A 114455-nucleotide genomic window follows, 5' to 3' on the forward strand; every position below is an offset into this window, starting at 1 on the left:
TGGGTGAAGCCGGTAGTGGCATGGCCCAGTTCGGTGGACACAACCGTGACATCGACTCCGGCAGCCAGACTCAGAGAGGCGGCCCCGTGGCGTAGGTCGTGCAGCCGGATCGGGGGCAATCCCGCCTGCTGGGCCAGACGGTGGAACAACGCACTCACCCAGGCGGGATACAGAGGCGCTCCCGCAGAGTGGGTGAACACGAACCCACTGTCGTTCCATGCCTGGCCCACCTGCAGACGTTCGGCAGTCTGAGCGGCGCGCCAGTGCGTGAGCACTGTCGTGGTTTCCGTGTCAAGGGTGATGGTGCGCTGCCCGGCGCTGCTTTTCGGAGTGGTGGACACCGTGTCCCATCCCAGCTGCACCGTTTGGGAGCAGATATCGATGGCCTGATCGTTCAGGCGGGTGTGCTGCCAGACCAGACCGACCGCCCACCGCGACGTAGGGGGTTCTCCCGGATGGAGGCCTTCGCCGGTGACCGGGCACCCACCACGAGAGGCTGAGCGCGCTCATCGGCTAGGCGCTGGCCGATCCAACGGTCGAAGCCACCTGATTCTCGGAGCTCTGTGGGCTGCGGCGGAGTCGGTGTCATCATGACGAGCTCTTGCTGGTCTCTGATGGTGGTAGCACGCGCACGCTTCTCCGCGTATTCCTTGTCTTTTCCCTTTCGTTTCCCTTCCGCAACACCACTAGTGGTGGTGCTGGCCACCGGCCCACAGCACCCCGGCGGGGAGAGCCGAACCCGACAGTGACCCACACGAGGCACCCACCGCGGGGACACACCACCACCCCGCCCCCTGGACACCCGGGACAAACCCTCGGTTATTCCCGTGGCCGGAGCTGAACACACCCCGGACTCCCGCGGGATAACCCTAGTGCTGGTCATCGTCCTACGCCGTTCCAGACCACCGCGATACCCCCGCCCGTGGCCAGACACCCCGACCACGGTCACCCCAACCACGAACGGCACGGGGGGTGGGTGCGGAACAGAAGACCGTATGTTTGAGTGCTTCCTGAACCGAAACTGAGAACACTCTGAGAGATCCCGTGAGCCGCAGGGGTTCTCACCCCCCGTCCCAGGAGGCGCCCCACCCCTCTTCTCTTCGTGTGCCGCCGGCCCATGTGCGATCCCACCACCATCCACGGTGCTCGCGTTGCAGCCCCCGGGCGGTGGTGTCTCGCACCGCACCGCCGGCACGCCGTTGCCCTCGTGCTTGTCGCACCACACGTGTGGTGCGACAACTCCCCCACGCGCGACCAGGTGAGGACAGACATGCCCGCACCCGCACACCCGCGAGGGTGGCTCGCTTCGATCGCGGTGGCCACCGCCGCCGTCACGACCGCAGCGCTGCTGCACACCCCCGCCCACGCCGAACAGAACAGCAGCCCCGACACCCAGGACGTGCCGTCCGGCGATTCCTGGCAGCCCGACGAGGAGGTCGACCGGGACCCCTCGGGTGGCGAGCCGCCCGAGGAGGACTGGAAGCAACCCCACGAACGCGAGGCCGACCAGCAGGACGGCCTGTCAGCCCAGGACACCGACATCGACGCCGAGGATTCCTGTGATGATGGCACCAACCGCGGCGTCCAGGACCACTACCCCCTCCAGCGCCACCAGATCAGCGACCGCCTGGAACTGGACGTCAACCTGGAGAACGGCAACACCGTCCTGCGCCACCGCGAGCTGACCATCCCCGGCACCGGCATCGACCTGTCGCTGTCCAGCGTCTACAACAGCCAGGACCTGGGCACCAACGGGTGGAAGCTCAACACCGGCACCGACGTGGGCCTGGACTTCATCACCGACTCCGACGACGTCGTCTTCCGCGGACCCTCCGGGTTCTGCGAGACCTTCACCGACCAGGGCGACGGGACATTCGCGTCTCCGGAGGACATGGAAGCCGACCTGGAGGAATTGGACAACGGCCGCTACGCCCTGACCTTCCACCAGGGCCCCTACGCCGACCAGATGTGGACCTTCACCGCCGACGGGTGGCTATATGCCCAAAGCGACCACAACGGCAACACCACCACCCTCAACTACGACGACGACGGCCTGATCACCTCCATCACCGATGACCAGGACCGCGTCACCGAACTCGACTGGCACCAGAACCGCATCGGACTCACCGAGATCACCGACCCCACCGGAGCCACCGCCGCCGACTACTCCTACAACGCCGACGGGCAACTCACCGAAATCACCGACCGCGCCGGCAACGACATCACCTTCGCCTACGACGACAACAACCACCTGTCCGAGATCACCAACGCCCGCGGCCACACCTGGAACCTCGACCACGACACCGCGGGCCAACTCACCGAGCTGGACCAGCCGGTCACCGGAGACGAACGCGCCGTGACCACCTACGACCACGGCGAGGCCGAAACCGAGGTCACCGACCCGCGCGGCAACACCTCCACCCACACCTTCGACGAGCAGGGCCGCCAGGAAGAGGCCACCGACCCCGAGGGCAACACCCGCTCGACCACCTGGACCGCCGCGGCCTCGGTGGCCGCCGCCACCGACCCCGCCGGAGCCTCCACCACCTACGACTACGACGACCTCAACAACATGGTCGGCACCCAGCTGCCCTCCGGCGCCGAATACCAGATCGGATACGCCGATTCGGCCAACCCGCACAAACCCACCTCCATCACCGCTCCCGAGGAGGAGGTGGAGCTGGACTACGACGACCGCGGCAACCTCACCCAGATCCGCCGCCCCGGCGCCGAGGAGCCCGAACAGAGTCTGGAGTACAACAACAACGGCACCCTGGCCTCCCAAACCAACGGCCAAGGCGCCAAAACCGAGTTCTCCTACGACGAGGACGGCAACCTCACCGAAATCGACCAACCCGACCCGCTGGGCACCACCAGCTTCACCTACGACGCCCTGTCCCGGGTCACCAGCGTCACCGACGGCAACGGCACCACCCTCGAGTACGCCTACGACAAGCTCGACCGCGTGGTCGAGATCGTCCACGACGGCGACATCCGGCAATCCACCGAATACAACCCCAACGGCGACGTCACCGCCACCCACACCCCCCAGGCCACCGTGGCCCACGCCTACAACAAACGCGGCGAGGTCGCCAACACCGGCCGCGACGACGGCCAGGACCACGAGTCCTACGACTACACCTACGACCAGGCCGGCAACCTCACCTCGCTGAGTGAACACGGCGCCACCACCGACTACGCCTACGACACCGCCAACCGGCTGACCACCGTCACCGACGACTCCGGCGGCGAGACCACCATCGGCTACGACGAGGCCGGCAACCGCGACGAGATCACCTTCCCCGACGGGGCCACCCAGAGCCTGGACCACAACGAGGCCGGGCTCCTCACCGAGTCGGTGATGGCCAACGCCGACGGTGACACCCTGGCCGAGGCCGCCTACTCCTACACCGACGACGACGGCCAGGACACCACCAAGCTGCAGTCGCGCACCGTCAACGGCCAGAGCCGCGAGTTCACCTACGACGAGCGCGGCCGCCTGACCAGCGACGGCCACACCGACTACACCTACGACGAGGCCGACAACCTCACCTCCGCCGGCGACACCGACTATCAGGTCAACAAGGCCGACCAGGTCACCGAGGTCGATGACACCGAGCTGGGCTACGACCAAGCCGGCAACCTCACCGAGGCCGGCCAGACCGACATCGACTACAGCCCCACCGGCCAAATGGTCGACAAGGACGCCGGCAACTCCGCGTCGGACCTGCAGGTCAGCTACGACACCGCCGACTCCACCCAGCGCCGCACCATCACCCAAGGATCCGGCGACAACCAGACCGAACACACCCTGACCAACACCGCCCTGGGCATCTCCAGCATCGAACAGGACGACGGCGACCGCACCCGGTATGTGCGCGACCCTGAGGGCCGCATGCTCGGCATGATCACCGGCGGCCAGCGCTACAACGCCGCCACCGACGCCCAGAACTCCACCCTCGCCCTGGCCGAGGACGGAACCGAGTCAACCGATCCGGACGTGGCCTACGACTACACCCCCTACGGCCAAACCGAGACGGCCACGGCCGGCAGCGGCGACCAAGCGGCCCAGACCAACCCCTTCACCTACACCGGCGCCTACGAACTCGACAACGGCGACAAAGCCCTCGGCCACCGCTACCTCTCCCAACGCACCCACCGCTTCACCCAACAAGACCCCTCCTGGCAGGAAGACAATCTCTACACCTATGCCGAATGCGACCCCATCAACAAGAGCGACCCCAGCGGACTGTGGGTTGGATGCGCAGTAAATGTCACTGGATTTTTCGTATCGGCTATCGGATACGCGGGCGCTGCATGGCCTTTGGCAATTGCCATCGGAACGGGAGGCGCAGTCGCCATGCCAGCATTTCTATTCGGCGCCGCTGTCATCGGAGTGGGAGTAGGGGTTTATGGGATAGCAACTGCTTGTTAGATACATATATAATCTACATAAAAAGCTTTCCAAAAAAGAGGAAATCATGACAGCCGGAATAGTAGCAATTGCATTAGGAGGTTTTGCTATGGCCGGATCCTGGAGGATCTGCATCCTGGCTCGCCAAAACCATAAGCCCGATAATGCAGAGACGATCGCTTGGATAGCCTTGGGAACTACCCTTCTTGTTGTTTCCGCTCTTGCATTGTTCCTTATAGAAACGTAAAGAGCGGACAGTTATCACCGAACGCTGCACCCAGCAGGGCAGACCCCCTCCTGTCAGGAAGACAACCTGTACGGCTACGCCGAATGCGACCCCATCAACAACAGCGACCCAAACGGGTTGCTAACTTCTTGCCAGTGGTCAGCAATTGGGTTCGGAGTCACCACAGTAATTGGAATTGCTGGCATCGCGGCTACACTCGGAACCGCGGGAGCCGCCGCTGGCCCAAGCGCTGCAACACTGGGCTGGAGTCTTGGACTCTATAAAGCCGGACAGGGATACGCAATGTTTGATGTAGTCCGCAACTGCTACTAGCAACAGTGATCCAGTGAAGAGTTTTGGTTAACGGTGCGGACTGACGAGAGAGTTCGTTGACCACCCTCTCGTCAGTCCGCTTACGTGTACAAATTCTCTCATTTAGCGAAACAATTACACACAAACCATCCAGTTGTGAAGCGATAAATCTCAATGCCAGATAAAAGTCTTTATGCGGGATCCTCTTTAGGGGTTCTTTCGATTTCCGTTGCAGCCTCAATTCCAACAATAAGAGGGTTTGCGAATGAGGAAATTTTTGTAAAGATATATCCAACGATATCTTTTTTTTGTTTTTTGATCTCTATAATAATTTCCGCTTTCTTGGGATATCTTTTTTTAAGAAAAAGGTGAATTCGTCTCAGCGTAGCGGTATCACCCAAGGAAGCGGTGACAACGCCGCCACCCAGACCCTGACCAACACCGCCCTGGGCATCTCCAGCATCGAACAGGACGACGGCGACCGCACCCGGTATGTGCGCGACCCTGAGGGCCGCATGCTCGGCATGATCACCGGCGGCCAGCGCTACAACGCCGCCACCGACGCCCAGAACTCCACCCTCGCCCTGGCCGAGGACGGAACCGAGTCAACCGATCCGGACGTGGCCTACGACTACACCCCCTACGGCCAAACCGAAGCGACCACGGCCGGCAGCAGCGACCAAGCGGCCCAGACCAACCCCTTCACCTACACCGGCGCCTACGAACTCGACAACGGCGACAAAGCCCTCGGCCACCGCTACCTCTCCCAACGCACCCACCGCTTCACCCAACACGACCCCTCCTGGCAAGAAAACAACCTCTACACCTACGCCGAATGCGACCCCATCAACAAAAGCGACCCCAGCGGACTTTGCGCAGGCACAGCCTTCTCATTCTCTCTTTCCATGTTCGGCATTGGGACACTCGCCCTTTGGGGAGGACCTCCTGGGTGGGTTGCCACAACTGTAACTTGGAGTGTGGCCTTTGCAAGTGTCTTTGTGGGTGCGTACCAGACAGCTAGGGCCTGCAGCCCTTACGTATAGGAGGGTGTATGAGTGGCACCGGAAAAGAGCGTCGTGGGCGCCGTATGTGGCCATACTCAATGGCCATGTCTCTCGCCGCTATCGTGAGCATGACGCTGCCGAACATCCTGTTCTCGCGTCCGCCTACCGTGGTCGAAGTTCTGGCAATTGCCATCATCTTCCTTGGGCTTACGTTTCTGGCTTTGAGGATGAGGGCGAGAAAAGAGTGAAGTGCAGATAATAAGGCGATGGGGAACCGGTACCCTTCACCGAGCGCTTCACCCAGCAGTACCCCTCCTGGCAGGAGGACAACCTCTACGGCTACGCGGCCTGCTCCCCCATCAACAAGAGCGACCCGAGTGGGCTCAACCCAGTTTGCCTGCTCGGAGGTGCTGCGCTAACTGGCCTGAGCTTCCTCGTCATGGCGAATGCTTGGAACCCGCTCGGCTGGGTTGCGGGAAGCCTAGGGGTAGCCCTGACTCTCATGTGTATCGGATACTCAATTTGGCAGCATGCCTCAAAGAGGCCCTAAAAGCCAGTCGGAAAGGCTGTCGGGGAAGTGGTCGGTCACATTTTCTGCAGATCCGTTGACGGATGTAAAGCAATAGTGTGCGACCACTTCCCCGTCGAGGTATCCGGCTAGTGCTCTGGTGGGATACGAAGCGCAGGCCCAAGCGACTCGCCTTGTGTCGCTAACAACTAGATCGCACAAGGGTGCGTAGACGTTAAACTCTAACGGGATTTGAGGAAAATGGAACAAGTGCTTATGCTTGCTGGACTCGGTTTTTTGTCAGTGGGATTCATTCTCGGGATTAGCATGTCGGTTTTTGATAGGGAGAAGCGATCCAAGTTTGCTGTGGTTCTTTGCGTGATCGTATTCTCGGTGGCACTTGCATTCTCCTTCTTGTCTTTCTTGGTGAAATATTGAGATGATCCCAGCGAATTTCACGCCAGCCGGCCATGTTCCACATACGTGAGAACGAGCGCAGCTCTGGCGGTGTCGCCGATGCGGCTCGGGGCGGCCTTGACGTGCTGCAGCAGCCGCCACCGCTGGGGCAGCAGCGCGAACCCGCGCTCGCCCAGGCTTCGCAGCCCTCGCTGCAGCCAGTTGAACGCCCGCGTATCGGCCGCCAGGGTCTGGCCCTGATCCGGGCGTTTGACCGGGGTTATGACACCGATGCCCGCACCGTCGTATACCGCATCGGCCAGCGTGGGCAGGCCGCGGGCCGCCGCGACGTAGAGGGCGGCCCGCGCTACAACGCCGCCACCGACGCCCAGAACTCCACCCTCGCCCTGGCCGAGGACGGAACCGAGTCAACCGATCCGGACGTGGCCTACGACTACACCCCCTACGGCCAAACCGAGACGGCCACGGCCGGCAGCGGCGACCAAGCGGCCCAGACCAACCCCTTCACCTACACCGGCGCCTACGAACTCGACAACGGCGACAAAGCCCTCGGCCACCGCTACCTCTCCCAACGCACCCACCGCTTCACCCAACAAGACCCCTCCTGGCAAGAAAACAACCGCTTCACCCAACAGGACCCCTCCTGGCAAGAAAACAACCTCTACACCTACGCCGAATGCGACCCCATCAACAAAAGCGACCCCACAGGACTTTGTTCAGCAGGTGCGACTTGGAGCCTTGCCACAGGCCTTGCGAGTGTGGGCGCGTGGATCTGGTGGGGAGGCCCCGTAGGCTTCATCGGGGCCACAGTCGCCTTTACTCTCGCAGGGGCTGCTGCGATAACAGGTGCCATCCAATTCGGAATGGCGTGCGGACAGAGAAATGTCGCCTAGCAAAGGACATATACGGGGCGCCAATCTCGCCCCGCACGAAAGGAACGCCACTTGAAAAATACTCCACCCAGGTGGCCCTTGATATTCGTCTTTGGACTTTCATATCCGATAGGGAATATCTGCTCTTACATCCTGCACGGGCGCCCAGCGATCATCGGTGAGCTTGTAATCGCTCTTGCAGTTCTCATGATGCTCTATGCAAGCTACTGCCTTGGATTTTCACAAGGGAAAAACTCAAAGAGCCCAAGTGCATAGCAATATGCAGCTAGACCACACTGGAAAGACCTGCACCAGAAATCCCCACCCTTCCGGGCAACAGGAACTGACATCGCCTCACCTGCACACAAGAGGCTTATGAGACGAAGAGCATCCCGCGGCTCCAGGCCGCGAACAAGAATGCAAGCCCCCGGAATAGCATCCAGAATATTTCTAGTTCTTTCGATGGCCTCGGCTGCCTGGCGTATGACATGGCAACCTCCGCCTGAGGATTCCAATGACCCTCTTTTCTGCTGCTTGCATTTTCTGATCGCCATGAGCACTGCTCTCATATTTCGGGAGCGCGAAAAAAGCGCGAAGGAGGAAAGGCAAGGGCACTGGAGGTTGGAGCTTCCTTCTCTGGCATGGCGTTCATGGTTCTTGTCATAATTTCAATTCTCACATATTGAAGGATGGTTGTGTTCCATAACTAGGGCTTCAGTCAAGCTCTGTGGTCCAGCTCAGGATCAAGTTCGGACTCTCCCGCCGGCCAGTAACGATCCAGAGCCGACGTGCCCGCGTCGATGAGATCATCGACGCGGGCGACGTGGTTACTCCGCGCAAAACGCCATCGAGAGCACCCAGGCCGGGGAGTTGAATTCGTTCGGTGACACAGGTACGCACCAGTTCCTCGACGGGGCGGTACCGGCCTGGACGCGGCCATCACCTACGACACCGCCGACTCCACCCAGCGCCGCACCATCACCCAAGGATCCGGCGACAACCAGACCGAACACACCCTGACCAACACCGCCCTGGGCATCTCCAGCATCGAACAGGACGACGGCGACCGCACCCGGTATGTGCGTGATCCGGACGGGCGGATGCTGGGCATGATCACCGGCGGCCAGCGCTACAACGCCGCCACCGACGCCCAGAACTCCACCCTCGCCCTGGCCGAGGACGGAACCGAGTCAACCGATCCGGACGTGGCCTACGACTACACCCCCTACGGCCAAACCGAAGCGACCACGGCCGGCAGCAGCGACCAAGCGGCCCAGACCAACCCCTTCACCTACACCGGCGCCTACGAACTCGACAACGGCGACAAAGCCCTCGGCCACCGCTACCTCTCCCAACGCACCCACCGCTTCACCCAACACGACCCCTCCTGGCAAGAAAACAACCTCTACACCTACGCCGAATGCGACCCCATCAACAAAAGCGACCCGAGTGGGCTCGTCACTGCAATGGACGGTGCCTGCGCAGGTCTAGCCACAGGTATCTTCATTGCGACTGGTATTGCAATGGCCACCGGAGCTGGCACTCCAGTCGGGATCATACTGTTCGCGGCAGGAGGTACAGTGACCTTGATCTGTGGCGCATACATTTTGGCTACCTATGCGGCAAGTCAGGCGTAGGCAACGGATATTGATCGCGCCCCGCACTCGCTGCGGGGCGCTTCAGTCCCCTTTAAAGAAGGTTACTAGTGACGACTGTATACCTAATTCCTGTGCTCATTGCCTGGATTGCTATATGTTCAGTCGTATGGCTTAAATACGACTGGAAAGATATTCCTCTCGTGTGGAGTATTGCTCTCTATGGAACTCTTGTGCTAGGTGTACTTGTGGCGGGTGGAATTTTATTCCAGTTTTTTATGTATGGTTAGGTTTCGCTGCAATCTCGGCTCTTCTTGTGCTGCTCATGGACAATTTAGCACGATGAGCCGCCGGTCGACTATATTCAAGCCATCAGGTGGCTCTCTGGCTGGTCCTGCTGGAACTTTTGTTGGATACAAGGAAGCTGTGCGGGGCCTTGAGTAATATGCAACCGCACCCACATCGGCGTGTGTCCGCGCGCCCTGAATTTCCCCGAGTTTTTTTAGAGACTCTCTATCTGTGCTGTGACCTGCAGTTCCTGGATATTCTGGGCGCAGCAGGAGGCTTTGTCGATGGAAATATAGCGTACGCATTTTATTGAATTCCCCTTTTCCTTACCTGGGATACATTTTCCGGTCGAGGAGAAAGACTAAGTTGGCAGGAGCCATGAGAAGCTTCATTTTTGGTGAAACACGATTTGCCACTGTCATCTCTATTTTGGTATTGGTGATTTCCACACTCCTTGCGGTTGCCTACTGGGAATGCAATCCCACCTCTACTTTTATTTCTTCTCTATTTTGGGAGTGGTTTCGTTTGTTGTCTTCTTGCTCCAAGTAAACAGGAAGATTAATAAGTAGGTCGGGATCCGTGGCCTCCGTCCCGGAGGTGGCCTACGACTACACCCCCTACGGCCAAACCGAGACGGCCACGGCCGGCAGCGGCGACCAAGCGGCCGGAGACAATCCCTTCACCTACACCGGCGCCTACGAACTCGACAACGACGACAAAGCCCTCGCCCACCGCTACCTCTCCCAACTCACCCACCGCTTCACCCAACAGGACCCCTCCTGGCAAGAAAACAACCAATACACCTACGCCCAATGCGACCCCATCAACAAAAGCGACCCGACTGGGCTCAACGCATGCAATTTCGTCACTCTGGTAGGGATCGTTGCCACTGCCGCAGGGCTGATGGGGTTCTACCCCGTATCCCTGATCCTGGGAATCCCCGCGGCAGCGGGCGGGGTCATCTGTATTGGAATGTGGATTTGACAAAGAGGGGTAGCAGCAGCTTAATGTTTAGGCTACGTAAAATCTGCCGCTACCGGGCATCTGGTGCTATTTCTGGGCACCCGGCGTTCGTTGCATAAAACTACACTAAAATCTGGATGGATGGCTTGGTTGATAATTTGTCACTTGCGTCCATAGTTATCTTCCTGGTTGCTTTTGCGCTCATGGTGGCATATAGAACTAAGAAGAAAGAGATGGAAGGGGTGTACCGGAAGGGAATGAAGAGTGCGATTGTTGCGCTAATGCTACTTGCGCTGTCTGCTGTCGTGGCATCGATAGTGCTGGCGCCCTGAGTCGTGGGTTCGTGTGCAGTGCACGGTGAGGGCTTCGAGGCCCCGGCCGGCGATCTTGGCCCACAAGAAGGGCTTGGGGTCGTGTTCCACTCGTTGATTCGCCGAGGGATGTCGCGTTCTGACTCCGCGGCGTTGCGGTGTGTGGGGCCGAGTGGTGGAGTTCTCGGCAGGCCAGTTCGGCAGACCAACGCTTGTCTAGTGTCCTGATTGGTTAGTTGGTTTTGGGATGCGTTTGCAGTACACAGCGATACTGTCGAGGATATCCTCGGCCGTTTTGGTCCACACATATGGTCGGGGATCCTCGTTCCACGCTGCCGCCCAGTTGCGGATGTCCTTCTCCAGCGCTTGGACGCTTCAGTGGCTAATGAGGTTATGGCAGTGTGGGGAGCCTCCCGCGGTATCCAGGCGATGAGCCAGAACTGCTGACAAATATTCCGCAAATGGGAGTCCTTGGGGTAATGGTAGACGCTTCGCTTCACGGCAGACCACTACTCGCAGTACACCTCAGCTAGAAACCCAAGTGGGGCAGGTTTCCCTGCCCCACTGGACCAGAGAGGAAAATGCAAGTTCTCGAGATATCATCCAGTAATATCTAATTATTTCGATGGTGTTTTTAGAAATATTAAAACAAAAATTCCTTCAATCCGAGAGGGGTTTGCAAAATACCCTGCTGGGCTTTCCTTGTGGCATCGGTTATAGTTGCCATTCTGCCGTTTCTGGTTAATTGAAATAAAAGTTTCATATCATCGGAATTTTGAGGGAACATTCCCGGTTTTGGGGAGATTGGAATTCCCTGAATCTTTCGGAGTTGGATTTCTGGAGTCTGGGCTACGTGACCTCAAGGAGGACATCGTGGATGCTCTGCTGATCTCCGCCGCAAGGTATTGGACCTGGTCGAAGCAGGTACTCCAGTGCTGCGCACCCGAAGCGGTGCCGTTGGCACGGTTGGTGGCGGTGGCCGGTCCTCGGAGGCGGGTGGAGGAGTCCTTCCAGCAGGGCAAGGGCCTGGCCGGGAGATGAACGAACACCAGGTCAGAACGTGGACTTCGTGGCATCGGTGGATGCCTGCTGGCCATGACCGCCTGCGCCTTCCTCGCCCTGTTCCGGGCCCGGGAACTGCGCCACCACCCGGTTCCGAGCGGGGTGATCGAGCTGATCTGCAACGAGATCGCCCGTCTGCTGGAGGCGCTGTTCCCGCCCGAGTTCGATCTGGAGCACGTACTGGCGTAGTCGGTGTTCAGACGCGTCCATCAAACACACACTCGACGCTGCCATTACCGGAGACAGACGGCCCAAGAATCATGACAAACCGGAAGTCCAACTGGAGTACCGGGGCGAACCCGTTCACCTACACCGGCGCCTACGAACTCGACAACGGCGACAAAGCCCTCGACCACCACTACCTCTCCCAACGCACCCACCGCTTCACCCAACACGACCCCTCCTAGCAAGAAAACAACCTGTACGGTTACGCCCAATGCGACCCCATCAACAAAAGCGACCCCAGCGGACTTTGCGCAGGCACAGCCTTCTCATTCTCTCTTTCCATGTTCGGCATTGGGACACTCGCCCTTTGGGGAGGACCTCCTGGGTGGGTTGCCACAACTGTAACTTGGAGTGTGGCCTTTGCAAGTGTCTTTGTGGGTGCGTACCAGACAGCTAGGGCCTGCAGCCCTTACGTATAGGAGGGTGTATGAGTGGCACCGGAAAAGAGCGTCGTGGGCGCCGTATGTGGCCATACTCAATGGCCATGTCTCTCGCCGCTATCGTGAGCATGACGCTGCCGAACATCCTGTTCTCGCGTCCGCCTACCGTGGTCGAAGTTCTGGCAATTGCCATCATCTTCCTTGGGCTTACGTTTCTGGCTTTGAGGATGAGGGCGAGAAAAGAGTGAAGTGCAGATAATAAGGCGATGGGGAACCGGTACCCTTCACCGAGCGCTTCACCCAGCAGTACCCCTCCTGGCAGGAGGACAACCTCTACGGCTACGCGGCCTGCTCCCCCATCAACAAGAGCGACCCGAGTGGGCTCAACCCAGTTTGCCTGCTCGGAGGTGCTGCGCTAACTGGCCTGAGCTTCCTCGTCATGGCGAATGCTTGGAACCCGCTCGGCTGGGTTGCGGGAAGCCTAGGGGTAGCCCTGACTCTCATGTGTATCGGATACTCAATTTGGCAGCATGCCTCAAAGAGGCCCTAAAAGCCAGTCGGAAAGGCTGTCGGGGAAGTGGTCGGTCACATTTTCTGCAGATCCGTTGACGGATGTAAAGCAATAGTGTGCGACCACTTCCCCGTCGAGGTATCCGGCTAGTGCTCTGGTGGGATACGAAGCGCAGGCCCAAGCGACTCGCCTTGTGTCGCTAACAACTAGATCGCACAAGGGTGCGTAGACGTTAAACTCTAACGGGATTTGAGGAAAATGGAACAAGTGCTTATGCTTGCTGGACTCGGTTTTTTGTCAGTGGGATTCATTCTCGGGATTAGCATGTCGGTTTTTGATAGGGAGAAGCGATCCAAGTTTGCTGTGGTTCTTTGCGTGATCGTATTCTCGGTGGCACTTGCATTCTCCTTCTTGTCTTTCTTGGTGAAATATTGAGATGATCCCAGCGAATTTCACGCCAGCCGGCCATGTTCCACATACGTGAGAACGAGCGCAGCTCTGGCGGTGTCGCCGATGCGGCTCGGGGCGGCCTTGACGTGCTGCAGCAGCCGCCACCGCTGGGGCAGCAGCGCGAACCCGCGCTCGCCCAGGCTTCGCAGCCCTCGCTGCAGCCAGTTGAACGCCCGCGTATCGGCCGCCAGGGTCTGGCCCTGATCCGGGCGTTTGACCGGGGTTATGACACCGATGCCCGCACCGTCGTATACCGCATCGGCCAGCGTGGGCAGGCCGCGGGCCGCCGCGACGTAGAGGGCGGCCCGCGCTACAACGCCGCCACCGACGCCCAGAACTCCACCCTCGCCCTGGCCGAGGACGGAACCGAGTCAACCGATCCGGACGTGGCCTACGACTACACCCCCTACGGCCAAACCGAGACGGCCACGGCCGGCAGCGGCGACCAAGCGGCCCAGACCAACCCCTTCACCTACACCGGCGCCTACGAACTCGACAACGGCGACAAAGCCCTCGGCCACCGCTTCGCCCACTTCTGGCAGAAACTCCAACCCAACCAGAAGACGCACTGACAGATTCACCTTGCGTCAAGGTCCTTGCCTTCGACGAGTTCGTTCGCGTCGGATGCCCTAGAAAGACTGCTGCACCGCGCGACACGTCCGGTATGGACCACGACCACCCGCGCGTACGCCCGGACGTGGAACACCGGCCTATCACTGATGGGCCGGTAGGGAGTCAAGAGGCGGATACCGTTTCGGCCAGCAGCGCTTCCCGGTTGGCGAGGATGAACTCTTTCAACGCGGCTGGCTTCAGGTCGATCGAATCCAGCTCCTTACCCCGCAGCTCTACCCGGTCCAGCTCGTAGCCGCCTCGTGCGGGATCGCTGAACTCTGCCCCGCTGCGGGTGGATTCGTCCAGTGTCGACAGCCGAGCCACGAAGAAGTGCTGCACAGCCACCCCAACCTCCGAGGGCGTGCTGACGAGGAAGACCTGCGAGGTCCCGGCCGCTGTCGCCCCCAATTCTTCAGCAAGTTCGCGGTGCAGGGCTGCCTCAACCGACGTATCGGTTTCCTCGACACTGCCGCCGGGAGTGGTCCAGTACGGTGCCTGTTCTGGCTTGGTCCGTTTAATCAGCACCAAACGCCCGTGAGGATCAATCAGGATCGCCCGTGCCGCGCGCTTTCCCACCGCCACGGTCAAATGTTCTGTCATGGCTGGCCAGCCTACAGCGATACCCGACTACATGACGGCACATCCCACGAGGCCATCAACAACCGGGCCCCTATTTTCCGAACAAGAAACCTATTAGGGCACTTATGACAGAAAATTTACTCCGTACCATCGGCTCTTGCCCTTATGAACACCACCCCTGACCTGTGTGCTCCATGTGTGCTCGGTGGTTACGGACACTGACAGCATGAAGCAACACCGAACAGCAGAAAACGGCATATGCGCTGGGATGATTTAACACCAGTTGACACGCATCACCCCCGGACACTCCCTACTGAGTTTTCTTTTAATCCGTGGGTTCAGGGTTCGGTCCCCTGGGGCCCACCCATACGCCGGTGACCGCAGGTCAAGGACCAGGCACCACAGGAACACTCAGACGATTGTTCCGTGGCGGTACGCATCCAGTACACAGGAGCCAGGGGCTACCGCTGCCCGCAGCCCTCCCATCGAGTCCGGCCGGACCCAACGCACCGGGGATAACCCCGATCGCGCCAGTTGCGGATGCGGAGCGGATCGCCGCGCTCCGCCGCGGAAGCCAGCGCGCCCTCCGGCTGTCCGCCAGTGAGCGGCTCCAGCCCAGTGGCCACGGATGCGGGGAACCGGAACCGTGCGCCGTCGAACCGAAGCACGGTCAATGCCTTCCCTCACATGGATAGTGAGAATGGTTCCGTCCGCACCCGGAAACGGGGTGTTTCACAGGTGCCCGGGACGCCGGGATCACTCCCGGTCCGGCAGATGGATCCGCCACGTGCTGTTGTCCGGGCTGTACAGGTAACCATCCGGCTCCGCCACGACCGCGAGTCCGACGACTTGGGTGGTGGCCTCCGGGGGGATCTCGTCCGCCTCGGACATCACGTGCTCACCCGGCGCCTCGGAGCCCACGTCCTCCGGGAGGACGCTGTCGATATCTCCGGGCACGGACTCTCGTACCCGTTCGCCGTCGACAAGCTCGCCGTCGGCATCGGCGTAGCGGCCGAGAGGGAGCAGTTCCAACGGCTCGCTGCCCGTGTTGGTGATGGTCAGATCGACCGCGGCGAACAGGTGCTCCGCAGGCTCCGTCACGAACACGGGACCCTTACCGTAGTCGTGCGCGGTTCCGGTGACCTCCTCGTAGTACCGCACGTCATCGACGGTGAGCTCGTAGCGGTGACTGTAGGAATCCCGGATATAGGCATCCCGAACATCAGCCGAGTCACCGACCTCCAGAGTCTCGAAACCCGACTCCCCGCCACCCTTCTCCCCATCGCCACCGCTCCGTCCCCGAACGGAGCCCTTGCCAGCACCCTCGTCGAGTTGACGCACGGTGTAGGCCCCAGGGCCGAACCACCCCACGACCAGACCGACGACCAGCGCCCCTGCCACCATCCCTGACCACGTCCACGTGCCCATAACGCTCCATTCCCACGTTTCCCGGACACAGGCGCACAGTCGACCTCACAGGTTCCCGACGGCGCGGTTCCGGGATGAGAAACAGCGGAGAAGGACGCCCGGGGAACTGCCGTTCTCGATGCCGGATGGCGGATGTGGCAGGGCGGCGCGTCCGAGTTCCCGGTGAGGATACTGCCGGCGCTCGAAGCGGTGGATCCGGCCGTGTTTCCTGGGAACTCTCGGACTCCCGTTCCCAAACGATCTAAAGACCTTGACAGGTACATGTACGTACATAAAAATTACAGCGTTGTTACGCGTCCAGCCACTTACGAATCGTGACGTGATGATCCCCCCGTAACCGCGTATGGCGACCATGTTCGCCCGCACTCTCTCCCGACCGAGAGCGCACCGCAGGAGTACCGGCCCCGGACAGACCCACGTCCCGGGGATACCCCGGGACGCTGCCCCGCGCCCTCGCGGCCACCGCGAAACCCGTCTCCCCTGACCAGTCCACCGGCCCGACGGGCCCGGTTGGAACCGCTCATCATGAACGAGTTAAGGACCCGCCATGCACTGGCTCTATCTGGCGCTCGCCGTCGTCTTCGAGATCACGTTCGCGCTCTGCGCGAACGCCTCGGAGGGATTCACCCGGCTGTGGTACTCCGTTCTCACCCTGGTGGTCGGCGCCGCCGCCACGTTCTCTCTCAGCCTGGCGCTGATCACCCTCGATGTGGGTGTCGGGTACGCGATCTGGACCGGGCTCGGCTCCGTCGGCGTCGTCCTCCTCGGCACGATGCTGTTCAAGGAGCGCCTCGACTGGCGCAAGGTCCTCGGTATCGCGGTCGTCGTCATCGGCGTTGTCGGCCTCCAGCTCTCGGGAAGCTGAACGGCCCGGCACGACCGGCACAACCGCTGACCGGCAACCGACGGCAACCCCCGCGCGCCGGCAAGGAGACACGAGATGACGACGTCGCCGAACCAGCCTGACCACGCCACCCACAAGAGCAGTCCACGGCAGACCCGAGCCTGGGCCATACTCCTGATCGCCGGAATCTTCGAGATCGGCTATGCGGTGAGTACCGGCGGGAGTGAGGGTTTCACCAACGTTCCCTGGTCGATATCCGCGGCGGTGTTCTTCTTCCTCACGGTGTTCACGCTCAGTGTCGCCCTCAAGGTCATCGACGTCGGCCTCGGATACGCCGTGTGGGTCGGCATCGGCGCCTCCGGCGCGGCGATCGTGAGCGCGTTCCTGTTCGACGAGCCGCTCACCCCACTACGCCTCTTCTGGATAGGCATGATCATCGTCGGCACGATCATCCTGAAACTGACCGAGAGTTCTGAGCAAGGCGAAATATCCGAAGCTACCGAACAACTCGCGGAGTCGGACAACCGAGCGTGACCGATATGCTCGGCCCCCTTCTCCCCGATTCTCCTCGACCCGGTGGGAGAGGTCCGCTGAGCGGTGGCATCCGAGGCGACACCGGTGTTGGAATCCGACAAAATCAGTGGTCACCTACCGAATTCCATGAACGGTAATGTATCATGACAAACGCGTAACGATAAGCCGTACTGTCGGCAAGGACAACAGGCGACCAGGAAGAAACACTTCACTGCGCGCTACCATTCGGCAGGCCCGTGCGCTCACCGAGCCTGCCGAAGGTGCCTCTGGGAGGACGGTCATCGATCACGACACCCCGCCCCACGTTCCCGCCGCTCGTGACCTGACAGCGGACGGCGTGCTATGGACTCGTACCGTGGCCCTGTACTCCCAGGTCGACAGGGAGGTCGCGCGCGCCCTGCACCGGCGGTTCGGGCTCTGGCTCTCCGAGTTCCTGGCCTTGGCCGCGTGCGCGGCCGCGCCCTGTGGTGAGATGCGCATGCAGGACCTCACGGACGCGGTCCATCTCAACCAGAGCTCGGTCAGCCGTTTGGTCGGTCGCCTCGAACGGACCCAGCTGACCGAGCGGCGGATCTGCGAGTGTGACCGGCGCGGTGTGTACACCGGCATCACCGAATACGGGCTCAAGGTTTTCCGCGAAGCCGCTCCCGTCTACGAGGCCGCGCTCCGGGAGGCGTTCCAGCGCGCCAGCGCCGATCCCCATCTCGCCCCGGTCGTACACGCCCTCCGCAACGCCGAGATCCCCGACACCGCCTCCGAGACCACCGCTCCGCCCCAGTAGGCACCCGCGGCGGGAGCCCGTCCGGATACGCCCGCCCCACCTCGGATCGGGACGCCACCGAGGGGACACGGACGCGGGGGCCCGCCTTTCCCGCACAGGTGTCGGGGGCGGTTCACGGTGGTGGTCGCCCCCGCTCGGAAAAGGCACCTCGTGCATGTCCGAGCTCCGGGGTCACTCCCGGTCCGGGAGCTCGATCCGCCACGTCTCGTTGCCTGAGCCGTACAGGTATCCATCCGGCTCCGAGACGGCCACGACCCCGACGGCCCGCTCAGTGGTGTCCGGGGGGATCGTGCCCGTAGCGGGCAGCAGGTCCTCACCCGGCGCGTCGGAACCCACGTCCTCCGGGACGACCTCGTGGAAGGTTCCGTCCCCGGACTCTTTGACATCCTTGCCCTCGGAGACCTCACCGTCGGCGCCGACATGGCGGGCGAACCCGAGGCGGCTTATCGCGTCGCTGCCTGTGTTGGTGATGGTCACGTCAACCGCGGCGAACAAGTAGTCCTCGGGTTCCGTTACGAAAACGGGGTTGTCCTTGCGGTCATCGCCGTAAGCGGTCCCGGTGATCTCCTCGTAGTACCGCACGTCGTCGACGGTGAGCTCGTAGCGGTCGCCGTGCATGGTCCGGATGTCCGCCGAGTCGCCGACCGCCAGCGTTGCGACGTCCGGCCCGCCGGCGCCACCCTGCCCCCTCTCGGACTCCTCACTCCTGTCACCAGGAGCTCCTTCGAGTTGCTGCGAGGCGTACATCCCGCGGCCGAACCAGCCCGCAACCAGTCCGAGAACCAGCGCCCCTGCCGCGGCAGCGAGCCATGCCCACTTTTTCATGGTGCTCCGTTCCACGATCCCCGGACATGAGGCGCACGGCCGCCCTCGCAGGTTCCCGGCGACGCGCTTCCGACAGCCCGTAGCCCAGGATCGCGGAGCGCGTGACACGCCGGAACGGAGGCATGCACGGCCTCCCGTCACACCCCCGGCTACGCGTCCGCTCGTCCGAGGCGCGCGGAGGCAGGGACATGTGTCCCGGATTCCGGCGTCGAGCGTGGAGCTGGCTCCGCGCTCGGCCGCCGAACGTGACTGCGGCTCAACACTCGATCAGACCCTGGAGCCGGATCCGCCTCGTGTCTTGAGGAGCTTGGAGATCCCGGCTGCGCCCAGGAGGACGGCGCCGATGATCAGTGCCCACTTCAGCAGGCCCATCAGCAGGCTGAAGAGCCACCCCGCGACAAAGACAACGGCGATTGCGGCGACGATGATCAGGAGTATGCGTCCCATACCGCCAACCGTACGGGGCGGTACGCCCCGAAGTCAGGGCCTCGAGGAGAGATCCAGGGTCGCCTCAGGGGTGATTCAGGGACTGTCCCGGTGCCCTCGGAGGGCCGGTGGTCCGGCGGCACCCGGACGGCAGCGTCTCCCCGGGCGTTCCGTCAGTGGTTCCTGCCATGCTCGACACGCCATGCGCGACGGATGGGGAGAGCTATGTCCAGTACCAATGTGGCGGTCCCGGGTGTGCTCGCCGTCCGTCTATGCGAAGGGGCCCGGGCCATTGGCGTGAGGATGACCTGCGCCGGGTGGTGGCCGAGCTGGGGTGGCAGTGGCCGGACAGCGAGACCGCCACGTGTGGGAAGCTCTTCCTGGAGACCGGCCCGGACACCGAAGACGCCTGGCTCAGGCCGGTCGGGAAGGTGGAGCGTTCCCACGTCAACGGAGAGCAGTATGTGGAGCTCAGCGTCGAGCTCGGCCGCGACGGGGGAACCGACAGCGACAAAGCCGACATGACGGACTCCACGGCACCGCGTTGCCAGGGAGACCACGTCCGAGTCGGGGAACAGGAACTCCCCTCCCCCGACTCCGCTCCATCACCCGGTGCACGATCCGGTTCCTCTGGGGCGCCCTCAGAGTCCTGCCGTACCCAGGGAGCAGCACCCGGTGACTACGACGCCATACGTGTTTCGTCACGGATCCTGCCGAGTGATTTCGTGAGAGCCTCCATATAGATCTCCGCCTCCCTCTCATCGGAAAAAGAGGAGTCATAACGCGTTTCCGCGAGCTGCACCACGATCAGCGACAAAATATTACTGAAGGACTGCACAGAAACGGTAAGCTGCCCCAGCGAAGCGGAGAGGCCCCTCAAAGGGTATATTTCATTTACAACCTGATGCAGCCTTTCTTCATGCTCCTGAAAATCCCTTTGCGCATCACGAAGACGCTCCCTGATATCCTTCTGCTTCCTAATGAGACTAAGAAAAGATTCAGCAACCTGAAGCCACGCATTCCTCCTGGCATTTTCCACTCGCTCTTCCAGTTCTTCCATATTTCTCACGCACTCCTCGACCTCTTCTAACGCCACCTTCCGCTGCGCTTCTCTTCGTTTCTCCTCAGCGGTGAGTGTGGAGATATCGCCCGATATTCTCGCGCGCGATCCCTCGACAGTCTTCCTGACTACTGCTACCCTCGTTCGCAGTTCCTCCGCCCCTCGCCCGAGTTCCTCTATCTCCTGTTTAACGCCATTCTGGTAGGCCGGACCCGTCATCGAACCCGGTTTTATACTACGCAACGCTTCCAGGTGAGTGTCCGCGAACTGGTACAGGGAATTTCCTTCGCTCTTGGCGTTCGGGACAAGGGTGTGCAGGATTCCGTCAATATGTCCACGCATGTCATTAAAACGTGACGTTTCCCCCTGTTCACCTGCAATCTGGGTCGATAGCTCCTCAATCTTTCCCAACGCCTGGAAAAAAATTGAACCCATTTTCAGGAAACCTTGTCGAATTTGCTTTTTATTTTCTTCGACAAGTCTTTTTGGGCCGACTCTTTGTCGTAGTCCCGGGCCCCGTTGAACTGGTTCTCTATGGTCTGGGCCGCCTGCACCACACTCTCGGCGCCTGTTGCCACGTTCTCAGTGTATATCTCACGAAGGTCACCAGAGCTAAGTTTCCCCTGCAATGCGTCGTGCTCGACGTTTTCCAAACGCTTACGCAGCACATTCCACGCATTCGACACCTCCTGCGCGGATTGTGCTGCTTTCTCAACCTTAGCGGAGAGGCTTTCCATTCCGGTAGAAAAATCTGTGAAGGCCTTGACGCCATTGTCCAACTGGGCCTTCTGTGTCATTATGTCCCTTTTTGTATCAACAAGCTTGGACAAACTCAATCCGCTGGCAATAGCACCTGCGGTCCCAGCCACGACGCAGGATACTCCCCCAACGATCAGCAGAGTCGAAGCACCACCGGTAAACAGCTCCCCAACCGCCCCCAAGAGTATCATCGCGACACCACCGACAATCAGGATGCCACTCGCCACCGCAGCAACCGATTTGCTGTCGATTTCATCCTGAACATCTTTCAATTTTTTCTTCAGGTCCTCAAGCGCACCTTTATCCCCTTTGGTGTAGGAATTTAGTTCAGTTGCGTACGTGGTGATATTCCCCGCGGCGGATGAATAGTCCTTCTGTAGAGAGTTGAGTTTATCAACGAGCCCTCGGGTTGATTTATTGTAATAATCCGTCCTTTCTATTATGGTCCTCAGGCGCGTTGCGAACTTTTCCTTGCTGTCTTCCTCCAGATGCTTTTTCAAGTCTTTCTGTATTTCATAGAACCCTCGTATATCCTCAATCGTCCCGATAATCAGGGGATGAGTTTTGAACAAATATCTTTCTGCTATATCCTTGTCCCGCTTTATTTCCTCATTGAATTTTTTCTCGATTGTTTTTACTTTATCTGGCACCCCGTCTCCAAGATCAATCAAGGATTGCCGCTCAATTGCGAGTGACGCGGCCTGCAGATTGAGCCCTTGGGAAGACTGGTTCTTCAGCACCTCCTTTCCTTTGTCCTGATCCTTTTTTATTTCCTGAGAAATTTCACTGGACACGGCATCCCCCAAAACTCGAAATCAAGCCCATACAGCCCTGCTTTATGTAATCTGCTCCTCGAGGTGCTTGATTTCCGACGCAAGGCTCGACCATTTTTCGCGGAAGCTCGGCCAAGCAGAAACCAAGGACTCCGGGGAAACATTTTTCTCGTGCTCCAGGGAAGAGAAATTATGTGACACTCGATCCCAGGTAGCCGTCAGGGAACCGGCACTCTCCATCACCCTGTGCAGACTTCGGAAATAGACAAGCACTTCATCACTGATCTCGACCGAAACCGCCAGACTCATATCAGATTTCGCCAAATCAGTGTGCGCAGACTGCAACTCTTTTATATGATCCTTGAAGTCGCTCATCGCTTTCTTCGACTTTTTGCTCGACTCGGGTATGTCGATAACAGAATCTGATATATCATCAGAATCGCCCGAGGCCTCCCCTTCTTTTTTCGCTCTTGCCTTCTCAATGGAACCGGCGATGGAGTTTATTATCTTCCCTGCGTCTTTCCCAATGTTTTTCGTACAACGGGAAAACTCCTCAAGATCGTCTTCTATGTCCTTGTTGATCTTTTTTATCCTTTCCCTCTTATTGTTAATTTCACCATCATTTCCAGAGAGTCTATTTATCCTGCCATCCAGATGTTTTTCCAAAAAATCCACATCGTACTTCGCCCTCTCTTGGAACGAAACGAGACCGTTGAAAAACCCCCGCGAAAAAGACTTGTTGTCCTCCAGCTTCCTCTTCGTCAGGTCCATCCGCGCTAAAAACTTGTTGGTACTCTCTCCCGGGGACGGAAGCTGATCGACAATGAGCTTGACTCCCTCCAGTATATTTATCGCCTCCGGAATCTTTTTCTCAAGGTAGTCTTTCGCGTGTTCCTCTACGTGTCCCTGGCAATCGACCAATGACTGTTTTTCATCCGCTTCTCCCAGGGCAAGAGTCACATCAGGCTGCCTCTGAACGACCAGCGCCCGGGCGCGCGCTGTCAGCATGTTTCCCATGAGGGAGTCGATGTCATCGGAGATCCGGCCGGGACCCAGGTCGGGTACTGTCGTTGTCGTTTCGGACACTCTCGGACCTTTCTTCGGTATACGCGCACTCCAAAAGGGGACCCGCTACGTCTGCAGGCGGACCCCCGAAAAGAAACGAAAAACACGCGCTCGCTCCAGCCCCGATGCTAGGAACCCATATTTTCTGTGGCACGCACCCATGGGACACCTGTCCTTTCTTTAAATAATATTGGTGAGATCTTTCTTTCTCGGGTGGGAGAGGTCCCGTGGTTCTCGTGCCACGGGAGGGCTGTGCCGCTGATCGTCGTAGGTGGAAGGTGCAGGGCAAGACAGGGACACCGGGATCATCCACGGGGACGGGGCACACGCGTGGTGTCCCGTCCCTTCCGGCTTTCCGGGGAGGGAGCCCCGGAAAGCCGGGCGCCGCGTGCAGAGTCCGACTTCGCGGGCGGGATCTCCCCGGGCCCGTCCCCGGAAGCGCCGCCGTGGCCCTGCGTCTGCTGGCGCGCCGCCACCGGATCACCCACGGCCGCCGCTGCTATCCGCTGGGGCGCTCGCCCGCTGACACCAGCGGCCTGACCGCCCGGCGAACGCTTCCGGTCAGAGCACGAGGCCGGTGACCCTGGCCCTTCCGTGGCAGAGGCCCCTTGACACCCTGTGTGTTAGCGCTAACAATATTTCCTACGTCACAACGGCGTTTCCCCGGCGTTGCGAGGATTGGGGGTGCCATGCCGGCTGCGAACGGGCACAGCCCTGTCATGGCCGACGTCGCGCGGATGGCGGGAGTGTCGCACCAGACGGTCTCGCGCGTGCTCAACGGGCACCCCAACGTCAAGGCCGAGACCCGCACGCGGGTGGAGATGGCCATCGATGAGCTCGGATACCTCCGCAACTCCTCGGCGCGGGCACTGGTGACCCGGCGCACCAGTGTCATCGGGGTCATCGCGTTCGACCCGACGTTGTACGGTCCGGCCAGCACCCTGGGCGGGATCGAGCGCGCCGCCCGCGCGGCCGGCTACTTCCTCAGCGTCGTCACCCTGCAGACGGTCACCCATGAGGCCGTCCGCGAGGCGATGGACTACCTCGCCCAGCAGTCGGTCGAGGGCTACATCGTGATCGCTCCCCTGCGTACCGTGGTCGAGGGTCTGGCGGACCTTCCCCACGGGCGCCCGGTGGTCGCCGTCGAGGGCGGGCAGGCGCCGGACATTCCGGTGGTCTGTGTGGACCAGCCCGGTGGGGCCTACCTCGCCACCCGGCACATGATCGAGCTCGGTCACCGCACCGTCCACCACATCGCCGGCCCGCACGACTGGCTGGAGTCCGAGGGGCGCGTGGCCGGGTGGCACCGGGCGCTGGAGGAGGCCGGCGCTCCGGTGCCCGAGCCGCTGTGGGGGAACTGGCGCCCCAGGGAGGGCTACGAGCTCGGCCGGCGGCTCGCCGACGACCGCGAGGTCACCGCGGTGTTCGTGGCCAACGACCAGATGGCGTTGGGTGTGCTGCGCGCGCTCGGGGAGGCGGGACTGCGCGTGCCGCAGGAGGTGAGCGTCGTCGGGTTCGACGACGTACCCGAGGCGGAGTTCTTCACGCCGCCGTTGACGACGGTGGCCCAGGACTTCAGCGAAGTGGGGCAGCGCAGCATCGCGTTGCTGCTCTCGCTGCTGGAGGACTCCGAATCGCCGGAGTCGGCCCCCAAACGCGACGTCGTACCGGCACGGCTGGTGACCCGCCAGAGCACCGCACCCCCGTCGACCAGATAGCCCGCCACGTCTCTCCTGGAGCCCCCCGTGAATCCAAATGTTAGCGCTAACATTTCATCTGATGTCGTCATCGGCGTCGACTTCGGGACCCTGTCGGGAAGGGCCGTCGTGGTCCGGGTCGCCGATGGCGCTGAGCTGGCCAGCGCCGTGCACGACTTCGAGCACGGCGCGGTCACCGAGGCGCTGCCGGGGTCGGGCGTCTCCCTCGCGCCCGACACGGCACTACAGGTCCCCGACGACTACCGCGCTGTCCTGCGCGAGGCGGTCCCCGAGGCCCTCGCCGCAAGTGGCGTACCCGCACAACGGGTGATCGGGATCGGCACGGACTTCACCGCCTCGACCTTCATGCCCACGACCGCCGACGGCACTCCGCTGTGTGAGCTGTCCGAGCTCGCCGACCGGCCGCACGCCTACCCGAAGCTCTGGAAACACCACGCCGCCCAGCCCGAGGCGGACGAGGTCAACGCTGTGGCTGAGAAACGCGGCGAACCGTGGCTCGCGCGCTACGGCGGTCGGATATCGGCCGAATGGGAGTTCCCCAAGGCGTTACAGGTCCTTCGGGAGGACCCGGAAGTCTACGCCCGCGCCGAACGGTTCATTGAGGCCACCGACTGGATCGTCTGGCAACTCTGCGGCAGCGAGAACCGCAGCGCCTGCGTGGCCGGGTACAAGGGGATCCACCAGGACGGCGCGTGGCCCTCGCGCGAGTACCTGGCCGCGCTCGACCCCCGCTTCGCCGACTTCGTCGCGGACAAGCTCGCCCACCCGCTCTCCCCACTGGGCGGGCGCGCAGGGGGGCTCACCCACGCCGCAGCGGCGCTGACCGGGCTTCCCGAAGGAACCGCGGTCGCCGTTGGCAACGTCGACGCCCACACCACCGCGGCCGCCGCGCGAACCGTCGCACCCGGCCAGATGCTGGCCATCATGGGCACCAGCACCTGCCACGTGCTCAACGCGACCGGGTTCGCCGAGGTCCCGGGCATGTGCGGGGCAGTACGCGACGGCATCGTGACCGGGTCATGGGGCTACGAGGCCGGGCAGAGCGGCGTCGGGGACATCTTCGGCTGGTTCGCCGACGGGTTCGCCCCGTCCGGGTACGCCGACGAGGCCGCCGAGCTCGGGATCACCGCGCACGAGCTGCTCTCCCGGAAGGCGGCGGAGCAGCCCGTGGGAGCACACGGGCTGGTGGCACTCGACTGGCACAACGGCAACCGGTCGGTCCTGGTCGACCACGGCCTCTCGGGCGTGGTCGCGGGCATGACCCTGGCAACCCGCGCCGAGGAGGTCTACCGGGCTCTGATCGAGGCCACCGCGTTCGGCACCCGCACCATCGTCGACGCGTTCCAGAATTCCGGCGTCCCCGTCGACGGGTTCACCGTGGCCGGCGGACTGAAACGCAACGACCTCGTGCTGCGGATCTACGCCGACGTGCTGAACCGCCCGCTGCACGTGGCCGACTCCGATCAGGGCCCCGCCCTCGGAGCCGCGATCCACGCCGCCGTCGCCGCCGGCGCTTACCCCGACGTTCCCGCCGCCTCCGAGGCGATGGGCAGCGTCACCCGCGACGCGGTACTGCCGGACCCGGCGCGGGCCGCCGACTACGACGAGCTCTACGCGGTCTACACCGACCTGCACGACCACTTCGGCCGCGGGGGCACCGAGGCCCTCCACCGGCTGCGCCGCATCCGCGACAAGAACCACACCAGGTAAGGCATATCATGACACTCCCCACCGAGGCCGTCGAGCGCGTCCGAGAGGACGTCTGCGCCCTGCACTCCGAGTTGCTCCGTTGGAACCTGGTGACCTGGACCAGCGGGAACATCTCGGCCCGGGTCCCCGATTCCGACCTCATCGTGATCAAACCGAGCGGTGTCAGCTACGAGGACCTGTCCCCGGAGTCCATGGTCGTCTGCGACCTCGACGGCGCCCTCGTCGACGGGCGCCACTCGCCGTCCAGCGACACCGACGCCCACGCCTACGTGTACCGCGCCATGCCCGAGGTCGGCGGGGTGGTGCACACCCACAGCCCGTATGCCACCGCGTGGGCCGCCCGCGACGAGCCGATCCCGTGTGCCATCACCGCGATGGCCGACGAGTTCGGCGCCGACGTACCGGTCGGCCCGTTCGCCCTCATCGGCGGTGACGACATCGGCAGAGGAATCGTCGCGACACTGACCGGGCACCGCTCACCGGCGGTGCTGATGCGCAGCCACGGGGTCTTCACCATCGGCGACTCGCCGAAGGCCGCCGTCAAGGCCGCGGTGATGTGCGAGGACGTCGCTCGCACCGTGCACCTGGCACGCGAGCACGGTCCCGTCGAGCGGCTTCCCCAGGAGCACATCGACGCACTCTACGAGCGCTACCAGAACGTCTACGGCCAGAGATGAGGAACATGACTGAGACCCTGCCGCGCATCGGCGTCCTGGGGATCATGCAGCCCCTGTACGACGACATGATCCCGGGGATCACCGAGCATCAGGCCGCATACGCGCGACGCGTCGCCGAGAGCCTCGAACCGGTCGCCGAGTGTGTCACCAGCGACCCGGTGCGCAGCCGCGACGACGCCGAACGCGCCATGCGCGAGTTCGAGAACGCCGGCCTCGACGGTGTCCTGGTCGTGATGCTCACATACGGGCCTTCGCTGCGCGTGACACGCGTGTTCCGCGAGCTGCGACTGCCGGTCTGCCTGGCCAACATCCAGCCGGATCCGGCGGTGAGCCCCGAGTGGGACATGGATGACATGACCTACAACCAGGGCATCCACGGTGCCCAGGACACCGCCAACGCGATGGTGCGGGCGGGGGTTGCCTTCGACGTGGTAACCGAGGAGTGGCCGAGCGGGGCCTTCCGCGAGCGCGTCGGGCGCTGGGCGCGGGCGGCCCGCGCCGCCACAGGGTGGAAACGCCTCAAGGTGGGCGTGTTCGGCTACGCCATGAACGGGATGGGCGACGCCCGGTTCGACGAGACCGCGCTGGTGCGCGCCCTCGGCCCGGAGGTGGTGGCGATCGCGCCGGGGGCGCTGCGCCGCACGATGGACGAGCTGCCCGATTCCGAGGTCAGCGCGCTCATGAGCTGGGAGGACGAGCGGTTCGAGATCGACGGGCGACTGTCCGGGGAGGAACGCGCGGACCACGCCCGCATGCAGCTCGGGATCGAGCGGCTGCTCACCGAGCACGGCTGCCGAGCGTACTCCACGCACTTCGACGCCATCGGTGAGGACGGACGGTTCGACCGGCTTCCCATGGCCTCGGCCTCATCCCTGATGGCCCGGGGGTACGGCTTCGCCGGTGAGGGTGACGTGCTCGCCGCCGCGATGGTGCACGCCGGGCACCAGCTCGCCGGGGACGGCCACTTCACCGAGATGTACGCCATGGACTACCCGAGTGACTCCCTTCTCATGAGCCACATGGGAGAGGGAAACTGGCGGGTCGCCCGCGACGACGAGCCGGTGCGGCTCATCAAGCGGCCACTGGCCATCGGGAACCTCGACGATCCCCCTACGGTGCTGTTCCGGATCAAGCCCGGCCGCGCCACGCTGGCCTCGCTGGTCGCGTTGGGCGGTGAGCGGTTCCGGATGGTGGTCGCCGAGGGCGAGGTGCTGGACTCCCAGCGGCTTCCGGCCCTGGAGATGCCCTACGGCCAGTTCCGCCCGGACTCGGGGATCCGTGACTGCATGGACGCTTGGCTGCGCAACGGGGGAACCCACCACATCGTGATGAACCTCGGCTCCGTGGCCGCGGAGTGGCGAGTGTTCTGCGAACTCACCGGAATCGAGTTCGTCCAGGTCTGACCCGGAGGGGATCGGCCCCTCCAACCGACAGCACGCAGGCACCACGAATCCACTCGCAGGGGCGGCGCTGCCCGGGGGACGCCGCCCCCTCACACCTCGAACACGCACGCGGTTCGGGGACGCAGCAGCGCACGACAGGCAGGAGAGTTGCCATGCGCGCTAGACAGGAACACACCCCCGGCCCGGGCGCCCGGAATCGGGCGCCGCGTCCTCCGGCAGCATCCTGCGGATGGAGCGGGTGCAGCCGCCACCACGACCCGGCGAACGGTGCGGCGGCGGTGCATCGCCGTCAACCACCGCACCGGCGACCCCGTGACTCCCGGCATCGGCCCGCGCGGGATGCGAGCCGAGGGCGCCACCGAGCGCCGCGCGCCACCCCGGCTTCCGGCTACAGGACGACCTCCTCGGCGTCGTGCAGCCCCCGGTGCCCGGACGGCCGCACACCGGCCGTCCCCGGTCCTGCCCCGACACGGTCCACACGACGCGGCATCACCGTGTAACCAGCGAAAGAGGTGTCTCACATGAGGATGAAACCAATCGGAGCGGCGCTGTTCGCGGTGTCGTTGACGATCCCGCTCGCCTCGTGCGGCGGTGTCGGCGACGCCGCACGCGACGCCGGGGAGAACGGCACGATCGGCATCTCCATGCCCACCCAGTCCTGGGAGCGCTGGGTGCGGGACGGCGACAACATGGTCGCCGAGCTGGAGGAGGCGGGCTACGGCACCGACCTGCAGTACGCCGAGGACGTGGTGGAGGACCAGGCCGCCCAGATCGAGAACATGATCACCAAGGACGTCGACGCCCTGGTCATCGCCGCTGTCGACGGTGAGTCGCTGACCGAGGTCCTGGACTCGGCCGCCGAGAACGACATCCCCGTCATCTCCTACGACCGGCTCATCCGCGGCACGGAGCACGTCGACTACTACGCGACCTTCGACAACTTCGAGGTGGGCGTGCTCCAGGGACGCTACATCGAAAAGGCTCTCGACCTGGAGAACGAGGAGGGGCCGTTCACCATAGAGCTGTTCGGCGGCTCCCCGGACGACAACAACTCCTACTTCTTCTACGACGGCGCCATGTCGGTGCTGGAGCCCTACATCGAGGACGGCGTTCTGAACGTCGTCAGCGGGCAGACGGAGATGGACCAGATCGCCACGATGCGCTGGGACGGCGCTGAAGCCCAGGAGCGCATGGACAACCTGCTCAGCGCGCACTACAGCGACAGGGACCTCGACGCCGTGCTGTCCCCCTTCGACGGGATCAGCACCGGGGTGATCTCCTCCCTCAAGGGGGTCGGCTACGGCGAGGAGGACAAGCCGCTCCCGGTGATCACCGGACAGGACGCGGAAGTGGCCTCGGTGAAGTCGATCATCGCGGGTGAGCAGACGCAGACCGTGTTCAAGGACACCCGCGAGCTGGCGGAGGTCGCCGCCGGTATGGCCGACGCCGTCGTGCAGGGCGAGGAACCCGAGGTCAACGACACCGAGAGCTACGACAACGGCGAGAGGGTCGTCCCGGCCCACCTCCTCGAACCGGTCTCGGTCGACGCCGACAACTACGAGGAGGAGTTGGTCGAAAGCGGTTACTACGAGGAGTCGGATCTCAAGTGAGCGACCTCATCCTCCAGATGCGCGCGATCTCCAAGGAGTTCCCCGGTGTCCGGGCGCTCTCGGATGTCGACCTGCGGATCCCCCGCGGTGAGGTCCGGGCGCTCGTGGGAGAGAACGGTGCCGGCAAGTCCACCCTGATGAAGGTACTCAGCGGTGTCCACCCCCACGGCGACTACACCGGGGAGATCCTGGTCGACGGTGACGTGCGGATGTTCTCCGGAATCCGCGACAGTGAGCGGGCGGGGATCGTGATCATCCACCAGGAGCTGGCTCTCGTCGGGAACCTCTCCATCGCCGAGAACATCTTCCTGGGCAACGAGCGGGTGCGCGGGGCCGGCCGCATCGACTGGGGACGTACCGTCAGCGACGCCCGCGATCTGCTGAGCCGGGTGGGGCTGGACCGGGACCCGACGCTTCCGGTGTCCGCGCTCGGCGTGGGTGAGCAGCAGCTCGTGGAGATCGCGAAGGCGCTCTCGAAGCGTGTACGGCTGCTCATCCTGGACGAACCGACGTCGGCACTGAACGAGGCGGAGAGCGACAACCTGCTACGGCTGCTGACGGAGCTCAAAGCACAGGGCATCACGTCGATCCTCATCTCGCACAAGCTGGACGAGGTCGCCAGGGTCGCCGACACGATCACTGTGCTTCGTGACGGCCGCACCGTCGAGACCATGGCGCTGGCCGAGGGCGGGGTCGATGAGGACCGCATCATCAGCGCGATGGTCGGCCGCGACCTGCAGCACCGCTTCCCCGAACGCACACCCCGCATCGGCGGGGTCCGGTTCGAGGTGCGCGACTGGAGCGTCGACCACCCCACCCAGCTGGGGCGCCGCATCGTCGACGGTGCCACCCTGACGGTCCGGCGCGGCGAGATCGTGGGCCTGGCCGGGCTGATGGGCGCGGGGCGGACCGAGTTCGCGATGAGCGTGTTCGGCCGCTCCTACGGGCAGTACGTCAGCGGGACCGTCCACAAGGACGGGGAGCGGATCCGCACCGGCAGCGTCGCCGACGCCGTCGCCAACGGCATCGCCTACGTCCCGGAGGACCGCAAGCAGCTCGGGCTCGTCATGGACGACGACATACGGCACAACCTCACGCTGCCCGGGCTGCGGCGGGTCAGCCGCCGCGCGGTGATCAACCCCGCCGAGGAGTCGGTCGCCGCCGAGAGGCTGCGCGGCCAGTTGCAAGTGAAAAGCCGCGACATCCACCAGGCCGCCAGAGACCTCAGCGGCGGCAACCAGCAGAAGGTCGTGCTGGGCAAGTGGATGTTCACCGAGCCGGAGCTGCTCATCCTGGACGAGCCCACCCGCGGGATCGACGTCGGCGCCAAGTACGAGATCTACATGATCATCCACCGGCTCGTGGAGCGGGGAGCTTCCGTGCTGATGATCTCCTCCGAGCTGCCGGAGCTGCTGGGGATGTGCGATCGCGTCTACGCGATGCGCGAGGGGCGCGTCACCGGGGACGTCGCGGGTTCCGAAGCCGACCAGGAATCCCTCATGCGGCTCATGACGACGACAGGACCGTGACGATGACGAATGCGTGGGCCACGGGAATGAACACGATACGCGACATGCTGCGGAACAACGCACGACAGTACGGCATGGTGATCGCGCTCGCCGTCATCGTGGTTCTGTTCCAGATCCTCACCGGCGGGCTGCTGCTGCGCCCGCTCAACATCACCAACCTGGTGATGCAGAACTCCTACGTCCTGGTCCTCGCGATCGGGATGATGCTGGTGATCATCACCGGCCACATCGACCTGTCCGTCGGTTCCGTCGTGGCCTTCGTGGGTGCCGTGACGGCGATCATGCTGGCCGACCTGGGGCTTCCGCTGCTGGTCGTCCTCCCGGCGGCTCTGCTGCTGGGGGCGGCCATCGGCGCGTGGCACGGCTTCTGGATCGCCTACATGCGGATCCCGGCCTTCATCGTGACCCTGGCCGGGATGCTGATCTTCCGGGGTGCCACCCTGCTCGTGCTCGGCGGGGAGTCAGTGGGCCGGCTACCGTCGTCGGTGCGTTTCCTGGCCGGCGGTTTCGTTCCCGACCTCGAGGTCGGCGGGGTGCATGTGCTGCCCCTGGTGATCGGGGCCGCGGCCTCGGCCGCACTCGTGGGGATCCAGTGGAACGACCGGGCACGCAACCTCCGGCACGGCCTTCCGGCCTCGTCCGCGCGGCTGAACTCGCTGACGTCGGTCCTGACGACGGCAGTGGTCATGGTGTTCAGCTACATGCTGGCCCTGCACAGCGGTGTTCCGGTGGTCGGGCTGCTGCTGGTCGCGCTGATCGTCGGGTACGCGTTCCTGATGAGGTCCACCACCGCCGGCCGGCACATCTACGCCGTGGGCGGCAGCGAGCGCGCCGCGATGCTGTCCGGGGTGGACACCCGCCGCACCACTTTCTGGGTGTTCGTGAACATGGGGACGCTGGCCGCGCTGGCCGGTGTGCTCTTCACCGCGCGGTTGAACCTGGCGACGCCGGGTGCCGGAGAGATGTTCGAGCTTGACGCGATCGCCGCGGCGTTCATCGGCGGCGCCTCGGCCTCCGGCGGCGTGGGCACCGTGATCGGGGCCGTTGTCGGTGCACTGGTCATGGGCGTGATCAATAACGGCATGTCGATCATCGGGCTGGGAGTCGACTGGCAGCAGCTGATCAAGGGCCTTGTTCTGCTGCTCGCGGTGGCCTTCGACATCTACAACAAGAAGCGCGCCGCGGCCGGCGGCGCGAAAACGAGCGCCGCGGACTCCAGCGGACCCGACACCGGCCCGAGCTCCGAGGAGAACGAGCGGGAGCCCGTTCCCGCGGGCCAGTCCCGGACGTGACCGGAAGCGGGCGGCCCGCGGCGCCACCGCAACGCCCCCGACCATCACGGAAAGCGGGCACTGGCCGGATCCGGCCAGTGCCCGCGGTCGCGGAACCCCGGTTTGGCCGCCCCGGGTCGTGGCCCGGGCTCTGACAGCGGCCTCGGCCGGGCACCGTACTCAGAGCCCGGCCCCTGGCGGGCTGTTCCCGGACCCGTTCTCGGGACCGCCGCCGGTGTCCGGGCTGTCCCCGGGGTCGTCCCCGGGCCCGGTGTCGGGGTGGACCACCCCCTCCTCGGCGAGGTTCTGCCACACCCGCGCCGTCAGCTCCTCGCGCTGCAGGCCCCGCTGGATACGCAGCTGCAGGCGCCGTTCCGCGCGCAGGGAGCGCACCATAGCCACGCACATCGCGATCATCACCACGCTGAACGGCAACGCGATGATGACGGCGGCGTAGCGCAGCGCCGTCAGCCCGGTCTCGCCGCCCACCGTCAGCAGCGCCACCGCCACGGCCCCCTCCAGCAGGGACCAGAACACCCGGCTCCACACCGGCGGGTCGGCCCGCCCTCCGGAGGCCAGCATGTCGGCGACCAGCGACCCGGAGTCCGAGGAGGTGACGAAGAACAGTGCCACCAGCACCACCGCGAGCCCCACGGCCACCGTTGCCCACGGCAGGCTCTCCAGAAGCTCGTACAGCGCCCCTGCCTGGGACACCGACCCGTCGTCGCCGATCAGCCCGCCGTGGAACTGTGCACCCTCGCGTCGCAGCTGGTGCCACAGCGCGCTTCCCCCGAAGACCGTGAACCACACCAGTGTCACCGCGCTGGGCACGAGCAGCACCCCGGCCACGAACTCCCGTACGCTGCGCCCCCGGGAGATGCGGGCGATGAACACTCCCACGAACGGCGCCCAGGCGATCCACCAGCCCCAGTAGAACACCGTCCACCAGCTCTGCCACTCCACTCCCCGCTCACCGGACAGGGCGGAGGTGTTCAGGCTGATCCGGACGAGGTCCTGGGCGTAGACCCCAACGAGCTGCACGCCCTCACGCAGCAGGAACAGGCTCGGTCCGGTGACCGCGACGAACACCAGCAGCGCACCCGCCAGCCCCAGGTTCAGCCTCGACAGCAAGCGGATGCCGCGGTGCAGCCCCGTGGCCACCGAGACTATGGCCAACAGGGTGATCAGCCCGATGATCAGGACCTTCCCGGCCAGCCCGGGATCGCGCACCAGGTCCAGGGCCTCCAGCCCGGCCGCGATCTGGGACACTCCCAGCCCCAGCGAGGTGGCCACCCCGAACACCGTGCCGACGACCGCGGTGACGTCGATGACGTCGCCCAGCGCGCCGCGTACCCGGCGTTCGCCCAGCAAGGATTCCAGCGCCCAGCGCAGCGACACCGGCCGCCCCCGGCGGTGCACCGTGTAGGCCACGGCCAGACCCACCACCGCGTAGATCGCCCAGGGGTGCAGCCCCCAGTGCACCAGCGTCTGCACCAGCGCGCCCTCGGCGACCCCGGCCGCGTCACCGCCCTGCAGCATCTCCGGGGACCGGTTGGGTATGCCCGCGAAGTGGTGCAGCGGCTCGGCCACACCCCAGAACACCAGTCCGATGCCCATACCGGCACCGAACAGCATCGCGAACCACGATCCCAGGCCGAACTCGGGCTCCGCGTCGTCGGGTCCCAGTTTCACCTCGCCGCTGCGTCCCACCACCGTCCACAGCGCGAACACCACGAACGCCGACACCACGGCCACGTAGTACCAGCCCAACGAGTCCACGACGGCGTCCTGGGCCGCGGTTATCCACGTGAAGGAGGCCCCGGGCAGCGCCATGGCCAGCACCACGAACGCCACGATGAAACCGGCGGCCGGGAAGAACACCCCCGGCCGCACCGCGCGCTCGCCCCGATACCGCCCGGACTGAGCCATGACCCACCACGCTCCCGCATGCCGACACCCGGTCGGCGCCGTGTCCTGGCTGGAATCCAAACACCCGCCGTGGGACGGTGTCGAGTGTCCCGGCCCGGTGCGCTGTACCCGCCCCGGCCGGCTCGGATACCCTCACCCCGTGCGGCTGTGGCTGACCCGCGCCCTGGCCCGGATACGGCAGCGCGTCACCTGGGCGCTTCCCGTGGAGCTGCTGCTGTTCGTCTTCGTCAGCAGCTGGCTGTTGATGGTCTGGGCCGAACCGCCGGGCGCCGCCGTGGTGCGCGCCGACGCCTACTGGTGGTGGTTCGCCGGCACCGTCACCCCGGCCGCCGCCGGACCGGGTGACCACTACCCCACCACGACCGCCGGGCAGTTCATCGGCCTCTACGTCATCGTCGGCGGCATCGTCACCATCACCATGCTCTTCACGCGCCTGGCGCGCGCCATCGAGAAGGCCAAGGGACTGCGCATGCACGGTCGCGCCGAACTGCACACCACCGGACACACCGCCGTTCTCGGTTACATTCCCGGCCGCACCGAGCGGGTCATCGCCGAGCTGACCGCCGAGGAGCCCCACCAGATCGTCCTGTGCGCCTGGGAGGAGCAGACCGAGCAGCACCCGCTGGGACACCGCGACGACACCCGGTTCGTGCGCGGCAACCTCACCGACGAGGAGGTGCTGGGCCGCGCCGCGCTGGACCGCGCCACCACGGTGGTGGTGGACCCTCGCGACGACGACGAGGCGCTCAAGGTCACCGTCGCCGCCGCCTACCTCGCCCCGGAGGTCCACACCGTGGTCGCCCTGCACGACATGGCCCACGCGCGCACCGTGGCGCGTGTGGCCCCCGGCGCCCGCTGCGTGGAGTGGCACTCCTGGCGGCTCCTCGCCGCCGAGGCCCGCGACCCCGGGATGTCGGGTGTCCTCTCCGGGCTGTTGGGCGCCGGACAGCGCGGCACCTACTCCGTCCGGGTGCCCGCGTCCCTGGCCGGCCGCAGCTACGGCCACTTCCAGATGGCGCTGGGCCGGTGGAACGCCGCCACCGTGCTCGGCCTGGACACCGGGGCAGGGGTGGACCTCAGCCCCTCATGGACCACCGAGGTCCCCCGGGACGCCGTCCTGTACTACGTGGCGCGGCGGCGGCTGAGCACCGCCGACCTGGAGCGCCATGTCGAGCGCGCCGACCGCGCCCTGTCCTTCGACGACCGCGAGCTGCTGCGCACCCCGTGGCGCGAGCGGGACACGGACTACTGACCCGCGTCGCGGTACCAGGCGATCGTCGCCGCCAGGGCCTTGGGCAGCGGGGTGGGGCTGGTGGAGAACGCCTCCTCGAAGTCCCGCGAGACCATGTTCTGCGGGATCCGGTGTTGGTAGAAGAGCTCGGCGTACTCGGCCATGAACCGCTCGTCGAACGGGCCGAACGCGACGGGCCGGTCCAGCACCTCGACGTGCAGCGGCCGGCCGAGGAGTTCCTCGACGATCCGGTGGACCCGTCGTGTGCTGACCGCGGGGGCGGTCGGCAGGTGCCAGACCCGGCCGTCGCCGTCGTCGCGGACCCCCAGTTCGGCCAGCCCGCGGGCGGTGTCGGCGATGAAGGAGTAGCTGTGCGTCAGGGAGATGTCGCCCAGGGCCATCGCGGGCTCGCCCCTCAGCGCGGCCGGGAAGAACGCGCCACCGAGCGTGGAGTTGAGCACCCTGGGTCCGAAGAAGTCGGCGGACCTTCCCAGGGCCACCCGCACCTCCCCGTCGGTGTGCGCGCGGAGGTAGCGGCGGTCCAGGTCCGCGCGCATCCTCCCCTTCTCCGACGTCGCCGACCAGGGTGTCCGTTCGGTGATGTGCCCGCCGTCGGCGGTGCCGTAGGGGTAGAGCGTGTCCAGCACGACGAGTTTCGCGTCGTGGGTCCTCGCCGCGGTGAGGACGGCTTCCGCGATGGCCGGCATGGTCCGGACCTGCCGGTGGTAGTCCACGTTGACCGCGTGGTAGACCACGCTGGCGCCCTCCGTCGCGGCGACGGCCCCGTCGGGGGTCGAGACGTCGCCGCGCGCGGTCTCCACCCCCGGCGGGGAGGTCGCGATCCCGGAACGGGAGACGTGGCGCACCCGTTCGCCGCGCGACGCCAGCTCCTCCACCAGGGTGGTTCCGGCCGGCCCGGCGCCCAGGACGACATGGAGGCCGTGATCGGTGCTCGGGGTCATGTACGCGCTCCTTCCGTAGTGAGTGACCCATCAATCACTCTTTTGTCACGAGAAAGGCCCGCCCGTGTCGGGCGGGCCTGCCTCAGTTCCGCGGATCCTCCGCGGGTGCGGTGTGGCGGACGCCCTCGGTGAGGGTCGCCGCCCAGCGTTCGTCGACCCCGAAGGCGTCGACGGCCGTCAGTAGGTGGCAGAGCTGGCCGTAGGCCATGAAACGCTGGACCTCCCCGGCGCTCCCCCCGGACCGGGAGCTCGCGAGTGCCGTGATCCGGGCGATGCCCGAACGCACGGCATCCCGGACCTCCGGGACTCCGACCGCCGCCTGGGCGTGCACCTGGAGGTTCAGCAGGTCGCGGTCGGCGATCAGCTCGGCGTAGGCCGCGCCCATCCGGTCGAGCACGTCCGCCGAACCGGCCGTGTCCGAACCCGCGGCCGCGTCCTCCAGCACTCCGAGGATCTGTTCGTAGCAGCTCTCCAGCGCCGCGACGAACAGCTGGTTCTTGCTGCTGAACAGCTTGAACACGTAGGCCGGCGAGATTCCCGCGTCGTCCGCGATCGCCCCGATCGTGGCCCCCGAGAGGCCCGAACGGGCGAACAGGCGTACCGCGCTGCTCACGACGGCCGCCCGACGCGCGTCGGCCGTGGACAGCTCCCGCTCGCTCGTCACCATATGAGTGACTGTACACTCACCCCTGGCATCCGGCAATGGAGGGACGGTCTCGGCGGCCGGTGCCCGGGCGCCGGCTCACACCCCGTACACCCGGCCGCGGGCCTCGCGGTACGCCTCCCGCACCGGCCGGGCGGACTCCGGATCCGCCTTCGGAAGACGCGCGCGGCTCACCTCCCAGGCGGGGGGCTCGTCCGACCCCGCCCAGGCCCAGGCGGCCTGGCGGGCGGCGCCGATCGCCACGTACTCGTCGGGCTGTGGCACCTCCACGTCGGCGGCGAACACGGCCGGAGCCAGGCCCTGCACCGCGGCCGACTGCGCGGCTCCGCCGGTCAACAGCACACGGTTGACCTCGACACCCCGCCCCCGGAGCAGGTCCAGCCCGTCGGCGAGTCCGCACAGCACTCCCTCGACGGCCGCCCGGGCCACGTTGGCCGGGGTCATGTTGGCCGTGCGCATACCGGTGAGCGTGCCGGAGGCCTCGGGAAGGTTCGGTGTGCGCTCTCCGTCGAGGTAGGGCAGCAGCGTCAGTCCGCCCGCCCCCGGATCGGCCCGCAGGGCGAGCCGGTCCAGTCCGTCCAGGCCGGTGTCGAGCATCGCCGCGGTGGAGCTGAGCACCCGCGCGGCGTTGAGCGTGCACACCAGCGGCAGGAAGTGGCCGGTCGCGTCGCAGAAACCGGCGATGTCCCCGGCGGCGTCGGCGATCGGTTCCGTTCCCGCGGCGAACACGGTTCCGGACGTGCCCAGCGAGACCACCACGTCGCCCCGGCCGATGCCCAGCCCCAGTGCCGCGCCCATGTTGTCGCCGGTACCCGCGCCGAGCACGGCGCCGCCGCCGGTGGTGCCGACCCGCTCGGCCGGGGCGCACACCCGGGGCAGCGCCGGCACCGCCCCGAACGCCCGGGTGACCAGGTCCTCGCGGTAGGTGAGCGAGAACGGCGACCAGTACCCGGTGCCCGAGGCGTCGCCGCGGTCAGTGGTGATCCGGGCGGGGTCGCCGGTTCCGGCCAGCCGCCACGTGAGGTAGTCGTGCGGGAGGCACACCGCCGCGGTGCGCTCGGCGGAACCGGGGTCGGTCTCGGCGAGCCACCGCAGTTTGGCCACGGTGAACGATGCCCGCGGGACGATACCCACCGCCCGCGCCCACTCGCGCGCGCCGAGCTCGGCCACGAGCTCCTCGGCTGCCGCCGCGGGGGCGAGGTCGTTCCACAGCGACGCCGGCCGCACGACCTCCCCCCGCTCGTCGAGGCAGACCATCCCGTGCTGCTGTCCGGCGACGGCCACCGCCACCGTGTCGTCGATCCCGCCGGCGGCGTCGACGGCGGCGTTCAGCGCCCGCCACCAGTGGCGGGGGTCGACCTGGGTCCCCTCCGGATGGTCGGACCGGCCCTCGCGTACCAGCGCGCCGGTCTCGGCGTCGCGGACGAGCACCTTGCAGGACTGTGTCGACGAGTCGACACCCGCGACCAACGGCATGTTCAGCGTGCTCCCATCAGGTGTTCCACGGCCAGTTGCTGCAGGCGGGCGTTGGCCGCTCCCCGCTCGGCCGCCTCGGCGACGTCGAGCTCCTCGGACAGCACGCTCGCGACACTCTCCCCCTCGTCGAGGGTGGGCACCGACAGCCGGTCCACGCGCGCGGCCGTACGCGCCTCGGCGACCTCGGGGTCCTGGCGGAACCGGCGCGCCCGCTCCCGCAGCATCAGGTAGGTGCGCATGTTGGCGCGTGCGCTCTCCCACACACCCTCGATGCTCTCAGTACGCAGCGGCTTGTAGTCGAAGTGGCGGGGGCCGTCGTAGCCGCCGTTCTCCAGCAGGTCGACCAGGAAGAAGGCGTTGATGAGGTCGCCGTGGCCGAACACGAGGTCCTGGTCGTAGCGCGGGCCGTGCTGCCCGTTGAGGTCGACGTGGAACAGTTTCCCCTGCCACAGCGCCTGCGCGTAGCCGTGCACCGCGTTGAGCCCGGCCATCTGCTCGTGGCCGACCTCGGGGTTGACCCCGACCATCTCCGGATGGTCCAGGGTCTGGACGAACGCCAGGGCGTGGCCGATGGTCGGCAGCAGGATGTCGCCGCGGGGCTCGTTCGGTTTGGGTTCCACGGCGAACCGCAGTCGGTACCCCCGCTCCCGGACGTAGTGCGTCAGCGCGTTGAGGCCCTCGCGGTACCGCTCCAGCGCCGCGGCCGGGTCGTAGGCGGCCTCGGCCTCCGAGCCCTCGCGTCCGCCCCAGAACACGTAGGTCCGGGCGCCCAGCTCGGCCGCCAGGTCGATGTTGCGCGCCGCCTTGCGCAGCGCGAACCGCCGCACGTCCCGGTCCTTGGCGGTCAGCGCGCCGTCCTTGAACACGGGGTGACCGAAGAGGTTGGTGGTGGCCGTGGGGACCACCAGGCCGGTCTCGTCCAACGCCCCGCGGAACCGGTCGACGATCGCGTCACGTTCGGCGGCCGGGGTGCCGAACGGGACCAGGTCGTCGTCGTGGAAGGTGACGCCGTAGGCGCCGATGTCGGCGAGGCCGTGCACGGCCTCGACCGGGTCGAGGCGCTCGCGGGTGGGGTCGCCGAACGGGTCGTTGGCCCGCCAGCCGACCGTCCACAGGCCGAAGGCGAAACGGTCCCGCGGTGTGGGGGTGAGGTCCATACTGGTCTCCAGACTCGGGTCGAACGGTGAACGGTGCTCCGGGGGTCAGCCCGTGCGGGTCAGGGCCGTGCGGTCCATGTCCTCGAGGGTGCGTCCCTTGGTCTCGGGAACCCACCTGAGGACGAACCACACCGACACACCCGCGAAGGCGGTGTAGCCGAGGTAGGTCATGGACAGGCTCGCCTCGGACAGCGGTGGGAACGTGGCGGTGATGACGAAGTTGGCCAGCCACTGGGCCGCGGCGGCCACCGCCAGGGCCGGGGCGCGGAACCGGTTCGGGAACATCTCGCCCAGCAGCACCCACACGACCGGTCCCCACGAGATGGCGAAGAAGAACACGAAGGCGTGCGCGGCGACCAGCGCCATGGGGCCGTAGGGGTCGGCCAGGTTCGGCTCGCCGTTGACGGTGGTGGCGTGGCCGAAGGCGTACGTGGCGGCACCCAGCATGACCGTCATCCCCGCCGAACCGGTCAGCAGCAGGGGGCGCCGTCCGACGCGGTCCAGCAGGGCCAGAGCGATGACGGTACCGAGGATGTTGAAGATCTGGGTGGACAGGCTCAGCAGCAGCGACCTGGACTCGTCGATCCCGACCGACTGCCACAGCGCCGACGAGTAGTAGAAGATGACGTTGATCCCGCCGAACTGCTGCAGCACGGACAGGACGATGCCGACCCAGACGACCGGGAGCAGGCCGGTGCGCGCGTCGCGCAGGTCGCGGACCCGCGGCCGGTGGTCGTTGGCCACGGACTCCCGGATCTCGGCGATCCGTTCGTCGACGTCGCCGCCCTCCGTCGTGCTGAGGACCCGGTGGGCGCGGCCCGCGTGCCCGCGGGTGACCAGGTAGCGCGGCGACTCGGGGATGGTGAACGCCAGGAGGCCGTAGAGGACGGCGGGGACGGCTTCTGCGGCCAGCATCCACTGCCAGGCCGCCAGTCCCAGGATCGTTGCCTCCGCTCCGCCCCCGGCCGCGCCGGCGATGGCCCAGTTGACCGCCTGGGAGATCGCGATCCCCAGCACGATGGCCAACTGCTGCAGCGCGCCGAGGCGGCCCCTCCCCCTGGCCGGGGAGATCTCGGCGATGTAGGCCGGTGCGATCACCGAGGCCATGCCGACCGCGACACCGCCGACGAGGCGCCAGAGGGTGAAGTCCCAGATGGTGAACGGCAGCGCCGAGCCGAGCGCGCTCAGCAGGAACAGCACCGCGGCAATGCGCATCGTAACCAGGCGGCCGTACCGGTCGGCGAGCTTTCCGGCGTTCCAGGCTCCGACGGCCGATCCGATCAGGGCCATGGCCACGGCCAGTCCGGTGGCGAACGCGCCGACGCCGAAGACGCTGCGGATGGCGGTGACGGCGCCGTTGATGACGGCGGTGTCGTAACCGAAGAGGAAACCCCCCAGCGCCGCGACGGTGGCGAAGTGCAGCGTGCGCAGCGTGCGGGGGGATGGGGTGGACGCACCGGGGGGTTCGGACATCGATGCTCCGTTGTGTCGATGGTCACATGCCGTGTGATGGTTAGTAAGGATCGTATCCTTACTAACGAGTGTCAATAGGATGACCTGATATCACTCCGGGGAGAAGCGGAGCCACGAGAGTCGTGGCCCGGGCCCGCCCGGCGGCTGACACCGGCTGCACGGGCCGCACAGGAGGTATCGCGATGGCGGATCCCCGCACGGTCCGGCAGATGAACCGTCAGCTCATGCTCGAGCTGTTCAGTGACGGACAACCGCGGTCACGCGCGGCCGTCGCCCGCACCACGGGGCTGACCAAACCCTCGGTGTCGTCGATCATCGACGGCCTGCTCGAGGAGGGCACGCTCACCCCCGCCGGGGTGGGAGACGCCGGGGCGGTCGGTGGCCGCCGCCCGAACCTCGTCGTGTTCAACCCGGACGTCCGCGCCTACGTGGGGGTGCACCTGGGTGTGCGCCGCACGTCGATGACCGTGGCCGACGCGCTCGGCCGCACCCTGGCGCGGGGGAGCGTGCCCAGCGCGGTCGGCGACGCCGGGCGAGGGGTGCGGGAACTGGGGCCGCTCCTGCGTGACACGGCGCGGCGGGCGGGCGTGCCGAGCGACCGCATCGCCTCGGTCGGGGTCTCGGTGTCCGGGCTCGTCGACCACCGCCACGGCCGCTGCCTGCTCGCGCCGAACCTGGACTGGCGCGACGTGCCGCTGCGGGAGTGGGTCGAGGAGCTGTTCTCCGTGCCGGCGGTGGTGTACAACGAGGCCCACGCCGGCGCGCTCGCCGAGCAGCGCCACGGGTGCGCCGAGGGCGTGGCGAACTTCGTGCGCGTCATGGTCGGGGCGGGCGTCGGTGCCGGTGTGGTGCTGGACTCCCGGCTCTTCTCGGGGTCCAGGGGTATCGGCGGGGAGGTCGGGCACTGCCGCGTCGAGGACGACGGGCGGCGCTGCTCCTGCGGCAACCTCGGCTGCCTGGAGAGTGTGGCCGCCCTGCCGGCGATCCTGCGCTCGGCCCGCGAGGCCGCGGCTGCGGGAACGGCCACACGGCTCGGGGAGGACTGCTCGTTCGACGACGTGCTGGACGCGGCCGCGCGGGAGGACCCCGCGGCGGTGCGGGCCCTGCACCGCGCCGGAACCGGACTGGGACACGGCATCGCCTACCTGCTCAACATGCTCAACCCGGACCTGGTCGTGCTCGGCGGGCCGATCGCCCGCGCCGGCGAGGTCCTGACGCAGCCCGCGCGGCAGGCGCTGCACGACTCCTCCCTCCCGCAGTCCGCCTGCCCCGTCGCGACGAGTCCGCTGTCCGACGCCGAACTCGAGGGCGCGGTGCTCCTGGCCCGCGACCACGTCGCTTTCTAGGTGCGGGCCCTTCTCCGGCCGGTTCCGTTCCCGCCGGGGCCGAGCGTCGCCGAACCCATGGTGAGACACGTAACGCCCACCACGCGCGGGTGGTCCCCGCTAACGCCGGCAGAGATCCGGGCTCCGCGCCGGCGCCGGCGCCGGCAGCGGCGCTGGCGCCGCCACGAACCGCGACCCGCCCCGCCGGGACAGCGCACCGAGCGGCGGAACGGCCGCTCACGTCCAATACAATATCGCGGGAAACCCCTTATTCCTCGTAATTGACCGCGGAACGAAAGCGAAGCGATGAGCGCACAAGGCGGAACATTCGAATTTGATGTCGAAGCGCGCCAGCTCCTGCAATTGATGATCCATTCGATATACTCGAACAAGGAGATATTCCTTCGGGAGCTCATTTCCAACGCCTCGGACGCGCTGGACAAACTCCGCATCCGGAGTCTCACCGAGAACGACGTGGACGCCGACATCTCCGACCTCCACATCCGTCTCGACCCCGACCCGCAGCAGCGCACTCTCACGGTCTCCGACAACGGGATCGGCATGACCTACGACGAGGTCGTACAGCTCATCGGTACGATCGCGAAGTCGGACACCGCCCAGTTCCTGGAACGGATGAAACAGTCCGACGACCCCTCGCTGGCCCAGGACCTGATCGGGAGCTTCGGTGTCGGCTTCTACTCCAGCTTCATGGTGGCCGACGAGGTCACCCTGGTGACCCGGCACGCCGCGGAGAGCCAGGGCACGCGCTGGCAGTCCAGCGGCGAGGGGAGCTACACCATCGAGCCGGTGGACGACGCCCCGCAGGGCACCTCGGTCACGCTGCACCTCAAGCCCGAGGACACCGAGGACCAGCTGCACGACTACACCTCCTCGGCCAAGATCACCGAGATCGTCAAGCGGTACTCGGACTTCATCAGGTGGCCCATCAGGATGGCCGTCGAGCAGACGGACAGCGACGGTGAGACCACCAGCGAGATCGAGACGATCAACTCGATGAAGGCGCTCTGGACACGGTCCAGGCAGGACATCACCGAGGACGAGTACAACGAGTTCTACAAGCTCGTCAGCCACGACTGGGCCGACCCGCTGGAGACGATCCACGTCCAGGCGGAGGGGACGTTCGAGTACCAGGCGCTGCTGTTCCTCCCCTCCCAGGCGCCGATGGACCTGTTCATGCGCGAGCGCAAGCGCGGGGTCCAGCTCTACGTCAAACGCGTGTTCATCATGGACGACTGCGAGGAGCTGGTCCCGGAGTACCTGCGCTTCGTCAAGGGCGTGGTCGACGCGCAGGACCTGTCGCTGAACGTCTCGCGTGAGAACCTCCAGCAGGACCGGCAGATCCAGATGATGCGCCGCCGGCTGGTGAAGAAGGTCCTCTCGACGGTCAAGGACATGATGTCCGAGAGCCCCCAGAAGTACCGGACCTTCTGGAACCAGTTCGGACGCGCCCTCAAGGAGGGGCTGGTCAACGACCCCGAGAACCGCGACTCCATTCTCGAGATCTCCTCCTTCTCGTCCACGAACAGCACGGAGGAGCTCACCACCCTCCGGGAGTACGTGGACCGCATGCCCGAAGGGCAGCAGAACATCTACTACATGACGGGCGACTCGCGCGCCAGCATCGAGAACTCCCCCCACATGGAGGCGTTCCGGGAGAAGGGTCTCGAGGTGCTGGTGCTGACCGAGCCGGTCGACGAGGTGTGGGTGGAGACCGTCCCCGAGTTCGACGGGAAGAAGTTCCAGTCGATCGCGAAGGGGGAGGTCGACCTCGACGCCCAGGGCGACGGCGGGTCCAAGGACGAGGACTTCGAGAAGCGCAAGGGCGAGTTCGCCGAGCTGCTGTCCTGGATGACGACGAAGCTGGACGACAAGGTGAAGAAGGTGCGGCTGTCCACGCGGCTCACCAACTCGCCCGCGTGCATCGTGCGCGACTCCGACGACATCACGTCCAGCCTGGCGAGCATGTACCGCGCCATGGGCCAGGAGATCCCCCAGAGCAAGGGGATCCTTGAGCTGAACCCGACGCACCCGCTGGTGAGCGGGCTGCAACGCAGTTACGGCGAGCGCGGGGACGACACCGAACTGGTGGAGACCACCGAGCTGATCCACGACATGGCCATGCTCGCCGAGGGTGAGGAGCCCAGCGACCGTTCGCGGTTCACCAGGCTGATGGCCGACCGGCTGCAGCGCACGCTCTGACGCGCGCAGCCGCGTGGCCGGCGGCCACGCCCGGGGGCCGGGCAGCGCCCTGCGCCCTGGCCCCCGCGTGGGACGGCGGGACGTGCGCGGCGGACCGGAGGAGGGGACAACGCCCCTCCTCCGGTCCAGCCCCGCCTCCCCGTTTCCCGGCCTTTCGGGCCCCGTGGCCGGCGGGGGTCAGGTATGACCGCGGCGTGCCGCGACGATGCGCTCCATGTGGTGCTCGCCCCAGTCCCCGAGGGGTTTCAGCGCATCGTTGAGTGACTCCCCCGAGCTCGGTGAGCGAGTACTCGACCCGCGGTGGAACCTGGTAGTACAGCTCGCGGTGCACGAGCCCGTCACCCTCCATCGCGCGCAACTGCTGGATGAGCATCTTCTCGCTGATCGCCGGGAATTCTCGTCTCAGTTCCCCGAAACGACAGGGTCCGACACTCAGCTTCCACAGAAGAAGCGGTTTCCACTTCCCTCCCACCACGTCGACGGCCGCGTCCAGGCCACAATTGTAGGGGCTTTTCTTCGCCATACCCGAACCCGTTCCCCGGTACTTACCAAAAAGTGAGTACCTGAATTAATTGTTGGTACTTGTTCTGGGAAAAAGCCTAGGCCACGATGAACAACACGGTTCCACGAACCGTCCCGTTCGGTCGTTCGCCCGGGCATACCCCTGTCCGGCTCCAGAACAGTGCCGCGGCGCGGAGATCCACTCGCCACGTGTTCGGCGGGCGCGAGCCGGAAGCGTCGGGACGGTTCCTCGGAACACCTGCCCAGCACCACCCGATTGGAGACACGTGTCCGCATACGCAGGAAAGAAAGCCGTGGTCATCGGCGGGACACACGGCATGGGACTCGCGATCGTCCGCGCGCTGCTCGCGGGCGGAGCCGACGTCGTCCTCACCGGCAGCGACGAGCGCAACGTCGAGGCCGTGCGGGACGAACCGGGGGAACGGGCGCACGCGGTCCGTTCCGACGTCACGCACGCGTCCGACAGGGACGAGCTCGGCGCCCTCGTGCGGGAAAGGTTCGGCACGGTCGACTTCGTGTTCCTCAACGCCGGCCACGCGGAACTCGAACCGTTCCACGAGGTCACCGAGGAATCGTTCGGCCGGCAGTTCGACATCAGTACCAAAGGCGTGTTCTTCACGGCGCAGCGCCTGGCTCCGCTCGTGCGGGAGGGCGGCGCCCTCGTCTGCACGACCTCCGTCGCCAACGCGAGCGGGAACCCCGGCATGGCCGTGTACTCCGGCGCGAAGGCGGCCCTGCACTCCTTCGTGCGGGTCCTGGCCGCCGAGCTGCTTCCCCGAGGCGTACGGGTGAACGCCGTCAGCCCGGGCTTCGTCCGGACTCCCACGATGGGCGTGTCCGCCTCCGCGGACGACCGGGCAGCTTTCGAGCGGGAGGGAGGAGAGCTCACCCCCATGGGACGCGTCGGCTCCCCGGAGGAGGTCGCCCGCGCGGCGCTCTTCCTCGCCTCCGAGGCGACGTTCACCACCGGCGTCGAGCTTCCCGTGGACGGCGGCATCGCCCAGGGGCTCGTCCCCGCCCACGGCTGACCCTGGAACATGCCAGCGGCACATCTCACCGGCCCGACCCGTAGGCGGTTCCGGCGCCGCCCGGCCGGGAAGGGTGTTCGGGTGCCGGGGCGGCGCGCGCCGCCCCGGCGTGCTTCGCTCCATCGGCTCCCATCCCGGAGCATTGACCTCAAGAAAACTTGAGGTTCTATGGTCGGTCACGTCGATACGGGGCGCCGTGGGCGATCCCCACCGTTCCACCAACACAGGGGTGCCCATGACGTCCGACACCGCACAGCGCGCGACGTGGCGGGCATGGCTGGGCCTGGCCATCCTGACGCTCCCACTGCTCATGGCCGCCACGGACATGACCGTCCTTTTCCTCGCCCTTCCCAGCATCGCCGCCGACCTCACGCCGGGAAGCACGCAACTGCTGTGGATCCTGCACGCCGGGGAGTTCCTGACCGTGGGATTCGCACTGACCATGGGGCGGGTGGCCCAACGCATCGGCCCGCGCCGCCTGCTGGTCATCGGGGGGAGCGCCTACGGTCTGGCCTCCCTGGCGGCGGCCCACTCCCCCACCCCGGAGATCCTGATCGCCATGCGGGGCCTGCTCGGTGTCGCGGCGGCGACGCTGCTCCCCAGCGTCATGGCGCTGCTGCGCGGCATGTTCCCCGTGGCCCGGCAGTTCTCCGTGGCCGTCGCGGTGACCATGAGTTCCTTCTCCGCCGGCATGGCCCTCGGGCCGCCCCTGGGCGGGTTCCTCCTGGAGAACTTCTGGTGGGGCTCGGTGTTCCTGGTGAACGTGCCGGTCGCCGCGCTGCTCCTGGCGGGTGCCCCCCTGCTTCCCTCTCCCCGAGGCGACGGTGCCGGCCGGGTGGACATCACCAGCGTCCTGCTGTCGCTGGGCGCGATCATCAGCGTGATCTTCGGCCTCCAGGAGATCGCCGACAAGCAGACCAGCGCCACGGGAGAGCCGCTGTGGCCCTACCTCCTGGCCGTGGTGGTCGGGCTGGGGTTCCTGGTGGCGTTCGTCCGGCGACAGCTGCGGCTGGCCGACCCGCTGCTCGACCTGCGGACCTTCGCCGCCCCCGCCTTCACCATTTCCCTGCTGGCCATGCTGCTGATGCTGCTGGGAATGGGAGGCACCGACATGCTCCTCGCCCAGTACCTGCAGACGGTCATCGGACTGTCCCCGGGCCGCGCGGGACTGCTGCTGCTCGCCCCGGCCCTGGCCTCCGCGGTCGGGGGGATGCTGGCTCCGGTGCTGAACCGCTGGACGCGGCCGGCGTTCACCATGGCCGGCGGGCTGCTCACCGCCGCGGGCGGCGCGGCGGTGATGGTCCTACTGGAGGGGCGCGCCGGAGCTGTCGCCCTCGTCGCCGTGGCCGCCGTCATCGCGTTGGCCCTGGGGCCGCTCTTCACACTGTCCACCAACCTGGTCGTGGGGACCGCTCCGAAGCACCAGGCGGGGTCGGCCGCGGCCTTGGGCGACGTGAGCGGCGGGTTCGGCAACGCGTTGAGTCTGGCCTTCCTCGGCAGCCTCTCCGCCGTCGTCTACCGGTCGGCGCTGGAGGGTTCCGTTCCCGCAGAGGCCTCGGAAAGCGCGGCGGAGGCGGCCCGGGAGAGCATCGGCGGGGCCACCGCCGTGGCCGGGAACCTGCCCGGCGAGGCGGGAGCGGAGCTGCTGGAGGCGGCACGGTCCGCCTTCGGGCTGGGGCTGCAGAGCGCCTACGGGTTCGGCGCGGTCCTGCTGACCCTGGTGGCGGTCCTGGTCGCCTGGTTGCTGCGCCACGCCAGCATCGACACCGCGGACGGCGAGGAGTCCCCGACGGAGGCGGTGCCGGACGAGACCGCCCGGGAGCCCGTCTAGGGCCTGTCTGGTGGACGGCCCCGGTCAGCGCAGGCCGACGAACTTCTCCGCGTCGACGGTGACGGCGTAACCGGAGGTGAGCCGGACCGTGGCGCTGCCGGGGTCCCAGTCGACCCCGTCGATGCGGGGAGGGTCCGTGGTGCCGGTGCCGGCCGGTACCGGCACCCGGTGGAAGTAGGACCCGGCGTCGTGCCCCAGGCGGAGTTCGTGTCCGGTGCCGCCCGTACCGCGGGTGCGCACCAGAAACACCTCCGCGGGCCGGGGGTCGAAGGCGCCTCCGGGCTCGTAGGTGACCCCCGCGTCCGCTGACGTCTCGCGCTGGACCACGGTGGTGGACAGGACCACGTCGCTCCTGGCGAGGGCGTATCCGAGCGTCCCGGTGAGCAGGGCGGTGGCCAGCACCGCGAGCAGCACGTTCCGCGGCCGCCAGCGGATGGAGGTCGGCGGGTCCTGTTCCTGGGACATCGGTACCTCGTTTCCGGGAGGGGCGGCCGGCTGCGTGGCGCTCCCAGCGTAGGCCCCGGGAAGCTCCCGGACGCTCCCCTCCCGGGCCGGTCCCGGCGGGCAGTCGCACCTCCCACCGGGACCGCCGCCCCGGGTGTTGCGCGCCCGACCGGATCCTGCTCCGGAGGGCGCCCCCGTTCCGGCGTTCTTCGCCCCGATGCGGGCGGCAGCGGGTTCCTCCGGAGCGGCCGCGATGCCCGCCGCGTTCTGCCTCGTCGCCGGTCTCCGCTTCCTCCCGCTGGCCCGGTTGTACGACCAGCGCCACTACCGGTGGACCCGCCTGCTGCTGCCCCTGGTCGCCGTGGCGGGTTCCGCCCGCGTGGGAACCGCCGCTCACCGACACACGGAACCACTCGCCGCACGCACTGCCCGTTCGTCGCGCGCCTGTTGCGTGTCCGGCGTCACATTCGAATGATTGCCGACGTGTGACACGCCGGTTAACCACCGCGCGTCGCCGCACAGCCGCGGTGTCGGGCGCGTTGGGCGGCCCTCCGCAGGTCCCCCCGTCCCGTACGGGGCCGCATCCGGCCCCGCGGGGACCCGACATCGGCAGCGAGAACGTCGACGAGGGGAAGTACCGATGGCCATAGAGGACATGCCCGACGTAGGGGCGCCCCCGGTGAGGGAGCCGGCCCCCACCGCGCAGGTCGCGGACCCCGGCCCCCTGGGACTGGCCGCGTTCGCCTCCACCACCCTCGTGTTGAGCTTCGTCAACGCGGGACTGATCGACAAGAGCGTGGAACTCTCGACCGTGCTGGCGCTCGCGCTGTTCTACGGCGGCCTGGTGCAGCTGCTCGCCGGAATGTGGGAGTTCCGCGCGGGCAACACGTTCGGCGCCACGGCCTTCCCCACCTACGGGGCGTTCTGGATGGCGTTCGCGCTCTACGTGGGGGTCCTCGCGGACACGGTCCCCCAGGCGCAGCAGGCCACGGCCACCGGCATGTTCCTGCTGGTGTTCACCGTGGTAACCGGCTACCTGACGGTCGCCTCGCTACGGACCAACACGGCCCTGACCACGGTGTTCGTCCTGTTGTTCCTCACCTTCGCGGCACTGACGACCGGCGAGCTGGCCGGCGTGGACGGCCTCGTCACACTCGGCGGGTGGCTCGGCATCGCAACCGCCGCGGCCGCTTTCTACGCCTCCTTCGCGGGCGTGCTCAACGCGACGTGGAAACGCACCGTCCTCCCGGTCGGAAGCCCCCGCTGACCCCCGACAACGCACGACTGACGGACCGGAACAGACACGATCCCGGAAGGGTCCCCACCATGACCGACCACCCCGGACAGGGCGCGGCACTGGACAACCTACTCGACGAGAGCAGGACGTTCCCCCCGAGCCAGGAGTTCGCCGCGCACGCCAACGCGACCGCGGAGACCTACGCGCGGGCGAACGCCGACCGGGAGGCGTTCTGGGCCGACCAGGCCCAGATGCTGCACTGGGACACGGCGTGGGACCAGGTACTGGACTGGTCGGACGCCCCCTTCGCCAGGTGGTTCGCCGGCGGCGACCTCAACGTCGCCTACAACTGCGTGGACCGGCACGTGGCCGCGGGCAACGGCGACCGGGTCGCCATCCACTGGGAGGGCGAACCCGGCGACTCCCGCGCCATCACCTACGCCGAGCTGCAGCGCGAGGTGTGCAGGACCGCCAACGCGCTGTCCTCACTGGGGCTGGCGAAGGGCGACCGGGTGGCCATCTACATGCAGATGATCCCCGAGACGGTCTTCACGATGCTGGCATGCGCGCGGCTGGGGCTCCCCCACTCGGTGGTGTTCGCCGGTTTCTCCTCCGAGGCGCTGCGCTCCCGGATCGACGACGCGCAGGCGCGGGTGGTGGTCACCGCGGACGGCCAGTTCCGGCGCGGCAGCGTCGCCCCGCTCAAGCCCGCGGTGGACGAGGCGGTGGCGCAGGCGCCGAGCGTCGAGCACGTGGTCGTGGTGCGGCGCGGCGGCAACGAGGTCGCCTGGAACACGGGAACGGACGTGTGGTGGCACGACATCGTCGAGCGCCAGTCCGACCAGCACACCGCGGAGCCGATGGACTCCGAACACCCGCTGTTCATCCTGTACACCTCGGGAACCACGGGCAAGCCGAAGGGCATCCTCCACACCTCGGGGGGATACCTGACCCAGGTCGCCTACACGCACCGCACGGTGTTCGACCTCAAGCCGGAGTCCGACGTGTACTGGTGCACCGCCGACATCGGGTGGGTGACCGGACACAGCTACATCGTGTACGGGCCGCTGGCCAACGGCGCGACCCAGGTGGTCTACGAGGGCACCCCGAACACGCCGCACCAGGGCCGGCACTGGGAGATCGTGCAGAAGTACGGCGTGACCGTCTACTACACGGCGCCCACCCTGGTGCGCACGTTCATGAAGTGGGGCGGGGACATCCCCGCGTCCTACGACCTGTCCAGTCTGCGTGTGCTGGGTACGGTCGGCGAGCCGATCAACCCCGAGGCCTGGATGTGGTTCAGGGACCGGATCGGCGGCGGCCGGACCCCCGTCGTGGACACCTGGTGGCAGACGGAGACGGGGGCGATCATGATCTCTCCCCTGCCGGGGGTCACCCACACCAAGCCCGGTTCCGCGCAGCGCCCCCTTCCCGGGATCTCGGCGCGGGTGGTGGACGACAACGGCGCGGAGGTCGGCCGGGGCGAGGGCGGCTACCTCGTGCTGGACGAACCGTGGCCGGCGATGCTGCGCGGCATCTGGGGTGACGACGAGCGCTACAGGAAGACCTACTGGTCCACCTTCGCCGACCGGGGTTTCTACTTCGCCGGGGACGGCGCGAAGTACGACGAGGACGCCGACATCTGGCTACTCGGCCGGGTGGACGACGTGATGAACGTGTCCGGGCACCGGATCTCCACCACCGAGGTGGAGTCCGCCCTGGTGTCGCACCGCGACGTGGCCGAGGCGGCGGTCGTGGGCGCCTCGGACTCGGTGACCGGTCAGGGGATCGTGGCGTTCGTGATCCTGAACGGCGACGCCGCCGGGGACGGGGACAGCGGTTCGGCGGCGCTGGCGGACCTGCGCGACCACGTGGCCTCCGAGATCGGGCCGATCGCCAAACCCCGCCAGATCATGGTGGTGCCGGAGCTGCCGAAGACGCGCTCCGGCAAGATCATGCGCCGGCTGCTGCGCGACGTCGCCGAGGACCGGGAGGTCGGCGACGTGAGTACCCTGGCCGACTCGAGCGTGATGGAGCTGATCTCGTCCGGGCTGCGGACGGGGGCGGACGAGGACGCCTGACAGCGGGGACCCAGCCCCGGCGCCCGGGTGCGTACGGACGCCGGGGTCTCGGGCTGGCGTACCGTTCCGTAGTGTGGGTGACCGCGAGTTTCGGCAGGGACCCGACCGTCGACGGTGGTGGGAATCGGTTATGCCGGTGCGAACGGACGGCGCGCCCCGCCCGGGCAGGGGGCGCGCGGCACGCGCGGGTTCGGGCCAGCAGAAGGCGCTGGTCACGGCCCGGCGCATCGTCGAGGACATGCAGGACGGGACCGTGGGTTCCGCCTCGAAGCGGGCGCTCGCCTCCGTGCGCCGGTTGCTGGGGGCGCGCGGCGTGGCGGTGTCCGACCTCTCCGGCTCGCTGCGGTGGGTGGGGCGTCCGGCGCCCGAGCAGGAGACGGGCCCGCTCGTCGCCGGGGTCCTGAGCGCCGAGAGGCCGCGGGGGAAGCCTCCGCTGGTGGCGGTCCCGCTGCGGGTGCGCGACGAGCTCGACGGGGTGCTGCTGGTCTCCGGGGACGTGGCGACGGGCGCGGTCCGGGAGGTGGCGTCCCTGATGACGCAGGCCCTGGAACGGGGCCGGCTCGAGAGGTCCGCCGAACGGGCCGAACGGGCGGAGCTGCGCGCGTTGCGGGCCGAAATATCGCCACATTTCGTTTACAACGCGCTGACCGTGATCGCTTCGCTGGTGCACTCCGAACCGGACCGGGCGCGCGACCTCATGATCGACTTCGCCGACTACGCGCGCTACAGCTTCGTGCAGCACGGCGAGTACACGACGGTGTCGGAGGAGTTCCACGCGATCGAGACGTACTTCGCGCTGCAGCGCGCCGTCCTGGGCGACCGGCTGCAGGCGCACGTGCGTGTGGCGCCGGAGGTCCTCGCCGTCGCGGTCCCGTGCCTGGTCCTCGAACCGCTCGTCGAGAACGCGATACGGCACGGCATCGAACCCCGCTCCGGGCCGGGGACGGTGCACGTACACGGCGAGGCCGACGGAGACGAGTGCGTCATCACCGTGGAGGACGACGGCATCGGCATGGCCCCGGAGGAGGCCAGGGCCGCCCTCTCCGGGGACGCCGACACCGGCCGGATCGGGCTCGCCAACGTGGACAAGCGGCTGCGGAACGTCTTCGGCTCGTGGTTCGGGCTGGTGCTGGAGACCGAACTCGGCGCGGGGACCAGGGCGACCGTCCGGCTCCCCCGGTTCCAGCCCGGGGTGCTGCCGTGACGGGTGAACCGGCGACGGGGTTGCGGGTCCTGGCGGTGGACGACCTTCCCGCCGCGTTGGACGAGATGCGCCGCATGCTGTCGGAGGCGCCCGAGGTCGCCGACGTGGACTCGGCCGGGGACCCGGTGCACGCGTTGAAGTGCATCCAGGCCAACCGTTACGACGCGGTGTTCCTGGACATCGCCATGCCCGGCCTGGACGGTATCGAACTGGGCTCCCTCCTGGCGCGGTTGGCGCAGCCGCCGGTCATCGTGTTCGTGACCGCCTACAGCGAGCACGCCGTCACCGCCTACGGCATCGGCGCCGTGGACTACCTGCTCAAGCCCGTCCGCCCGGAGCGGCTGTCGGCGGCGCTGGCCAAGGTGGTCCGGATGGCCGGGACGCCGGACGGCGGAGAGGACCGGGCGCCCGACTCGGACGGGATGGCGGCGCTCCCGGTCGAGGCGGGGGGACGCACCTGGTACGTGCACCGCGACGACGTCCGGTTCGTCGAGGCCAGCGGGGACTACGCCCGGCTGCACACCCCCACCGGGGTGCACCCGGTGCGGATACCGGTCTCGCGGCTCGAGGAGCACTGGGCAAGCGCGGGGTTCCTCCGGGTCCACCGGGGCTACCTGGTCTCGCTGGAGGCGGTGCGCGAGCTGCGCAGCGACCCCACCGGCAACCTGCTGGCCCGCACCGACCTCGGCGACGTTCCGGTGAGCCGGCGGCACGCCCGGAACCTGCGCGAACGCCTGCTGGAGGCGGCGCAGCGCGGCTGGCTGGGGCGGCGGTCGTGAGCCGGACCAGGCGGCGGGTGACGGTGATGAGCCCGCAGACGCGCCTCGCCCGCGGCCGCGGGAAACTGCGCCGGAAGTGGCGCCTGCCCCGGATCGGACGGCGCGACGCCGAACGGGCCCGCGCGTTGTACCGCGCCCAGGGCGCCCGCGGAGCGGTCTCGCTCGGTGCGCTCTTCCTCCTGTTGTTCGGCATGCCCGGCGTGTTCGCGCTCTGGCCGGAACTCGACCACGTCCGGCTGTGGGGCGTACCGGTGTCGTGGCTGATGGTGGGCGTGGTCCCGTTCCCGGTGATGGCCGGCCTCGCCTGGTGGCAGCTGCGGTGGGCGGAGCGGACCGAGGAGCGGGAATGACCGCGGTGCTGGCGGTTGCCCCGGTGGCTCTGGTGACCCTGCTGGTGGGGTTGCGCGGGGTCGCCGCCATGCGCAGCTCCTCCGACTTCCTCGTCGCGTCCCGGCGCGTGTCCCCGCTGGTGAACTCCGCCGCGGTGTCCGGCGAGTACCTGTCCGCCGCCTCCTTCCTCGGTATCTCCGCCCTCGTGCTCACCGACGGGATCGGGTCGCTGTGGTACAGCGTGGGTTTCACCGCCGGCTACGTCGCGATGCTCGTGCTGGTGGCGGCGCCGATGCGGCGTTCGGGCGCGCTGACGGTCCCGGACTTCGCCGAGGCGCGCCTGGCCTCGGTCCCGCTGCGCCGCCTCTCCGCCGTCGTGGTGCTCGTGATCGGGCTCCTGTACGTGGTGCCGCAGTTCCGCACCGCCGGGCTGGTCCTCAGTTCCATCAGCGACGCCCCGTACTGGGTGGGGGTGGCCGTCGCCGGAACCGTCGCCAGCCTCACCCTCGCGCTGGGCGGGATGCGGGCGGCGACCTACGTGCAGGCGTTCCAGTTCGTGCTGAAGCTGCTGCTGTTCATCGTTCCGGCGATCTGGCTGGTCGTGCACGCGGGTGCGGAGACCCGGCACGAGGCGCTGCACCCCGCCCAGTTCACGCGTTTCCAGCAGGACACCCCGGTGACGTTCGAGGTGGACACCACGCTGACGGTGCCCGAGGACACGGCCGTCCGCCATCCCGGTGGCTCCGCCGAGACGCTGCCCGCCGGGCGGGTCACCGTCCCCTCCGGTGAGCGTCTGGTCTTCCCGGAGGGAACGCCGGTACCGAAAGTGGAAGGAACGGACCTGCCCGGCGGTGCCGGGTGGGAGCGGCCGCTGCTGGACACGCGGGACTCGGGCCACCCGCTGCTGGGGACGTGGGCCGTGCTGGTCGCCACCGTCTTCGGCGCTATGGGGCTGCCGCACGTGCTGATGCGGTTCCACACCAGCCCGGACGGGAGCGCCGCCCGCAGGACGGCGGCGCTCACCGTCGGCCTGCTCGGTGCCTTCTACCTGTTCCCCGGGGTGTACGGGGTGCTCGCCAAGGTCCTCGTGCCGGAGCTGTACGTGTCGAAGGCGACGGACACCGCGGTCGTGGCGCTGCCGGCGGCGGTGGACCCGGGCGGGGCCGGGACCGTGTTCACCGTGCTGCTCAGCGCGGGCGCGTTCGCCGCGTTCCTGTCGACGTCGCTCGGGCTGGTGCTGGCCATCTCCGGTGCTGTCGCGCACGACCTGATGCCGACCCGGTTGCGCACGCTGCGGCTGGCCGCGGTGGCCGTGGCCGCGGGCGTCGTGCTACTCGCCCTGCCGGCTGCGCGGTTCGACGTCGAGGTGCTGGTCACGTGGGGGTTCACTGTCGCCGCGTCCACGTTCTGCCCCCTGCTGGTGCTGGGGATCTGGTGGAGGCGGCTGACCGCCGGAGGGGCGATCGCCGGGGTGCTGACCGGGTTGTCGGCCACGTCGGGAGCGTTCCTGGCGGGAATGTTCGGACCCGAGCTGGACGGCTGGTTCGCGTTCCTGGCCTCCTACCCGGCGCTGTGGTCGGTTCCCACCGCGTTCGCGACGATGATCGCGGTGTCGCTGTGCGGCAGGCCGCCCTCGTGGAGCACCACCGCGCTGCTGCGCCTGCACCTGGACGCCCGGAGGGACGGGACCGGGTTGGGGGGTTAGGTCCTGCCGACGGGCGCACCCCAAGCCCGCCCCGGAGTTCCCCCGGGATCAGCAGCGCTCCAGCACCGGTGCCGGGTCGGCACCGGTGCCGACCTCCGCTCCGGTGGCGGCCTCCGGACGAACGCGGACCGCCTTCCGCCGGCGCCGGTCCAACCCTCCCGAGAGCAGGGCGGCGGCGAGCCCGGCGCCGGCGAACACAGCGCCGATCCAGGCCGGGGCGGTGTAGCCCGCGCCGCTGTCGATGGCGGCGCCGTTGACCCACGCTGTCACGGCGTTGCCGAGGTTGAACGCGGCGATGTTCACCGCCGAGGCCAGCGCCGGCGCCTGGACGGCCTCGTCCATCACCCGCGTCTGGATGGTGGGAGTGATGGCGAAACCGACCGCGCCGAAGACGAACAGGGTCACGGGGGCCGGTACCGGGGAGTGGAGGGTGTGGGCGAACACCACCAGCAGCACGGCCATGCCGGCCAGGACCGTGTAGAGCGTGGGCATCAGTCTGCGGTCGGCTGCCTTGCCCCCGACGTAGTTGCCCACCACCAGGCCGCTGCCGAACAGCACCAGCAGCCACGGCACGGCCCCGGTGGGGAACCCGGCCACCGTGGTCATCATCGGTTCGACGTAGGTGACGATGCCGAAGAAGGCGGCGAAGCCCAGCGCGGTGACCAGCAGCGCCAGCCACACCTGGACGTTGCGGAACGCCTTCAGTTCACCGCGCAGGGTCGCGGAGGGATCCGCGGGCTGGTGGGGAACGAGCGCGGCGATCAGGGCCAGGGCGAGAAGGCCGATCACGGTCACCGCCCAGAAGGTGGAACGCCACCCCAGCTGTTGGCCCAGCGCCGTTCCCATGGGAACGCCCAGCACGTTGGCCAGGGTCAGACCGGCGAACATCAGCGCCACCGCCCTGGCCCGCTTCTCCTCGGGGACGAGGCCGGCCGCCACCACGGAGCCGACACCGAAGAACGCGCCGTGGGTGAGCGAGGCCACCACCCGTCCGGCCATCAGGAGCCCGTAGCTGGGGGCCAGCGCGGAGATCAGGTTACCGGCGACGAAGATCCCCATCAGGGTGAGCAGCATCGTCTTGCGGGGCGCCTTCGTTCCCGCCGCGGTCAGCAACGGCGCCCCGACCACGACACCGGCCGCGTAGCCGGAGACCAGCAGGCCCGCCGTAGGGATGGATACCTCCAGGTCGTGGGAAATCCCGGACATCAGTCCCACGATCACGAACTCCGTGAGTCCGATACCGAATGCGCCGACGGCCAGCGCCAACAACGCGAGGGGCAATGGTGCGTCCTTTCTCGGAACAAATCCGTTGCGCTGCGCGAACACGAACGGGAATCCGGAACCGCTCGGTTCTCCGTGTTCACGGCAAACTCGTTGACGCACCCACTGTCATAGATAGGACAGAATGAAACAATAACGACATAAAGAATGGTTGCTTAGTGCGAATAAACGATGGGACAGGCACGTGGACCAGCAGGAACTGGCGGCGTTCCTCACCCTGGCCGAGGAGCTCCACTTCAGGCGTACCGCCGAACGCCTGCACCTCACTCCCGGCCGGGTGAGCCAGACCATCAAGAAACTGGAACGCTGCATCGGCGCGCCGCTGTTCGAGCGGACCAGCCGGTCGGTGCGGCTGACCCCGCTCGGTGAGCAGTTGCGCACCGGTGTGGAGCCCGCCCACCGGCGCATACGCGAGGAGGTCGAGCGGGCCACCGCGGCCGCGCGGGGGACGACGGGAACGCTGGACGTGGGGTTCGTCGGTGCGACCGCCGGACGCGTCCTGCTCGACGTCGTGGACCGCCTCCGCTGCTGCCACCCCGGGTGCGAGGTGCGGATCCGGGAGAAGCAGCTCGGGAACCTGCTGTGGCCGCTGCGCTCGGACGAGGTCGACATCCTGCTCACCCAGTTCCCCGTGCGGGAGGACGACCTGACCACGGGGCCGGTCGTCATCCGCGAGTCCCCCGCGCTCGCGGTTCCCGCCGGACACCTCCTGGCACAGCGCGCGTCCGTCACCACGGAGGACCTGGCGGGGACGACGGTGCTGAGCGTCACGGGCGCGCCCGACTACTGGGTGGACCACCTCATCCCCCCGCACACGCCCAGCGGGCGCGCGGTCCACCGAACGGAGACCACCACGTTCCAGGAGACGCTCGCCCTCGTGGGGGCGGGGCGGGGTGTCCGACCGGTGGGCGCCGCCTCGTGCCAGTACTACGCCCGTCCCGACGTCGCCTACGTCCCGTTCACCGACGCCCCGCCGCTGGAGTTCGGACCGGTGTGGCGCACCTCGAACGAGAACGCCCGCGTCAGGGCGTTCGCCTCGGCCACCCGCGCCTTCCTCGACTCCCGCTCCGGACCGGTGACGTTCTGACACCGCCGGTCCCAACCGCCCCGGATGCGGGTTCCCCCGGCGTGGGTGCTCGCACACGGTGGCCGTGGCGGGCATAGTGGGCGGCGCACCGGGCGGGCATCCCACCACCGGTACACCGCCGAACCCGACAGAAGGGGCTGGTAACCGCCATGGCACCGAACGGTCTCGTGCGCACCCGCAACAGCAGGATCATCGCCGGGGTGTGCGGAGGGCTGGCACGCCGGTTCGGGCTGTCGCCGTTCCTGGTGCGGCTGCTGTTCGTCGTGTCGTGCGTCCTCCCCGGTCCCCAGTTCGTCATCTACATCGCCCTGTGGATCCTGATCCCCAACGAGAGGTGAGGCGGGGAAACGGCCGGAGGGTGCGCCGAGCGTTGCCCTCCCGCGAGGGGCGGACCCACGGGCACCGCCCGCGGCGCGCACCGCCACGGCGGCCCCTACCCGTCCGCCGCCGGGATTGTCATCCCGACCCCGCCGACGAGGGGGCCGCTGGTTCGAGCTGCTCGGCCGCGCCGCCGCAGCAGTCACCGGCCGCCTCAGCGGACTGGGGCTCCTCGGCGGTCCCCGGCCCTGCGCAGACCCCGGTCTCGGGAAGCGTCAGCTCCACCCGCCGCGCTGAGGCGTGGTCGCCCGCCAGCCGGGCGGCGATGCTGCGCACCTGTTCGTAACCGGTCAGGGCCAGGAACGTGGGGGCACGGCCGTAGGACTTCATCCCCGCCAGGTAGAGGTCGGGTTCGGGGTGAGCGAGCTCCGCGGCACCGTGCGGGTAGACCGTGCCGCAGGAGTGCACGTTGGGGTCGATGAGCGGGGCGAGCGCGCTCGGCGCCTGCAGGCTGGCGTCCAGCTCGAGCCGCACCTCCGAGAGCCACGAGAGTTCCGGACGGTAGCCGGTCAGCACCACGGCCTCGTCGACCGGGTCGAGTTCCCGGCCGCCCTCGTCGACCAGTCGCATCCGCCCCTCCTCGGTGCGGATCCGTGCGGTGGCGAACCCCGTCACCACCGCGATCCGGCCGGCCTCCACCGCCGCCCTCGCGCGTGTGCCCAGGGCGCCGCGCGCCGCGAGCTGGTCGGCCTCCCCACCGCCGAAGGCGTCACCGATCCCGTCCCGCCGCAGCACCCACACCACGCGGGTTTCCGGTACCCGCCGGGCCAGCTCGTCCAGCGCCAGCAGGGTTGTCAGCGCCGAGTGCCCCCGGCCGACCACGGCGTTGGCACGTCCGGCGTGGCGGCCGCGGGTGGCGGGGTCGGCGAGGTCGGGAATCCGGTAGGTGATGTGCTCGCGCGCGGCCTCCTCACCCAGGGCGGGCAGGCCGTCCGCGCCCGCCGGGTTGGGCGAGTGCCACGTGCCCGAGGCGTCGACCACCGCGCGGGCGACGATCCGCTCCTCGTCCCCGCCGGGAAGGCGCACCCGGACGGTGAACGGTCGCTCTCCGCGGTCGGCGTCCACCACCCGGTCGCGTCCGAGCCGGCTCACTCCGGTGACCTCGGCGTCGAAACGGACGGTGCCCCCGAGCGCCGCTGCCAACGGTTCCAGGTACTCCCGCCTCCACTCCGCGCCGGTGGGGTGGGTGTCCTCGTCGGGGCAGCGCCAGCCGGAGGCGGCGAGCAGCCGCGCGGCGGACGGGGCGACGAGATCGCGCCAGGGGGAGAACAACCGCACGTGGCCCCACTCCCGTACGGAGGCGCCGGCCGAACCCGCCTTCTCCAGCACCACGGTGGCCACGCCCCGCTCCCGCAGCTCGGCCGCCGCCGCCAGCCCCACCGGACCGGCGCCGACCACCACGACCGGGTTCCCCTCGTTCATACCGCATCCTTTCATAGACCAATATCGATGAAAGATTACTCCATTGATCACGGTCTATGGAAGACAACATCGAGCGCGATCGATAATGGGAGCATGACCACACACACGCCCGACCATCCCGCCCCGGCGCTGGCCCCCTCCGACGCGGCGACCTACGCCGCCTGGTTCGCCTGCCTGGCCGACCCCACGCGCGTGCGCCTGATACACGCGGTCGCCTCGCGTCCGGGCTCCAGCGGCGTCGGTGAGCTCGCCGACGCGCTGGACATCAGCCAACCCACGGTCTCCCACCACCTGCGCACCCTGGCCGACACCGGTTTCGTCACCCTGACCAAGGAGGGCACCTCCACCCGCGTGGCCGTCAATCCCGCCTGCTGCACCGGGCTTCCCCACGCCGCCGACGCGGTCATGGGCGTACTCGCCACCCGCCCCTGCTGCCCCACCGACCTGCCCGAGGACGTCTCGGTGCGCGCCATGGAACCCGGCGACACCGAGGACGTGCTCCGGATCTACGCCGAGGGGATCGCCACGGGACACGCCACCTTCGAGACCGAGGTGCCCGACGCGGCCGCGCTCGACGCGCGCTGGCTGCCCAACCACCGCTGGGTGGCCGAGATCGGCGGCGAGGTGGTGGGATGGGCCGCCGCCTCACCCGTCTCGGCCAGGGAGGTCTACTCCGGGGTGGCCGAGACGTCGGTCTACGTCGGCGAGAACGCCCGTGGCCGCGGCGTCGGCAAGGCCCTGATCCACACGCAGGTCACCCAGGCCGACAAGCGGGGGCTGTGGACCCTGCAGACCGCGATCTTCCCCGAGAACAAGGCGAGCCTGGCCCTGCACCACACGGCGGGTTTCCGCACCCTCGGCGTCCGCGAACGCATCGCCCGGCACCACGGGCGGTGGCGCGACACCGTCCTACTCGAACGCCGGCGCGACGACGACACCTGCCAGGACACCGCCGAGCCCACCACGTGAACGGCCGGGACGTTCCGGGGTCCCGGCCGATGGTTTGCCACGACAGGGCCACGGCGCGTGCCGGTTCGGTGCCGGCCCCGGTGGCTGTCCCGGAGCTGGCTCGGGAGCGTGAGGGACGTGTCGGGTTCCCGAACCGGCGTCAGCGGCTCGTGGGGACCCAGCCGTCGCCTACGAGGCGTCCGGGGTGGCGCTCGGCGTCGAGGAGTTCGCCGTTCCCGTCGGACACGTGGATCGTGTCCACGTGCACACCGCGCCCCACGTACGCCCCGTCGGGAGCGTAGCGCCACCGCAGCCGCAGTGGGGAAGCGTCCTCCACGCGGAACGAACCCTCGACCCGCCACCAGGCGCGGTGACCGGCGCCGGCGAGCGACTCCCGCGGCTGGTCCGGGGCTCCGTCGCCGGCCGCGGACAGGGACAGCGGCCGCCAGGTCCCACCACCGTCGGTACTGGCCTCCACCGACAGCGGATCCGTGCCGTCGCTGTCGTTCTGCGTGTCGACGAACGCGTCGAACGACACCTCCACCCTCCCCTCGGCGCGTCCGAGCTCCCTGGTGGACAGGACCGCCGCGCCGCGGGGTCCGGCGTACCACGAGTGGTGGCCGTTGCGCGGCGGCACCGCCAGCGACTCGGCCAAACCCTGGGCCAGCGCCACCCGGGCCGGGTTGTTCGACCCCCACGAGCGCGACGGGTGGACCCGGTTCGTCAGCAGCACCGCGACCGACCGGGAGGCGGGGTCCAGCACCAGCGACGTCCCCGTGTAGCCGGTGTGCCCGGCGGTGCGCGGCGCGCTCAGCCCGCCCATGTACCAGCGCTGGTCGAGTTCGAACCCGAGGCCGTGCGCGTGTCCGGGGAAGTCCCGGTTGTAGTCCTCGAGCATCGTCGCGACCGTGTCCGGCTCCAGGATGCGCCGCCCGTCGTAGGTCCCGCCGTTGAGCAGCGCCTGCCCGAGCACCGCGAGCTCGCGGGCCGTGCTGAAGACCCCCGCGTGGCCGGCGACCCCGCCCAGCGACCACGCGTTCTCGTCGTGCACCTCGCCCCGCACCATGCCCCGCGGCGGGTCCCGCTGGAACTCGGTCGCCGCGATCCGGTCCCACGTGTGCCTCGGCGGGGTGAAACCGGTGTCCTCCAACCCGAGTGGCTGGGTGATGCGTTCGGCCACGACCTCGTCGAGCGCCGAACCGGACACCCGCTCCACCAGCACACCCAGGGTGATCATGTTCGGGTCGGAGTAGGTGTAGGTCGTGCCCGGCGGGTTCTCCGGCTCCAGCCGCAGCACCTCCGGGATCCGCTGCTCCGGCGGCAGGTCCCACAGTTTCACCTCGGCCGGCAGACCCGAGGTGTGGGTGAGTAGCTGCTCCACCGTGATCGTCCTCTTGCCGCCGGCGGCGAACTCCGGAACGTAGGCGGCCACGGGGGCGTCCAGCTCGATCTCGCCGTCCTCGACGAGCTGCAGCACGGCGATCGAGGTGAACAGTTTCGTGACCGAGGCGACGTCGAAGATGGTGTCCGGACCCGCCGGTTCCCGCTGGTGCGGGGGAAGTTCGGTTCCGGAACCGTCGGCGTAGCGCAGTTCGTGGCCGGTGGCCTCGTGGCTGACCACGACCCCGTCGTGGGCGAGCAGGCTCACCGCGCCCGCGTACATCGGGTGTTCGCGCCCAGCGGCCGGTTCGGTACCGGCGGTGGTGTCCTGCACGGCCGCCGCGATCGGCTCGGGGGCCAGACCCGCCTCGGTGGGGCCACCCGCGCGCAGCACCGTGTCCTGGGGAGCGAACCCGTCCTGGGGCCGGTCGAAACGTCCCCCGGTGCCGCTGGCGGAGGCGGCGGCCGGGCTGCCGGACACCGCCGCCGCGAGCAGCAGCGCACCAGCCACAACCGTCGTGCGCATCGCGACCTCCCCGGGTGCTGTCGTGCCCCGCGCGGGGCGGCGTTCAGTTGTAGAGCAGGTACGGCCGCCGGTCCCGGCAGAACCGGGAGACCTCGTCCTCCCAGGCACCGACCACCTCGCCGGTTCCCGCCCCAGCGTCGATCATGGTGCGCAACCGGTCGGATCCGGACAGCTTGTCGATCATCATGTCCTCCCGCCACCCGAACACCTCGGGGTACAGCCGGCGCGCCGTCACCAGCATCGTCACCGCCGTGGTGATCGGTTTCGCCGCTCCCCGGGACAGCAGCTGGACGCCGCCGCACGTCTCACCGGCGTGTTTGGAGAACGTGGGCACGAAGTACGCCTCCCGCGCGCGCACGCCGGGAAGGTCGGCGGCGTTGATCTCCTCGGCCCACCGCCAGTCGATGTCGGGGGCGCCGATGATCTCGAACGGCCGCGTCGTTCCCCGCCCCTCCGACAGCAGCGTTCCCTCGAAGAGCGCGGTTCCCGGGTAGAGGGCGGCCGTGTCGGGGGTGGGCATGTTCGGGCTCGGCACCACCCACGGCAGCCCCGTCTCGTCGAACGTCCGCTCCCGGCGCCAGCCGCGCACCCCGACCACGTCGAGCTGTTCCAGCCGCTCCTCGTGCTCGGGTAGGTGCTCCGCGTCGAACATCAGTGCCAGCTCACCGGCGGTCATGCCGTGCTGTTGGACGATGGGAAGCTTCCCGACCCCGGAGGCGAACTCCGGGTCCAGCAGCGGACCGTCGACCGTGTCACCGATGGGGTTGGGCCGGTCGAGTACCACCATGCCGAGCCCGGCCTTCGCGGCCGCGCGCATCGCGGTCCACATGGTCCAGATGTAGGTGTAGAACCGGGCGCCCACGTCGGCGATGTCGAACACCACCCGCTCCACGTCCGCGTCGCGGAACATGGCGGCGAGTTCGTCCGCGTCCACCCCGTAGGCGTCGTACACCGGGATCCCCGTACGCGGGTCCGTGTAGTCGCCCTCCGAGCCGCCGGCCTGGGCCGTGCCCCGGAAACCGTGTTCGGGGCCGAACACCGCGGCGACGTCCACCGCGCCCGAGGCGTGCATGGCGTCGACGATGTGGTTCAGGGCGTGCTCGCCCTCCGAGATCACGCCCGTGGGGTTCGTGACGATCCCGAGCCGGTCCCCGGACAGTCGCTTCCAGTCCTCGGCGGCGAGCACGTCGGCGCCGCTGCGCGTCGACCTTCCGCCCTTGGCCGCGGCCGGGGCGGGGGCGAGGCCACCCGCGACTCCTACACCGGCCGCGGCAGCGGCGCTCGCGGCACCGCCCAGGAACATTCTGCGTCCCACTCCAGCCATGGCCGCCTCACCAGCTCACACCGTGGCCGAACGGGTAGGCCACCTCATCGGGGTTCTGCGGGTCCGGCACCGGAACGGGGAGCTTCCCCCGCGGCGAGACCTCGCCGAGGAGCACCCTCGCCAGTGACTCCATCGACACCTTCTTGTCCGAGTAGGTGGCGACCCAGGTCTCCACCTCGGGAACGTGGGCGGCGTCGTAGGGGTCGCGCACCGGAACGGCGACCACCGGGGTGTCCGACTCGTTCAGCGCGCGGACGAGGTCGTTCTGGGCGGCGTTGCCGTCGGTCCACGCGGCGTTGGTCAGTACCACCGCGACATCGTGGTCCCCCGCCGCCGCGACCGCCCGGTCGATGCGCTCCTGGTCCGGCGCGGAGCCGGTGGGCAGTGCCGTGGTCCGCGGCCCGCGCTCACCGATCCTCTCGGCCAGCGTCCGGGTTGCGGAGTCTCCCGCGCCGGTCACCAGCATGTCGCCCGGTTCCTCCCTCAGTGGGAGCAGGCCGGCGTCGTTGCGCAGCACGTTCACGGTGCCGTCGGTGATCCGTTGCGCGTCCGAGCGGTGCTCGTCGGTGCCGACCCTGTCGCCGACCGCCTCGGTGTCGACCAGCGGGTCGCGGATGATGCCGCGCTGCGCCTTCATCGTCAGGACCCGTTCGACACTGGTGTCGATCCGCTCCTCGGTGAGCCGCCCCTCGCGGACCGCGTTCATGACGGAGTCGATCGCGAGCTGCAGGTCCGGGGGCATGAGCATCTGGTCGGCGCCGGCCTCCAGCGCGAGCACCGGGATCTCGGCGTCGGGGTGTTTGGCGCGCACGCCCTCCATCCGCAGCGAGTCGGTGACGACGACGCCGTCGAAACCGAGCTCCTCGCGCAGCATCCCGTCCAACACCGTCGGCGACAGCGTCGCGGGTTCGCCGGAGTCGTCCAGTTCGGGCATCACGATGTGCGCGCTCATCACCGTGTCGGTGCCCTGCGCGATGGCCTCCCGGAACGGCGGCGCGTCGATCTCCTCCCACTGCTCCCGAGTGTGGTCGATGACCGGGAGGGACTCGTGGCTGTCCTGGTTGGTGTCGCCGTGGCCGGGGAAGTGCTTCACCGCCGCGGACACGCTCCGGTCGAGGTCGCGGGCGTCCTGGAACCCGGAGACCTGGGCGCCGGTGAACCGCGCGGCCAGGCCGGGGTCGGAGGAGAACGAACGCACCCCGATCACCGGGTTCTGCGGGTCGACGTTGACGTCGCCGCTGGGTGCGAAGTTCTGGTTGATCCCCATCGCCCGGAGCTCGGCTCCGGTGATCTCGGCGGCGCGTTTCCCGTCCTGTGTGGAACGCCCGGCGCCGAGCGCCATGCTGCCGGGCAGCTGGGTGGCGGGTTCACCGATCCGGGTGACCGCCCCCTGTTCCTGGTCCGTGGCGATGACCAGCGGGATCTCCGCACCGGAGTTCATCGCGGCGCGCTGGATGCCGTTGGAGTGCTGTGCGATCTGTTGCGGTTCGTGGAGGCTGTCGGTCCACCCGAAGTGGATCATGCCGCCGAGGTGGTACTTCTCCACCACCTCCGCCGGGGTGTCCACGCCGAACTCCTCCCGGTTGGCGGGGTGGGCGGTGTCGGCGGTGCGGCCGTAGGCGTAGGTGACGAACAGCTGGCCGACCTTCTCCTCCAGCGACATGCCGCGCGTCGTGCGCTGTGCCCACTGTTGGATCGCGGTCTCATTGGCCGAGGGGGCGGGTGGGGGTGCGGGTGCGGCTGCGCTCGTCGGGCTGACCGCCCCGACGAGGGTGACGGTGAGCGCGCTGACGGCTGCCGTGGCGAGCGGGCGGACGAAACGGGGACGGCCCATGCTGTCTCCTCGGGCTCGGGGGATGGGGAGCCGGTGGGCGGGGTTCCCGGATACCGCCCGGGTGCGGCCTGGCGGCCACACACCGGACGACTCCGCGGTTCCGGAAGGTACGCAGCTTTCCACTCGGGGTCAACGGGGTCACGGTCGCGTTCTGCACTGCACTCCGCGCCGTACGGCGCGGTGGGGCGCTCGGGAGGTGCCCCTGCCCGGCAGCACCCTTCCGTCACTGCGGAACACTACAACGGGAACACACCGTGTAGCCGTACGCCATGCGGTGGGAACGCGCTGTGGAAAAGCGGCGTTTCGCTGCGCGGGTCCGCCGCGGAGTCACCACGGCCACCAGCGCGGACGCCAGCGCCGTCGCGGCGGACGCTCGTGAAACACCTCGGGGGAGAGACCCGGTTGGAAAGCGGAATCGTACGGCGGTGCGGGAACACCGCTGGACGCTCCCGACCAGGAATCGTGTTCGGAATCCTCCTGGTTTGGAACAACCTCGACATTGGCGGCCCTGTCCAGCTCCTGTTGCAGTCGGGAAACGAGGGATTCGGGATCACGGATTCTCTTCGCGTCGAGTTCGTAGACGGTTCCGTCCTACCGCGTGATCTTCAGTCTCATGTCGGATCGGCGGTTGCGTATCCACGCGATGAAAGCGCCGGCGAGAGCGGTCGGCCCTCCCGCGGCGGCGGCGGCTGTGACGAGGGTTTCCGTTACGCCCCCCCCCCCCCCGGCACCCCCTGAGGCATCGCCGGTGAGGCGCTCGGTTGGGATGGGGCGTATGGGGACTGCTGAGGGAAGGGAGGAACGGGTTTCGGGTCATCGTCAGCCTGGGACGAACCGTTCTCACTACTCATGGGGGAACGCTACAACGCGGTTTCCCGCGTGCCTATCTCCCGAACCGTTCCTTTTTCTCGGAATTCCGCGTCCCGCACGGGGGCGGAATGTGAGCGGCCGCCGCTGCCATCCCAGTGTCCGCACGTGCGCGAAGGGGCCGGGCGGACCGCGCCGTGCCACGCTCGCGGCCCGCCCGCCGGTACCGGAGCCTCGCGGGGCTACGCGCGGCACAGGCAGAACGGGTGGCCCGCCGGGTCGGCGTAGACCCGGAAACCGTCGGTGCGCTCACCGGACTCCGGTGCGGGATCATCCCATTCCGGGGGCCAAGGCAGCCGCGTGGCGCCCAGCTCCAGTGCCGTCGCCTCGGCCGCGTCGATGTCGTCCACGTCGATGTCCAGGTGGAACTGCATCGGCGAGGCGGGATCCGGCCACGCGGGCGGCTGGTGCTCCGGAGCGAGCTGGAAGCTCAGCCGGGTGGCCCCGGTGTGGCCGACGTCCACCCAGTCGTCCTCGGCGCTGGTGATCGGCAGGTCCAGCAGGTTCGCGTAGAAACGCGCCAACGCGCGCGGGTCGCGGGCTTCCACGACCACCGCCCCCAGACGGTTCATCCCGGCCTCCTCGAACGGTTCACAGGTGTGGTGACCGTACCGGGGGGCGACGACAGAACAGAGAACAGGGCGCGCGCCCGCCTCCCCGGAAGGGCGGTGGCCTCTCTCCCGGTGGCCCTATCCGGTGATGCGGGCGGCCGCGCCGCTCACGGTCACTTCCGGCGCGTCGGGGCGGACCTCCACGGTGAGTTCGCTGCGCCTGCCCATGTCCTCGCCCTGCACGAGCGTGACCCGCCGGGGTCGGGAGACCTTCCCCAGGGCACGAAGGTATCCGCCGAAAGCGGCCGCCGCGGCGCCGGTCGCCGGGTCCTCGACGACCCCGCCGACCGGGAACGGGGCGCGGGCGTGCACGGTATGCTCGTCCTCCTGCCAGAACAGTTGGAGCGTGGTCCAGCCGTGCTCCCGCATCAGGCCGTCCAGCTCCGCGAAGTCGTAGTCGAGGTCGGCCAGGCGAGCACGGCTCCCGGCCGCCAGCACGAGGTGGTCGTTCCCGGCGAAGGCCACGTGGGGAGGCCAGGCGGGGTCGAGGTCCTCGGCGGGCCACCGCAGCGCGTGCAGCGCCCGCCGGACCTCCTCCTCGGACGCCGGACGGGAGCGGGTGGGAACGCTGGTGAGGCGGGCGACGACAGCGCGGGGGTTCTCGGTACGCACCGGAACCGGGCCCGCCGGGGTCTCGAAGGCCACCTCGCCGGTCCCGTCGCGTTCGGCCAGGGCGACCGCGGTCGCCAGTGTGGCGTGGCCGCAGAACGCGACCTCGGCCAGCGGACTGAAGTAACGCAGCCGGTAGCGCCGTTCGTCCGGGGCGACCGGGGTGAGGAAGGCGGTCTCGGAGTAGCCGACCTCGGCCGCGATCCGCTGCATACGGGCGTCGTCGAGCCCACTGGCGTCGAGGACGACACCGGCCGGGTTTCCGCCCGCGGGGTCGGTGGTGAAGGCGGCGTAGCGAAGAACGTCGGTCATGGCGACAACTCTGCCCGAACCTCGGTATCGCGTCCAACGATCAGTGTCGATGACCACTATCGGAACAGCCGATACCGTGGAACGGTGGAAACCCGACTGTTGCGCACGTTCCTGGTGCTGGCGCGCACCGGGAGCTTCACCGAGGCGGCCGCCGAGCTGCGGGTCGTCCAGTCCACCGTCTCCGACCAGATCCGGACGTTGGAACGGGAACTGGACCTGCGCCTGTTCGACCGGTTGCCGCGCGGCACCCGGCTGACCGACGCGGGCCGGGAGGTGGTGGCCCACGCCCGTGAGCTGCTGGACTCCCAGCGCAGGCTTTTCGACGCGGCCCGTCAGGACGGCGCTGTCGCCGGAGAGGTGACCGTCGGCGCCACCGAGTCGACCTGCGCCTACCGGTTGCCGGGTGTGGTCGCGGCGCTGTCCCAGCGGCACCCGGACGTCCACGTGCACCTCTCCCCGGCCGGCACGTCCGCCGCGTTGGCGGGGGTGTCGCGGGCGGACGCCGGCCTGGACGCCGCGCTCGTGCTCGAGGAGGCTCCCGCCACCGACCACACCCTCCGACCGCTCGGCCGCGAACCGGTGGAGCTCGTCGCGGCGCCGGGCCACCCCGCAGCGACCGGCCACCACACGTGGCGGGACCTGGCCGACCACTCCCACTTCCTCCTCGAGGAGGGGTGCTCCTACACCGACCGGGTGGCGCGCGAGCTACTGGCCGCTTCCCCCGCTCGCCCCCGCATCGCCCGTTTCGGCAGCATCGAGGCGGCGCGCTCCTGCGTCGAGGCCGGACTCGGCCTGTCGGTGCTGCCCCGCGTCGCGGTGGCCGCCCACCTGGCCGAGGGGTCCCTGTGCCGGGTGACGGGACCGGCCCTGCCCGACGTTCCGCTGTACCTGGTGACCAACCGTCGGCGGTGGCCCTCGCCGGCGGTGACGACGGTGGTGGAGGCCATCACCGAGGCCGCCGCCTCGTGGTGAGAGCCGTCCGCTCCCCCGCACCGCGCGCGGTGGGGTTTCCGGCTGCCGGGAGATGGGAGGCGTTCACCGCAGGCCGTGCCGGCGCGCCACCATGCGGTGCACGGCCGAGCGCGGGAGCAGCCGTCGCAGCGCGAACACCAGCGGGGCGTTGCTGCCCACCGCGTACAGCGGTCTCGGACGCGGCGCCTCGATCGCCCTGGCGATGGTCGCGGCGACGGCATCCGCGGAGACGCCCCGTTTCTCGTTGGCGTTCAACGCCTCCACCATGGTCCGGTACTCGTCCGCGAACGGCGAGTCCTCGGACACGTACTGGACCCGGCGCTCGCTGATGCCGGTGTTGATCGCCCCCGGTTCGACCGTGGACACCCCGACGCCGTAGGGGGCGGCCTCCTCGCGGAGGGAGTACGCGAAACCCTTGAGGGCGGCCTTGGAGGCGACGTAGGAGGAGCGGTGCGCCAGCGGGAAGCTGGCCAGCATCGAGCCGACCATGACCACCCGCCCGCGGCCGCGGGCGCGCATGCCGGGCAGGAGCAGTTGGGTGAGCCGCACCTGCCCGAGGACGTTGAGCTGGAACAGCCGCTGGAGCGCCTCGGCGGGGAGTTCCTCGAACGGGCCGTTCTGGCTCTCGCCCGCGTTGTTCACCAGGACGTCGACGTCTCCGGCGGCAGCGGCGCACGCGTCGATACCGGCGTTGTCGGTGAGGTCGAGGGGAAGGTACTCCACACCCTCCAGTGGGTCCGTGACCGCGGAGGGGTCACGGGTGGTGCCGAACACGCGGTAGCCGCGTGCGACGAGGTCCGCGGCCACGGCCGCGCCGATACCGGACGACGCTCCCGTGACGAGCGCGGTGCGGGTCATACCAGGCTCCAGTCCGGCGGAGGGCCCCGCACGGGCGTGGGTCCGGGGCGTGCTGACACGTGGGGTGCTGGTTTCCGCCCCAGCACTCGGCTACGCGACAGTAACCCATGCGTGTACGACCCAACAAGCACGGGGGACCGGACATACGGGGACCGCGGCGCCACCAGCGACGACCCGCGCCGCGGCGCCGTCGGCCCGTCACGCGCGCGTGGCTCGCGGGACCGTGTCGTCGTCCTCCACCCAGACCAGCACGCCCCCGTCCGGGAGCTGGCGCCCCGCCACGGGCTGGTCGAGCCGCATTCCCGCGATGAGGACCGCGTCGTGCACCAGCCCGCGTTCCCGCTCGTCGCGGGCGGCCACCGTGGTCACGCTCGCGTGCCCGAGGTCGCGCGCCAGCGCCGACGCCAGTTCCTTCACGCTCTTGTGCTGCTCCGCGGCGCTCATCCGCGCCCCGCGCTCCTCCTCCCGCGAGGCGGCGAGCGCGGGGCGGGCGGAGTGCTGCTGGGGTGGGGCTGCTTGCCTGTGCTCGTTGACCACCGTCTCGGACCGCTCCTTCCCTGCTCGGCACCGGACAGGTATCCCGGGAGGCCCGCCGAACCCGTCGGCGCCCGCCTCCCGGGCACATCCCGGTTCCGGGAGCGCACGCGGCTACCGGAGGACAACGGGACGCCCCGGCCCGCTGCCCGCCGCTTCGCCGCGTGAAACCCCCGGAAGGCGCGGTCGGGACCGGGGCGCGGACCGCCGCCGGCAGCCCGGCCGGGGCTCCAGCCCCGGTCAGGCGGGTTGGCGTTCCGGTTCGGGTGCGGTCCACAGGCGCAGCACCCTCGCCAGGACGTAGAGCACGGCGACTCCCGCCACGGCGACGCCTCCCACGGCCACGGGACCGTAGGTGGAGGCGAGCGCGGGAAGCAGGGCGGTCACCAACCCGCCGCCCAGGATGGGGCTGAAGAACGGCGCCCGCAGGGCGTAGGCCCGACCCGCGACCGTTCTCAGCTCCGGGTCGACCGCCCGCAGCAGCATCAGGCCGACCGAGGCCACGGCGGCCAGGGTCCCGAAGTTGACGATCGCCTGCTCGAACCAGGCGGTGCGGAAGACCCGCGGTCCCGCCCAGGCGAAGAACCCGACCGTCACCAGCGCCGAGGCGAGCAGCAGGATCACCAGCGGGAGGGCGTTGTCGAGGATGACCGGGACGGCGATGGAGGCCACGGCCGCCACCACCAGCACGTCCAGTGCCCACCCCTGGATCGTCCGCAGGGTGCGCGGGTCGACCGCGTCGCCGAGACGAGTCCGGGAGATCACGGCCTGCACGGCTCCCCCGCCGATCATGGCCAGCGGGAAGAGCGGCATTCCGGGTACGAGGAGCTCCAGCAGGTGCTGGAGGACCCAGCCGAAGAGTATGGCGACGGCGATGAGGGCGCCGTGGAAGGCCAGGTTGTCGACGAGGTCCTTGTTCAGCGTCACGCTTCCCGAACTGGCCCGGTCGTCCCCGGGAACGATGTCGGAGCTCCGCTGCCCCTCCGGGGAACCGCCGCCGAGCTGGGTGAGGTGTCCGCGGCGCGCTCCCCAGTTGATCAGGACCATCCCCACGACGATCCCGAACACCAGGGCGAACGTGGCCGAGGCGAGCGCCAGGTCTCCCCCGCCGTTCCAGCCGAGGTCACCGTAGACGGCGCCCATCCCTCCCGCGGTTCCGTGACCGCCGGGCCAGCTCACCTCGATGATCGTGCCGAACATGGGGTCGGCGCCCAGGAAGGGGGTGAGCAGTATCCCGCCGAGGAGCAGCGGAACACCGATCAGCAGCAGGTCGCCCATGTAGCCGAACAGCAGCTGCGGGGCGACGAGCTGGTACGTTTCCCGCACGCGTGGCAGCCGCACCCCCAGGAGCATCGGCGCGAACACCACGGTGATGAGGGTTCCGGGGAAGGTGGCCCACGTGTCGACCATGCCCTGCGGGAAGAGTCCCAGGCCGTGGGGGCCCAGCACCGCCCCCAGGACACCTCCGATCAGCGCGGCGGGCAGGAACAGGCGCCGCAGGAAACCGAGGCCGAGGCGCAGGAGCACGCCGGCCAGGAGGAGGGCCCCGAGTGCGGCCACGGAGAACAGAAGCGTGGTGACAGCGTCGTCGCTGACCTCTCCGGTGGGAAACATGGCGCTCCTTACGACGGGGGATGTCTACCGGTCGGGCCGGGAGGGTCAAAAACGGGCGTAGGAGAACGGAAGCAGGTGGTCGGGGCGGGAACCGGTGCACACCCACTGCGCGAGGAGCTTGGCGACGGCGGGGGCGATGGCGAAGCCGTGCCCCGACCAGCCGGTTCCGACGATGACGTTGCTCGTGCCGGGGACGGTGTCGACGACCGGTATCCCGTCGGCGCTGCACGACTCGGCGCGGCTCGCGTCGGCGGTCTCCAGGCGCGCGTCCCGCAGGTGGCGGAACACCTGGGCGGCGGTGCCGAGGTTGCCCTCCACACTGTCCTGGAGGAGTTCGCCGCGCCCCTGTTCGGCGTTCCACCGGCCGCGCCAACCGCCGCTGAGCATCACTCGGCCGTCCGGGAGGCGTTTGAGCGCCAGGGGACGGTGGTCGTGCCCGAGGAGGTGCCGGGGTGATCCCCCCTCGCTTCCGGGGTTGAGGAGGAGGGCCTGGGGCAGGACCCGCCAGACGGGCAGCTCGGCGCCCGAGATCTCCCGCACGAGGGGGACGGCGCCGGTGTTGTTGAGCAGCAGCAGTGTCCCGCCGACGTCGACGGTCTCGCCGCTGTCGGTGACGACCGACGTCACCCGGTCCCCGTCCCGGTGCGCGTCCACCACGGCGGTGCCCTCGCGCACGGTGGCGCCGTGGCGGCGGGCCGCCTCGGCCAGGCCCCGGGTCGTCGCCGTGTGGTCGGCGATCCCGTCCATGGGGCAGTACAGGGCGGCCCGGACGTCGGCGCTCACGTCCGGTTCGAGTTCGCGTACCCGGCCCGTGTCGAGGACCTCGGTGGGGATTCCGAGGTTCCGTTGGACGTTGGCGTGCGCCTCCGCCGCGACGGTGCCTCCCGTGGTCCCCGTGGTCTCCCGTTCGATGAGGTTGAGCCCACCGGTGCGTTCGTAGCCGGTCGGGGTACCGAGCTCCTCGGCCAGACGCGGCCAGATGTCGTAGGCGGCCCGCATGAGCGGGATCTCCCGGAGGTCGCGCCGGTTGGCCCGCACCCCGCGCTTCCCGAAACCGCCCGAGGCCCCGCTGGCGACCGTGGCGGCCTCGAGGAGGTGGACGTCCGCCCCCTGCCGCGCCAGGTACCAGGCGGTCGCGCATCCGTGGATGCCGCCGCCGACGATTACCACGCGTTCTCTCATCTGGTTGGCTCCTGTAGTGCGACCTGATTCACCCTTGAACGTAGTGTCTACTACATTGATTGGTCAATAAAGAAATGAACACTTCTTCCTCGGAGGGTGGTTTCCGCTCCCGGGTAGCCGAGGCCACGGAGCGGCTGTCTCCCCGGGAGCGCGACATCACGGACTTCATGCTCAACAACCCGGCCGACGCGGTGACGGCGTCGGCCGCGGAGCTGGCCCGGATGACCGGGGCCAGCGACGCGACCGTGGTGCGCACGGCCCGGTCCCTGGGGTACGGCGGGCTCCGGGAGCTCAAACAGGCCCTGCTGGAGATGATCACCCTGCGCCGCGACCCGGCGCTGGTGCTGGACCAGCGGCTGGAACAGATCGAGAACGGCGGTGTGCTGCAGCACGTGGTCCGCGACAGCGCCGGCCTCACGGGGGAGGTACCGGCCGCGCTCGACGACGGCGCCTGGCACACCGCCGTGGAGACCCTGGACACCACCGGCCGGGTGTGGTGCTACGGCATCGGCCCGGCGGGGCTGACCGCCCAGCACCTCGCGCTGGAACTCGTCCGGATCGGCAAGAGCGCCACCGCCGTGAGCTCCACCGGTTTCCGGCTCGCCGACGACCTGCTCGACCTGGACGGAGGCGACACCGTCGTCGTCTTCGCCCCGCTGCGCATGTTCCGCGAGACGGAGGTCGTCCTCGACCACGCCGACGGGGTCGGGGCTCCCGTGGTGGTTGTGACCGAGGCACTGGCGCCACTGCTCCGCGACCGGGTGCGGGCGCTCCTCACCACTCCCCCCTCCACCACCGGGGCCGCCAGCGAGAACCTCGCCGGGCTCCTCCTCGCGCACGCGCTGACGCTGGAGCTCGCCGCCCGGGACCGCAGCGGATCGGTCACCGCGCGGCAGCGCCTCAACCAGCTGCGCCACGACATCGCCGGGGACGGCATCGACACCCCGGTGGTGGAGGACCGGACCTCCCCACCGGACCACCAGGGTTAGGGCGGGTTCACCGGGTTACTCGCCCCGGCCCGCCAGCAGCACCTCGGCCACGGCGCTGTCGGTGACGAGTGTGGAGGCCAGACCGCTGCGCAGGGCCGAGCCGATGGCGTGGGCCTTGGCCACGTCCCCGGCTCCGGCCACGGCGACGACCTCGCCGGCGCGGCGCAGCTGCTCGGCGCGGACGCTGATGACGCGGGAGTCCAGGTCGGTGTGCACCTGCCGGCCGTGGGCGTCGAACAGTTGGGCGGAGATCTCCGCGCGCACGCCCTCGGCCGTGTAGCGGGACCGCGCGTCGGCGTCCAGGGCCTGGTAGACGGTGGAGTTGCGCTCGTCCCAGCCGCCGATGGCGACCACCGCCGTGGTCAGCCGGTCGTACAGCGCGAAGGCGGCCGACAGCCCCGGGTCGGCGTGCAGGGTGGCGGCCGTGGCGGAGTCCGGCAGGATCAGGGGAGCGTAGATCGGGTAGGCGGGTCCGCCGGACAGGGCCGCGGCGCGGCGCACGGTCTCCACGGAGCCGCCCTCCTCGGCGTGCTCGGACAGCACGCCGTTGAGCTGGACCACGGTGCACCGCGGCAGACCGGCGAGCTGGGTCCCCATGATCTGCAGGGTCCGGCTCCAGGCCAGGCCCAGCACCTCGTCCGGTCGGACGATCTCACCCAGCAGCCGTGCCGCGGCCGCGCCCAGGTCGGCGCGGGTCTGCTCGGTGTCCGCGGACGCCGGTACCACGATCGCGCGGTTCAGCCCGTAGGCCTCGCACAGCCGGTCGGAGAGCTCGGCGTCCAGGTGGGCGGGCAGTCGGATGTCGATGTGCACGATCCCGTTGCTCCGCGCCGCCTCGAGAGCACGGGCGACCTTGAAGCGGCTCATGCCGAACTCGTCGGCGATCTCCACCTTGGACCGCCCGTCCAGGTAGAACCTGCGGGCGATGGCCGCGAGCCGGACCAGCCCGGCGGGGCCGCCGGTCGCACCCGTCCCGTCCTGCACCTCACCACGCGGATCGCTCATATGTGCACCATCCTACTCGGTTGGGCGGAACGCATTGACAGCGGGACACGCCCGGGTTTTCAATGCTCGGAACAAATGTGAAAAACGTCGCTCATATGAGCAGACGTCGGAGTGTCCCCGCCCCGCCACCCCCGACCACCCGAGGAGCAGCACCCGTGCGAGCGGCCATCATCACCGAACCCGGAACGGTCACCGTCGGTGAGCGACCCGACCCGGCACCCGCGCCCGACGGCGTCGTCATCCGCGTCGGAGCCTGCGGCGTCTGCGGAACCGACCTGCACATCGCCGACGGCGAGTTCCCGCCCAGCCCCTACCCGCTGGTTCCGGGGCACGAGTTCGCCGGGTGGGTCGCCGGGGTGGGCGAGCGCGCCCCCGGCGGGTTGCGGCCCGGCGACCGGGTCGCCGTGGACCCGTCGCTGTTCTGCGGGTACTGCGAGTACTGCCGCGCCGGGCGCGGCAACCTGTGCGCCAACTGGGGCGCGGTCGGTGACACCGTCGACGGCGCCTTCGCCGAGTACGTCGCGGTCCCCGCGGCCAACTGCCACCGCGTGCCCGACACCATGACCATGCGCGAGGCTGCCCTGGTCGAGCCGCTGTCCTGCGCCGTGCACGGTGTGCGCCGCATCGGGGTCGAAGCCGGCGAGCGGTTCCTGCTCGTCGGGGCGGGCACCATGGGCCTGCTCCTGCAGCAACTGCTGCAGAACTCCGGCGCCGAGGTCACGGTGGTGGACCGCGTACCCGAACGGCTCGCCACCGCCGAGGAGCTGGGGGCCGCACACACCGCCACCGACGCCGCCCGCACCGGCGGCGGGTTCGACGCCGCGGTCGACGCGACCGGCGCGCCCGCGGCCATCGAGGCGGCCCTCACCGCGCTGCGCCGCGGCGGGCGGCTGCTCGTCTTCGGCGTGGCCGCCGACGACGCCCGGATCTCCCTCTCCCCGTTCCGCATCTACAACGACGAGATCACCGTCGTCGGCTCGATGGCGGTCCTGCACAGCTTCGGCACCGCCGTGACGCTGCTGTCCTCCGGCGCGGTGCGCACCGCGCCGCTGCTCAGCCACGCGCTGCCCCTGGAGAGCTTCCCCCGGGCACTGGGGCTGGTGCGGTCCGGCGCCGGGGTGAAGGTCCAGGTGACACCCGACGGCAACGAGACCGGCGCCTGAGGGCGCCCGACCAGAGGAAGGGGCAGTGTGCGACCGATCCCCCGACCCGGCCGGCCCGCGGCTCTCCGCCTGGCGGCGGTAGCCGCCACCGGGCTGCTGCTGACCGGATGCGCCGGCGCCGACACCGCCACCACGGACGGCGACGACACCCGGCTCGTCGTCGCGATCGTGTCCAACCCGCAGATGCAGGACGCCATGTCCCTGGAGTCGGAGTTCCGGAAGCAGCACCCCGGCATCGAGGTCGACTTCGTGTCGCTTCCGGAGAACGAGGCGCGCGCCAAGATCACCACCTCGGTGGCCACCGGCGGCGGCGAGTTCGACGCGGTGATGATCAGCAACTACGAGACCCGCCAGTGGGCCGAGTACGGCTGGCTGGAGAACCTGCAGCCCCGCATCGACGCCAGCGAGGACTACGACGCGCGGGACTTCATCCCCTCCATCCGCGAGGACCTGTCCTACGAGGGCGACATGTACTCCGTGCCGTTCTACGGCGAGTCCTCCTTCGTGGCCTACCGCGAGGACCTGTTCGAGCGGGCCGGCGTCGAGATGCCGGAGAACCCCACCTGGGACGAGATCGCCGAACTGGCCTCCGAGCTCGACGGGATCGAGCCCGGGGTCTCCGGCATCTGCATGCGGGGCCTCGCGGGGTGGGGAGAGATGCTCAGCCCCTTCAACAGCATCCTGCACACCTTCGGCGGCCGCTGGTACGACGAGGACTGGAACGCCGAGCTCGACTCGCCCGAGTTCCAGCGGGCCGCCGACTTCTACGTCGACCTGGTCCGGGAGCACGGCCAACCCGGCGCGGCCAACAGCGGCTTCGGCGACTGCCTCAACCACTACGCCCAGGGGCGCGCCGCCATGTTCTACGACTCCACCTCCATGGTCAGCACCATCGAGGACGACAACGCCAGCACCGTCGCCGGCGAGAACGGCTACGCGCCGGCACCGGTCGCCGAGACCGACTACGGCGGCTGGCTCTACACCTGGACGCTGGGCATCCCCTCCACCTCCGAGCATCCCGAGGAGGCCTGGGAGTTCCTGGAGTGGATGACCGACAAGGACTACGTCCGACTGGTCGGCGAGGAGTACGGCTGGCAGCGGGTGCCGCCGGGCAACCGGCTGTCCACCTTCGAGATCCCCGAGTACCGGGAGGCCGCGAGCGACTACGCCGACCCGATGCTGCGGGGCATCGAGGAGGCCGACCCCGGCGACCCCGGGACGCGGCCCGTTCCCTACGAGGGCATCGGGTTCCTCGCGATCCCCGAGTTCCAGGACCTGGGGACCCGGGTCAGCCAGCAGCTCAGCGCCGCCATCGCCGGCCAGGTGACCACCGAGGAGGCTCTGGCCCAGAGCCAGGAGTACGCCCGGACCGTGGGCGAGACCTACAGGGAGAACGAGCGATGAGCGCTGTTACGACCCCACGGCGGCGCTCGGCGGCGACCGAGCGGGCGCGGGGCTGGAAACGCCGCGCGCCGCTGCTTCCCGCGCTGGTGTTCGTGCTGCTGGTGACGCAGCTTCCGTTCCTGGCCACGCTCGTGTACTCGCTGCGGTCCTGGAACCTGCTGCGCCCCGACTCCCGGATGTGGGTGGGGCTGGCCAACTACACCTCGGTCCTCACCGACGCGCAGTTCCTCGGCGCCGCCCTCAACACCGTCCTCATCACGGCGTCCTGCGTGCTGGTGGCGATGGCCCTCGGCATCGGGCTGGCCCTGCTGCTGGACCGCGGGTTCGTCGGCCGCGGGGTGGTGCGCACCCTCGTCATCACCCCGTTCCTGGTCCTGCCCGTGGCCACCGCGCTGCTGTGGAAGCACATCATGTTCGAGCCGGTGTTCGGGCTGGTGAACTTCCTGCTGTCACCGTTCGGAGCCGGCGACGTCGACTGGATCTCGCAGTCACCGGTGTTCTCCGTCGTGGTGGCGCTGGTCTGGCAGTGGACACCGTTCATGACACTGCTGGTGCTCGCCGGGCTGCAGAGCCAGAGCCGCGACGTCCTGGAGGCGGGAGCGGCCGACGGCGCCTCCCGGTGGCAGATGTTCACCTGGATCACACTGCCGCACCTGCGCCGCTACATCGAACTGGGCGTCCTGCTCGGCTCGATCTACGTGGTCAACACCTTCGACACGATCTACATGATGACCCAGGGCGGTCCGGGGACCGCCAGCGCCAACCTGCCCTTCTACATCTACCAGCGCACCTTCCTGGGCTTCGACATCGGCCAGTCCGCCGCCATGGGCGTCGTGGTGGTCGTCGGCACCATCGTCGTCGCCCTCCTGGCGCTGCGGCTGATCTTCAGGACGTTCATGAGCACACAGGAGGCGGCAACGTGACGACCCACGTCTCCGGACACACCGGCACCCCCGGGGCCACTCCCCGGGCGGGCGCCCGCCGCGGCGCCGGCAGGACCCGCCGGCGCCGCGGCGGCGCCTCGCTGGGCGGATCGCTACTGACCCTGTTCACCTGGGCGGTCGGCCTCGTGTTCGTCTCGCCGGTGCTGTGGCTGGTACTCACGGCGTTCAAACACGAGAACCAGGCGGCCACCGACCCGCCGACGGTGGTGTTCCGACCGACCCTGGACCGGTTCACCGCCGTCCTGGACGCCGACTTCCTGCCCTACCTCGGCAACTCCCTCATCGCGACACTCGCCTCGACCCTGCTGGTGCTCCTGCTGGGTCTTCCGGCGGCCTACGCGCTGTCGGTGGCGCCGGTCAAACGGACCAAGGACGTACTCTTCTTCTTCATCTCCACGAAGATGCTTCCCGTGGTGGCGGTGGTCGTACCGATCTACGTGGCCGCGGCGCGGCTGTCCATGCTGGACAACATCTGGACGCTGGTGGTGCTCTACACCGCCATGAACCTGCCGATCGCGGTGTGGATGCTGCGTTCCTTCTTCCTGGAGGTTCCGGTGGCGATCGTGGAGGCCGCCCGGGTCGAGGGCGCGGGCCTGCCGCGGGTGCTGTGGTCGGTGATGCTGCCGGTGATGGCCCCCGGAATCGCCGCCACCGCCCTGATCTGCATGATCTTCGCCTGGAACGAGTTCTTCTTCGCGGTGAACCTCACCGCCGCGCAGGCCGCCACCGTGCCCGTGTTCCTCACCGGGTTCATCACCAGTGAGGGCCTGTTCGTGGCGCAACTGTCCGCGGCGGCCGTGATGGCCTCGGTTCCCATCGTGGTGGTCGGCTGGTTCGCCCAGGGCCAGCTCGTGCGGGGCCTGTCCATGGGCGCGGTGAAGTAGCCCGCGGGCGTGTGGGCCCGGGGCGCGGTTGCCGTGGTGGGCTCAGGAGGGGCGGTCGGCGCGGTAGACGTGGTGCAGCGGGTCGTCGACGGGGTTGTCGGGCTCCATCGCGCCGCTGCCCACCCGCGTCATCCCGGCCTTCTCCAGGGCCCGCCACGAGGCGGTGTTGGCCGCGACCACGGCGACCAGCACGGCCTCGGCGCGCGGGTACTCCCGCCACACGCGCCGCAGCGCCGCGCTGATCATCCGCGTGCCCAGCCCGCGCCCGACACGGTCCGGCTCGCCCACGAGGTAGTCGAGGGTCACCGCGTGCGGGGGAACAGCGACGAGGGAGGCGAACGCGGCGCGGTCGGCGGGCTCGTCGGCCAGCCGGCCGAACTGCACCAGGCCGAGGGGCTCGCCGTCGAGCAGGGCGATCAGGTTCTCGGACGTGTCCTCCCCGCGCGTGGCGGGACCGAAATCGCGAGCCACCGCCTCCGGCGAGGAGTCCTGGTTCCACCACCGCGCCACGTGCGGGTGGGACAGCCGCCGGCCCACCAGCGGGAGGTCGGCTCCGGCGAGCCGGCGGAAGGTGATCACGGCGGCGCTCCCGGCGGGTGGGCGACGGTTCCCCGGTGATCGGTGCCCGGAGCTGCGCCGGGCACCGGCCCGTACACCTCCTAACGCTGGTCCAGCCGGTCGAGTTCCCCGTCCGTCAGCAGGCGGGAGCGGAGCAGGAACCGCACCCCCTCCGGGGCCTCCAGGGAGAACCCGCCGCCCCTGCCGGCGACCACGTCGATGGTGAGGTGGGTGTGCCTCCAGTACTCGAACTGCGGCCCCGACATCCACACCTCGACGCCCTCGGGCACCCCGGGCACGTCCAGCTCACCCAGCAGCACGTCGTTGGCGCCGGTCCGAAACTCCCCGCGCGGGTAGCACATGGGAGAGCTCCCGTCGCAGCACCCGCCGGACTGGTGGAACATCACCGGACCGTGGGACTCCCGCAGCCGGCGGAGCAGCTCCGCCGCCTCCCCCGTCACCGCCACCCTGCTGACGGGGGCCATCAGAACAGCCCCATCGCGCTGTCCGAATAACTCACCAGGAGGTTCTTGGTCTGCTGGTAGTGATCCAGCATCATCTTGTGCGTCTCCCGGCCGATCCCGGACTGTTTGTACCCGCCGAACGCGGCGTGCGCCGGGTAGGCGTGGAAGTTGTTCACCCACACCCGGCCGGCCTGGATGTCGCGTCCCGCGCGGTAGGCGGTGGTGCCGTTCCGGGACCACACACCGGCGCCGAGCCCGTAGAGGGTGTCGTTGGCGATCCCCATGGCGTCGTCGTAGTCGTCGAAGGAGGTCACCGACACCACGGGGCCGAAGATCTCCTCCTGGAAGATGCGCTGCCTGTTGTGCCCCTCGAAGACGGTCGGCTCGACGTAGTACCCGCCGGAGAGCTCCCCGCCCAGGTCGACCCGGTTGCCGCCGGTGAGGATCCTGGCGCCCTCCCGTTTGCCGATGTCGATGTAGGACAGGATCTTCTCGAGCTGGTCGTTGCTGGCCTGCGCGCCGAGCCGGGTTTCGGTGTCCAGCGGGTGGCCGGGTTTGATCCGTTCCGTGCGCTCCACGGCCTCGGCGAGGAAGTCCCTGTAGATGCCGGACTGGATCAACGCGCGCGACGGGCAGGTGCACACCTCGCCCTGGTTCAGCGCGAACAGGGCGAATCCCTCCAGCGCCTTGTCGTGGAAGTTGTCCCTCGCCGCCGCGACGTCGTCGAAGAAGATGTTGGGGCTCTTCCCGCCGAGCTCCACGGTGGCGGGGATGATGTTCTCGCTGGCGTACTGCAGGATCAGCCGCCCCGTGGTGGTCTCGCCGGTGAACGCGATCTTGCTCACCCGCGGGTTGGACGCCAGCGGTTTGCCCGCCTCCGCCCCGAAACCGTTGACCACGTTGACCACGCCCGCCGGGATCAGGTCGGACACCAGCTCCATCAGCACGTGGATGGAGGCAGGGGTCTGCTCGGCCGGTTTGAGCACCACCGCGTTGCCCGCCGCCAGCGCCGGAGCCAGCTTCCACACGGCCATCAGCAGCGGGAAGTTCCACGGGATGATCTGGCCGACCACGCCCAGGGGCTCGTGGAAGTGGTAGGCGACCGTGTTCCCGTCGATCTGGGAGATCGTTCCCTCCTGCGCGCGCAGCGCGCCCGCGAAGTAGCGGAAGTGGTCCACCGCCAGCGGAAGGTCGGCGGCCAGGCACTCCCGCACCGGTTTCCCGTTCTCCCACGACTCGGCGACCGCCAGCCTCTCCAGGTTCTGTTCCACCCGGTCGGCGATGGCGAGCAGGACGGCGGAGCGCTCCGCGGGGGCCGTCCCGCCCCAGGCGGGCGCGGCCGCCCGGGCCGCGTCCACGGCCCGTTCGACATCGTCGCCGGCCCCCCGGGCGACCTCGGTGAACACCTCACCGGTGACCGGGGTCGGGTTCTCGAAATAGGCGCCGCTCGCGGGCGCCACGTACTCCCCTCCGATGAGGTGGTCGTAACGGGACCGGTACTCGACTACCGATCCGGGCGCGCCAGGGGCTGCGTACCGGGACATCCGCGTTCCTCCCTACGGTGCGGCGCCGGTCGGTTCCCGCACCGCCGACCGGCCTGTGCACGCCGCAACCTAGCCGCGGCGGCGTTGCAACCGCGTTGCACACCGCGTGGAGGCCCCGGGGCGTTTTCGCCCGGGCTTGTACGTGACGCGCCCCACCCTGCAGCATGGTGCCCGTCCAGGATGACGAAGCAGCGGCACACCGCCGCGTGGTGATGCGTTGGACTGGTGATCCCTGCCGTGCGAGACGCCGACGAGCCGCACACCGACCCGCTCGACCGGGCGCGGTTACTCGAACGGGTCCACGCCGCCGTGCTCTCCGGCGGGGAGGGACCCTCCCCGCCGCGCCGGCTGGTCCGCGAGTCCTGGCAGAGGTCGCTCGCGGCCGAGATCGACCCGAACGGGTGGAAACCACCGGTCACCCTCGACGAGGACCAGCTCCCCGAGGCGCGCGGTTCCCACCCGCTGGCGGTGTGCCTGCCCGTCCTGCGCCGGACACTGCTCGAGTCCGCGGGCGGCGCGCCGCACATCATGATCGTCACCGACGCGCGGGGGAACATCCTCTGGCGGGAGGGGGACGCGGCGGTACGCCGCAGGGCGGACGCGGTGCGCCTCAGTGAGGGGACCCAGTGGGCCGAGACCGCGATCGGTACGAACGCCATGGGAACCGCGCTGGCCACGGGCTCCCCCGTGCAGATCCACTCCGCCGAGCACCTGGTGTGCACGTACCACTCGTGGACGTGCGCAGCCAGCCCGATCCGCGACCCGGAGACCGGGGCGGTTCTGGGGTCGGTCGACATCAGCGGGCCGCTGCACACGATGCACCCGGCCCTGCAGGCTCTGGTATCCGCCGCCGCACAGCTCGCGGAGAACGAGCTGGCCACCCGCGCGGCGCGGGAACGGGACCGGGAGCGGGAGCGCGGCCGGGAACACCTGCGGGAGCTGCGCGGGGAGCCGGGGGCGCTGCTGGATTCCGACGGTCGGGTCGTCGCGGCGGAACCACGCGGCCTCCCCCTTCCCGACCACGTCGACGTGCGGCGCCCCGGAACGGCCGCACCAGCCGGGGAGGAGCGCACGGCGGTGCTGGAGCCGCGGGGGGAGGGCTACCTGCTGCGGCTGCCGCCGTCCCGTGGCCGGCGGACCTCCCCGCCGCTGTTGCGGCTGCGGTTCCTGGACCGGCACCGCCCGCTGGTGGAGGTGGACGGCCGCGTCCTGCCGCTGGGGGCGCGGCACGCCGAACTGCTCGCCGCGCTCGCGCTGCGGGGGAAAGCCACCTCCGAACAGCTGACGCTGCTCATCCACGGTGAGGCGGGCAACCCGGGCACGGTGCGCGCGGAGATACACCGGCTGCGCGCCCGGCTCGGCGGCGCCGTCGTCAGCACCGCCCCCTACCGGTTGGACGCGCGGCTCGAGGCGGACTTCCGCACCCTGCGGGAGCACCTGCTGCGCGGGGAGGTGCTCCCGGCCGTCCGGATGCACGGGCGGGGGCTGCTGCCGGCCTCGGAGGCCCCCGTCGTGCGCGAGGAGCGCGAGGACCTGGCCGCCGGCCTGCGCGCGGCGGTCCTCGGCGACGGCGACCCGGACCCGTTGTGGGAGTACGTCCGCACCGAGGCGGGCCACGACGACGTCGAGGCGCTGGAACGCCTCACCGGCCTCCTCCCCGACGGCGACTGGCGCGCCGGAACGTGCCGCGCGCGCCTGACGCGCCTGCTGCACGAACCGGACTGACGTCCGGCGGCCGCGCGGGGACCCGCCCAAGCGCGCTCTCCCGCCCGGAACCAGTCCTGCGGTGACACAGCCCCCGCCCCGGGAACCCCGGACGCCCTGCGTGGGCAGCGGAATCCGCAGCGGAACACGAACGCGGGCGACCCCGGAAATTCCCCGGAATAAATATTACGTGTTCCTTACCGAAACCGTTTTCGGCCCGACAAACGTTGTTATGGAAACACCCACCGACTAATCTTCGGAAAACCCCCCACCGCACGTGGGGAAACGGAACGGCTCCCGAAATCCACTCCCCTTGCTGTCGGGCGCCCGTTCCGCGTGGAGGAACCACTCCGGGGGCGGAAAAGGAATTCCCGCCCCCGGACCCACGGAATTCGATTAGATAAAACGCCGATAAGAACAGCAGCTCCCGGGAGACGCGAACTCCCGAACGGTTGGCTTCCGCCCTTTTCCCGGGCGGCCGGACGCGTCCCGTGAGCTGTCCGACCTCTCCTACGGAGGACCATGCCCGAACCGACACGTTTCACCCGGAGGTCCGACCTCGGGTGGCCGTCCGAGTCCCCCGCCTCGGACGCGGACCCGAAGAACGGTCTCGTCATCCACTACGACTCCAACGACCAGAACCTGGCGAACCGGCCGCACTCCGCCTGCGTGGACTACTGGAACAGTGTCCGCGACTACCACGTGAACACCAACGGCTGGGACGATCTCGGCTACTCGTTCCTCGCCTGTGCCCACGGCTACGTGGTCGAGGGGCGCGGCACGTTCAAGGAGCAGGCCGCCCAGCGCGGCGACAACGACACCTACTACTCCTGCAGCCTCGCCAACGGCCCCACCGACCCGATCACCGGGGACCAGATCGAGGCGGTACGTGAGCTGCGCGCGTGGCTGATGGAGCCCGAAACCAGCATCGCCGGAACGGTCGTGGGGCACCGCGACCTCAGCGCCACCGCCTGCCCCGGCGACACCGCCTACGCGCTCGTGCAAGACGACGTGTTCGCCCAGCCCCCGACCGGCTCGAACCCCGAGGGAGACGAGATGCCCACCTACGTCTCGATCAACAAGAGCGACGACGCCCCCGCCGAGGGGATAGAACGCGGTGAGTGGAGCCAGATCCACTTCGACGCGAACATCTCCAACGGTTCCGACAACCACCACACCAGCGACGACCCGACCAGCCTGCTGCGCGGCCCGTGCGACTACTCCGGCTAGGTTCTGTTCGGTGGACACTGTTCGTCGCGAGCCTCGCTCCAGCGCCGCCTGGCCAGGCCGAGGAAGGAGGCAGAGCGGATCCTCTGTCGACTGACGAGAACGCCGCCAGGCGGTGCTGGAGCGAGGTGCAGCAGGACAAGCGTCCATCGAACAGAACCTGCGTCTCGCTGCGCCTGTCCGGGGTTCCGGAGGGCGTACAGTGCCAGGCGCGGCCGGTCGAGGTCGACAGTAACGGCGCCACGGTCGAAACCGACCAGCCGGTCGAGTTCCCCGGAACCTCCGGGGACACCTTCGTGAAGGTCCCCGCGACCGGGTACGTGAACGCGAACCGGCGCCTCCGGGTGGAGGTCACCCACCACGGCGCGGACGGCACGGTGCCCAGCGTGATCACCGGCAAGGCGCGGTTCCAGGTCTGGGAGCGTTGAACCGCCCCCGTCCGGGCCGGTTCCGGCCCGGACGGTCTCACCGCCGGCGCGCCTCCCGCCTGGCGCGCCACAGCGCCACCGCCAGCCACACCCCGGAGACAGCGGCGAGGACGGCCACCGCGACCAGCCACCGCCACAGGTACACGTCACCGGAAAGCCCCGTCGCCTCCCCGTAGTGGTCGACCCGGCGCAGGATCAGCGGGAACCACACCAACAGCAGCAGCCCCGCGAGGAACGCCGGGACGCGCACCGCGTTCACCCACCCCGCGCCGGCCGTACCGGCACCATCGCGGCGGAACCGGGCGAACCGCCGACCGATCCCGAGCACCGCGCGGTCGGCCAGCGTGTAGCCGGGCAGCAGGACCAGGTCGTGTACGAGCGCGCCGCCGAGGAACCACAGCGCCACCCCCACCGTGTCCCCGCCGAGCAGCCGCGGTGCCGTGTACAGGGCGAGGCCGAGCACACCCAGCACGAGCAGCAGGTGCGCCGGCGAGGCACCGTAGGCCCGCCGGAACAGGCCGCGGGGGATACGTGCGTCGCGCGTCATTCCGCCACCTCGCCGAACCCGAGCCGGTTCACCCACTTGGTGTTGTGCACGCCGGGCGCCGCCGGGACGATCACCCGCGCCGGGTAACCGTGGTCGGCGGAGAGGTCGGCCCCGTTGACGCGCAGCGCCAGCAGCGAGCGCGGGTCACCCACCTGGTTCGCCCGCAGCCCGACCGCGCGGAACGGGCCGCTGCGCTGCGCCGACTCGACGAACACGCCGGGAGGATCGCTGCCCGAGAGCCCCACGAGGGCGGCCAGGTCACCGAGACGCACCCCGCTCCACCGCTGGTTCGCCGTGGACCACCCCTCCACGCAGGCGATCGGCAGCCGGGCGGTGTGCTGCGGCAGGTCCAGCACCTCCTCTCGGGTCAGGACGGCCTCCCTGCCGTCGGGGCCCTGGACGGTGAGCCGCCACTCCGGTCCGATGTCGCCCTCCCGCAGGTCCACGGCCGCGAAGGTCTTGTTGATCTGGAAGTCGTTGGGACCTGTTCCCAGCTCCTGGCCGTGCGGGGCGAACAGGGCGGTGGCGCGCAGTGGGCCGCCGATGCTCTGCCCCGCCGTCACCGCCAGCAGACTCGCCGAACCGAGGCCGACCATGCCGAGCGCGCCGCGCCGCGACATCGTCGCCGGAGCCGGGGCGGCGGGGACCAGGCCTGTCGTGTCGCCGGGTTCCGGTCGGGTTCGGGCGACCGGGGTGCGCAGTTCCCGGCTCAGGCTCCGGGAGCGCAGCGCCCGCACCACCCGGGGGAACTTCAGCATCGTGTGCGACAGGAACGACGCGAGGAACACCCACCCGCCGTAGAAGTGCAGCGTGTAGAACGAGCCGGGGAAGACGTAGTCCAGCTGGGTGTTGAGCACACCGGTGGCGAACTCGAACAGTACGCTGCCGACCAGCAGCAGCAGTGTCGCCCGCTCCAACGCGTGGCTCGGGGAACGCACCGGCGGCCATGTGAACAGTTTCGGGACCACCGACCAGAGTTTGGCGAGCAGCACCGGAACCAGTGCCACACCGAGGGTGACGTGTACGCCCTGGGTGAGGCGGTAGAGCCAGTACGGCTCGGTCGGCCAGTCGACGAGGTAGAACCCCAACCACCCGCGCTCGGGGGTCTTGTCGTTCACCGCCGCGACGTCGGGGTTGTAGGCCGCGTACGACACGAAACCGGTCACGGACACCACCGTGAGCCCCACGAGCAGTACCACCGCGAACACGGACGTCAGCCACGGCCCGCGCAGCGGGCTGCGCCAGAACCCGGGCCGTGCCGGTTCCCGCGGCGCGTTGTCGCGTTCCTCGTCCATCACGGCTTCCCTCGCCACACCTCAGGGCCACGGTCACGAACGAGCCTATGGGGACCTCCCCCGCCCGGGGTGGGCCACAACGCTGACGAAACGGTGACGTCCACGCGGCTGGGTGCGCCCCCGGAAAGCCCCGGCGGCGGATGTTCGGCCACCGGTTGGCGGACGGAGCGCATGCCCGGTGCGCTGCTACGACGAGAGTCACCCGCCGTTTCACCCAACCGGCCGCGCCCCCGCTGCGGACGCGGTCGCGGCCCGGGAGGGGCGCCGCACCCCGTGCTTACGGTGGTGGTCCGAGAGCGCGGTGCGGCTCCGCGGGACCGGCGCACCGCCTCTCCCCCATGCCCCTGCCCCGAGCGTGAGAACACCGAGGTGAGCATGCGTACCGTGTCACGACCCGCGACGGGAGCCACCGTCCTGGCGGCAGCGCTGGCGCTGTCCGCCTGCGGCTCCCCGGAGACCACCGGAACGGACCACAGCGACGACGGAGGCGGCCCCACCGCGGATTCCGCATCGGCCCTGGACTTCACGACCACCACGGTCGACGGCGCGGACTTCTCCGGGGCCGAGCTGGAGGGCACCCCCGCGGTTCTCTGGTTCTGGGCGCCGTGGTGCACCGTCTGCCAGGGCGAGGCGGGCACCATCGCCGAGGCCGCCGAGCGCCACGCGGACCGGGTGGAGTTCTACGGGGTTCCCGGCAGGGGCGACGTCCCCGAGATGGAGGAGTTCGTCTCCGACACCGGCACCGACCGGATGACCCACCTCGTCGACGAGGACGGCGCGATCTGGTCCGGGTTCGAGGTGACGGGGCAACCCGCACTGACCCTGCTGCGTTCCGACGGAACGTTCCACACCGTGCCGGGGACGGTGTCCGCGGACGACATCGACACCCACATCGACGAACAACTCGACGTCTGACCAGCCGGGAGCCGACCCACGTGCCGGAACTGTCGTATGCCATCGCCGCGACCGCGGGTGTGCTCGCGGTCCTCAACCCGTGCGGTTTCGCCATGCTGCCCGGGTACCTCTCCCTGCTGGTGGCCACCGGCGGGGACGACGCGGGAAGCGGGTACGCGCGCCCCGTCGGACGGGCGCTCGCCACCACACTCGCCATGACCGGCGGGTTCGTCACCGTGTTCGGGGGTTTCGGACTCGCCGCCGCCCCGTTCGCGTTGTCGGTGCAGCGTTACCTGCCGTGGGTGACGGTGGCCATCGGTCTGGTCCTGGTGGTGCTGGGGGTGTGGCTGCTCAGCGGGCGCGACGCCACCCTGGCGCTGCCCAAACCCGCCCCCGGAGCTCCCGCCCGGTCCCTGCGGTGGGCGGCCGCCTACGGCGCGAGCTACGCGCTGGCCTCCCTGTCCTGCACCATCGGCCCGTTCCTCGCCCTCGTCACGAGCGCGGTCCGGTCGGGCAGCGCCGCCGGCGCCGTGAGCGTGTTCCTCACCTACGCCGGCGGTATGGGGGCGGTCATCGGCGTGCTGACGGTGGCCACGGCGCTGGCGCGCCGCACCGTGGCCACCCGGCTGCGTCGGGCCCTCCCGTACGTGACCCGGGCCAGCGGGGCGCTGCTGGTGCTGGCCGGGGCCTACGTCGCCTACTACGGGCAGGTGGAGCTGCGGGTGCTGCGGGGCGGCCCCGCCGACGACCCGGTGGTGGGAGCGGCGACTACCCTCCAGTCCGCGCTGGCCAGGACGGCGGGGTCCGCCGGCGCGGGGTGGGCGGCCGCCGCGTTACTGGGGCTGTGCGTGCTCGCCGGTCTCCTCTCCCTGCGAGCGCGGCGCCGCGCCCCGTCCCGGCGGCGGACGGGACCGTGAGCGGCGGCCCTACCCCGTCTGGTTGTGGATGCGGCGCCCGGTGACCTGACGGGGCACGATCCGGACGTAGAGGTCGCGGTCCGGTCCCGCCCAGGAGCGCACGCGCGCCGCGGACCGGAGTTCGGCCTGCTCCTCCTCACCGAGCACCGGGTGGGCCGTGCCCCGCAGGAGGACGCTCCACCCCTCGCTCATGGTCCCGTCGAGCTGGTCCACCTCGAAGGCGACCTCCCCGGTGGCGTGTGTGGCGAGCACCCCGTGGAAGGCGGTGCAGAACACCACCGTCTCGGACACGAGGGCGAAGTTCACCGGAAGCACGGTCGGCGCGGACTCACCTCCCCTGGTGAACGCGACACGCCCCACCCCGCCGGGGGACACCAGGCGCAGGCACTCCTCCCGGGACAGCTCGGCGAGCACCGGCTCGGGGAGCGCGGTCCGCCCGCCTCCCGGCGGTACGTCGGTGTCGCTGCCGAGCAGCGCCTCGGGGGTGGTGCGCAACGCGCGCGCCAACCGGCTCAGGGACCGGCGGCTGAGGTTCGGAGGGTGGGTCTCCAGATAGGCGACGTAGCCGGAGTTCATCCCGGCACGCTCGGCGACCTCCTCCCACGTGAGGCCGAGCTCCTCCCGACGGTGGGCGGCACGCCGCCCCAAGTCCCCCTGCGGGTGTCCGGCGGCTGGATCCACCATCGCCTCCTCTTCCGCCACGGGAGCCGGTCACGGTCCCCTTACCCGGCGTGACCAGCCGTTACGCCCGCGCACCCCGGCCGGGAACGGCCGTCAGGACCCGAACGCGGCGGCGCGCGCGTGGTGCTGGCACCGCGCCTCCTCGTCCTCGCCCCAGCCGAACTGGCCCGCCAGCGCCCGGAACTCTCCGCCCACGGTCGTCGCGGAGGTGGTGCGCGTGTCGGTACTGACGGTGACGGGCAGACCGGCGCGCAGCAACGCGTCCGCCGGATGCCGCGCGAGTCCGGGCACGGCACGGGTCTGGACGTTGCTGGTGGGACACGTCTCCAGCGCGATCCCGTCCGCGCGCAGCCGTTCCAGCAGCGCCGAATCCCCCGGGGCACGCACACCGTGGCCGACACGCGCGGCACCGAGCACGTCGACGGCCTCCCACACGCTCTCGGGGCCGGCCACCTCGCCGGCGTGGATGGTCACCGGCAGGCCGGCGGCGTGGGCGGCGTCGAACGCCGACCGGTGCGGGGTTCCCGGCTGGGTCTCGTCACCGGCGAGGTCCACCCCGCAGACGAGGTCCGGCCACCGGAGCGCGGTGTCGACGACACTCTCGCTCACCTCGGGGGGCTGGTGCCGCAGGCAGCACAGCAGCAGGCCGGTCCGCACCCCGGTGGCCGCCGCGCCCTCACGCAGGCCGCCGGCCACCGCCCGCACCGCGTCGTCCATGGTCATGCCGCGCTGCTGGTGCAACTGGGGCGCGAACCGCACCTCGCCGTAGACGAGGCCGTCGGCGTGCCAGTCCTCGACGAGCTCCCGCGCGGCGCGGCCCAAGGCGTGGGGGGTCTGCAGCACCCGCAGGGCGAGGTCGAGGTAGCCGAGGAACTCCACGAGGCTGCCGCACACGGGTGGGGCGACGAGCGCCTCGGTCGCCGGGACCGTCAGGGGCTCTCCCTCCTCGGCGGCCAGCTCGGCGACCGTGTCCGGGCGGACCGAGCCGTCGAGGTGGCAGTGCAGTTCCACTCGGCCGGTGGGAACATCGTACGGTGTCATGTTCGGCGGCTCCCTGGGTCGGGGTCCCGCTTGGTGGACGCGTGTCCCGGGCGGGTTCGGTGGGGCAGCCGCTCAGAGTAGCCCACCCGCGCGGGTGCGGGACAGGGATTTTCGGTGCGTGCCAGCGACGCCCGCTTCCTATCCGAATCCCCTGCGCACGGACCTGGGAACGCTCTCCTCGCCGTCGCCGGCGGACCGCCGACGACGGCCCGGACGGCAGCCCTGCTCCCACACCGCGCTCCCGGATCCGAGCCCCTGCCCGCCTCGCGCGCGGCGCGCCACCGGTCAACCATCAACACGGTCACCAGTGGTTTCGGAGCGTTCCGCATCCTGAACATCCCGGGCATTCGCACGATCAACGTGGTAACGTCCGCCACGAGCGGGTATGGCCGCGACTCCCGCTTTCCCAGGGGTCGTGGAACGCCCGCCACGTCATCGCGCGAATGGCGGCCCCGTCCGTGACGCGGATACGACCATCGGGGCGCGCTCGGACCAGCTCAACAGCCAGCGTCCGGACCGCGTCCGCACGGCCTCACGTTCAGTGCCGCGCGAATCCCGTTCGGTGGTGTCCTCTGGGAAGGCACGAGGCGGGAAACGTACGAGCGCGGTACGGTCCCGCTGGCGAACGAGTGGTGCGACCAGCGGAGCCGTCCGGGAGAGGCGCGGGGCCGAGGAGTACGGGCCCCAGCGAGTCGAGAGGAGGTGGCACCGGCGATTCGGCTAGGTCCTGTTTTTCGGACGCTGTTCGTCGCGAGCGGCGTCTCCGGTGCCGTCCGGCACGGCCGAGGAGGGAGGCGGAGCGGATCCTCCGCCGACCGACGAGAAAGCCGCCGGGCGGTGTGCCGGGGCGGCGCGCAGCAGGACAAGCGTCCGAAAAACAGGACCTACCCGGCGAGAGCCGGATGGGGGCTTCGTCGCCGCCCCTGTGCCGCTCCCCGCTGACGACGTAGCGCTGCCTGGGAGCCGCATCGGATCGCGCACGGACGCGCGGGGTGGAGAGCGCGGCGGCCGGAGCGAAGAAGAGTGCGCGGACCACGGTGACCTTCCGGATCCGGCGAACGGAGCGAACCGACCGAGACGGCGGGACGACCGGTCACACGGATTCCCTCCCGCCCGGGCGGGACCGGAACCGAAACGCGCACTTTTCCACGCGGACGGCCTTGACGTCGCTATCGTGCCCCTGTCAGCGCGTGGTCCCTGTTACCAACCGGGCCCTCATGTACCGAGGAAGCTAATGTCTGACCCCCCTTCGTCCTCCAACGCCGAGCACCGACATGCCCACGGAACCGACGCGTCTTCCCCTCCGCCGGAAGCGCACGAACCCAGCGGCGTCCGTACTCTGCACCTGTGGATAGCCGTTCTTCCCGCCGCCGCCGTCACGGTACTGAGCGTCGCGACGGTGACGGTCCTGTTCTTCCCGCTCACCTCGCCCACCATGACCCGCGGCGTTCTCGCCGTGGCGGCGGCGGGAATCACACTCATCCTCGCCTGCGCCCTCTACGGGGCGGAGAGCGCCACCAACCGGATCAACCAACGTGTCGACGCCCTGCGCTCCCTGAACCACAACGGCAGGGACGACGTCCAGCGGATGGTCAACCGGGTGCGTGCCGGCGAGCGCGGCACGCCGGCTCAGGCCGCCTCCCACCCGGCCGCGAACAGTGACCCGTTCGCGCTGCTGGCCGCCGAGTTGCAGCAGGGGTACTGCTCCGCGCAACAGGCGGTCAACGACGTGGCGGACCTGAAGCCCGCGCAGGACTCCGACCAGCAGGTCGAGGTGTTCGTCAATGTCGCGCGGCGGATGCAGTCCCTGGTGCACCGGGAGATCAGCCTGCTCGACGAGCTGGAGTCCCAGGTGGAGGACCCCGAGCTCCTCAAGGGGCTGTTCACCATCGACCACCTCGCCACGCGGATGCGCCGCCAGTCGGAGAGTCTGGCCGTGCTCGGCGGTTCGTCCTCCCGGCGCCGGTGGAGCGAGCCGATCCACCTGTTCGAGGTGCTGCGGTCGGCGGTCGCCGAGGTCGAGCACTACTCGCGTGTGAAGGTGGTTCCCTCCACGGCGGGAACGCTGGACGGCGCCTCGGTCGTCGACATCATCCACCTGGTCGCCGAGCTCACCGAGAACGCCACGAAGTTCTCCCCGCCGCACGCCCAGGTGCTGCTGCGTGCCGAGGAGGTGGCCGCCGGCGTCGCCGTCGAGGTCGAGGACCGGGGACTGGGCATCCCCGCCGACGAGCAGCACCAGATCAACGAGCTGCTCTCCGACCCGGGGCAGATCAACGTCAGCGAGCTGCTGCGCGACGGGCGGATCGGCCTGTTCGTCGTCGCCACCCTCGCCCGGAAGCACAATGTCCGCGTCCAGCTCCGAACCAACGTGTACGGCGGCACCCAGGCCATCGCGGTGCTGCCGAACGAACTCGTCAACCCGGCGCTGCGGGAGAGCCAGCAACAGGCCGAAGCGCAACCGGCAGCACCGGAGCCGGACCCAGCACCGCCCTCCGCTCCGGTGATGAGCCCCGCCCCGACCCAGGGCACCGTCCCGTCGCCGCCTCCCGCCCCGGCGGCCGTGGGTGCCGGCCAGACGGGTCCGGGCCCCGCCCCGGCGGGAGCGGGCACCGGACCGGCGGGGGCGGGTACCGGCCAGACGCCCACCGCGCACAGGCGAGCCCCTGCGGAGAACGGCCACGGGAACCCCGGGGGCGGCCCGACCGCCGCGGAACAGAGCACCAGGCCCTCCGGGCAGGGGATGCCCGACGGCCCGACGAGCACGCAGAACTCCGACCTCAGGCCCACACGCTCCACTGACGAAGCCGGCAGGCACCAGCAGGGAGGCCAGCGGGAACGCCCACCGCTTCCACAACGACGTGTCCAGGGGCACATGGCACCCCAATTGCGCGACGGCCCCGCCACCGGAAACGACGAGCAGACCGCCGACCACTCTCCGGGACTGATGGCTTCCTTCCAGAGCGGATTCAAACGCGCCGAGGAGGAGACCGAGGACAGCTCCCTGGGTCGCACTGACAGCACCCCCTAGGACCCGTTCGTCGAACAGGTCCTAACCGCCCGGCACCTACCCAAAGGAAGAGACCGTACTATGAGTGCTGTTCCTCCGAACCAGGAATCAGACGTCACGTGGCTGCTGAGCAATTTGGTGGAGCGGGTACCGCACACCAAGAGCGTCGTCCTGCTCTCCTCGGACGGGTTGACGAAAGCAGCGTACGGACTTGACACCGACAGCGCGGAGCAACTCTCGGCGATCGCGTCGGGGCTCTTCTCCCTCGCGCGCGGGACCGGGGCGAAGTTCGCCGGCAGCGACCTGGTGCGCCAGGTGGTGGTGGAACTCGACGACTCGCTGCTGTTCGTCTCCTCCGCCGGCTTCGGCTCCGTCCTCGCGGTCATGGCGGACCGCAGCGCCGACGCCGGCGTGCTGGGCTACGAGATGTCCCAGCTGATCAAGAGCGTGCGCCCGTTCCTCGCCACCCCGGCTCGAGCAGCGTCACATTCCGGTGAGCACGGTGGCTTCTGACGAGGAGATGTGGCTGGACGGGAGTGCCGGACGCCTGGTGCGCCCCTACACCGTGAGCAACGGGCGCACCTCTCCCACGAAACAGCTCGACCTGCTGTCCCTGGTGCGGTCCACCGGCAACGTCGCCCACGCACAACTGGACCCGGAACACGCCCAGACCCTCGACCTGTGCCACGGCCCCACCTCCGTAGCTGAGGTCGCGGCGCACATGCGGCTGCCCGCGGTGGTCGCAAAAGTCCTGCTTTCCGACCTGGTCGACTGCGGCGCGGTCACCACCCAGGCCCCCAAGCCCGCAAGCGATCCCACCAACAGACATGTACTGGAGGCGCTGCTCGATGGCCTACAGCGACGGCTCTGAGCTGTTCCCCACCGCGACGAAGGTCCTGGTCGCAGGGGGATTCGGTGTCGGTAAGACGACGTTCATCGGTGCCGTGAGCGAGATCGAGCCGTTGAGCACGGAGGAGCTCCTCACCGCGGCCAGCGTCGGCACCGACGACCTGGCGGGAGTGGAGAACAAGTCCACCACGACCGTGGCCTTCGACTTCGGCCGTATCACGATCGATCCGCAGAACGTGCTCTACCTGTTCGGAACCCCCGGCCAGGACCGTTTCTGGTTCATGTGGGACGAGCTTTCCGACGGGGCGCTGGGCGCGGCCGTCCTGGCCGACACGCGCCGCCTGGACTCCTGCTTCGACGCTGTCGACTTCTTCGAGAGCCGCGGGATCAACTTCCTCGTGGCGGTCAACGAGTTCGACGACGGTTTCCACTACGAACCCGAGGAGGTGCGGGCCGCTCTCAAACTCGAACCCCACGTTCCGGTCGTCCTGTGCGACGCCCGGGACGCCCGCTCCGGAACCTCGGTGCTGGTATCGCTGGTCCAGCACCTGCTCACCACCAATGCCCGTCCCACCGTCGCCTGACACGGGCGGCGGTCTCGCAGATATGGAGCCCCCCGTGACCCAAGAACCAGCTACAGGACACCTGCTCACTCCCGCGGACCCGGAGGTGGCGCGGCGCGCCACGCGGCTGCGCGAGCTCCAGCTGGGCGAGAACGCCGAGCAGGAGTTCGACGAGTTCGCCCAGGAACTCGCCCGGACGACCGAGGCCCCGTTCGCGATGGTCAACTTCATGAACGACGACCACCAGTACTTCGCCGGCCTCTACGCCTCCCCCCACGTGCAGGGGAACGCCGCGGGGCCCGGGGTGGACGTCGGGCGGGTCATGCCCCGGGACCACGGCTACTGCCCGCACGTGGTGGCCCGGCGCCTTCCCCTGGTCCTGGACGACGTGTGCGACTATCCCCGGTTCGCGGGGAACCCGGTCGTGGACAAGATCGGTATCCGTTCCTACCTGGGAGCGCCGCTGATCGACGACTCCGGGACGACGCTCGGCACGATCTGTGTCGTGGACCGGGAGCAGCGCCCGTGGGGCCGCCCCGGTCTGGAACTCATCAAGACCCGGGCCGCCGAGCTGATGGAACGGATCCGGAAGCGCGCCGTCTCGGCGGAGTAGCGTCCGCCGTCCGGCCCGGCGGGCCCGAGCGGCACCGGCGGTGCTCTCCCGGGAGAGCACCGCCGGGTGAGCGGCCAGAGCCAGCAGCCGACCCAGTGCTGCGGCGGTGGCCGGGACGGGACCGGACCCGGTCTCCTTCCCCTCGCGGCCGTGTGGCTGTGTCGGTTCGGTTCGTGAGGTCCCGCTGCCCGGCTGTCGCCGGCCTCTGCCGGCGGAGGGCCGCAGGACCGTTCAGGAGACGGGTTCCGGTTCCGCCGGGGACGCCAGGCGCTGGGACCACTGCCGCGACTCCGCGCCCAGCGCGATGTCGCCGAGCCGGATCAACTGCACGTCCGACGTCCCGGCGGGGGCGAAGATGTGGTGGGCGTCGCGCAGGTAGCGCTCCACCGGACGGTCCGTGGAGAGCCCGCACGCCGCGTGCACCTCCATCGCGGTGCGCACCGAGTCCAGGACGCTCTCGACGTTGACGAGTTTGGCGTTCATCAGCTCCGCGTCGCAGGGTTCTCCCGCGTCGAGGAGCTGTGTCGCGTGGTAGAGGGCCGTGCGCGCCGTCATCAGCCGCGACTGGATCTGTCCCAGCTTGATCTTGACGGGGGAGAGTTCGCTCAACGGTTCGCCGTAACGCTCCCGCTCGGTGCAGAACGCCGCCGTCGCCTCCATCACGGCCTGGTGTATGCCCAGGGCGACCGCGGCCAGGTTCGCCCGGCCGTAGAGGACACTGGAGGAGTAGGCGACGGGGAGGCCGTCGCCCTCGGAGCCGAGCATGTTCTCCGCGGGAACCCGGCAGTCGTCGAAGACGAGTTCGCCGAAGCTGAACCCGTGCAGTCCCATGGCGGGCCGGTGCGGCTCCAACGACAGGCCGGGGCGGTCCGACTCCACCAGGAACGCCGACAGCCCCTTGGACCCCGGGCCGGTCCGGACGACGACACCGTGCAGGTCACCGACGTGGCTGTTGCCGACGTACACCTTGCGGCCGTTGAGGACGTAGTCGTCGCCGTCCCGCACCGCCTCGGCCTCCATGCCGAGGACATGGCCCCCGGACTCCTCCTCGGTCACGGCGATCGTCGGGAGGCAGCCGCCGCTGGCGATCTCCGGGAGCCAGGCCTTCCTCTGCCGTTCGTTTCCGTAGTTGAGGATCTTGGCCACGCCCAGCTGCGAGGCCTGGGCCATGGCTCCCATCGCGCCGCTGACCCGGGAAAGCTCCTCGATGATGATCGTCTTCGCGAGATGCCCCTCACCCATTCCGCCGTACTGGCGACCGATCGTCACCCCGATCCAGCCCTGCCCGGCTATCAACTGGGACAGGCCGTGCTGCACGGACCGGGACTCTTCCATCTCCGGCACGTGAGGGAGGATTTCGGTTTCTGCGAAAGCCCGGACCTCTTTCCGTAGGCGTTCGTGTCGTTCACTCGTGAACGAGCCGGCCATGCGGAGCTCCTCCCACGTCGTTTTCCAACCCGCAGGCACTCCTCAACAGACATAAGAGACTGTCTCACCCATGGATGTGCCTCCTGGTCATGGTGGATATACCGCATACAAAACACAAGTCATCGCCAACCTGACTTCACAGAACAAAACCAATGAAAGGAATCACTTGTGAGTGAGGTTTATCAGGAGGAAAACGAGAAAGTGGGTAGTCCGAACTTTTTTCCCAGCGGAAACCATACTCCCTACGCGCTTCCCATCGTTTCCCTGGTTCCGGTCCGTCTATAACACGGAATTCGGACCGCGCACATGAAAAAACACCGACAGTGCTCGGGCAACCACGCTACCGGCCGGAAACGACGGGCGGGACGGTTCGCCCGACCACGCCGGCTCCCCGGCGGATCGACCGTGTCTTTATCCGTTACCTACACGCTCCCTCGTAGGCTGCCGCCGTGATATGTCCCAAGTGCCAAGGTTCGATGCGCACCTACGACCGGATGGGTGTGCACCTGGAACAGTGCGAGAGCTGCCGCGGTATCTTCCTCGACCACGGTGAGCTCGAACAGATCGCCTCGGCGGAACAACAGCACTACAGTGCCCAGCCTCCGCCCTACCAGGGTGGCGGCCGCCCGGACTCTCCCCCGCCCTTCCAGGGTGGGGACCGGCCACCCTTCCCGAGTGGGGACCGGCGCGGCTATCCCGACTCACCCCGCCCGTACGGCAAACGGCGGAAGAAGAGCTTCCTGGAGAACCTCTTCGACTAGGCCCTGTCCGGTGGACGCTGTCCGCCGAACAGCATCCGATCCCGCCGGGAGACCACGTGAACCCGCTCGTCTGCGCGCGTTGCGGCGCGCGCGTCGACCCCTCCGGGGCCGCCGAAGCGGCCCTCACGTGTGTCACCTGCGGCCACCGCCAACCGTTCCGCCGCCTTCCGCTGTACTGTGTGACCGGCCCGAGCGGCACCGGCAAGTCCGCGGTGGGGCGGCTGCTGGTGGACGCGCTCGCCGACCGGTTCGTCGTCCTGGAACAGGACGTGTTGTGGACCGCGGGACTGCGCGACCCGACGGACGAACACCGGCGGTTCCGGACAACCTGGTTACGGATGGCCGGAATGATCCAGCAGAGCGGGCGTCCCGTCGTCCTGTGCGGAACCGTGGTGCCACCCGAGCTCGAACCGCTGCCGGAACGGGCGCTGTTCTCCGACATCCACTACCTGGCGCTGACGTGCGAACCGGACACGCTCGCCGCCCGGCTGCGCGCCCGGCCCGCCTGGCGCCAGTGGGACGAGCCGCGGATCGCCGAGATGCTCGACTACGCCGCGTGGGTCAGCGACACGGCCCACCGCATGAGCCCCCCGATGACGCTGCTGGACACCACGGACGGCACCGTCGCGGACACGGCATCGCGCGTCACGGCCTGGATCGACCACCGCCACGGCTAGGTTCTGTTTTCGGACGCTTGTCCTGCTGCGCGTCGCCCCAGGGCACCGCCCGGCGGCGTTCCCGTCGGTCGGCGGAGGGTCCGCTCCGCCTCCCTCCTCGGCCTTGCCGGGCGGCACCGGAGACGCCGCTCGCGACGAACAGCGCCCGAAAATAGAACCTAGCCGCCCGCCACCGAGGGCAGCACCCGAACCTCCTCCCCGTCCGGTACGGGGGTGTCCAGCCCGGCCATGCCGCGGCACTCCTCGTCGCCGACGAAGACGTTGACGTAGCGCCGCAGCTGGCCGCGCTCGTCGCGGATCCGCCGGTCCACCCGCGGGTGCAGGCGGGTGAGTTCGTCGAGGACGTCCCGCAGCGTCGCCCCTCCGGAGGGGACGGGAGGCTCCACCTCCACGCACGGCGCGCCGTCGCAGTCGGAGCGCAACACCTGCGGCAGGACAACGGTCGCCCCCATCACGCCACCTCCGCCGCGCGCACGCACAGCACGTCCGGCAGATGCTGCGTGACCCGGTGCCACTCCCCGCCGTCCGCGGCGGCGTAGACGTCGCCGCTGCGGGTTCCGAAGTAGAAGCTGGGGACGTCCGCCCCGTCGGTGCAGGCGGCGTCGCGCAGCACGATGCCGTGGTGCGGCTCCCCCGGGAGACCGCGGTCCGCCGGGTGCCAGGTCGCGCCGCCATCCTCGGTGCGGTAGGGACGCAGCCGGTTGTCCGGCGGCAGGTGGCACGTGTCGCTGACGACGGGGAAGTTCAGCACGGTTCCCGGGGTGTGCGGGTGGGGGACCATGGCGAAACCGAAGTCGGTGGGCAGCCCGTCGGCGATCGACGTCCACCCGCGGCGGGGCTCGCCGCTGCGGTACACGCCGTGGTGGTTCTGCGTGTAGAACACGCCGTCGCTGGCGAGCGCGACCTTGTGCACGCACTGCCCGTACTCGGGGGTCTCGCCGGGCAGGAAGGGGGCTCCGATGCCGTGGTTGGCGGGGGTCCACGTCCGCCCCTCGTCGCGGGTCTGGTACACGCCGCCGGTGGACATGGCCACCGTCATCGCCCGCGGGTCGGTCCCGTCGGCGTCCACCCTGCCGGGGAGGACGGTGTGCAGGGCCTTGCCGCCGGCGCCGGGGAACCAGTGGGGGCGGTGCGGGTGGTCCCACAGGCCGCGTACCAGCGAGAAGCTCTCCCCGCCGTCGGTGGAGCGGAAAAGCGCCGAGGGTTCGACACCGGCGTAGACGGTTCCCGGATCGTCGCCGAACGCGAACTGCCACACCCGGACGAAGGCCTCGTCGGCGTCGGCGGGGAACGCGATCGGGGCGCGCGGTGGTTCGTGCCAGCTCTCGCCGAGGTCGTCGCTGAACCACACGCTGGGGCCGAAGTGCGAGCTTTCCGTCCCCGCCAGGATCCGGCGGGTGTGCGGGTCGATGCCCACGGCGTACACCCCGGCGGTGTTGGCGTAGTCCTCCGGGTCGAGACGGTGCGGACCGCTCACCCGCCAGGTGGTGCGGTCGTCGCTGCGCGCGGTGAACAGCCCCTTGCGGGTTCCGATGGCCAGAAGAAACGGCATGGTCAACCTCCGTAGTGGACCGGTTGGCCGTTCACTCTGGCAGAGCCCGCCGACATTTACGGGCTCCGACACGTGGTGGGAGAGGCGGGAGGGGGATGGAACCAGCGGGAGGAATCGCCGAGGCGGCCCCAACGGCTCTCACGGACCTGTTCGTACCGGGCGGATACGAGTACGGCATGGACAAGGCCGCCGATTCCGCGAGGAGCCCCGGGAGTCCCGACCTTCCAGCCACAGCCGGGGGTTACCGCGTTCCTCCCGCGGTCACGGACGGCTACGGGGCAGGGGGTTACAGGCGGCCGGACCGGACCTCGTCGAGGAACGCCCGCCACTCGGAAGCGGAGAACGACAGGTGCCCGGCCCGCCGGTTCTGGGTGTCGCGGACATCCGCTCCAGCCGCATGGTCTCGGACCTCGACGCACTGCCCCCCGTTCTGGGAGTAGCTGGACGTGCGCCACTCGTGCATCTCATGCATCACTAATCTCCTTCAACTTGCGGAAGGTGTCGTCTGCAGGGAGCGCACTACCAAGGGCGGTACGCGCAAGGTCTTGGAGGCGCTGCACACCCAGAGTTTCATTGACGATGATAGTGCCGTTCGTGTGTTCGGATGTTGCGACTCGTGACCCGTCCTGAAGCCGGTAGATCTGGAAGGGGGACGTGACACCGGCCAGGATGCTTCCGGAGGGGATCATGTGAACCCGTACACGGTCAGAGGCGATGCGTTCTAGCAGATGGGTCGCTTGCTCTTTCCGGGCGGGATAGGGAACACCGGTCAGGCCTGTCTCGGGGAAGGTCGCGAACACACGAACGTCCTTGCCGAGCTGGTCAAGTTGGGAACAGCGAACGCGGACGAGTTCCTCAATGGCTCCCATCGGGTCGGACGGTCGCCCTTCCGCCAGCGCATAACGTGCGTACAACGGCGATTCCAGTAGCGCAGGGACCAACACAGGTGTGACAACTTCAATCGATACAGCACGTTCTGAGAGCTGCTTATCATCGCGCAACCACGGGGGCACCCCGTCTGCCTGTGTAGTTTCTTCCCATATGCGCACCAGGCCGCCACGCGCGGCGAAGAACTCATCGAGCTTTTTCGCTGTAGCTCGATCCGGGGTTGTCCTCCCTGTTTCCCAGTTGGAAGCGGCGGAAGGGACGTAGCCTATGGCGTCCGCGACCTGTGCCTGGGTGAGTCCGCGCTGTTTGCGGAGGCGACGAAGCTCTCGTTGCAGATCATTCATATAACACAGAATCTCACGGTCGCATCACAGGTGGGGAGTATCAGAACAGGAATAAACGTGTGTCCTTACGCGGCGGCGGGAACCGGGATCACCCTGAACGGCATGACACAACTACTCGCGTCAGAACAGAGCCAGAAAGAGGCATACCGGGTGGAATCCACCCCCGGTTGGGGGTGGATCTGTCTTCACCGTGTTGTGGCCTCGGTCCACATGCTCAGAAAGCAGATGTCATGAAAGAACCTCCGCGAGAGTGCCCGCTCTCCGGAGGTGTGGCCACCGACTGGAATGGAGTCGATGACGATGCCCCAGTTTATGCATAATCTCGCGTCCTTGTGGACGCTGCTCGTGATCCTGGCGATCGCCTTGTTCCCACGCACGCGTTACCGGCATCGCCGCGAGCGTCTGGAACCACACGCCGCGGTGCCACTCGCGTCCCGCCGTCGTGCGGCGGCGCGCCGGTTCACTGTGCCGCCGCAGAGGTTTCCGGCAACGAGGCCGGAACCAGTCGCCGGGACGCTTTCCGAGCCCGAGGTGCTTGATCCCGAGGAGCACAGTCCGGTGCGGCCCTACGTGACCCAGCACGAACGCCACCGGCGGGAACAGGAGGAAGGACGGCGCTGCCCGGCCTGCGGCGCGGCCGTCGCATCCGACATTGCGCCGGAATCTTCCACCCCTCCGGCCTTCGGCGATGGTCTCGACGACGTCCGCGCGGAGTTGTCCCCGCTGGTGCGCCAGTGGCTGTCCCAGCGCGAGGAGAAGAGCACGGTGGGGGTGGTTCGGTGAGTATCCCCGAGATCTGGTCCTCGTCCCTGTTGCGTCCGGGTGATGTCGCCGAGGCCTTCGGCGTCACCACCTCCACCGTCAACACCTGGGTACGCGAGGGCCACCTGACCCCGGTCCTGGTCACCCCAGGAGGGCACCGCCGGTTCGCGCCCGGCCAGGTTCAGGACCTCATGGCCGCCACCCACCAGGACCAGGGGGGTGGTGACACGTGAACCTCACCCCGCAGGAACGCCGGGAACTACTCGACCTGCTGGAGCAGCTCTCCCAGGCCATAGACGGCAACGCCCTGTGGCCCGGCCAGATACGCGACATCCTCCGGGAACTGCACGCACGCGTGGTTGCCTGGCTCGGCGACACCGACGAGAACGGCACCGAGAACCCACCCCCGCCCCACCACGACCAGTAACTGTTTCCTCGGATCCCGCATCCGGCCGTTCCCCGGGTGCGGGACCCGCCGCTGGCGCCGAGATCGGAGAAAACCACGTATGTGCCCCGCGCGATACGTGGACAACGACAATGTCGGCACACACGAGCCGTGCCACCAGCGCGAAACCGCGCCTTCCTCTCGGCTCACATGGGGGTGCGGTCTCAGTAGCAAGACGGTACGGTCAGATCCTGACCGCGTTCGCCGGAATACCGGCCCTGTGGAATCACAAAAGAATAACGCCATGCGTTCTCGCAGGTGGTGGCCTGTGAGCCCCACGCACGTGGGGATGGACCGATGGCCGACCGCACCCAAAGTTCGGTGGTCACGTGAGCCCCACGCACGTGGGGATGGACCAGTATGCGTAGCCGCTGCAGTGAGCAGCGTTACGTGAGCCCCACGCACGTGGGGATGGACCGACGCGCTGCCCCAACCGGGCACCATGATCCCTGGTGAGCCCCACGCACGTGGGGATGGGGCCGGGCGAGGTCACCTGTGAGCTGTGCTGGCAGCGGGTGCACACACGGGCGGGAGTAGGGGGCGCGTTCTCAGCCTCGGTACCCGACCGGGGTCGCGCGGAGGTGTGGTCGGCAGGGCGTGCGTCGCAAGGACGGATGTGGTCTCCTGGCCTCGTCGCGGTGGTGGAGGCCGCGCCGCCTGGTAGTGATCCGTTTGTGAGGGGTGTGCGTGTTATGTCCGAATATACAGAAGTTGCACACACGGGCATGCGCGCGACCTAGAAGACCAGGTCAGAGAGGATGCTCCCCGCGCACGCGGGGATGGACCCCGCACGGTACCAGTGAGAGGGAACTGCTGTCGATGCTCCCCGCGCACGCGGGGATGGACCCTCGCTCCCATAGGTGCGCCGGGCCCGTGGGGAATGCTCCCCGCGCACGCGGGGATGGACCCCACCCCGGCGACACCCACCTCGCCGGACTCTTATGCTCCCCGCGCACGCGGGGATGGACCCCCACTCGTAGTCACCGCTGACACGGTCCGGGCATGCTCCCCGCGCACGCGGGGATGGACCCGCCAGGGCCGCGAGGTCCCAGCTCAGCGCCTCATGCCTCCCCGCGCACGCGGGGATACGCCTCTCCACAGACCACCGAAACCACCCGCCCCGGCGTCAGTCCCGGGAAGCGGGGCGGTAGTACCACCACCACTGGTGGACGGTGTTCAGCAGCGGCTCGAACCCCGGAGCCGGGTGGGTCGCCGGTGAGACCGGCGCGGGCAGGGTCGTGGACCGGCCGGAGGCCAGCGTTACCTCCACCGTCTGGAACCGCCCCCGGAGCCGCGGCCGGACACCGGTGACCTCCCTCCACGGGATCAACCGTTCGCGCAGCTGGTGGACCATGATTCCGTCCGGCCGCAGCCGGGTGTGGGCGTGCAGCGTCAGGTGCCGGTTCAGCACTCCCGCGGCGCACAGCACGAGTCCGCACAGCGTGTAGGCGCTGTGCGGCACCAGCGAGAGACCGGAGGCCGCCTCACCGCCCCAGGCCAGCGGCACCAGGATGATCCGCGCGACACCCGCGGCCACCTGCAGGAGACCGAACGCGAACTGGGCCCAGGCGAGCCGCACCATCCCCCGCCGCGCCTCGTTGTCGATCCGGTAGTACCCGTCCGAATCCATCGCCGTCCCCACGTCGGGCTGTCACGTCCGCGACGTGCGACGGCCGCGGGCACCCCGCGGTTCCCCGGCGGCCTCCGGTCCGCGCGTCAGCTCCGCTGCCCGGAGTGGTGGTGCCGCAGCCACTGGCGGAGGGTCTCCAGCTGCGCGGGGAAGTTCGGGTCCGGCTGGGCGATCCTGTCCATCGGGGCGGGCAGGCGCCTCTGCCGCCCGGACACCAGTGTCACCGCGGCCGTCCGGAACCGCATGAAGGTCTGGGTTTGGACCTCGGCGATGTCCGACCAGGGGATGAACCTGTCGCGCCACTCGTGGACGACGATGCCGTCCGGGCGCAGCCGGATGTGGGCGTGCCGGAACATGTGCCGGTTCAGCACGCCCACCGCCACGATCGTGGCCCCGCACACGGCGTACAGCGTGTACTGCCACCACGCCGCGCCGGATGAGGAGGAAGCGCTCACCAGCGACGCGTTCGCCAGCCCGGTGACGAACAGAAGCACTCCGCACACCATCTGGGCCCAGGCGAGCCACACCATCCCCCGCCGCGCCTCGTTGTCGATCCGGTACTCGTCCGAAGACATCGCTACCTCTCGTGTCGGGGAACCGGGCTCCGCCACCGGGGCGGCGCGGGACCGCCGCCCCCGTTGCCACCGGAGCGGGCGGTGCCGCACCATCCCGATGATTGCACCACCCCCTCCGCGAGGAACAGCATGCCCCCCCTTCGCAGCTCGCTGGGAACCGTACCCCTGGTCGCCCTCGGCACGGCCGGGGTCATCGGCTCCAGTTGGATCTACACCGGAAGCGAGTTCTTCTCCGCCTACGACGCGGGCGGTGAGATTCTCGGACTGGCGCTCGCGACCGTCTTCGTGTCGTGTATCGCCCTGGCCTACGGGGAACTCGCCTCGGCGTTCCCCCGGGCGGGCGGCGAGGTGGTGTTCGGTTACGTCGCGTTCAACCGCGGGGTGGCGTTCGCGGCCGGCTGGCTGCTCACCGGGGCGTACGTGAGTTCGCTCGCCTTCTACGTCACGTCGCTGGGAGCGTTGCTGGGCGATGTCGTACCGGGGATGGCCACGGTAGCGCTGTACACCGTCAACGGCACCACGGTGCACCTTCCGGTGCTGGCGCTGGGGGTCACGGTCGCCGTGTTCGTGTTCGCGGTGAACTGGCGTGGGGTCTCTCCCGGGGCGTGGGCGCAGTTCGCCCTGTTCGCGGTCATGCTCACCATCGGTCTCGTGCTGGCGGCGGTGGGGTTCGGACACGGGACCGCCGGGAACGCCTGGCCGCTGTTCAGCGGCGGACTCGCGGAATCCGCGGGCCGGACAGCGCGGTTCGTGCTTCCCGCTATGACGTTCCTGACCGGCTTCTCCCTGGTGACCGTGCTCGCCGAGGACTCCCGGGTGCCGCCGCGCAGGCTGGGCCGGGTGATCCTGGTGACCGTGGGTCTGGCGGGCGCCTTCTACTGCCTGGTGCTGCTCGCCACGGCGTGGGTGATCCCGTGGCAGCGCACCGCCTCCCTCGATCGGGGAACGATCGACGCGTTCCTCGCGGCGGGTTTCCCCGCCCTCGGGTGGGCCGCCTACACGGTCGCGGTGCTGGGGCTGGTGACCAGCTTCCTGGGATTGTTCGTCGCCACCTCGCGCATCGTGCTGGCCATGGGGCGGGCTGGGCTGCTGCCCTCCGGACTGGCCCGCCTGCACCCCCGGTACGGCACCCCGACCCGCGCCCTGGTGTTCACCCTCGCCGTGGTGTTGGGACTCGGCTGGCTCGGAGAGGGGGCGCTGACCTGGTTCCTCGACACCGGCGGTGTCTATGTGGGGCTGGCGTGGGTTCTGGGAGTGGCGAGCATGTACCGGGTGCGACGTACCTACCCGCACCTGGACCCTCCGTTCCGCGCGCGGCCGAGTGCGGCTCCGGCTCTCGGGGCGGTACTTGCCACCTGCGTCATCGCGTTCACCCTGTGGCCGGGGACGGGCATGTCCCTCGTGTGGCCCTGGGAACACGCCATCCTACTGGCATGGGCCGCGCTGGGAGTGGCCCTGTACGCGCGGACGCGGCGCGCCGACGACGACGCCGCGCTACGCACCCTCCTCGGGTCGCGCTACGACACGCTCACCACCACGCGGCGAGAGTGACACCCACGACAACACAACCGCAGGTCACGACGGAAACCAGTCGGATCACACGGGGCCACCCGGCGGTGTGAGCACACTGTTTCCGGCGTGTTACCGCACGACACGCCGCGGAAACAGCGCGTCCCTAGGGTCGGCCGCGACACCACCCGCCGAGCAGGAAGGGCTGGCCGCGACGTGGACACCGCCACCCCGATACAGCGCGCACCCGGACGCTGGCTCACCGACTGGGACCCCGAGGACGAACGGGTCTGGAACAACGGCGGCCGCGAGGTCGCGCACCGCAACCTGGCCGCCTCCGTCCTCGTGGAGCACCTCGGGTTCTCGGTGTGGACCCTCTGGTCCGTGCTCGTGCTGTTCATGACCCCCGAGACCGGGTTCGACTACACCGCGGCGCAGAAGTTCCTGCTGGTCGCGGCCGTCACCCTCGTGGGGGCGCTGGCGCGGGTCCCCTACACCCTGGCGGTACCCCGGTTCGGCGGGCGCAACTGGACCGTGTTCGTGGGAGCGGTGCTGCTCGTCCCGACCGTGACCGCGGCACTGCTCATCCAGCGCCCCGACACCCCGTTCTGGGTGTTCGCGCTGCTGGCGCTCACCGCCGGACTCGGCGGCGGCAACTTCTCCTCCTCCATGTCCCACATCAGCTTCCTCTTCCCGCAACGGCGGAAGGGAGCGGCGCTGGGGGTGAACGCCGGCGGCGGCAACCTGGGGGTGCCCGCGGTCCACCTGCTGGGCCTGGCGGTGATCGCCCTGTTCACGGAGCGCGCCGGCCACGTGCTGCCGCTGCTGTACGTGCCGCTGCTGGTGGTGGCCTGCGCCGTCGCCTGGCGCCGCATGGACAACGTCGCCGGGGCGCGCGGGAACGCCGCCGAGCAGCTGGCGGTGTGCGCCGACCGGCACACCTGGATCATGTCCACGCTGTACGTCGGCACGTTCGGTTCGTTCGTCGGCTACGGATTCGCGTTCGGCCTGCTGCTGCAGAACCAGTTCGGCCGCAGCCCGATGGAGGCCGCCACCGTCACGTTCCTCGGGCCGCTGGTCGGTTCCCTGGCCCGGCCGGTCGGCGGGTGGCTGTCCGACCGGTTCGGCGGCGGCCGGGTCACCGCGCTCGTGTTCCTCGCGATGACGGCCGGTACGGGGGTGCTGGTGCTCGCGTCGCTGCAGGGGGCGCTGCCGCTGTTCACCGCCGGGTTCCTCGCGTTGTTCGTCCTCACCGGAGTCGGCAACGGTTCCACCTACACCATGATCCCGAACATCCACGCCGCCCGGGCCGCCAGCCGCGTCGCCGCCGGTGCGCCGCGGGAACGGGCCGTCGCGGAGAGCAGACGCGCCGCCGCGGCGCTGCTGGGGCTGGTGGGCGCGGTCGGGTCGCTCGGCGGCGTCGGGATCAACCTCGCGTTCCGGCAGTCCTTCGCCGCCACCGGTTCGGCCACCCACGCGTTCGTGGCGTTCCTCGGGTTCTACGTCGTGTGCGCCGCGATCACCTGGCTGGTGTACCTGCGCCGCCCCGCGACGGCGCCGCCCGCCGCGTCCGAGCCCGAACCCGCCGCGACCGCCCCGGGAGCCTGACGTGACCACCACCCACTGCCCCTACTGCGCGCTGCAGTGCGCCATGCACCTGGAGCCCGACCCGGAGGGCCGGCCGCGGGTCCGGCCGGCGGACTTCCCCACCAACCGGGGCGGGCTGTGCCGCAAGGGCTGGACCTCGGCCGAGGTGCTGGACGCGCCCGACCGGTTGACCACCCCGCTGGTGCGCGCCAGCCGGGACGAGGAGTTCACCCCGGTGGACTGGGACACCGCCCTGGACCACGTGGCCGGCGGGATGCGCCGCCTGGGATCCGAGCACGGCCCGGACGCGGTGGCGGTGTTCGGCAGCGGCGGGCTCACCAACGAGAAGGCCTACCTGCTGGGGAAGTTCGCCCGGCTGGCGCTGGGCACCTCCCGGATCGACTACAACGGCCGGTTCTGCATGTCCGCCGCCGCCACGGCGGGCAGGCGCGCGTTCGGTCTGGACCGGGGCCTCCCCTTCCCGCTGAGCGACCTCGGCGGGGCGGACGTGGTGCTGCTGGCCGGAGCGAACCCGGCCGAGACGATGCCGCCGATGATGGGCCACCTCACCGCCCCGCGGCTGGTCGTCGTCGACCCGCGCCGCACCGCCACCGCCGAACACGCCCGCACCTCGGGCGGACTGCACCTGGCACCGCGCCCGGGCACCGACCTCGCGCTGGCGCTGGCGCTGCTGCACGTCGTCCACGCCGAGGGGTGGGACGACAGCGACTACGTCGCCGCCCGCACCACGGGCTTCGATCGGGTGTGGCCGCACGCGGCCGGGTGGTGGCCGGAACGCGCCGAACACCTCACCGGGGTTCCCGCCGGCGACATCCGCCGGGCGGCGCGGATGCTCGGCACCGCCTCCCGCGCCTACGTCCTCACCGGCCGCGGCACCGAACAGCACTCCGACGGTTCCGACAGCGTGTCCGCGTGGATCAACCTGGCGCTGGCGCTGGGCCTGCCGGGACAGCCCGGTTCGGGCTACGGCTGCATCACCGGGCAGGGCAACGGCCAGGGCGGCCGGGAGCACGGCCAGAAGGCCGACCAGCTGCCCGGCTACCGCCGTATCGACGACCCCGACGCCCGCGCACGCGTCGCCGACGCGTGGGGCGTGGACGCGGAGACGCTCCCGGGAGCCGGACCCAGCGCGACCGAGATGCTGAACGCGTTGGGCAGCGCCGACGGAGCGCGGGGTCTGTGGCTGGTGGGGTCCAACCCGGTGGTGTCCGCCCCCGACGCGGGGCGGGTACGCGAACGGTTGGCCGCGCTGGACCTGCTGGTGGTGTCCGACTTCGTGCTGTCCGAGTCGGCCGCGCTGGCGCACGTGGTGCTGCCGGTGGCGCAGTGGGCCGAGGAGACCGGCACCCTCACGAACCTGGAGGGGCGGGTGGTGCGCCGCCGCAAGGCGGTGGAGGCGCCCGCGGGGGTGCGCACCGACCTGGAGGTGCTGCACGCGCTGGCCGGCCGGCTGGGGCAGCCCCCGGAACGGTTCCCCGCCGACCCGGACACGGCGCTGGCGGAGCTCGCCTCCGTCACCGGCGGCGCCGCCGCCGACTACTCGGGGGTGGGTCCGCACCGGCTGGACAGCGGGGAGGAGCTCTACTGGCCCGCCCCGGCGGGAGGTGCCCCCACGCCGCGGGTGTTCCTGGACTCCTTCGCCCACCCGGACGGCCGCGCCCGCTTCGTCCCGGTCGAGCACACCCCGCCCGCCGAGACGCGCGACGACACCTACCCGCTGGTCGCGACGACCGGCCGGCTCATGGGCCACTACCAGACGGGTGCCCAGACCCGCCGGGTGGCCGAACTGGCCGAGGCCGAACCCGAGGCGCGGGTGGAGGTGCATCCGGACACGGCCCGCCACCACGGGCTCGCTGCGGGCGGCCTGGCCCGGGTCTCCTCGCGGCGCGGGAGCGTGCTGGCGCGGGTGCGGCTCTCCCCCGGAATCCGGCGGGACACCGTGTTCCTCCCGTTCCACTACGGCGGTGAGGCGGCGGCGAACAATCTGACCAACCCGGCCCTGGACCCGGTGAGCCGGATGCCGGAGTTCAAAGTGAGCGCGGTCCGGTTGGAACCGGCCGACGCGGGCGGAGAGGAGGAGCGGGGATGACCCGGACCAGGCACATCGTGGTCGTCGGCCACGGCATGGTGGGGGCGCGGTTCGCCGAGGAGGTCGCCGCGCGCGACCCGCGGGGCGAGCGGGTGCGGCTGACCCTGGTGGGGGCCGAACCCGAGGGCCCCTACAACCGGGTGCTGCTGTCCGAGGCGGTCAACGGGCAGCTGCGCCCGGAGGAGCTGGCGCTCCCGGAGGTGGCGGCGCCCAACGTCACGGCGCGCAGCGGGGTGGCCGCGACCGCGCTCGACCGGACCGCGCGGCGCGTCCACCTGGACGACGGCGGCGAGCTGGACTACGACGAGCTGGTGCTGGCCACCGGCGCCGACCCCGTCTTCCCGCCCGTGCGGGGACTCACCGACGCCGGCGGGCGGCCCGCCGACGGGGTGACGGCGCTGCGGGACATGGCCGACTGCCGCAGGGTGCGCGAGCTGTCCCGGGCCGGTTCCCCGCTGGTGGTGCTCGGTGGCGGCGTGCTCGGGTTAGAGGCGGCGCGTGGTTTGAACGAGGCCGGAGCCCGGGTCGCCCTCGTGGAGGGCGCGCCGTGGCTGATGCGCCGCCAGCTGGGCCGGGAGGCCGCCGGCATCCTCGCCGAACGTTTCCGCTCCCTGGGCGTGCAGGTGCACACCTGGCGAGTCGCGGAACGGTGGGTGCCCGGACGCGGGTTGGAGCTCGACGACGGCCGGACGCTGGCGGCGGACGGCGTGGTCGTCACCGCGGGGGTGCGCGCCCGCACCGGCCTCGCCGCCGACTCCGGACTCGCCGTCGACCACGGCGTCCCGGTGGGCGACACACTGGCCACCGCCGACCCGCGGGTGCACGCCATCGGGGACTGCGCCCAGCACCCCGGCGGCGGCGCCGGCCTGGTGGCGCCGGGCTGGGAGATGGCGCGGGTGCTGGCCGACCTGCTCACCGGAAGCGACCCGGGGGCGCGCTACACCGGCAGCCGCGACATCACCCGCCTGAAAGCCGCCGGTGTCGACCTGACCGCGTTGGGTGCGGCGGAACCCGGCGAGGACGCGGAGACCGTCACGGTCAGCGACCCGGGCGGCGGCCGCTACGCCGCGCTGTCGGTGCGCCACGGCCGCGTCGCCGGCGCGGTCCTGCTGGGGTTCCCGGAGGCCGCCGCGACCATCGGTTCGCTGTACACCGACGACGCCCCCGTCCCCGAGGACCGGTTGGCACTGCTGGTGGGCGGCGACCGGTCCGAGGCGGACACCGGCACGGACTCCGGCGGCGGGGACGCCACCGTGTGCCACTGCAACGCGGTGACGCGCGGCCAGCTGGAGTCGGCGTGGCTGGAGGGCGCCCGCACGCGCTGCGACCTCGCCGAACGCACCCGGGCCACCACCGGTTGCGGCTCCTGCACCCGCGACGTGGACGCGTTCGTGTCCGCGATGAGCGACCGGGACACCACCCCCGTTCCGGCCGCCACGTAGACCCTTTTCGGACAGGGCCGGAACGCGGGCGCGAAGGGAAACACCGGCGTCACCGCCCGCTAACGGCGACGAAACACCACTCGGGTTCGCTGGGACCCGGGTTGTACGGCACCCGGCCGCAGCGCCGCGTCCGGGACGAGCACGAGGAGATCCGACCACCCGTCGCAGGGAGGACCGCTCGCATGGGACAACTCGTCGTCATCGGAAACGGCATGGTGGCGCACCGCCTGGTGGAGGGGGTGTGCCGCCGCGACACGCACCGGCAGTGGCGCGTCACGGTGCTCGGGGAGGAACCCCGCCCCGCCTACGACCGGGTCGCGCTGTCGTCCTACGTCGAGGGCGCGTCCGAGGAGGAGCTGCGGTTGGCGGACCTCTCCGCCGACCCCCGGGTCGAGCTGCGCCTGGGGGAACCCGCCGCCGCCATCGACCGGGAGAACCGCACGGTCACCACCGCGGCCGGCGCGGTGCTGGACTACGACGCCCTGGTGCTGGCCACCGGGTCCTCCCCGTTCGTCCCGCCCGTTGCGGGCCGCGACCTGCCCGGGTGCCACGTCTACCGCACCGTCGACGACCTCGACGCGATCACCGCCGAGGCCGAGGCGGCCCGTGCGGTGTCCGACGCGGGTGTGGTGATCGGCGGCGGGCTGCTCGGGTTGGAGGCGGCCAACGCGCTGCGGCTGCTGGGGCTGGAGCCGCACGTGGTGGAGGCAGCTCCGTGGCTGATGCCGCGCCAGGTCGACGAGGGCGGCGGCGCCGTGCTGGGGCGGCTCGTCTCCGACGTCGGGGTGCGTTCGCACACCGGCACCGCGGTGGACGCGGTCGAGCCGGGCGACGACGGGCGCGCCTCCCGTGTCGTGCTCGGGGACGGGACGGTGATCGACACGGGCGTCGTCGTGTTCTCGGTGGGGGTGCGACCGCGGGACGCCCTGGCGCGGGAGGCCGGCCTGGTGATGGGCGAACGCGGCGGTGTCGCCGTCGACGGGGCCTGCCGCACCAGCGACCCGGCGGTCCACGCGGTGGGCGAGGTCGCCAGCGTCGACGGTGTCTGCTACGGCCTGGTGGCTCCCGGCAACGCCATGGCCGACGTGGTCGCGGACCGGCTGGTGGGCGGCGACGCCGTCTTCCCCGGTGCCGACACCTCCACCAAGCTCAAACTGCTGGGGGTGGACGTCGCCAGTTTCGGCGACGCCCTCGCCACCGCACCGGACGCGCTGGAGGTGGTGGTCAACGACGCCCCGGGGAAGCGTTACGCGAAACTGGTGGTGTCCGACGACGCCACCACCCTGTTGGGCGGGGTGCTGGTGGGTGACGCCTCCGCCTACGCCACCCTGCGGCCGCTGGTGGGGCGGGAGCTGCCCGGGGACCCGCTGGCGCTGGTCTCCCCCTCGGGCGGCGGCGCGGACGGCGTCGGGGCGGACGCGCTGCCGGACGACGCCCAGGTGTGCTCCTGCCACGCGGTGACCAAGGGGGCGTTGAACGCGGCGATCGGGGACGGCAACCACGACGTCGCCGACCTGAAGTCCTGCACCCAGGCGGGTACCG

104 protein-coding genes, 3 pseudogenes and 1 CRISPR repeat array (2 of these 108 only partly in view) are annotated in these 114455 nt (G+C 69.1%); of the genes and pseudogenes, 61 read left to right on the forward strand and 46 right to left on the reverse strand.

The annotated features are described in order from the left end of the window. Positions 1 to 467, reverse strand: a pseudogene (locus FHX37_RS16215) (tyrosine-type recombinase/integrase) (its annotated part extends 100 nt beyond the left edge of the window); the annotation flags it as partial. 803 nt (positions 468 to 1270) lie between these two features. Here FHX37_RS16215 and FHX37_RS16220 point away from each other — a divergent pair. The 3 genes from FHX37_RS16220 to FHX37_RS16230 all read left to right on the forward strand — a co-directional run bounded on the left by FHX37_RS16220 (position 1271) and on the right by FHX37_RS16230 (position 6204). Further along, positions 1271 to 4435, forward strand: coding sequence for an RHS repeat-associated core domain-containing protein (locus FHX37_RS16220; protein WP_141924686.1), 3165 nt, complete (start codon positions 1271 to 1273; stop codon positions 4433 to 4435). Positions 4436 to 5320: 885 nt separating this feature from the next. Further along, positions 5321 to 5995, forward strand: coding sequence for an RHS repeat-associated core domain-containing protein (locus tag FHX37_RS16225; protein WP_141924687.1), 675 nt, complete (start codon positions 5321 to 5323; stop codon positions 5993 to 5995). Between the two features lie 8 nt (positions 5996 to 6003). Next, positions 6004 to 6204 (forward strand): hypothetical protein, encoded by a 201-nt coding sequence (locus FHX37_RS16230; RefSeq protein WP_141924688.1) that lies wholly within the window; start codon positions 6004 to 6006, stop codon positions 6202 to 6204. Positions 6205 to 6919: 715 nt separating this feature from the next. Here the strand turns inward: FHX37_RS16230 and FHX37_RS22940 are convergent. Next, the gene (locus FHX37_RS22940) at positions 6920 to 7252 is read right to left on the reverse strand and encodes a transposase family protein (RefSeq protein ID WP_342777631.1); all 333 of its coding nucleotides are present in this window, start codon (positions 7250 to 7252) and stop codon (positions 6920 to 6922) included. A 51-nt stretch (positions 7253 to 7303) separates the two neighbouring features. Between FHX37_RS22940 and FHX37_RS23670 the strand changes: the two genes are divergently transcribed. From FHX37_RS23670 to FHX37_RS16245, 3 genes are all read left to right on the forward strand, one after another. After that, complete coding sequence (locus tag FHX37_RS23670) at positions 7304 to 7774, forward strand: RHS repeat-associated core domain-containing protein (protein WP_246062415.1); 471 nt, start codon at positions 7304 to 7306, stop codon at positions 7772 to 7774. A gap of 1058 nt (positions 7775 to 8832) precedes the next feature. After that, entirely contained in the window at positions 8833 to 9390 is a 558-nt protein-coding gene (locus tag FHX37_RS16240) for an RHS repeat-associated core domain-containing protein (protein ID WP_170181602.1), read from the forward strand. A gap of 825 nt (positions 9391 to 10215) precedes the next feature. Beyond that, positions 10216 to 10620, forward strand: a complete 405-nt coding sequence (locus FHX37_RS16245) for an RHS repeat-associated core domain-containing protein (RefSeq protein WP_170181603.1) — start codon at positions 10216 to 10218, stop codon at positions 10618 to 10620. A gap of 506 nt (positions 10621 to 11126) precedes the next feature. Here the strand turns inward: FHX37_RS16245 and FHX37_RS23675 are convergent. Then, positions 11127 to 11285, reverse strand: a pseudogene (locus tag FHX37_RS23675) (IS630 family transposase); the annotation flags it as partial. Positions 11286 to 11840: 555 nt separating this feature from the next. On the opposite strand from FHX37_RS23675, the pseudogene FHX37_RS24225 reads away from it, so the two are divergent. From FHX37_RS24225 to FHX37_RS16255, 3 genes and pseudogenes are all read left to right on the forward strand, one after another. Then, a pseudogene (locus FHX37_RS24225) lies at positions 11841 to 12236 on the forward strand (IS701 family transposase); the annotation flags it as partial. Continuing rightward, positions 12233 to 12379, forward strand: coding sequence for a hypothetical protein (locus FHX37_RS22955; RefSeq protein ID WP_170181606.1), 147 nt, complete (start codon positions 12233 to 12235; stop codon positions 12377 to 12379). The pseudogene FHX37_RS24225 and the gene FHX37_RS22955, both read left to right, overlap by 4 nt. 245 nt (positions 12380 to 12624) lie before the next feature. Next, positions 12625 to 12825, forward strand: a complete 201-nt coding sequence (locus FHX37_RS16255) for a hypothetical protein (RefSeq protein WP_141924688.1) — start codon at positions 12625 to 12627, stop codon at positions 12823 to 12825. Positions 12826 to 13540: 715 nt separating this feature from the next. On the opposite strand, the gene FHX37_RS16260 is transcribed toward FHX37_RS16255, so the two are convergent. From FHX37_RS16260 to FHX37_RS16270, 3 genes are all read right to left on the reverse strand, one after another. Continuing rightward, on the reverse strand, positions 13541 to 13873 hold the full coding sequence (locus FHX37_RS16260; RefSeq protein WP_342777631.1) for a transposase family protein: 333 nt from the start codon (positions 13871 to 13873) through the stop codon (positions 13541 to 13543). 400 nt (positions 13874 to 14273) lie between these two features. Then, positions 14274 to 14750: an NUDIX domain-containing protein gene (locus tag FHX37_RS16265; protein WP_141921530.1), complete on the reverse strand. Its 477-nt coding sequence runs from the start codon at positions 14748 to 14750 to the stop codon at positions 14274 to 14276. Positions 14751 to 15485: 735 nt separating this feature from the next. Continuing rightward, a complete protein-coding gene (locus FHX37_RS16270; RefSeq protein ID WP_141924692.1) occupies positions 15486 to 16157 on the reverse strand; it encodes a DUF4352 domain-containing protein in 672 nt (223 codons plus the stop codon). Between the two features lie 547 nt (positions 16158 to 16704). On the opposite strand from FHX37_RS16270, the gene FHX37_RS16275 reads away from it, so the two are divergent. The 3 genes from FHX37_RS16275 to FHX37_RS16285 all read left to right on the forward strand — a co-directional run bounded on the left by FHX37_RS16275 (position 16705) and on the right by FHX37_RS16285 (position 18316). Beyond that, positions 16705 to 17022 carry a DMT family transporter gene (locus FHX37_RS16275; protein WP_141924693.1) on the forward strand — a complete coding sequence of 106 codons (318 nt, stop codon included), beginning with the start codon at positions 16705 to 16707 and terminating at the stop codon, positions 17020 to 17022. A 75-nt stretch (positions 17023 to 17097) separates the two neighbouring features. Continuing rightward, positions 17098 to 17535, forward strand: coding sequence for a DMT family transporter (locus FHX37_RS16280; RefSeq protein ID WP_141924694.1), 438 nt, complete (start codon positions 17098 to 17100; stop codon positions 17533 to 17535). 355 nt (positions 17536 to 17890) lie between these two features. Continuing rightward, entirely contained in the window at positions 17891 to 18316 is a 426-nt protein-coding gene (locus tag FHX37_RS16285; RefSeq protein WP_211351851.1) for a MarR family winged helix-turn-helix transcriptional regulator, read from the forward strand. Positions 18317 to 18487: 171 nt separating this feature from the next. On the opposite strand, the gene FHX37_RS16290 is transcribed toward FHX37_RS16285, so the two are convergent. Both FHX37_RS16290 and FHX37_RS16295 read right to left on the reverse strand, forming a co-directional pair. Further along, the gene (locus FHX37_RS16290; RefSeq protein ID WP_141924696.1) at positions 18488 to 19141 is read right to left on the reverse strand and encodes a DUF4352 domain-containing protein; all 654 of its coding nucleotides are present in this window, start codon (positions 19139 to 19141) and stop codon (positions 18488 to 18490) included. Between the two features lie 267 nt (positions 19142 to 19408). After that, positions 19409 to 19588, reverse strand: a complete 180-nt coding sequence (locus FHX37_RS16295) for a hypothetical protein (protein ID WP_141924697.1) — start codon at positions 19586 to 19588, stop codon at positions 19409 to 19411. 251 nt (positions 19589 to 19839) lie between these two features. Here FHX37_RS16295 and FHX37_RS16300 point away from each other — a divergent pair, with 251 nt between their 5' ends. Beyond that, complete coding sequence (locus FHX37_RS16300; protein WP_141924698.1) at positions 19840 to 20310, forward strand: hypothetical protein; 471 nt, start codon at positions 19840 to 19842, stop codon at positions 20308 to 20310. Here FHX37_RS16300 and FHX37_RS16305 read toward each other — a convergent pair. Genes FHX37_RS16305 through FHX37_RS16315 form a run of 3 tightly spaced genes read right to left on the reverse strand, consistent with a single transcriptional unit; the run spans position 20247 to position 23245 of the window. After that, complete coding sequence (locus tag FHX37_RS16305) at positions 20247 to 21062, reverse strand: hypothetical protein (protein ID WP_141924699.1); 816 nt, start codon at positions 21060 to 21062, stop codon at positions 20247 to 20249. The two genes, FHX37_RS16300 and FHX37_RS16305, sit on opposite strands and share 64 nt — an antisense overlap. Positions 21063 to 21064: 2 nt before the next feature. After that, the gene (locus tag FHX37_RS16310) at positions 21065 to 22180 is read right to left on the reverse strand and encodes an HBL/NHE enterotoxin family protein (RefSeq protein WP_170181607.1); all 1116 of its coding nucleotides are present in this window, start codon (positions 22178 to 22180) and stop codon (positions 21065 to 21067) included. A gap of 42 nt (positions 22181 to 22222) precedes the next feature. After that, on the reverse strand, positions 22223 to 23245 hold the full coding sequence (locus tag FHX37_RS16315; protein ID WP_141924701.1) for a hypothetical protein: 1023 nt from the start codon (positions 23243 to 23245) through the stop codon (positions 22223 to 22225). A gap of 668 nt (positions 23246 to 23913) precedes the next feature. Between FHX37_RS16315 and FHX37_RS16320 the strand changes: the two genes are divergently transcribed. The 7 genes from FHX37_RS16320 (at position 23914) to mmsB (ending at position 33163) form a co-directional block, all read left to right on the forward strand. Next, a complete protein-coding gene (locus FHX37_RS16320) occupies positions 23914 to 24942 on the forward strand; it encodes a LacI family DNA-binding transcriptional regulator (RefSeq protein ID WP_246062320.1) in 1029 nt (342 codons plus the stop codon). Between the two features lie 27 nt (positions 24943 to 24969). Then, positions 24970 to 26652, forward strand: a complete 1683-nt coding sequence (gene araB, locus FHX37_RS16325; protein ID WP_141924702.1) for a ribulokinase — start codon at positions 24970 to 24972, stop codon at positions 26650 to 26652. Positions 26653 to 26660: 8 nt separating this feature from the next. Then, positions 26661 to 27329, forward strand: a complete 669-nt coding sequence (locus tag FHX37_RS16330; protein WP_141924703.1) for an L-ribulose-5-phosphate 4-epimerase — start codon at positions 26661 to 26663, stop codon at positions 27327 to 27329. 5 nt (positions 27330 to 27334) lie between these two features. Beyond that, on the forward strand, positions 27335 to 28732 hold the full coding sequence (locus tag FHX37_RS16335) for an L-fucose/L-arabinose isomerase family protein (protein WP_141924704.1): 1398 nt from the start codon (positions 27335 to 27337) through the stop codon (positions 28730 to 28732). Positions 28733 to 29253: 521 nt separating this feature from the next. After that, positions 29254 to 30342, forward strand: a complete 1089-nt coding sequence (chvE, locus tag FHX37_RS16340; protein ID WP_141924705.1) for a multiple monosaccharide ABC transporter substrate-binding protein — start codon at positions 29254 to 29256, stop codon at positions 30340 to 30342. 17 nt (positions 30343 to 30359) lie between these two features. Then, the gene (locus tag FHX37_RS16345; protein WP_141925312.1) at positions 30360 to 31871 is read left to right on the forward strand and encodes a sugar ABC transporter ATP-binding protein; all 1512 of its coding nucleotides are present in this window, start codon (positions 30360 to 30362) and stop codon (positions 31869 to 31871) included. 2 nt (positions 31872 to 31873) lie between these two features. After that, the gene (gene mmsB, locus FHX37_RS16350; RefSeq protein ID WP_141924706.1) at positions 31874 to 33163 is read left to right on the forward strand and encodes a multiple monosaccharide ABC transporter permease; all 1290 of its coding nucleotides are present in this window, start codon (positions 31874 to 31876) and stop codon (positions 33161 to 33163) included. Positions 33164 to 33322: 159 nt separating this feature from the next. Here mmsB and FHX37_RS16355 read toward each other — a convergent pair whose 3' ends face one another. Continuing rightward, entirely contained in the window at positions 33323 to 35071 is a 1749-nt protein-coding gene (locus FHX37_RS16355; RefSeq protein WP_141924707.1) for a BCCT family transporter, read from the reverse strand. Between the two features lie 139 nt (positions 35072 to 35210). Here FHX37_RS16355 and FHX37_RS16360 point away from each other — a divergent pair, with 139 nt between their 5' ends. Beyond that, positions 35211 to 36323: an NAD-binding protein gene (locus tag FHX37_RS16360; protein ID WP_170181608.1), complete on the forward strand. Its 1113-nt coding sequence runs from the start codon at positions 35211 to 35213 to the stop codon at positions 36321 to 36323. On the opposite strand, the gene FHX37_RS16365 is transcribed toward FHX37_RS16360, so the two are convergent. The 5 genes from FHX37_RS16365 to FHX37_RS16385 form a co-directional block, all read right to left on the reverse strand. Further along, positions 36317 to 37264: an NAD-dependent epimerase/dehydratase family protein gene (locus FHX37_RS16365; RefSeq protein WP_141924709.1), complete on the reverse strand. Its 948-nt coding sequence runs from the start codon at positions 37262 to 37264 to the stop codon at positions 36317 to 36319. The genes FHX37_RS16360 and FHX37_RS16365 overlap by 7 nt on opposite strands. A gap of 82 nt (positions 37265 to 37346) precedes the next feature. Beyond that, positions 37347 to 37931 (reverse strand): TetR/AcrR family transcriptional regulator, encoded by a 585-nt coding sequence (locus FHX37_RS16370; protein ID WP_141924710.1) that lies wholly within the window; start codon positions 37929 to 37931, stop codon positions 37347 to 37349. Between the two features lie 75 nt (positions 37932 to 38006). Then, positions 38007 to 39404 (reverse strand): xylulokinase, encoded by a 1398-nt coding sequence (locus FHX37_RS16375; protein WP_141924711.1) that lies wholly within the window; start codon positions 39402 to 39404, stop codon positions 38007 to 38009. A gap of 2 nt (positions 39405 to 39406) precedes the next feature. Next, positions 39407 to 40561, reverse strand: a complete 1155-nt coding sequence (gene xylA / locus FHX37_RS16380) for a xylose isomerase (protein ID WP_141924712.1) — start codon at positions 40559 to 40561, stop codon at positions 39407 to 39409. Between the two features lie 45 nt (positions 40562 to 40606). Beyond that, positions 40607 to 42034: a sugar porter family MFS transporter gene (locus FHX37_RS16385; RefSeq protein ID WP_141924713.1), complete on the reverse strand. Its 1428-nt coding sequence runs from the start codon at positions 42032 to 42034 to the stop codon at positions 40607 to 40609. Positions 42035 to 42216: 182 nt separating this feature from the next. Here FHX37_RS16385 and FHX37_RS16390 point away from each other — a divergent pair, with 182 nt between their 5' ends. Both FHX37_RS16390 and htpG read left to right on the forward strand, forming a co-directional pair. Further along, positions 42217 to 43380: an ROK family protein gene (locus tag FHX37_RS16390; RefSeq protein WP_141924714.1), complete on the forward strand. Its 1164-nt coding sequence runs from the start codon at positions 42217 to 42219 to the stop codon at positions 43378 to 43380. A 285-nt stretch (positions 43381 to 43665) separates the two neighbouring features. Next, on the forward strand, positions 43666 to 45579 hold the full coding sequence (gene htpG, locus FHX37_RS16395) for a molecular chaperone HtpG (protein WP_141924715.1): 1914 nt from the start codon (positions 43666 to 43668) through the stop codon (positions 45577 to 45579). Here the strand turns inward: htpG and FHX37_RS23990 are convergent. After that, complete coding sequence (locus FHX37_RS23990) at positions 45539 to 46102, reverse strand: winged helix-turn-helix transcriptional regulator (protein ID WP_342777620.1); 564 nt, start codon at positions 46100 to 46102, stop codon at positions 45539 to 45541. The two genes, htpG and FHX37_RS23990, sit on opposite strands and share 41 nt — an antisense overlap. A 265-nt stretch (positions 46103 to 46367) precedes the next feature. Here FHX37_RS23990 and FHX37_RS16405 point away from each other — a divergent pair, with 265 nt between their 5' ends. Together FHX37_RS16405 and FHX37_RS16410 are read left to right on the forward strand one after the other, a co-directional pair. Next, complete coding sequence (locus FHX37_RS16405; RefSeq protein WP_141924716.1) at positions 46368 to 47129, forward strand: SDR family NAD(P)-dependent oxidoreductase; 762 nt, start codon at positions 46368 to 46370, stop codon at positions 47127 to 47129. A gap of 235 nt (positions 47130 to 47364) precedes the next feature. Then, positions 47365 to 48960, forward strand: a complete 1596-nt coding sequence (locus tag FHX37_RS16410; RefSeq protein WP_141924717.1) for an MFS transporter — start codon at positions 47365 to 47367, stop codon at positions 48958 to 48960. Positions 48961 to 48984: 24 nt separating this feature from the next. On the opposite strand, the gene FHX37_RS16415 is transcribed toward FHX37_RS16410, so the two are convergent. Next, a complete protein-coding gene (locus tag FHX37_RS16415) occupies positions 48985 to 49425 on the reverse strand; it encodes a hypothetical protein (RefSeq protein WP_141924718.1) in 441 nt (146 codons plus the stop codon). A gap of 133 nt (positions 49426 to 49558) precedes the next feature. On the opposite strand from FHX37_RS16415, the gene FHX37_RS16420 reads away from it, so the two are divergent. The 7 genes from FHX37_RS16420 to FHX37_RS16450 all read left to right on the forward strand — a co-directional run bounded on the left by FHX37_RS16420 (position 49559) and on the right by FHX37_RS16450 (position 56740). Further along, positions 49559 to 49879 (forward strand): hypothetical protein, encoded by a 321-nt coding sequence (locus tag FHX37_RS16420; RefSeq protein WP_141924719.1) that lies wholly within the window; start codon positions 49559 to 49561, stop codon positions 49877 to 49879. A gap of 165 nt (positions 49880 to 50044) precedes the next feature. Beyond that, a complete protein-coding gene (locus FHX37_RS16425; protein WP_141924720.1) occupies positions 50045 to 50671 on the forward strand; it encodes an acetate uptake transporter in 627 nt (208 codons plus the stop codon). 59 nt (positions 50672 to 50730) lie between these two features. After that, a complete protein-coding gene (gene acs, locus FHX37_RS16430; protein WP_141924721.1) occupies positions 50731 to 52722 on the forward strand; it encodes an acetate--CoA ligase in 1992 nt (663 codons plus the stop codon). Positions 52723 to 52852: 130 nt separating this feature from the next. Beyond that, positions 52853 to 53926, forward strand: coding sequence for a sensor histidine kinase (locus FHX37_RS16435; protein WP_141924722.1), 1074 nt, complete (start codon positions 52853 to 52855; stop codon positions 53924 to 53926). Then, positions 53923 to 54705 (forward strand): LytR/AlgR family response regulator transcription factor, encoded by a 783-nt coding sequence (locus tag FHX37_RS16440; protein WP_141924723.1) that lies wholly within the window; start codon positions 53923 to 53925, stop codon positions 54703 to 54705. Before FHX37_RS16435 ends, FHX37_RS16440 begins: the two co-directional genes overlap by 4 nt. A gap of 26 nt (positions 54706 to 54731) precedes the next feature. Continuing rightward, positions 54732 to 55055, forward strand: a complete 324-nt coding sequence (locus tag FHX37_RS16445; RefSeq protein ID WP_141924724.1) for a hypothetical protein — start codon at positions 54732 to 54734, stop codon at positions 55053 to 55055. Beyond that, complete coding sequence (locus tag FHX37_RS16450) at positions 55052 to 56740, forward strand: sodium/solute symporter (protein WP_141924725.1); 1689 nt, start codon at positions 55052 to 55054, stop codon at positions 56738 to 56740. The genes FHX37_RS16445 and FHX37_RS16450 overlap by 4 nt, the downstream gene beginning before the upstream one ends. 48 nt (positions 56741 to 56788) lie before the next feature. Here FHX37_RS16450 and FHX37_RS16455 read toward each other — a convergent pair whose 3' ends face one another. After that, complete coding sequence (locus FHX37_RS16455; protein ID WP_141924726.1) at positions 56789 to 58021, reverse strand: MFS transporter; 1233 nt, start codon at positions 58019 to 58021, stop codon at positions 56789 to 56791. Positions 58022 to 58205: 184 nt separating this feature from the next. On the opposite strand from FHX37_RS16455, the gene FHX37_RS16460 reads away from it, so the two are divergent. Both FHX37_RS16460 and FHX37_RS16465 read left to right on the forward strand, forming a co-directional pair. Beyond that, positions 58206 to 59108: a LysR family transcriptional regulator gene (locus tag FHX37_RS16460; RefSeq protein WP_170181609.1), complete on the forward strand. Its 903-nt coding sequence runs from the start codon at positions 58206 to 58208 to the stop codon at positions 59106 to 59108. A gap of 149 nt (positions 59109 to 59257) precedes the next feature. After that, positions 59258 to 59446: a PspC domain-containing protein gene (locus tag FHX37_RS16465; RefSeq protein WP_141924727.1), complete on the forward strand. Its 189-nt coding sequence runs from the start codon at positions 59258 to 59260 to the stop codon at positions 59444 to 59446. A gap of 118 nt (positions 59447 to 59564) precedes the next feature. On the opposite strand, the gene FHX37_RS16470 is transcribed toward FHX37_RS16465, so the two are convergent. Further along, complete coding sequence (locus FHX37_RS16470) at positions 59565 to 60908, reverse strand: FAD-dependent oxidoreductase (RefSeq protein WP_141924728.1); 1344 nt, start codon at positions 60906 to 60908, stop codon at positions 59565 to 59567. A 93-nt stretch (positions 60909 to 61001) separates the two neighbouring features. Here FHX37_RS16470 and FHX37_RS16475 point away from each other — a divergent pair, with 93 nt between their 5' ends. Continuing rightward, positions 61002 to 61877 carry a helix-turn-helix domain-containing GNAT family N-acetyltransferase gene (locus tag FHX37_RS16475; protein WP_141924729.1) on the forward strand — a complete coding sequence of 292 codons (876 nt, stop codon included), beginning with the start codon at positions 61002 to 61004 and terminating at the stop codon, positions 61875 to 61877. Positions 61878 to 62016: 139 nt separating this feature from the next. Here FHX37_RS16475 and FHX37_RS16480 read toward each other — a convergent pair whose 3' ends face one another. The 6 genes from FHX37_RS16480 to FHX37_RS16500 all read right to left on the reverse strand — a co-directional run bounded on the left by FHX37_RS16480 (position 62017) and on the right by FHX37_RS16500 (position 69319). Continuing rightward, on the reverse strand, positions 62017 to 63762 hold the full coding sequence (locus FHX37_RS16480) for a serine hydrolase domain-containing protein (RefSeq protein ID WP_141924730.1): 1746 nt from the start codon (positions 63760 to 63762) through the stop codon (positions 62017 to 62019). A gap of 43 nt (positions 63763 to 63805) precedes the next feature. After that, on the reverse strand, positions 63806 to 65086 hold the full coding sequence (locus tag FHX37_RS16485; protein ID WP_211351853.1) for an exo-beta-N-acetylmuramidase NamZ family protein: 1281 nt from the start codon (positions 65084 to 65086) through the stop codon (positions 63806 to 63808). Between the two features lie 7 nt (positions 65087 to 65093). Continuing rightward, a complete protein-coding gene (locus tag FHX37_RS16490) occupies positions 65094 to 66920 on the reverse strand; it encodes a glycoside hydrolase family 3 protein (RefSeq protein WP_141924731.1) in 1827 nt (608 codons plus the stop codon). Between the two features lie 591 nt (positions 66921 to 67511). Further along, positions 67512 to 67697 (reverse strand): effector-associated constant component EACC1, encoded by a 186-nt coding sequence (locus FHX37_RS24130; RefSeq protein ID WP_394344517.1) that lies wholly within the window; start codon positions 67695 to 67697, stop codon positions 67512 to 67514. Positions 67698 to 67969: 272 nt separating this feature from the next. Next, positions 67970 to 68359, reverse strand: coding sequence for a VOC family protein (locus FHX37_RS16495; RefSeq protein ID WP_141924732.1), 390 nt, complete (start codon positions 68357 to 68359; stop codon positions 67970 to 67972). Positions 68360 to 68476: 117 nt separating this feature from the next. Next, on the reverse strand, positions 68477 to 69319 hold the full coding sequence (locus tag FHX37_RS16500) for a PhzF family phenazine biosynthesis isomerase (protein ID WP_141924733.1): 843 nt from the start codon (positions 69317 to 69319) through the stop codon (positions 68477 to 68479). 84 nt (positions 69320 to 69403) lie between these two features. Between FHX37_RS16500 and FHX37_RS16505 the strand changes: the two genes are divergently transcribed. Then, positions 69404 to 70291: a LysR family transcriptional regulator gene (locus FHX37_RS16505; protein ID WP_141924734.1), complete on the forward strand. Its 888-nt coding sequence runs from the start codon at positions 69404 to 69406 to the stop codon at positions 70289 to 70291. 63 nt (positions 70292 to 70354) lie between these two features. On the opposite strand, the gene FHX37_RS16510 is transcribed toward FHX37_RS16505, so the two are convergent. The 4 genes from FHX37_RS16510 to FHX37_RS16525 form a co-directional block, all read right to left on the reverse strand. Then, the gene (locus FHX37_RS16510) at positions 70355 to 71149 is read right to left on the reverse strand and encodes an SDR family oxidoreductase (RefSeq protein ID WP_141924735.1); all 795 of its coding nucleotides are present in this window, start codon (positions 71147 to 71149) and stop codon (positions 70355 to 70357) included. A 198-nt stretch (positions 71150 to 71347) separates the two neighbouring features. Then, the gene (locus tag FHX37_RS16515) at positions 71348 to 71686 is read right to left on the reverse strand and encodes a hypothetical protein (protein WP_141924736.1); all 339 of its coding nucleotides are present in this window, start codon (positions 71684 to 71686) and stop codon (positions 71348 to 71350) included. Positions 71687 to 71923: 237 nt separating this feature from the next. Next, positions 71924 to 73297, reverse strand: coding sequence for a sodium/glutamate symporter (locus FHX37_RS16520; RefSeq protein ID WP_141924737.1), 1374 nt, complete (start codon positions 73295 to 73297; stop codon positions 71924 to 71926). 45 nt (positions 73298 to 73342) lie between these two features. After that, on the reverse strand, positions 73343 to 74479 hold the full coding sequence (locus FHX37_RS16525; protein ID WP_141924738.1) for an NAD(P)/FAD-dependent oxidoreductase: 1137 nt from the start codon (positions 74477 to 74479) through the stop codon (positions 73343 to 73345). A gap of 74 nt (positions 74480 to 74553) precedes the next feature. Here FHX37_RS16525 and FHX37_RS16530 point away from each other — a divergent pair, with 74 nt between their 5' ends. After that, positions 74554 to 75468 (forward strand): MurR/RpiR family transcriptional regulator, encoded by a 915-nt coding sequence (locus FHX37_RS16530; RefSeq protein ID WP_141924739.1) that lies wholly within the window; start codon positions 74554 to 74556, stop codon positions 75466 to 75468. A gap of 15 nt (positions 75469 to 75483) precedes the next feature. On the opposite strand, the gene FHX37_RS16535 is transcribed toward FHX37_RS16530, so the two are convergent. Beyond that, the gene (locus FHX37_RS16535; RefSeq protein WP_394344505.1) at positions 75484 to 76473 is read right to left on the reverse strand and encodes a sugar-binding transcriptional regulator; all 990 of its coding nucleotides are present in this window, start codon (positions 76471 to 76473) and stop codon (positions 75484 to 75486) included. Positions 76474 to 76628: 155 nt separating this feature from the next. On the opposite strand from FHX37_RS16535, the gene FHX37_RS16540 reads away from it, so the two are divergent. From FHX37_RS16540 to FHX37_RS16555, 4 genes are all read left to right on the forward strand, one after another. After that, on the forward strand, positions 76629 to 77636 hold the full coding sequence (locus FHX37_RS16540; protein ID WP_141924740.1) for a zinc-dependent alcohol dehydrogenase family protein: 1008 nt from the start codon (positions 76629 to 76631) through the stop codon (positions 77634 to 77636). A 27-nt stretch (positions 77637 to 77663) separates the two neighbouring features. Continuing rightward, complete coding sequence (locus FHX37_RS16545) at positions 77664 to 79040, forward strand: ABC transporter substrate-binding protein (protein WP_394344506.1); 1377 nt, start codon at positions 77664 to 77666, stop codon at positions 79038 to 79040. Then, positions 79037 to 79963: a carbohydrate ABC transporter permease gene (locus FHX37_RS16550; RefSeq protein WP_141924741.1), complete on the forward strand. Its 927-nt coding sequence runs from the start codon at positions 79037 to 79039 to the stop codon at positions 79961 to 79963. The genes FHX37_RS16545 and FHX37_RS16550 overlap by 4 nt, the downstream gene beginning before the upstream one ends. Positions 79964 to 80064: 101 nt before the next feature. Then, positions 80065 to 80868 carry a carbohydrate ABC transporter permease gene (locus tag FHX37_RS16555; protein WP_141925317.1) on the forward strand — a complete coding sequence of 268 codons (804 nt, stop codon included), beginning with the start codon at positions 80065 to 80067 and terminating at the stop codon, positions 80866 to 80868. Positions 80869 to 80910: 42 nt separating this feature from the next. Here the strand turns inward: FHX37_RS16555 and FHX37_RS16560 are convergent, their stop codons facing one another. The 3 genes from FHX37_RS16560 to exaC all read right to left on the reverse strand — a co-directional run bounded on the left by FHX37_RS16560 (position 80911) and on the right by exaC (position 83434). Then, on the reverse strand, positions 80911 to 81447 hold the full coding sequence (locus FHX37_RS16560) for a GNAT family N-acetyltransferase (protein ID WP_141924742.1): 537 nt from the start codon (positions 81445 to 81447) through the stop codon (positions 80911 to 80913). Between the two features lie 80 nt (positions 81448 to 81527). Continuing rightward, the gene (locus FHX37_RS16565; RefSeq protein ID WP_141924743.1) at positions 81528 to 81911 is read right to left on the reverse strand and encodes a DUF779 domain-containing protein; all 384 of its coding nucleotides are present in this window, start codon (positions 81909 to 81911) and stop codon (positions 81528 to 81530) included. After that, positions 81911 to 83434, reverse strand: a complete 1524-nt coding sequence (exaC, locus tag FHX37_RS16570; RefSeq protein ID WP_141924744.1) for an acetaldehyde dehydrogenase ExaC — start codon at positions 83432 to 83434, stop codon at positions 81911 to 81913. Before exaC ends, FHX37_RS16565 begins: the two co-directional genes overlap by 1 nt. A 237-nt stretch (positions 83435 to 83671) precedes the next feature. Between exaC and FHX37_RS16575 the strand changes: the two genes are divergently transcribed. The 3 genes from FHX37_RS16575 (at position 83672) to FHX37_RS16585 (ending at position 86793) form a co-directional block, all read left to right on the forward strand. Next, entirely contained in the window at positions 83672 to 85159 is a 1488-nt protein-coding gene (locus FHX37_RS16575; protein WP_211351854.1) for a GAF domain-containing protein, read from the forward strand. A gap of 501 nt (positions 85160 to 85660) precedes the next feature. Next, positions 85661 to 86368: a peptidoglycan recognition protein family protein gene (locus FHX37_RS16580; RefSeq protein ID WP_141924746.1), complete on the forward strand. Its 708-nt coding sequence runs from the start codon at positions 85661 to 85663 to the stop codon at positions 86366 to 86368. 125 nt (positions 86369 to 86493) lie between these two features. Continuing rightward, on the forward strand, positions 86494 to 86793 hold the full coding sequence (locus FHX37_RS16585; protein ID WP_141924747.1) for a hypothetical protein: 300 nt from the start codon (positions 86494 to 86496) through the stop codon (positions 86791 to 86793). 37 nt (positions 86794 to 86830) lie between these two features. Here FHX37_RS16585 and FHX37_RS16590 read toward each other — a convergent pair whose 3' ends face one another. Both FHX37_RS16590 and FHX37_RS16595 read right to left on the reverse strand, forming a co-directional pair. After that, positions 86831 to 87340, reverse strand: coding sequence for a hypothetical protein (locus tag FHX37_RS16590; protein ID WP_141924748.1), 510 nt, complete (start codon positions 87338 to 87340; stop codon positions 86831 to 86833). After that, positions 87337 to 88635, reverse strand: a complete 1299-nt coding sequence (locus tag FHX37_RS16595; RefSeq protein ID WP_141924749.1) for a molybdopterin-dependent oxidoreductase — start codon at positions 88633 to 88635, stop codon at positions 87337 to 87339. The genes FHX37_RS16590 and FHX37_RS16595 overlap by 4 nt, the downstream gene beginning before the upstream one ends. A gap of 375 nt (positions 88636 to 89010) precedes the next feature. Here FHX37_RS16595 and FHX37_RS16600 point away from each other — a divergent pair, with 375 nt between their 5' ends. Then, positions 89011 to 89550 (forward strand): redoxin domain-containing protein, encoded by a 540-nt coding sequence (locus FHX37_RS16600; protein WP_141924750.1) that lies wholly within the window; start codon positions 89011 to 89013, stop codon positions 89548 to 89550. A gap of 20 nt (positions 89551 to 89570) precedes the next feature. Next, positions 89571 to 90446, forward strand: coding sequence for a cytochrome c biogenesis CcdA family protein (locus FHX37_RS16605; protein ID WP_141924751.1), 876 nt, complete (start codon positions 89571 to 89573; stop codon positions 90444 to 90446). Positions 90447 to 90455: 9 nt separating this feature from the next. Here the strand turns inward: FHX37_RS16605 and FHX37_RS16610 are convergent, their stop codons facing one another. Then, positions 90456 to 91130: a helix-turn-helix domain-containing protein gene (locus FHX37_RS16610; protein ID WP_141924752.1), complete on the reverse strand. Its 675-nt coding sequence runs from the start codon at positions 91128 to 91130 to the stop codon at positions 90456 to 90458. Positions 91131 to 91220: 90 nt separating this feature from the next. Further along, positions 91221 to 92168, reverse strand: a complete 948-nt coding sequence (gene add / locus FHX37_RS16615; protein WP_141924753.1) for an adenosine deaminase — start codon at positions 92166 to 92168, stop codon at positions 91221 to 91223. Positions 92169 to 93402: 1234 nt separating this feature from the next. Here add and FHX37_RS16620 point away from each other — a divergent pair. From FHX37_RS16620 to FHX37_RS16640, 5 genes are read left to right on the forward strand one after another with little or no spacing between them, the layout of a single operon-like run. Beyond that, the gene (locus FHX37_RS16620) at positions 93403 to 95199 is read left to right on the forward strand and encodes a sensor histidine kinase (protein WP_141924754.1); all 1797 of its coding nucleotides are present in this window, start codon (positions 93403 to 93405) and stop codon (positions 95197 to 95199) included. A 60-nt stretch (positions 95200 to 95259) separates the two neighbouring features. Further along, positions 95260 to 95691, forward strand: coding sequence for a roadblock/LC7 domain-containing protein (locus FHX37_RS16625; protein WP_141924755.1), 432 nt, complete (start codon positions 95260 to 95262; stop codon positions 95689 to 95691). Continuing rightward, positions 95681 to 96049: a DUF742 domain-containing protein gene (locus tag FHX37_RS16630; RefSeq protein ID WP_211351855.1), complete on the forward strand. Its 369-nt coding sequence runs from the start codon at positions 95681 to 95683 to the stop codon at positions 96047 to 96049. Before FHX37_RS16625 ends, FHX37_RS16630 begins: the two co-directional genes overlap by 11 nt. Then, positions 96027 to 96611, forward strand: coding sequence for a GTP-binding protein (locus tag FHX37_RS16635; RefSeq protein WP_141924756.1), 585 nt, complete (start codon positions 96027 to 96029; stop codon positions 96609 to 96611). Before FHX37_RS16630 ends, FHX37_RS16635 begins: the two co-directional genes overlap by 23 nt. 34 nt (positions 96612 to 96645) lie before the next feature. Continuing rightward, a complete protein-coding gene (locus tag FHX37_RS16640; protein WP_246062323.1) occupies positions 96646 to 97203 on the forward strand; it encodes a GAF domain-containing protein in 558 nt (185 codons plus the stop codon). Positions 97204 to 97434: 231 nt separating this feature from the next. Here FHX37_RS16640 and FHX37_RS16645 read toward each other — a convergent pair whose 3' ends face one another. Beyond that, on the reverse strand, positions 97435 to 98631 hold the full coding sequence (locus tag FHX37_RS16645) for an acyl-CoA dehydrogenase family protein (protein ID WP_141924758.1): 1197 nt from the start codon (positions 98629 to 98631) through the stop codon (positions 97435 to 97437). A 449-nt stretch (positions 98632 to 99080) separates the two neighbouring features. On the opposite strand from FHX37_RS16645, the gene FHX37_RS16650 reads away from it, so the two are divergent. Continuing rightward, positions 99081 to 99392: a TFIIB-type zinc ribbon-containing protein gene (locus FHX37_RS16650; protein WP_141924759.1), complete on the forward strand. Its 312-nt coding sequence runs from the start codon at positions 99081 to 99083 to the stop codon at positions 99390 to 99392. Positions 99393 to 99448: 56 nt separating this feature from the next. Next, positions 99449 to 100069 carry an AAA family ATPase gene (locus FHX37_RS16655; protein ID WP_141924760.1) on the forward strand — a complete coding sequence of 207 codons (621 nt, stop codon included), beginning with the start codon at positions 99449 to 99451 and terminating at the stop codon, positions 100067 to 100069. 158 nt (positions 100070 to 100227) lie between these two features. Here FHX37_RS16655 and FHX37_RS16660 read toward each other — a convergent pair whose 3' ends face one another. The 4 genes from FHX37_RS16660 to FHX37_RS16675 form a co-directional block, all read right to left on the reverse strand. Beyond that, positions 100228 to 100521 carry a MoaD/ThiS family protein gene (locus FHX37_RS16660; protein ID WP_141924761.1) on the reverse strand — a complete coding sequence of 98 codons (294 nt, stop codon included), beginning with the start codon at positions 100519 to 100521 and terminating at the stop codon, positions 100228 to 100230. Beyond that, positions 100521 to 101621, reverse strand: coding sequence for a beta propeller repeat protein (locus FHX37_RS16665; protein WP_141924762.1), 1101 nt, complete (start codon positions 101619 to 101621; stop codon positions 100521 to 100523). The genes FHX37_RS16660 and FHX37_RS16665 overlap by 1 nt, the downstream gene beginning before the upstream one ends. Before the next feature lie 286 nt (positions 101622 to 101907). Further along, positions 101908 to 102084: a DUF397 domain-containing protein gene (locus FHX37_RS16670; RefSeq protein ID WP_141925319.1), complete on the reverse strand. Its 177-nt coding sequence runs from the start codon at positions 102082 to 102084 to the stop codon at positions 101908 to 101910. A 1-nt stretch (position 102085) separates the two neighbouring features. Beyond that, entirely contained in the window at positions 102086 to 102853 is a 768-nt protein-coding gene (locus tag FHX37_RS16675; RefSeq protein WP_141924763.1) for a Scr1 family TA system antitoxin-like transcriptional regulator, read from the reverse strand. Between the two features lie 531 nt (positions 102854 to 103384). On the opposite strand from FHX37_RS16675, the gene FHX37_RS16680 reads away from it, so the two are divergent. The 3 genes from FHX37_RS16680 to FHX37_RS16690 are packed head-to-tail and all read left to right on the forward strand — an operon-like array spanning position 103385 to position 104042. Then, positions 103385 to 103636, forward strand: a complete 252-nt coding sequence (locus tag FHX37_RS16680; RefSeq protein WP_141924764.1) for an SUI1 family translation initiation factor — start codon at positions 103385 to 103387, stop codon at positions 103634 to 103636. Then, positions 103633 to 103848: a MerR family DNA-binding transcriptional regulator gene (locus tag FHX37_RS16685; protein ID WP_211351856.1), complete on the forward strand. Its 216-nt coding sequence runs from the start codon at positions 103633 to 103635 to the stop codon at positions 103846 to 103848. The genes FHX37_RS16680 and FHX37_RS16685 overlap by 4 nt, the downstream gene beginning before the upstream one ends. Further along, complete coding sequence (locus tag FHX37_RS16690) at positions 103845 to 104042, forward strand: hypothetical protein (protein ID WP_141924765.1); 198 nt, start codon at positions 103845 to 103847, stop codon at positions 104040 to 104042. Before FHX37_RS16685 ends, FHX37_RS16690 begins: the two co-directional genes overlap by 4 nt. 776 nt (positions 104043 to 104818) lie before the next feature. Further along, positions 104819 to 105091: direct repeats of the CRISPR family, unit length 29 nt; unit sequence ATGCTCCCCGCGCACGCGGGGATGGACCC. A 95-nt stretch (positions 105092 to 105186) separates the two neighbouring features. Here FHX37_RS16690 and FHX37_RS16695 read toward each other — a convergent pair. After that, a complete protein-coding gene (locus tag FHX37_RS16695; RefSeq protein ID WP_141924766.1) occupies positions 105187 to 105690 on the reverse strand; it encodes a hypothetical protein in 504 nt (167 codons plus the stop codon). Between the two features lie 86 nt (positions 105691 to 105776). Further along, entirely contained in the window at positions 105777 to 106265 is a 489-nt protein-coding gene (locus tag FHX37_RS16700; protein WP_141924767.1) for a hypothetical protein, read from the reverse strand. A 129-nt stretch (positions 106266 to 106394) separates the two neighbouring features. Here FHX37_RS16700 and FHX37_RS16705 point away from each other — a divergent pair, with 129 nt between their 5' ends. The 5 genes from FHX37_RS16705 to nirB form a co-directional block, all read left to right on the forward strand. Next, positions 106395 to 107816 (forward strand): APC family permease, encoded by a 1422-nt coding sequence (locus tag FHX37_RS16705; RefSeq protein WP_141924768.1) that lies wholly within the window; start codon positions 106395 to 106397, stop codon positions 107814 to 107816. A 174-nt stretch (positions 107817 to 107990) separates the two neighbouring features. Next, positions 107991 to 109382 (forward strand): MFS transporter, encoded by a 1392-nt coding sequence (locus FHX37_RS16710; RefSeq protein ID WP_141924769.1) that lies wholly within the window; start codon positions 107991 to 107993, stop codon positions 109380 to 109382. A 1-nt stretch (position 109383) separates the two neighbouring features. Beyond that, positions 109384 to 111471: a molybdopterin oxidoreductase family protein gene (locus tag FHX37_RS16715; RefSeq protein ID WP_141924770.1), complete on the forward strand. Its 2088-nt coding sequence runs from the start codon at positions 109384 to 109386 to the stop codon at positions 111469 to 111471. Further along, positions 111468 to 112913 carry an FAD-dependent oxidoreductase gene (locus FHX37_RS16720; protein WP_141924771.1) on the forward strand — a complete coding sequence of 482 codons (1446 nt, stop codon included), beginning with the start codon at positions 111468 to 111470 and terminating at the stop codon, positions 112911 to 112913. Before FHX37_RS16715 ends, FHX37_RS16720 begins: the two co-directional genes overlap by 4 nt. A 182-nt stretch (positions 112914 to 113095) precedes the next feature. Continuing rightward, positions 113096 to 114455: the 5' portion of a nitrite reductase large subunit NirB gene (gene nirB / locus FHX37_RS16725; protein WP_141924772.1), read on the forward strand. 1187 nt of this gene lie beyond the right edge of the window; only the first 1360 of its 2547 coding nucleotides appear in the window; the start codon lies at positions 113096 to 113098; its stop codon lies beyond the right edge, outside the window.

Source organism: Haloactinospora alba (assembly GCF_006717075.1).
Taxonomy (GTDB): domain Bacteria; phylum Actinomycetota; class Actinomycetes; order Streptosporangiales; family Streptosporangiaceae; genus Haloactinospora; species Haloactinospora alba.

Excerpts from the sequence above, each read along its gene's own strand:
- FHX37_RS16220 (WP_141924686.1), top strand. The coding sequence starts at position 1,271 with ATGCCCGCACCCGCACACCCGCGAGGGTGGCTCGCTTCGATCGCGGTG.
- FHX37_RS16230 (WP_141924688.1), top strand. The coding sequence starts at position 6,004 with ATGAGTGGCACCGGAAAAGAGCGTCGTGGGCGCCGTATGTGGCCATAC.
- FHX37_RS22955 (WP_170181606.1), top strand. The coding sequence starts at position 12,233 with ATGACAAACCGGAAGTCCAACTGGAGTACCGGGGCGAACCCGTTCACC.
- FHX37_RS16255 (WP_141924688.1), top strand. The coding sequence starts at position 12,625 with ATGAGTGGCACCGGAAAAGAGCGTCGTGGGCGCCGTATGTGGCCATAC.
- FHX37_RS16265 (WP_141921530.1), bottom strand. The coding sequence starts at position 14,750 with ATGACAGAACATTTGACCGTGGCGGTGGGAAAGCGCGCGGCACGGGCG.
- FHX37_RS16270 (WP_141924692.1), bottom strand. The coding sequence starts at position 16,157 with ATGGGCACGTGGACGTGGTCAGGGATGGTGGCAGGGGCGCTGGTCGTC.
- FHX37_RS16275 (WP_141924693.1), top strand. The coding sequence starts at position 16,705 with ATGCACTGGCTCTATCTGGCGCTCGCCGTCGTCTTCGAGATCACGTTC.
- FHX37_RS16280 (WP_141924694.1), top strand. The coding sequence starts at position 17,098 with ATGACGACGTCGCCGAACCAGCCTGACCACGCCACCCACAAGAGCAGT.
- FHX37_RS16290 (WP_141924696.1), bottom strand. The coding sequence starts at position 19,141 with ATGAAAAAGTGGGCATGGCTCGCTGCCGCGGCAGGGGCGCTGGTTCTC.
- FHX37_RS16295 (WP_141924697.1), bottom strand. The coding sequence starts at position 19,588 with ATGGGACGCATACTCCTGATCATCGTCGCCGCAATCGCCGTTGTCTTT.
- FHX37_RS16300 (WP_141924698.1), top strand. The coding sequence starts at position 19,840 with ATGCGAAGGGGCCCGGGCCATTGGCGTGAGGATGACCTGCGCCGGGTG.
- FHX37_RS16305 (WP_141924699.1), bottom strand. The coding sequence starts at position 21,062 with ATGGGTTCAATTTTTTTCCAGGCGTTGGGAAAGATTGAGGAGCTATCG.
- FHX37_RS16320 (WP_246062320.1), top strand. The coding sequence starts at position 23,914 with ATGCCGGCTGCGAACGGGCACAGCCCTGTCATGGCCGACGTCGCGCGG.
- FHX37_RS16330 (WP_141924703.1), top strand. The coding sequence starts at position 26,661 with ATGACACTCCCCACCGAGGCCGTCGAGCGCGTCCGAGAGGACGTCTGC.
- FHX37_RS16335 (WP_141924704.1), top strand. The coding sequence starts at position 27,335 with ATGACTGAGACCCTGCCGCGCATCGGCGTCCTGGGGATCATGCAGCCC.
- chvE (WP_141924705.1), top strand. The coding sequence starts at position 29,254 with ATGAGGATGAAACCAATCGGAGCGGCGCTGTTCGCGGTGTCGTTGACG.
- FHX37_RS16345 (WP_141925312.1), top strand. The coding sequence starts at position 30,360 with ATGCGCGCGATCTCCAAGGAGTTCCCCGGTGTCCGGGCGCTCTCGGAT.
- mmsB (WP_141924706.1), top strand. The coding sequence starts at position 31,874 with ATGACGAATGCGTGGGCCACGGGAATGAACACGATACGCGACATGCTG.
- FHX37_RS16355 (WP_141924707.1), bottom strand. The coding sequence starts at position 35,071 with ATGGCTCAGTCCGGGCGGTATCGGGGCGAGCGCGCGGTGCGGCCGGGG.
- FHX37_RS16365 (WP_141924709.1), bottom strand. The coding sequence starts at position 37,264 with ATGACCCCGAGCACCGATCACGGCCTCCATGTCGTCCTGGGCGCCGGG.
- FHX37_RS16370 (WP_141924710.1), bottom strand. The coding sequence starts at position 37,931 with ATGGTGACGAGCGAGCGGGAGCTGTCCACGGCCGACGCGCGTCGGGCG.
- FHX37_RS16375 (WP_141924711.1), bottom strand. The coding sequence starts at position 39,404 with ATGCCGTTGGTCGCGGGTGTCGACTCGTCGACACAGTCCTGCAAGGTG.
- xylA (WP_141924712.1), bottom strand. The coding sequence starts at position 40,561 with ATGGACCTCACCCCCACACCGCGGGACCGTTTCGCCTTCGGCCTGTGG.
- FHX37_RS16385 (WP_141924713.1), bottom strand. The coding sequence starts at position 42,034 with ATGTCCGAACCCCCCGGTGCGTCCACCCCATCCCCCCGCACGCTGCGC.
- FHX37_RS16390 (WP_141924714.1), top strand. The coding sequence starts at position 42,217 with ATGGCGGATCCCCGCACGGTCCGGCAGATGAACCGTCAGCTCATGCTC.
- htpG (WP_141924715.1), top strand. The coding sequence starts at position 43,666 with ATGAGCGCACAAGGCGGAACATTCGAATTTGATGTCGAAGCGCGCCAG.
- FHX37_RS23990 (WP_342777620.1), bottom strand. The coding sequence starts at position 46,102 with ATGGCGAAGAAAAGCCCCTACAATTGTGGCCTGGACGCGGCCGTCGAC.
- FHX37_RS16410 (WP_141924717.1), top strand. The coding sequence starts at position 47,365 with ATGACGTCCGACACCGCACAGCGCGCGACGTGGCGGGCATGGCTGGGC.
- FHX37_RS16415 (WP_141924718.1), bottom strand. The coding sequence starts at position 49,425 with ATGTCCCAGGAACAGGACCCGCCGACCTCCATCCGCTGGCGGCCGCGG.
- FHX37_RS16425 (WP_141924720.1), top strand. The coding sequence starts at position 50,045 with ATGGCCATAGAGGACATGCCCGACGTAGGGGCGCCCCCGGTGAGGGAG.
- acs (WP_141924721.1), top strand. The coding sequence starts at position 50,731 with ATGACCGACCACCCCGGACAGGGCGCGGCACTGGACAACCTACTCGAC.
- FHX37_RS16435 (WP_141924722.1), top strand. The coding sequence starts at position 52,853 with ATGCCGGTGCGAACGGACGGCGCGCCCCGCCCGGGCAGGGGGCGCGCG.
- FHX37_RS16445 (WP_141924724.1), top strand. The coding sequence starts at position 54,732 with ATGAGCCCGCAGACGCGCCTCGCCCGCGGCCGCGGGAAACTGCGCCGG.
- FHX37_RS16450 (WP_141924725.1), top strand. The coding sequence starts at position 55,052 with ATGACCGCGGTGCTGGCGGTTGCCCCGGTGGCTCTGGTGACCCTGCTG.
- FHX37_RS16465 (WP_141924727.1), top strand. The coding sequence starts at position 59,258 with ATGGCACCGAACGGTCTCGTGCGCACCCGCAACAGCAGGATCATCGCC.
- FHX37_RS16470 (WP_141924728.1), bottom strand. The coding sequence starts at position 60,908 with ATGAACGAGGGGAACCCGGTCGTGGTGGTCGGCGCCGGTCCGGTGGGG.
- FHX37_RS16475 (WP_141924729.1), top strand. The coding sequence starts at position 61,002 with ATGACCACACACACGCCCGACCATCCCGCCCCGGCGCTGGCCCCCTCC.
- FHX37_RS16480 (WP_141924730.1), bottom strand. The coding sequence starts at position 63,762 with ATGCGCACGACGGTTGTGGCTGGTGCGCTGCTGCTCGCGGCGGCGGTG.
- FHX37_RS16485 (WP_211351853.1), bottom strand. The coding sequence starts at position 65,086 with ATGGCTGGAGTGGGACGCAGAATGTTCCTGGGCGGTGCCGCGAGCGCC.
- FHX37_RS16490 (WP_141924731.1), bottom strand. The coding sequence starts at position 66,920 with ATGGGCCGTCCCCGTTTCGTCCGCCCGCTCGCCACGGCAGCCGTCAGC.
- FHX37_RS16495 (WP_141924732.1), bottom strand. The coding sequence starts at position 68,359 with ATGAACCGTCTGGGGGCGGTGGTCGTGGAAGCCCGCGACCCGCGCGCG.
- FHX37_RS16500 (WP_141924733.1), bottom strand. The coding sequence starts at position 69,319 with ATGACCGACGTTCTTCGCTACGCCGCCTTCACCACCGACCCCGCGGGC.
- FHX37_RS16510 (WP_141924735.1), bottom strand. The coding sequence starts at position 71,149 with ATGACCCGCACCGCGCTCGTCACGGGAGCGTCGTCCGGTATCGGCGCG.
- FHX37_RS16520 (WP_141924737.1), bottom strand. The coding sequence starts at position 73,297 with ATGTTTCCCACCGGAGAGGTCAGCGACGACGCTGTCACCACGCTTCTG.
- FHX37_RS16525 (WP_141924738.1), bottom strand. The coding sequence starts at position 74,479 with ATGAGAGAACGCGTGGTAATCGTCGGCGGCGGCATCCACGGATGCGCG.
- FHX37_RS16530 (WP_141924739.1), top strand. The coding sequence starts at position 74,554 with ATGAACACTTCTTCCTCGGAGGGTGGTTTCCGCTCCCGGGTAGCCGAG.
- FHX37_RS16535 (WP_394344505.1), bottom strand. The coding sequence starts at position 76,473 with ATGAGCGATCCGCGTGGTGAGGTGCAGGACGGGACGGGTGCGACCGGC.
- FHX37_RS16550 (WP_141924741.1), top strand. The coding sequence starts at position 79,037 with ATGAGCGCTGTTACGACCCCACGGCGGCGCTCGGCGGCGACCGAGCGG.
- FHX37_RS16565 (WP_141924743.1), bottom strand. The coding sequence starts at position 81,911 with ATGGCCCCCGTCAGCAGGGTGGCGGTGACGGGGGAGGCGGCGGAGCTG.
- exaC (WP_141924744.1), bottom strand. The coding sequence starts at position 83,434 with ATGTCCCGGTACGCAGCCCCTGGCGCGCCCGGATCGGTAGTCGAGTAC.
- FHX37_RS16580 (WP_141924746.1), top strand. The coding sequence starts at position 85,661 with ATGCCCGAACCGACACGTTTCACCCGGAGGTCCGACCTCGGGTGGCCG.
- FHX37_RS16590 (WP_141924748.1), bottom strand. The coding sequence starts at position 87,340 with ATGACGCGCGACGCACGTATCCCCCGCGGCCTGTTCCGGCGGGCCTAC.
- FHX37_RS16595 (WP_141924749.1), bottom strand. The coding sequence starts at position 88,635 with ATGGACGAGGAACGCGACAACGCGCCGCGGGAACCGGCACGGCCCGGG.
- FHX37_RS16600 (WP_141924750.1), top strand. The coding sequence starts at position 89,011 with ATGCGTACCGTGTCACGACCCGCGACGGGAGCCACCGTCCTGGCGGCA.
- FHX37_RS16610 (WP_141924752.1), bottom strand. The coding sequence starts at position 91,130 with ATGGTGGATCCAGCCGCCGGACACCCGCAGGGGGACTTGGGGCGGCGT.
- add (WP_141924753.1), bottom strand. The coding sequence starts at position 92,168 with ATGACACCGTACGATGTTCCCACCGGCCGAGTGGAACTGCACTGCCAC.
- FHX37_RS16620 (WP_141924754.1), top strand. The coding sequence starts at position 93,403 with ATGTCTGACCCCCCTTCGTCCTCCAACGCCGAGCACCGACATGCCCAC.
- FHX37_RS16625 (WP_141924755.1), top strand. The coding sequence starts at position 95,260 with ATGAGTGCTGTTCCTCCGAACCAGGAATCAGACGTCACGTGGCTGCTG.
- FHX37_RS16635 (WP_141924756.1), top strand. The coding sequence starts at position 96,027 with ATGGCCTACAGCGACGGCTCTGAGCTGTTCCCCACCGCGACGAAGGTC.
- FHX37_RS16645 (WP_141924758.1), bottom strand. The coding sequence starts at position 98,631 with ATGGCCGGCTCGTTCACGAGTGAACGACACGAACGCCTACGGAAAGAG.
- FHX37_RS16660 (WP_141924761.1), bottom strand. The coding sequence starts at position 100,521 with ATGGGGGCGACCGTTGTCCTGCCGCAGGTGTTGCGCTCCGACTGCGAC.
- FHX37_RS16665 (WP_141924762.1), bottom strand. The coding sequence starts at position 101,621 with ATGCCGTTTCTTCTGGCCATCGGAACCCGCAAGGGGCTGTTCACCGCG.
- FHX37_RS16670 (WP_141925319.1), bottom strand. The coding sequence starts at position 102,084 with ATGCACGAGTGGCGCACGTCCAGCTACTCCCAGAACGGGGGGCAGTGC.
- FHX37_RS16675 (WP_141924763.1), bottom strand. The coding sequence starts at position 102,853 with ATGAATGATCTGCAACGAGAGCTTCGTCGCCTCCGCAAACAGCGCGGA.
- FHX37_RS16695 (WP_141924766.1), bottom strand. The coding sequence starts at position 105,690 with ATGGATTCGGACGGGTACTACCGGATCGACAACGAGGCGCGGCGGGGG.
- FHX37_RS16700 (WP_141924767.1), bottom strand. The coding sequence starts at position 106,265 with ATGTCTTCGGACGAGTACCGGATCGACAACGAGGCGCGGCGGGGGATG.
- FHX37_RS16705 (WP_141924768.1), top strand. The coding sequence starts at position 106,395 with ATGCCCCCCCTTCGCAGCTCGCTGGGAACCGTACCCCTGGTCGCCCTC.
- FHX37_RS16720 (WP_141924771.1), top strand. The coding sequence starts at position 111,468 with ATGACCCGGACCAGGCACATCGTGGTCGTCGGCCACGGCATGGTGGGG.